The sequence below is a fragment of the Methylobacterium sp. E-066 genome (assembly GCF_022829635.1).
Classification (GTDB): domain Bacteria; phylum Pseudomonadota; class Alphaproteobacteria; order Rhizobiales; family Beijerinckiaceae; genus Methylobacterium.
On sequence record NZ_JAKSYO010000207.1, the window covers coordinates 1 to 86,689 of the forward strand.

General features: G+C 68.8%; 71 protein-coding genes, 1 tRNA gene, 2 pseudogenes and 1 riboswitch. Of the genes and pseudogenes, 26 read left to right on the top strand and 48 right to left on the bottom strand.

The window, feature by feature from the left end:
* Positions 1–115 (top strand): annotated as a pseudogene (locus MKL20_RS30775) (IS5/IS1182 family transposase); the annotation flags it as partial.
* Between the two features lie 17 nt (positions 116–132).
* Here the strand turns inward: MKL20_RS30775 and MKL20_RS30780 are convergent.
* Positions 133–921 (bottom strand): annotated as a pseudogene (locus MKL20_RS30780) (TonB-dependent siderophore receptor); the annotation flags it as partial.
* Positions 922–1,031: 110 nt separating this feature from the next.
* Positions 1,032–1,241: riboswitch (cobalamin riboswitch) on the bottom strand.
* Between the two features lie 390 nt (positions 1,242–1,631).
* Between MKL20_RS30780 and MKL20_RS30785 the strand changes: the two are divergent.
* Complete coding sequence (locus MKL20_RS30785) at positions 1,632–3,071, top strand: IS1182 family transposase (RefSeq protein WP_244039874.1); 1,440 nt, start codon at positions 1,632–1,634, stop codon at positions 3,069–3,071.
* A 196-nt stretch (positions 3,072–3,267) separates the two neighbouring features.
* Here MKL20_RS30785 and MKL20_RS30790 read toward each other — a convergent pair whose 3' ends face one another.
* The 3 genes from MKL20_RS30790 to MKL20_RS30800 form a co-directional block, all read right to left on the bottom strand.
* Positions 3,268–3,414 (bottom strand): hypothetical protein, encoded by a 147-nt coding sequence (locus tag MKL20_RS30790; RefSeq protein WP_187193609.1) that lies wholly within the window; start codon positions 3,412–3,414, stop codon positions 3,268–3,270.
* Between the two features lie 117 nt (positions 3,415–3,531).
* Positions 3,532–4,749 carry a DUF2325 domain-containing protein gene (locus tag MKL20_RS30795; protein WP_147907660.1) on the bottom strand — a complete coding sequence of 406 codons (1,218 nt, stop codon included), beginning with the start codon at positions 4,747–4,749 and terminating at the stop codon, positions 3,532–3,534.
* Between the two features lie 64 nt (positions 4,750–4,813).
* On the bottom strand, positions 4,814–5,182 hold the full coding sequence (locus MKL20_RS30800; RefSeq protein WP_147907659.1) for a winged helix-turn-helix domain-containing protein: 369 nt from the start codon (positions 5,180–5,182) through the stop codon (positions 4,814–4,816).
* A 169-nt stretch (positions 5,183–5,351) separates the two neighbouring features.
* Between MKL20_RS30800 and MKL20_RS30805 the strand changes: the two genes are divergently transcribed.
* The 4 genes from MKL20_RS30805 to MKL20_RS30820 are packed head-to-tail and all read left to right on the top strand — an operon-like array spanning position 5,352 to position 7,996.
* A complete protein-coding gene (locus MKL20_RS30805) occupies positions 5,352–6,407 on the top strand; it encodes an NAD(P)-dependent alcohol dehydrogenase (protein ID WP_147907682.1) in 1,056 nt (351 codons plus the stop codon).
* 50 nt (positions 6,408–6,457) lie between these two features.
* Entirely contained in the window at positions 6,458–7,237 is a 780-nt protein-coding gene (gene modA, locus MKL20_RS30810) for a molybdate ABC transporter substrate-binding protein (protein ID WP_147907681.1), read from the top strand.
* Positions 7,238–7,274: 37 nt separating this feature from the next.
* Positions 7,275–7,484, top strand: coding sequence for a molybdopterin-binding protein (locus MKL20_RS30815; protein WP_147907658.1), 210 nt, complete (start codon positions 7,275–7,277; stop codon positions 7,482–7,484).
* Between the two features lie 47 nt (positions 7,485–7,531).
* A complete protein-coding gene (locus tag MKL20_RS30820; RefSeq protein WP_147907657.1) occupies positions 7,532–7,996 on the top strand; it encodes a hypothetical protein in 465 nt (154 codons plus the stop codon).
* A 24-nt stretch (positions 7,997–8,020) separates the two neighbouring features.
* Here MKL20_RS30820 and MKL20_RS30825 read toward each other — a convergent pair whose 3' ends face one another.
* Both MKL20_RS30825 and tsaA read right to left on the bottom strand, forming a co-directional pair.
* Positions 8,021–8,851, bottom strand: coding sequence for a substrate-binding domain-containing protein (locus tag MKL20_RS30825; protein ID WP_187193608.1), 831 nt, complete (start codon positions 8,849–8,851; stop codon positions 8,021–8,023).
* A 100-nt stretch (positions 8,852–8,951) separates the two neighbouring features.
* Positions 8,952–9,446, bottom strand: coding sequence for a tRNA (N6-threonylcarbamoyladenosine(37)-N6)-methyltransferase TrmO (gene tsaA / locus MKL20_RS30830; protein WP_147907655.1), 495 nt, complete (start codon positions 9,444–9,446; stop codon positions 8,952–8,954).
* A 431-nt stretch (positions 9,447–9,877) separates the two neighbouring features.
* Between tsaA and MKL20_RS30835 the strand changes: the two genes are divergently transcribed.
* From MKL20_RS30835 to MKL20_RS30855, 5 genes are all read left to right on the top strand, one after another.
* Complete coding sequence (locus MKL20_RS30835) at positions 9,878–10,078, top strand: hypothetical protein (protein ID WP_147907654.1); 201 nt, start codon at positions 9,878–9,880, stop codon at positions 10,076–10,078.
* A gap of 769 nt (positions 10,079–10,847) precedes the next feature.
* Positions 10,848–13,088 carry a TonB-dependent siderophore receptor gene (locus tag MKL20_RS30840; protein ID WP_244039875.1) on the top strand — a complete coding sequence of 747 codons (2,241 nt, stop codon included), beginning with the start codon at positions 10,848–10,850 and terminating at the stop codon, positions 13,086–13,088.
* 22 nt (positions 13,089–13,110) lie between these two features.
* On the top strand, positions 13,111–13,410 hold the full coding sequence (locus MKL20_RS30845; RefSeq protein ID WP_244039876.1) for an iron transporter: 300 nt from the start codon (positions 13,111–13,113) through the stop codon (positions 13,408–13,410).
* Positions 13,407–14,975 carry a PepSY-associated TM helix domain-containing protein gene (locus MKL20_RS30850; RefSeq protein WP_244039877.1) on the top strand — a complete coding sequence of 523 codons (1,569 nt, stop codon included), beginning with the start codon at positions 13,407–13,409 and terminating at the stop codon, positions 14,973–14,975. The genes MKL20_RS30845 and MKL20_RS30850 overlap by 4 nt, the downstream gene beginning before the upstream one ends.
* Before the next feature lie 404 nt (positions 14,976–15,379).
* Positions 15,380–16,093 carry a recombinase family protein gene (locus MKL20_RS30855; RefSeq protein ID WP_147907647.1) on the top strand — a complete coding sequence of 238 codons (714 nt, stop codon included), beginning with the start codon at positions 15,380–15,382 and terminating at the stop codon, positions 16,091–16,093.
* 711 nt (positions 16,094–16,804) lie between these two features.
* On the opposite strand, the gene MKL20_RS30860 is transcribed toward MKL20_RS30855, so the two are convergent.
* The 7 genes from MKL20_RS30860 to MKL20_RS30890 all read right to left on the bottom strand — a co-directional run bounded on the left by MKL20_RS30860 (position 16,805) and on the right by MKL20_RS30890 (position 23,181).
* Positions 16,805–17,401, bottom strand: a complete 597-nt coding sequence (locus MKL20_RS30860; protein ID WP_147907646.1) for an HGGxSTG domain-containing protein — start codon at positions 17,399–17,401, stop codon at positions 16,805–16,807.
* A 445-nt stretch (positions 17,402–17,846) separates the two neighbouring features.
* Positions 17,847–20,441 carry a bifunctional DNA primase/polymerase gene (locus MKL20_RS30865; protein ID WP_244039878.1) on the bottom strand — a complete coding sequence of 865 codons (2,595 nt, stop codon included), beginning with the start codon at positions 20,439–20,441 and terminating at the stop codon, positions 17,847–17,849.
* Positions 20,442–20,470: 29 nt separating this feature from the next.
* Positions 20,471–20,926: a hypothetical protein gene (locus MKL20_RS30870; protein WP_147907645.1), complete on the bottom strand. Its 456-nt coding sequence runs from the start codon at positions 20,924–20,926 to the stop codon at positions 20,471–20,473.
* The gene (locus tag MKL20_RS30875; RefSeq protein WP_147907644.1) at positions 20,923–21,138 is read right to left on the bottom strand and encodes a hypothetical protein; all 216 of its coding nucleotides are present in this window, start codon (positions 21,136–21,138) and stop codon (positions 20,923–20,925) included. Before MKL20_RS30875 ends, MKL20_RS30870 begins: the two co-directional genes overlap by 4 nt.
* Positions 21,139–21,197: 59 nt before the next feature.
* Complete coding sequence (locus MKL20_RS30880; RefSeq protein ID WP_244039879.1) at positions 21,198–21,488, bottom strand: hypothetical protein; 291 nt, start codon at positions 21,486–21,488, stop codon at positions 21,198–21,200.
* Between the two features lie 110 nt (positions 21,489–21,598).
* Positions 21,599–22,030 (bottom strand): hypothetical protein, encoded by a 432-nt coding sequence (locus tag MKL20_RS30885; RefSeq protein WP_147907643.1) that lies wholly within the window; start codon positions 22,028–22,030, stop codon positions 21,599–21,601.
* Positions 22,027–23,181 carry a tyrosine-type recombinase/integrase gene (locus MKL20_RS30890; protein ID WP_244039880.1) on the bottom strand — a complete coding sequence of 385 codons (1,155 nt, stop codon included), beginning with the start codon at positions 23,179–23,181 and terminating at the stop codon, positions 22,027–22,029. Before MKL20_RS30890 ends, MKL20_RS30885 begins: the two co-directional genes overlap by 4 nt.
* 994 nt (positions 23,182–24,175) lie before the next feature.
* Between MKL20_RS30890 and MKL20_RS30895 the strand changes: the two genes are divergently transcribed.
* The 7 genes from MKL20_RS30895 to MKL20_RS30925 all read left to right on the top strand — a co-directional run bounded on the left by MKL20_RS30895 (position 24,176) and on the right by MKL20_RS30925 (position 31,797).
* On the top strand, positions 24,176–25,360 hold the full coding sequence (locus MKL20_RS30895; RefSeq protein WP_244039881.1) for an LLM class flavin-dependent oxidoreductase: 1,185 nt from the start codon (positions 24,176–24,178) through the stop codon (positions 25,358–25,360).
* A 440-nt stretch (positions 25,361–25,800) separates the two neighbouring features.
* On the top strand, positions 25,801–26,643 hold the full coding sequence (locus tag MKL20_RS30900) for an ABC transporter ATP-binding protein (protein WP_244039882.1): 843 nt from the start codon (positions 25,801–25,803) through the stop codon (positions 26,641–26,643).
* Positions 26,644–26,674: 31 nt separating this feature from the next.
* Positions 26,675–27,895, top strand: coding sequence for an LLM class flavin-dependent oxidoreductase (locus tag MKL20_RS30905; RefSeq protein WP_244039883.1), 1,221 nt, complete (start codon positions 26,675–26,677; stop codon positions 27,893–27,895).
* Positions 27,896–27,900: 5 nt separating this feature from the next.
* On the top strand, positions 27,901–28,977 hold the full coding sequence (locus MKL20_RS30910) for an ABC transporter substrate-binding protein (protein WP_244039884.1): 1,077 nt from the start codon (positions 27,901–27,903) through the stop codon (positions 28,975–28,977).
* A 33-nt stretch (positions 28,978–29,010) separates the two neighbouring features.
* Positions 29,011–30,093 carry an ABC transporter substrate-binding protein gene (locus tag MKL20_RS30915; protein WP_244039885.1) on the top strand — a complete coding sequence of 361 codons (1,083 nt, stop codon included), beginning with the start codon at positions 29,011–29,013 and terminating at the stop codon, positions 30,091–30,093.
* Positions 30,094–30,107: 14 nt separating this feature from the next.
* Complete coding sequence (locus MKL20_RS30920) at positions 30,108–30,920, top strand: ABC transporter permease (protein WP_244039886.1); 813 nt, start codon at positions 30,108–30,110, stop codon at positions 30,918–30,920.
* 112 nt (positions 30,921–31,032) lie between these two features.
* Positions 31,033–31,797 carry an ABC transporter permease gene (locus tag MKL20_RS30925; protein WP_244039887.1) on the top strand — a complete coding sequence of 255 codons (765 nt, stop codon included), beginning with the start codon at positions 31,033–31,035 and terminating at the stop codon, positions 31,795–31,797.
* A gap of 63 nt (positions 31,798–31,860) precedes the next feature.
* On the opposite strand, the gene MKL20_RS30930 is transcribed toward MKL20_RS30925, so the two are convergent.
* Together MKL20_RS30930 and MKL20_RS30935 are read right to left on the bottom strand one after the other, a co-directional pair.
* Entirely contained in the window at positions 31,861–33,279 is a 1,419-nt protein-coding gene (locus MKL20_RS30930) for an LLM class flavin-dependent oxidoreductase (RefSeq protein ID WP_244039888.1), read from the bottom strand.
* 35 nt (positions 33,280–33,314) lie between these two features.
* Positions 33,315–34,496 carry an acyl-CoA dehydrogenase family protein gene (locus tag MKL20_RS30935; RefSeq protein WP_244039889.1) on the bottom strand — a complete coding sequence of 394 codons (1,182 nt, stop codon included), beginning with the start codon at positions 34,494–34,496 and terminating at the stop codon, positions 33,315–33,317.
* A gap of 611 nt (positions 34,497–35,107) precedes the next feature.
* Between MKL20_RS30935 and MKL20_RS30940 the strand changes: the two genes are divergently transcribed.
* The 3 genes from MKL20_RS30940 (at position 35,108) to MKL20_RS30950 (ending at position 38,776) form a co-directional block, all read left to right on the top strand.
* The gene (locus MKL20_RS30940; protein WP_244039924.1) at positions 35,108–35,893 is read left to right on the top strand and encodes a MetQ/NlpA family ABC transporter substrate-binding protein; all 786 of its coding nucleotides are present in this window, start codon (positions 35,108–35,110) and stop codon (positions 35,891–35,893) included.
* A 185-nt stretch (positions 35,894–36,078) separates the two neighbouring features.
* Positions 36,079–37,416 (top strand): LLM class flavin-dependent oxidoreductase, encoded by a 1,338-nt coding sequence (locus MKL20_RS30945; RefSeq protein WP_244039890.1) that lies wholly within the window; start codon positions 36,079–36,081, stop codon positions 37,414–37,416.
* A gap of 19 nt (positions 37,417–37,435) precedes the next feature.
* Positions 37,436–38,776, top strand: coding sequence for an LLM class flavin-dependent oxidoreductase (locus MKL20_RS30950; protein ID WP_244039891.1), 1,341 nt, complete (start codon positions 37,436–37,438; stop codon positions 38,774–38,776).
* 185 nt (positions 38,777–38,961) lie between these two features.
* Here MKL20_RS30950 and MKL20_RS30955 read toward each other — a convergent pair whose 3' ends face one another.
* The 7 genes from MKL20_RS30955 to MKL20_RS30985 form a co-directional block, all read right to left on the bottom strand.
* Positions 38,962–39,921, bottom strand: a complete 960-nt coding sequence (locus tag MKL20_RS30955; RefSeq protein ID WP_244039892.1) for a HEAT repeat domain-containing protein — start codon at positions 39,919–39,921, stop codon at positions 38,962–38,964.
* Positions 39,922–39,926: 5 nt separating this feature from the next.
* On the bottom strand, positions 39,927–40,160 hold the full coding sequence (locus MKL20_RS30960) for a ferredoxin family protein (RefSeq protein ID WP_244039893.1): 234 nt from the start codon (positions 40,158–40,160) through the stop codon (positions 39,927–39,929).
* A 26-nt stretch (positions 40,161–40,186) separates the two neighbouring features.
* Complete coding sequence (locus tag MKL20_RS30965) at positions 40,187–41,944, bottom strand: fumarate reductase/succinate dehydrogenase flavoprotein subunit (RefSeq protein ID WP_244039894.1); 1,758 nt, start codon at positions 41,942–41,944, stop codon at positions 40,187–40,189.
* A gap of 60 nt (positions 41,945–42,004) precedes the next feature.
* Complete coding sequence (locus MKL20_RS30970) at positions 42,005–42,382, bottom strand: gamma-butyrobetaine hydroxylase-like domain-containing protein (RefSeq protein WP_244039895.1); 378 nt, start codon at positions 42,380–42,382, stop codon at positions 42,005–42,007.
* A gap of 183 nt (positions 42,383–42,565) precedes the next feature.
* Positions 42,566–43,405 (bottom strand): ABC transporter ATP-binding protein, encoded by an 840-nt coding sequence (locus MKL20_RS30975; protein ID WP_244039896.1) that lies wholly within the window; start codon positions 43,403–43,405, stop codon positions 42,566–42,568.
* Positions 43,402–44,259: an ABC transporter permease gene (locus MKL20_RS30980; protein WP_244039897.1), complete on the bottom strand. Its 858-nt coding sequence runs from the start codon at positions 44,257–44,259 to the stop codon at positions 43,402–43,404. Before MKL20_RS30980 ends, MKL20_RS30975 begins: the two co-directional genes overlap by 4 nt.
* Positions 44,256–45,617 carry an ABC transporter substrate-binding protein gene (locus MKL20_RS30985; RefSeq protein ID WP_244039925.1) on the bottom strand — a complete coding sequence of 454 codons (1,362 nt, stop codon included), beginning with the start codon at positions 45,615–45,617 and terminating at the stop codon, positions 44,256–44,258. The genes MKL20_RS30980 and MKL20_RS30985 overlap by 4 nt, the downstream gene beginning before the upstream one ends.
* Positions 45,618–45,945: 328 nt before the next feature.
* On the opposite strand from MKL20_RS30985, the gene MKL20_RS30990 reads away from it, so the two are divergent.
* The gene (locus tag MKL20_RS30990) at positions 45,946–46,713 is read left to right on the top strand and encodes a Crp/Fnr family transcriptional regulator (RefSeq protein WP_244039898.1); all 768 of its coding nucleotides are present in this window, start codon (positions 45,946–45,948) and stop codon (positions 46,711–46,713) included.
* A gap of 39 nt (positions 46,714–46,752) precedes the next feature.
* On the opposite strand, the gene MKL20_RS30995 is transcribed toward MKL20_RS30990, so the two are convergent.
* From MKL20_RS30995 to MKL20_RS31010, 4 genes are read right to left on the bottom strand one after another with little or no spacing between them, the layout of a single operon-like run.
* Complete coding sequence (locus MKL20_RS30995) at positions 46,753–48,381, bottom strand: dipeptide ABC transporter ATP-binding protein (protein ID WP_244039899.1); 1,629 nt, start codon at positions 48,379–48,381, stop codon at positions 46,753–46,755.
* The gene (locus tag MKL20_RS31000) at positions 48,378–49,277 is read right to left on the bottom strand and encodes an ABC transporter permease (RefSeq protein ID WP_244039900.1); all 900 of its coding nucleotides are present in this window, start codon (positions 49,275–49,277) and stop codon (positions 48,378–48,380) included. The genes MKL20_RS30995 and MKL20_RS31000 overlap by 4 nt, the downstream gene beginning before the upstream one ends.
* Positions 49,274–50,212: an ABC transporter permease gene (locus tag MKL20_RS31005; RefSeq protein ID WP_244039901.1), complete on the bottom strand. Its 939-nt coding sequence runs from the start codon at positions 50,210–50,212 to the stop codon at positions 49,274–49,276. Before MKL20_RS31005 ends, MKL20_RS31000 begins: the two co-directional genes overlap by 4 nt.
* Before the next feature lie 11 nt (positions 50,213–50,223).
* On the bottom strand, positions 50,224–51,891 hold the full coding sequence (locus tag MKL20_RS31010) for a TIGR04028 family ABC transporter substrate-binding protein (RefSeq protein ID WP_244039902.1): 1,668 nt from the start codon (positions 51,889–51,891) through the stop codon (positions 50,224–50,226).
* A 234-nt stretch (positions 51,892–52,125) separates the two neighbouring features.
* Here MKL20_RS31010 and MKL20_RS31015 point away from each other — a divergent pair, with 234 nt between their 5' ends.
* Positions 52,126–52,860: a VOC family protein gene (locus MKL20_RS31015; RefSeq protein ID WP_244039903.1), complete on the top strand. Its 735-nt coding sequence runs from the start codon at positions 52,126–52,128 to the stop codon at positions 52,858–52,860.
* Positions 52,861–52,881: 21 nt separating this feature from the next.
* On the opposite strand, the gene MKL20_RS31020 is transcribed toward MKL20_RS31015, so the two are convergent.
* The 21 genes from MKL20_RS31020 to MKL20_RS31120 all read right to left on the bottom strand — a co-directional run bounded on the left by MKL20_RS31020 (position 52,882) and on the right by MKL20_RS31120 (position 79,974).
* Positions 52,882–53,949: a PLP-dependent cysteine synthase family protein gene (locus tag MKL20_RS31020; RefSeq protein ID WP_244039904.1), complete on the bottom strand. Its 1,068-nt coding sequence runs from the start codon at positions 53,947–53,949 to the stop codon at positions 52,882–52,884.
* The gene (locus tag MKL20_RS31025; protein WP_244039905.1) at positions 53,946–55,709 is read right to left on the bottom strand and encodes a dipeptide ABC transporter ATP-binding protein; all 1,764 of its coding nucleotides are present in this window, start codon (positions 55,707–55,709) and stop codon (positions 53,946–53,948) included. The genes MKL20_RS31020 and MKL20_RS31025 overlap by 4 nt, the downstream gene beginning before the upstream one ends.
* A complete protein-coding gene (locus tag MKL20_RS31030; protein ID WP_244039906.1) occupies positions 55,706–56,572 on the bottom strand; it encodes an ABC transporter permease in 867 nt (288 codons plus the stop codon). The genes MKL20_RS31025 and MKL20_RS31030 overlap by 4 nt, the downstream gene beginning before the upstream one ends.
* Entirely contained in the window at positions 56,569–57,534 is a 966-nt protein-coding gene (locus MKL20_RS31035; RefSeq protein WP_244039907.1) for an ABC transporter permease, read from the bottom strand. Before MKL20_RS31035 ends, MKL20_RS31030 begins: the two co-directional genes overlap by 4 nt.
* The gene (locus MKL20_RS31040; RefSeq protein ID WP_244039908.1) at positions 57,515–59,170 is read right to left on the bottom strand and encodes an ABC transporter substrate-binding protein; all 1,656 of its coding nucleotides are present in this window, start codon (positions 59,168–59,170) and stop codon (positions 57,515–57,517) included. The genes MKL20_RS31035 and MKL20_RS31040 overlap by 20 nt, the downstream gene beginning before the upstream one ends.
* A 50-nt stretch (positions 59,171–59,220) precedes the next feature.
* Entirely contained in the window at positions 59,221–60,246 is a 1,026-nt protein-coding gene (locus MKL20_RS31045) for an LLM class flavin-dependent oxidoreductase (protein WP_244039909.1), read from the bottom strand.
* A gap of 3 nt (positions 60,247–60,249) precedes the next feature.
* Positions 60,250–61,170, bottom strand: a complete 921-nt coding sequence (locus MKL20_RS31050; RefSeq protein WP_244039926.1) for an ABC transporter substrate-binding protein — start codon at positions 61,168–61,170, stop codon at positions 60,250–60,252.
* A 55-nt stretch (positions 61,171–61,225) separates the two neighbouring features.
* Positions 61,226–62,158, bottom strand: a complete 933-nt coding sequence (locus MKL20_RS31055) for an ABC transporter substrate-binding protein (protein ID WP_409568217.1) — start codon at positions 62,156–62,158, stop codon at positions 61,226–61,228.
* A gap of 24 nt (positions 62,159–62,182) precedes the next feature.
* On the bottom strand, positions 62,183–63,964 hold the full coding sequence (locus MKL20_RS31060) for an amino acid ABC transporter permease/ATP-binding protein (protein WP_244039910.1): 1,782 nt from the start codon (positions 63,962–63,964) through the stop codon (positions 62,183–62,185).
* Between the two features lie 55 nt (positions 63,965–64,019).
* Positions 64,020–64,556 (bottom strand): GNAT family N-acetyltransferase, encoded by a 537-nt coding sequence (locus MKL20_RS31065; RefSeq protein WP_244039911.1) that lies wholly within the window; start codon positions 64,554–64,556, stop codon positions 64,020–64,022.
* Between the two features lie 36 nt (positions 64,557–64,592).
* A complete protein-coding gene (locus MKL20_RS31070; protein ID WP_244039912.1) occupies positions 64,593–65,771 on the bottom strand; it encodes a M20 aminoacylase family protein in 1,179 nt (392 codons plus the stop codon).
* A gap of 11 nt (positions 65,772–65,782) precedes the next feature.
* On the bottom strand, positions 65,783–67,126 hold the full coding sequence (locus MKL20_RS31075) for an LLM class flavin-dependent oxidoreductase (RefSeq protein ID WP_244039913.1): 1,344 nt from the start codon (positions 67,124–67,126) through the stop codon (positions 65,783–65,785).
* Between the two features lie 23 nt (positions 67,127–67,149).
* Positions 67,150–68,142 carry an MsnO8 family LLM class oxidoreductase gene (locus MKL20_RS31080; RefSeq protein ID WP_244039914.1) on the bottom strand — a complete coding sequence of 331 codons (993 nt, stop codon included), beginning with the start codon at positions 68,140–68,142 and terminating at the stop codon, positions 67,150–67,152.
* Positions 68,143–68,518: 376 nt separating this feature from the next.
* Positions 68,519–69,841, bottom strand: coding sequence for an NtaA/DmoA family FMN-dependent monooxygenase (locus MKL20_RS31085; RefSeq protein WP_244039915.1), 1,323 nt, complete (start codon positions 69,839–69,841; stop codon positions 68,519–68,521).
* Positions 69,842–69,956: 115 nt separating this feature from the next.
* Positions 69,957–70,583, bottom strand: coding sequence for a GNAT family N-acetyltransferase (locus tag MKL20_RS31090; RefSeq protein WP_244039916.1), 627 nt, complete (start codon positions 70,581–70,583; stop codon positions 69,957–69,959).
* Positions 70,584–71,001: 418 nt separating this feature from the next.
* A complete protein-coding gene (locus MKL20_RS31095; protein WP_244039917.1) occupies positions 71,002–72,393 on the bottom strand; it encodes a TAXI family TRAP transporter solute-binding subunit in 1,392 nt (463 codons plus the stop codon).
* Between the two features lie 54 nt (positions 72,394–72,447).
* Positions 72,448–73,827, bottom strand: a complete 1,380-nt coding sequence (locus MKL20_RS31100; protein ID WP_244039918.1) for a CHASE3 domain-containing protein — start codon at positions 73,825–73,827, stop codon at positions 72,448–72,450.
* 577 nt (positions 73,828–74,404) lie between these two features.
* Positions 74,405–75,703 carry a family 16 glycosylhydrolase gene (locus tag MKL20_RS31105; protein WP_244039919.1) on the bottom strand — a complete coding sequence of 433 codons (1,299 nt, stop codon included), beginning with the start codon at positions 75,701–75,703 and terminating at the stop codon, positions 74,405–74,407.
* A 94-nt stretch (positions 75,704–75,797) separates the two neighbouring features.
* Positions 75,798–77,111: an HlyD family type I secretion periplasmic adaptor subunit gene (locus MKL20_RS31110; RefSeq protein ID WP_244039920.1), complete on the bottom strand. Its 1,314-nt coding sequence runs from the start codon at positions 77,109–77,111 to the stop codon at positions 75,798–75,800.
* A complete protein-coding gene (locus MKL20_RS31115; protein WP_244039921.1) occupies positions 77,108–78,832 on the bottom strand; it encodes a type I secretion system permease/ATPase in 1,725 nt (574 codons plus the stop codon). The genes MKL20_RS31110 and MKL20_RS31115 overlap by 4 nt, the downstream gene beginning before the upstream one ends.
* A gap of 413 nt (positions 78,833–79,245) precedes the next feature.
* Entirely contained in the window at positions 79,246–79,974 is a 729-nt protein-coding gene (locus MKL20_RS31120) for a lysophospholipid acyltransferase family protein (protein ID WP_279595091.1), read from the bottom strand.
* Positions 79,975–80,305: 331 nt separating this feature from the next.
* On the opposite strand from MKL20_RS31120, the gene MKL20_RS31125 reads away from it, so the two are divergent.
* From MKL20_RS31125 to MKL20_RS31135, 3 genes are all read left to right on the top strand, one after another.
* The gene (locus MKL20_RS31125; protein WP_409568218.1) at positions 80,306–82,807 is read left to right on the top strand and encodes a PAS domain S-box protein; all 2,502 of its coding nucleotides are present in this window, start codon (positions 80,306–80,308) and stop codon (positions 82,805–82,807) included.
* 118 nt (positions 82,808–82,925) lie between these two features.
* Positions 82,926–84,431: an ATPase domain-containing protein gene (locus MKL20_RS31130; protein WP_244039922.1), complete on the top strand. Its 1,506-nt coding sequence runs from the start codon at positions 82,926–82,928 to the stop codon at positions 84,429–84,431.
* Positions 84,428–86,482, top strand: a complete 2,055-nt coding sequence (locus MKL20_RS31135) for an ATP-binding protein (RefSeq protein ID WP_244039923.1) — start codon at positions 84,428–84,430, stop codon at positions 86,480–86,482. Before MKL20_RS31130 ends, MKL20_RS31135 begins: the two co-directional genes overlap by 4 nt.
* Positions 86,483–86,555: 73 nt before the next feature.
* Here MKL20_RS31135 and MKL20_RS31140 read toward each other — a convergent pair.
* Positions 86,556–86,632, bottom strand: a tRNA-Met gene (locus tag MKL20_RS31140).
* Positions 86,633–86,689 lie beyond the last annotated feature (57 nt).

Consider the following 86,689-nt stretch of genomic DNA (forward strand, 5'->3'; position numbering starts at 1 on the left):
CAGCCGCAACCGGCGCCTCTGGAAGGATGCGGAAGCGACCCTCGCCTCCGCCAGAGCCTTCCTCTACGCCGCCGCCGTCATGATCCTCGTCAGACGCCTCGCCCGATCACCCTGACTTCTCGGACGGACTCTGAGGACGGGCGCGATGAAAAGCCGGTCGTCGCCGACGAAATTGCGGTAGCTGTTCTGGCTCCCGCCCGCGAAGTTGAAGCGGTAGAGCAGCGTCTTCTCATCGTTGAGGGCACCACCGGAATCGACGGTGCCGCGGAACTGCTCGAACGAGCCCCAGAGCCCGCCCATCTCGACGAAGCGGGTGGCGGTGGGCTGCTTGGTGATGATGTTGACCAGGCCACCGGGGTCGCTGCGACCGAACAGGGCGCCGCCCGCCCCCTTCAGTACCTCGATCCGCTCGATGTTCTGGGTGTCGATGAGCGGTGGCGGGCCGCCGCGGTTGGTCGCCAGGCCGTTGCGGTAGACCTCGGCCGTTGTCACGCCGCGGATGGCGTACGCGAATGTGCCGAGGCCGCCGAAGTTATTCGTCTGGGTGAGCCCGGGTACGTAGTCGAAGGCGCGGTCGACGCGCGTGGCGTTGACGTCGGTGATGAGCTCGCGCGGCACCACCGTGACCACCTGCGGGACATCGAGCTGGCGGGTGTTGGTCTTGGTGCTCGATACCGCACGGTCGGAACGGAAGCCGGGGGTTGGCCCGATCAGGCTGATCGCGTCGACGGAGCGACCGAGGACGTCCGGGTGGACGGGTTTACCTGCGTCAGCCTCGATCGAGAGTGTGTCCAGGGCGACCGCCGCGTCCTGGGCTTGCACCTCGGATGTCAGTAGGCCAGCCGCAAGGAACGTACTCCTACGAAGGAGGCGCGAGAGGCGGCGTTGTCGCCAACGAGGAAACTGGAGAACGAAGACCATCGGGCGAGCCCCACCGCTTGCCGGGGCCGCATGTCGATGGAGCGCGCGTGCGCGATGAAGGTCTGATGGACCCGCGTCGAACGGCGACCCACCGGACACCCCGCCCGCGAGACCAAAACAACCGCCAAGGCAGGTCTCCTGGCTAACGGGTCATCACCTCTGCCTGACCTTCCCAGCACGAGATGCCAGTGGTCATGTTCGGCAGCGGCTCACCGCTCACAGTTGCGGGGGCAGCTCCGGTCTCGCCCTTGCAGGCTTCACCGAATTCCCTCTTAGCTCACGATCACGGGACCGTGAGAACCTTGACGGTTCCACCGGCACTTTTTGAGACGACAAGTCAACGGAGTAGAAACCCACGCTTGGGGGCACGACGTAGGTGAGCTGTTTGAGCCTGTGGATGTGTCTATTACGCCACAACGGCAGCGGCACGATCCAGCTGTTCCGAAAGGGCGTTGCAACCTGCTCAATCCGACGATGAACGTCCGCTTAGAAAGGAGTGGGCCAGCGGACGTGTACGGCGAGTTTGGGTAGGTGGAGGGCCGCTTATCCGGTGGAACGTCTCCGAAGCGGACCGGCAGCTTTCGGCCAAGAGCTACCAAAGCCAGCCCGCCGTACTGCCTGGAAGCAGACCTTTCGGCCTTCTGGAATGGGTCCTGGCTGTGTCAAAACCCCGATAGTGGTAGCTTTCCTCTGCACGAGCGGAGGACGGCATGGGACGGTTTGTTGTCGGTGCCGAGCGCGATCAGACGACGCTGTTTCCGCCTTGCCTGGAAGACTGGATCGCTGAGGACAACCCTGTCCGTGTTGTCGATGCCTTCGTGGAGGCCCTGGAACTCGGCGCGCTCGGCTTTGCGGGCGTCGATGCGGCACGGACGGGTCGACCGGGCTACCATCCGGCCGCCCTGCTGAAGCTCTACGTCTACGGCTATCTCAACCGGGTCCCATCGAGCCGACGGCTGGAGCGCGAGGCGGGCCGCAACGTCGAGGTCATGTGGCTGACCGGCCAGCTGTCGCCCGATCATAAGACCATTGCCGAGTTCCGTCGGCAGAACGGCTCCGCCATCGGACGCGTCTGTGCCCGCTTTGTCGCCTTGTGCCGCACGATGGGCCTTCTGACGGGGACGTGCGTCGCGATCGACGGCTCGAAGTTCAAGGCGGTCAACAATCGCGACCGCAACTTCACGCAAGGCAAGCTCGACCGGCGTCGCCAGCAGATCGAGGAGAGCGTGTCACGCTACCTCTCGCAGCTCGACACGGCCGATCGTCAGGACCCCACGCCGGAACTGGCAGCCAAGGTGGAGCGGCTGAAGGAGAAGATCGCTCGACTCGGGCAGGAGATGGAGCGGCTGGCGGGGTTGGAGGAGCAGATGAAGGCGGCGCCCGACCGGCAGGTCTCGCTGACCGATCCCGATGCGCGATCGATGGCCACCAGCGGGCGTGGCTCGGGCGTGGTGGGCTATAACGTCCAGGTGGCGGTCGAGACCGAGCATCATCTGATCGTCGCACACGCGGTCACCAATGCCGGCTCGGACCGGGCGCAGCTCAGCGGCATGGCCGCACGGGCCAAAGAGGCTCTGGAGGCGGACACGCTCGATGCGGTGGCCGACCGGGGTTACTATTCGAGTGAACAGATCCTGGCCTGCGAACGCGCCGGCATCACCGTGACGCTGCCCCGGCCGATGACCTCGGGCGCGAAGGCGGCCGGGCGCTTCGGTAAGGAAGACTTCTTCTACCGTCGCCAAGACAACACCTACCTGTGTCCAGCGGGTCAGACGCTGTCCTATCGGCACACCTCGGTCGAGAATGGTTTGACGCTGCATCGTTACTGGACGAACGTCTGCCCGACCTGCCCGATGAAGGCGGACTGCACGACGGGCAAGGAGCGCCGGGTGACACGGTGGGAGCACGAGGACGTGCTGGAGGCCGTGCAGCGCCGGTTGGACGGCGATCCGCTGGCCATGCGGGTCCGGCGCGAGACGGTCGAGCACCCCTTTGGCACGCTGAAGGCGCGGATGGGGGCGACGCACTTCCTGACCAAGACCCTGCCGCGCGTCTCGACGGAGATGGCACTCCAGGTCCTGGCCTACAATCTGACGCGTGTTCTCAACATCCTGGGAAGCCGGAAGCTCTTGGCAGCCATCCCCGCCTGAGCAAGAGCCTTGGATCGCTCACTGAGGGACTGAAAAGCCGTCCAACAGCGCCTTCAACGCAAACGGATTGTCGCTCGACCACAAAAGCTCGCTCCAAGCGATGGAACGCCCATTCTCGCAAGAGTGGGGGGCACCCGAGCACAAAGCCCATTCCCGGCGTTTTGACACGGCCTGGGTCGTGAGCAGACTCTGGGCTTCACGCTGGGAAGATATGCAGCATCGTGCCGATCACGCCGAGCACACCCATACCGATCAGTGCCGCCGTGATGTATAGCCGCATCCAGCTCTCACTTTTGGTGGACGCACGACCGTCGTCGTCTGGATCTTCAAACCAATCTGTCACGTAGTTCTATCATATCTGGCAAGTTGATGAGCGGCCTATGTAAGCTGCGCGACGATGAGATGACCTTGGTATCTTCCTTCAACTTGCCTGTGGCCTTCGAGCGATCTGCTCGATCGGCTACGACGAGTTCGTCAGCGACATGACGACGTGCATAAAGCTCGCGAGACCCGCGCTCCGCACCGGGTGGAAGGGCTTGGCCTGAGCTTCGCAGTATCGTTTCAGGTGAAGGCTCGCCTCGTGGCTGACACAGCTCACGGGGAACACCGCTAGATCCGCTTGCCCAACCAGCCCCGCCAGGAGGCACAGGTTGTCCTCGATGCCGCCGTCGTGGTTGAGCAGCCTGCCGCCCTTAGCCTCCACAAAGCGGCGGAGATTGGCCACCTGACGCTGCCGACCGCCAACATAGAGGATGATCCGCCCGTCGAGCCGTCCTGATGCTCGGCCATCGGCAGTATCTATTCTCGGCTCATCCAGCGCCGCTTCGAGGGCAGCCAGTTCCCTTTCTGCGGCTGAGCGGCGGGCTATTTCCGCGGCGAGATCAGCGCTGAGGCGTTCGGCTGCGCCAGCCAGCACTGCAAGCCGCTCCTCCAACGCAGTCGCATGCGCAGTCTCCCGGGCCAGCCGCACCTCAAGGCCGCGCGTGGACGGCGGCTCGACAGCCGTAGTCGCCGGGATGAGGCGCTCAGTTTCGATCGCCTGGGTGCGCTTCCCGAGATCGTCGCGCTCGCGCATGAGCGCCATGATGCGCTCGTCCCGTGCTGCGAGCGCTTCATCACGTCGTCCCAACTCATCTTCGAGATGGCGCAGGCGGCGGATGTCGGCCCGGTTCGACTGACCGACGAGGTGGGAGAGCATATGCACCTCCCCAAAGATATCCTGCACCAGGGGCCAATCGGTCGCTGGATGGGTAATCGCCGCCCAGTAAGCGCCTGGGATCTCGCCGCGCTCCAGGGAGACTTTCCATAAGGCCCGTACCGCATCGGCTGTGCGGGCCTCGTCGAAGCGTTCGATCTCGCGCTCGTGCCGCCGGTCCAGCGTCTTCTGCAGCAGTCGACCACCGCCATCCTTGCGGCCGGCGATCTGGACGATCTCGCCGTGCAGCCGGTGCTCGCTGATCGTCCGCGCGTCAGCACGGCCGAGTTTGGCCAGGATCGCGCGAGCCTCGGCGTTGGTCAGGCAGGTGCCGACGATCGAGCAGTGCAGGTTCTCGGCAAGCTCCCAGATCCGATCGCGCGGCTTGTCAGCCGGGTCGACGGCGGGCGGCACGAATGGTGGGTGGCCGGCTGCCGCGAGAGCGCGCAGGGCAGGACCGTCGAGGTAGGCGTGGGGCGGCATCGGCGTCTCGGCAGGCGCTATATCCGTTCAGATACAGCACTCTGTCCAAAAACAACCGGCTTGCCTAGAGGGAGGCCGTGGGTGGCTCGTCGTTCGCGTTCCGTTCAGAGGCGACAATCCGGTCGAGGAATGGGGCTGCAACTCGATCAGCGGCACGCTCGATCGCGCGGTAGTGCGCGACCAGATCCGCTCCGAGGGTCGACAGGCGCGCGCCGCCTCCCGCCTTGCCACCGATCTGAGCCTCGACCACCGGCCGTCCGAAACCGCTGTTCATCGCCTCGACCAGCATCCAAGCCCGGCGGTAGGACATACCGAGCGCCCGCCCGGCGGCGGATATCGAGCCGTGCTCGGCGATCATCTCCAGGAGCTGCACCTTACCCGGACCGATGCGGTTGCCGGGTGCAACGTCGATACGGATGCTCAGGCTTGCCATCGGACCTTCTCAGACGCTCCAGCTTCGTCACAACGCGGCTTGAACGCGATCGTGCTGGGCAAGATCGAGCCCCTTTCCGACGCTGTATCTGGTTGTATATAGCCGGGTGACGGGACGGGTGCTTGCCCAGCCCCTGTCCATGCGCTCCTCGTTCTTCCAGGTCCAGACTATGTTCCAGTGCACCGGCTACGCTGCCCAGAGCGCCGAAACGCCGCTCGCGCCCTTCAGCTTCGAGCGTCGTGATCCTGGCGCATCCGACATCGAGATCGAGATCGTCTATTGCGGCGTCTGTCACTCAGACCTGCACACGGTCCGCGATGAGTGGGGCGGTACGCTCTACCCAAGCGTGCCCGGTCACGAGATCGTCGGTCGGGTCACCCGGGTCGGTGCCGAGGTCAAGACTTTCAAACCAGGCGATCTGGCGGGCGTCGGATGCATGGTCGCCTCCTGCCGCGAGTGCTCCAGCTGTCGCGAAGGCCTAGAGCAGTACTGCGAGCCGGGCTTTACCGGCACCTACAACGGTCCCGAGTCGCAGACCGGCGGCCATACCTTCGGGGGCTATTCGAGCCACATCGTCGTCGACAGTCACTTCGTCCTGCGCATCCCGGAAAACCTCGATCTCGCCGGCGTCGCCCCGCTGCTGTGTGCCGGCATCACGACCTACTCGCCGCTGCGCCACTGGAAAGTCGGGCCGGGTCAGAAGGTCGGTATCGTGGGTCTTGGCGGACTCGGGCACATGGGCCTGAAGCTCGCTCACGCCATGGGTGCGCAGGTGACGCTGTTCACGACCTCGCCGGGGAAGGAAGCCGACGCCAAGCGGCTCGGGGCCGACGCGGTGGTGATCTCCAAGGATGCCGACGCCATGGCCGCCCAGGGCGAGAGCTTCGACTTCATCCTCGATACGGTCGCGGCCGAGCACGACATCAACGCCTACCTCGCCCTGCTCAAGCGTGACGCCACGCTGGTTCAGGTCGGGGCGCCCGAGAAACCCCTGCCGATGCAGGTGTTCAGCGTGATCTGGCGGCGGCGCAACTTCGCCGGATCCCTGATCGGCGGCATCGCTGAGACGCAGGAAATGCTCGATTTCTGCTCCGAACATGGCATCACCTCGGACATCGAGATGATCCCGATCGACCAGATCGAGACCGCCTACGCCCGCATGCTCAAGAGCGACGTGAAATACCGCTTCGTCATCGATATGGCATCGCTTCCGAAAGCGGCTTGAGCCATCCCCAGCCCGACATCCACCGCAGCCCCCTCAAGGACCGTATCCGCATGCGCAGCCTGATCCGCTCCGGCCTCGTTGCCGCCCTGCTCCTCGCTGCCGGCGTGGCGCAGGCGGCCGACACCGCGACCGTGTTTGCTGCCGCGAGCCTCAAGAATGCCCTGGACGATGCTGGCAAGGCGTTCAGCGCGCAGACCGGCGTCGAACTCAAGGCGAGCTATGCAGCGTCATCGGCGCTCGCCCGCCAGATCGAGGCGGGTGCGCCTGCTGACCTGTTCGCCTCGGCCGACCTCGAATGGATGGACTACCTCGCCAAGAAGAACCTCATCCGTCCGAACACCCGAGTGAGCCTACTCGGCAACCGCCTGGTCCTGATCGCGCCACGCGATGCGAAGGAGAGCGCAGTCGCCTTCACCCCGGAGGCGTTCTCAGCAGCGCTGGGTCCGGATGGTCGGCTCGCCACGGGCGAGGTCAATTCGGTGCCGATCGGCAAGTACGCCAAGGTCGCCTTCGAGAAGCTCGGCCTCTGGAGCGCGGTCCAGCCTCGCCTCGCACCGAGCGACAACGTGCGCGCTGCCCTGTTGCTGGTCTCGCGCGGCGAGGTCCCGCTCGGTGTCGTCTACGAAAGCGATGCCCGCTCCGATCCTGGCGTGAAGGTCGTAGGCGTATTCCCAGCGGACAGCCACCCGCCGGTCGTGTACCCGTTCGCCGTCACCACGGACGCGAAGGGCGAGGGTGCGCAGCGCTTTCTGGACTACCTCCAGAGCGCGGCGGCTAAGCCCTTCTTCGAGGCCCAGGGCTTCAGCGTCATCGAGGGCGGCAAGCAGTGACCGGTCCCGTATCGGGCTCAGTAGGAAGGCGAATCTCGTGAAGATCAGCGCACGCAACGTCATCAAGGGCACGGTGGTCTCGGTCGACAAGGGCGCCACCACGGCGCACGTCAAAATCGAGATCAGCCCCGGCCAAGTGGTCACCTCCTCCATCACCAACGAGGCGGTCGACAGCTTGAAGCTCGTGGTCGGTGGCCAGGCCTACGCGGTGGTGAAGGCCTCCGACGTCATGATCGCGGTCGACTGACGATGATCATCTCCCGCGCTATCCTCACTGCCGGACTGGTAGCCATCTTGGTCACTTCGGCTACGGCCGAGGACGCACCGGCCTGTGCGAGCTTCGCATGGTCGATAGCGCGGGAGCAGACCGCATTCGCTGCGCCGAGCCTGTCCACCCTGGCGTCCGGATCGGCTTTGTCGAGCGAGGCTGGCGCGGCGCAGCTGACCCTGAAGCCTGCTGCGGAGATCGCGCTACCCGTCCCGTCCGAGAGACCGGCGAAGCCCGATACGTTCTCAGGCTTCGTGACGGCCACGGTACCGGCTGCGGGTACCTATCAGGTGACGCTCTCGGACGAGGCCTGGATCGATGTCAGCCAGGATGGCCGGTCGACCCTGAAGCCTGCGGCCCACAGCGGCAAGACGGGCTGCCCGGGCGTGCGTAAGAGCGTGCGTTTCGCTCTCGATGCCGGCCCGGTGACGATCGAGATCAGCCGCGCAGCAGGCCCACAGATCAAGTTCGACCTCCTCAAAGCCGAGTAGCCATGCGATGGCGCAACGAATCCTTCACGGTTCGCTGATCGGTCCGAGTTCGTGGCGGGCGAGGATCGCCTGACCTTTCTCGGAGACGAGGAAAAGCGCGAGCCGCATTGCGTCCGGATTGTCGGTCAGCGGCGCCATGCCGTAGGTCGCCGGCACGGATAGGTTCGGCGGCAGTTGGATTAGGCTGAGGCCTGGAGCCTCCTTCATCGTGCCGCTTTGGCCGCTGCAGTAGTACAACAGGGCGTCGGCGTTGTTGCCCAGAAACACCGTCGCGCTGGGGCTACGCCCGGCCACCGGTACCATCGTGTTCGGCGAACCGAGTAGCTTCAACGCCTTTCTGTCCAGCGTCGCCTTGGCACCGGGGTGGACGGCCTCGGCCAGGTCGAACACGGCTTGAGCGTAGTCGCCGCCTGGATCAGCGCCGGGCGTCGAGGTCGCTAGGCGCAGATTGGGCATGAGCAGGCGGTCGAGGAGATTGTCGGGGGTCAGGCCGAGGTCGGCACGGGCGAGTACGCACAGCTTGTTGCGGGCAAACGGCACGACGGCTTTCGCCTTGCCAGCCTCCGCGAGTCGGCGCGGCCCAGCGAGATCGGCCGAGAGGTAGAGATCCGCCGTCTCGCCACCTTCGAGACGTTGGCGCAGCAGCCCTGCAGGTCCGAAGGTCGGGGCGGCCACCGCTTCGGCAGGCATGCCGGCGGCGGCGATCACGTCCTTGAGCGCAGCCACCAGACTACCGGCGGCGTAGACCCGCACTGGTTCCGCTCGTGCAGCGGACACGTGCACCAGAGCCAGGGCACCGAGGAGTGCAGCGCGGCTGAGGAGGCGGGTGGGAAGCGAATAGCGCGCGAGGGACAACAGCAGCTCCAGATGATGCGGCGTCGTTATGTCCGAACGGATATAGCCGAGATATGACCAACGTCATCCCCGCAGTGAAGGCGCGCGCGCGACCACCGGCTCAGCCCTCAGTTTCGAAATCACCCGGCTGCGGTGGGGCTATCGGCGTGAACAGGGTCCGGTCAGGCTTGAGGTCGAGGAGCGGCGTCCCATCGAGGCAGTCGAGGCCGCGTACCGTCAGGATGTTGCCCTCGATCGCGACGAGCGTGGCAATCGATGTGCCTATCGGGTTCGGTCGCACCGGCGAGCGCAACGCGAAGGTGCCCCGCGTCGTGCAATCGTTGGCCGGGCTCTGGTGCACGAGGTCACGTCGGGACGCATTGAGCCAGTACAACACCTCGATCCGAGCGAAGGCCTCCAGTCCGTCAAGAGCTGCAACCCAAGGCTCGAACACTTCGATGCGGCAGGATGGACCGTCCAGACGACCTTGCCGTGGGCAAGCGAGACGATCGGTCCAGGGCGTGTGGATACGGCCGATGTAGACCAATCCAGCATCATCGGCCGCGGGCGCGGCGACTGCAACTTCGCCGGCTCTGATTTCATTGAGGCGCACCATGGAAAGCCTTCTCCCATGGACGCCCGACCCAGGCCACTGGGCTAACGCCAGCACCGCAACGCCAAACTACACTGGCGGGATGTCCGATTGCGAGATCCTCGGCCATGGGCCGGCGCTCGCGGTGTCCAGCTCCCTCGCAACGCACCGACCCTCACACGACCGCCCCGCCAAGGCTTCACGTGTGGGTGGCAGGGAACTAGCCTGCGCCCGCCTGTCGTCACGTACTCACCCCGCTGCACGCCGTGCAGTGTCGCGAACGCTTCGGGCGCGCAGGCAGGAGAGGTGGCCTTCATAGCCATTCCACGCGGGTGTCATCCACAGGCAGCCATCAGCAAGGCCGGAACTCGCCGATGCCGCCGTCGTTGACCCCTCAGATTGGATCTGTTCTAATTCGCAACAGAGCGGGTCGACCGTCAGATAGGAGCACCGATATGGCCAGCGCGCACTGCGACAGCTGCAAGTTCTTCGACGAGCACCAGGGCAATGGCGCCGCCGCACAGGGCGATGCCGGTCTGTGCCGTTTCAACCCGCCTGTGAGCCAGCCGGCGCCGGAGTCGAAGGGGCTGTGGCCGGTGGTCTCGTCCGAGGACTGGTGTGGACACTTCACCGCAGAGATGACTGCGGCCGAGTAAACCGTTCTCGTCGCATCCCCCAGGGGAAAGCAGGGCCAGCCTCCGGGCTGGCCTTTTTTATTGCCGTATTGTCATGGCTGCGGATCGGCAGAGCCGATCGGAGGCTCAGTACGAGGCGGGATTTCACACCGGCTAGCGTCCATTCAGACCGCCAAGGTCCAGCGCAGCCGTTCCAATAAGCAAGCTCCATTGAAACTCAACGCTAAGTAGCGTGAGCGACCATGTCGGCAATTCGACCGGATTTCCGACGGGTCGTCCCAACCTTCAGGAGCCCGACCAGACCAGCTCACATTTTGTCGTGAAAATATGTCGGACTTTCAAACGCCGGTAAAACGCTCGGTCAGGCGTGTATGTCTTCTTCGAGCCACGGTTTGCCAGAAACCGGACGGGCAGCTTTCGGACGGCATCAGCCGCGTTGGCAGGCGCCGGTGAACGGCCGGGTTGGGTGGTTTTGCGACGGTCCGCTTATGGGGATTCGTTGAAAGAAGCGGACACCATCGTTGCGTTCGTTTTCACCTCCGCCCTGCGTCCGGCTTTTTGGCTGTGCTGTTTTGGCCACGGCCCACAGCAGCCGCCGTTGTTGGCCTTGCACGCGTTCGTGATCGCGCCTATCCCGGCGACATAAATATCAAATAAAACAGAAGTTTAGCTTCTTTCTAATCTGCGATCTGCATCCCCGCCGGGCCTCCTCCCGGCGAACGCGGGCGGCTGCCCGCAGCGCGCGGGAGACACGGAGTTCATGCGTCGAGATCAGGCACAACGAGGCGCTGTGCGCGCCCTCACCCTCGCGGGCGTCTCGCTCAGCATCCTGATCCAAGCTCTGCCGTTCGCACCGATCGCGATCGGTGCCGCACGGGCACAGGACGCAACCCCGCCGCGACCGCGGGCGCGCAACCCCGCCGACCAAACCGCACAAGCCGGCGTCGTACTGGAGGAATTGAGCGTCACCGGCCAGGGCGGTAGCGGGCGCCGCCAGGAGGATCCGCTCGGCCCCATCGACGGTTTCGTGCCCACTCGGTCGCTGACCGCGACCAAAACCAATACCCCACTCATCGAGACCCCGCAGTCGATCACCGTGGTCGGACGCCAGCAGCTCGACGCACAGCGCGCCCTCACCGTGCCCGAGGCACTGAAGTATGTGCCGGGTGTCTACGGCGGCACCTACGGACCAGGCAGCCGCATCGACTTCTACCTGATCCGTGGCTTCACCGCGCAGGACACCGGGTTATACCTCAACGGTCTACAGCTCCTGCAGTACGGCAACGGTACGTTTCAGGTCGATCCGTTCGGGCTGGAGCGGATCGAGGTCTTGCGCGGGCCTGCGGCCGTCCTGTTCGGACAAGGCGGCCCGGGCGGCCTCGTCAACCTGATCAGCAAGCGGCCACCGCTGGAGGAGCTGCGCTACGTCGAGGCCGGCGGCGGCTCCTACGGGCAGAAGTATCTCGCCTTCGACATCGGCGGTCCCGCCGACGCGGAGGGTCACTGGTTCTATCGGCTCACCGCCCTCGGCCGCAACGGTGGCACCCAGCTCGACGGCACCGACGACAACCGCGGCTACATCGCTCCGGCATTCACCTACAAGCCGGACGGGGCGACCACGTTCACGATCCTGACGAGCTTCCAACATGATGAGACTGGCCGCATCGGCGGCTTCCTGCCCTACGTCGGCACGGTGCGTCCGCAGGCACTCGGCCTGCGCATCCCGCTCAACGTCAACATCAACGACCCGCAAGCCAATCGCTTCCGACGCACGCAAGCCTATGGCGGTTACCAGTTCGAACACGTCTTCGACGACGTGTTCACCTTCCGACAGAACCTGCGCTACTCGTTCACCGAGAGCTACGACAACACCCTGATCTCCGGCAGCTACGTCGCCGGCACGAACCAGACGGTGCTAAACCGCTACCGCTCACAATCCGCTGGCCGTGAGAACCTGTTCAACGTCGACAATCAGCTCGAAGCCCACTTCGACACTGGACCGTTCCGCCATACGATGCTGTTCGGGCTCGACTACAAGCAGGCCCAGCTCGACGGCACCAGCGCGCGCAGCTCGACCACCGCGAACCTGCCGGCGCTGCGGATCAATTTCCGCGCTCCGGTCTACGGGGTGCCCACCCCGATCCCGACACCCTTCAGCGTCACGGGCACCTCCTTCCAGCAGCTCGGCATCTACGCCCAAGACCAGATCCACATCACCCCGGAACTCAGCATCATCGCCAGCGGACGGGGCGACTTCACCGAGAACGACGTCCTCAACAAGCTGACGAGCCGGACCACCGAGCAGCACGCCAACGCGGCGACCCAGCGCTACGGCATCGTCTACGACTTCGACTTCGGACTCGCCCCCTACCTGAGCTACGCGACGTTCTTCAATCCGGTGATCGGGACGGACTTCTTCAGCCAGCCGTTCAAGCCGGAGACCGGCGACCAGTACGAGGCCGGCGTGAAGTACCAGCCACCAGGCTCGCAGCTTCTCGCCACAGCCGCGGTGTTCGACCTGATCCGCACCAACGTGTCGACGACGGACCCGACTAACATCAACAACACGATCCAGATCGGCGCGGTGCGCTCGCGCGGCGTCGAGCTGGGTTTGCAGGCCAACGTCACGCCCGACTTCAACGTCACCGCGTCGTTCACGAGCTACGACCTGAAGACGGTCGCAGACGGTTCGGCCGCCAGGATCGGCAAGACCCCGGTCAACACCCCGCAGACCCTCGCCTCGGCGTTCGCGGACTACACGATCCCGACCGGACCGTTGGCCGGCTTCGGCTTCGGCGGAGGCGTGCGCTACATCGGCATGTCCTACGCCTCGGTCGACAACTACTTCACCGTGCCAGAGGTCGTGTTGTTCGACGCACAGGTGCACTACGTGCGCGATGGCTGGCGCTTCGCGATCAACGCCACGAACGTGGCCGATCGGCACTACGTGGCGTCCTGCATCTCGACCGGCAGCGGATGCTACTATGGCGACGCGCGGAGGGTGATCGCCAGCGCGAGCTACAAGTGGTGAGGCGCCCGGCGGTCTCCGCGTTATGGCGGCCAACCTCGCCGTGACAACTCACATCCGGCTCGCGGTCACTGCCCGGATCGCCCTGGCGGTCTTCGGCGGCTATGGTTTGGCAGGTCTCTTCACCGCGGCGCTAGCGCTCGCCCTGCCGATGGGTCGGGCTGACGCCGCGTCGACGGCGACGCTACTGAGCTTCGCCGTCTACGCAGCGGCGGTGCTTTGGACGTTCGGGGCCCGCCGCTTCGCGATCGCCGCGCTCGGCCTGCTGCTGCCGGCCGTCGTGCTCGGCGGTCTCGTCTGGACGCTGCACGGAGGAGCTGGATGAAGGCGACGTTCCGGCAATCGATGGCGTGGCTGCACGCCTGGTCCGGGCTCGTGGTCGGCTGGGTGCTGTTCGCGGTCTTCCTCACCGGCACCCTAAGCTACTACCGCACCGAGATCTCGCAGTGGATGCGGCCGGAACTCCACGCCGGTCACGCGGTCGATGTTCCGATCGCCGCGGAGCGCGCCGTCGATGCCCTGCACGAGCGCGCCCCGGACGCACGGGCGTGGTTCATGACGCTGCCAACCGCGGAGACTCCCGCGACCCGGATCGTCTGGCGTACCGGCCCCGGAGCCCCGTTCTCGGTCGTGCTGCTCGACCCGGCGACCGGTACTGCGCTCACCGCGCGGGACACCCGTGGTGGCGACTTCCTCTACAGGTTCCACTACGAACTCCACCTGCCTCTCCTGTGGGGACGCTGGATCGTCGGCGGCTGCGCCATGGTGATGCTGATTGCCCTGCTCAGTGGGATCGTCACGCACCGGCGGATCTTCGTCGACCTGTTCACCTTCCGGCCCAAGAAGGCGCCGCAGCGCGCGTGGCTCGACGCCCACAACGTCACAGGCGTACTGGCGCTGCCGTTCCATCTGATGATTACCTACACCGGTCTCGTCACGCTGATGCTGCTGTACATGCCCTGGGGGGTGGACGCGGCCTACCGCGGCGACCGCGAGCGGTACTTCCAGGACCGCGGCCAGACGATCGCGGCTCGTCCTCCCGCACATGCCCCGGGGACGCTGGCGCCGCTCGGACCGATGATCCGCGAGGCGATGCGCCTCACCGGCTCGGAGGCCACCTTCATCGCGATCCACAACCCCCGCGACGCGCGGAGCACGGTGGTGGTAACGATGGATGAGCCCGAGGGCTTGGCTCATCTCCACCCAGCGGTCGGCTTCGATGGAGTGACCGGATCCTCCCTCGGCACGACCATGCCGGCCAGCGCCGCGACCACGGTGCATGGGACATTGGTCGGTCTGCACGAGGCGCACTTCGCACCCTGGCCACTGCGCGTGCTGTTCTTCCTGTCAGGCTTGATGGGCTGCGCCATGGTGGCGACCGGCCTGGTGTTGTGGACCGTAGCGCGTCTACCCAAGCCCAACTCTGCTGCGCGAATGCCGCTGGGCCACCGGCTTGTCCACGCGCTCAACATCGGCACCGTGGCTGGCCTGCCGATCGCCGTGGCGTGCTACTTTCTGGCCAATCGGCTATTGCCCGCCGAGATGCCGGTCCGGCCTGAGGCCGAAGTGCAGGCTTTTTTCGCGGGGTGGTTGTTGACTGTCCTTCTAGCGCTGTTCCTTGCGCCGGCCCGGGCATGGACCGTCGCGCTGACGACAGCCGCCGCCGGGTTTCTTGCGGTCCCGATCGTCGGCGGTGTGACCACAGACCGTCATTACCTCGCGAGCTTGCGCGAAGGCGACACGGTGTTCTTAGCCTTTGATACTGTCAGCTTTTGCGTCGCGGTCGGGTTCGGGTTCGCTGCTTACGCTCTGACCAGCCGTCGAGCTGCCCCGCAGCGACTGAGAAAAAACGCTCTCCGAGTAGGCATCGGATCACGGTCGTCGATCTGAAAGTAATGCCAGTGCCCGGCGGGTAAGAACGGCGACGCCGCGGCCTCGCCGTCTTCCATGGCTGCTTACGGGTATGCATCGAAGCGTCCTGAACGACTGGGAAGGGTCGGTAGGAGCCTATCCGCATTTCCGGCGCTGCTTCCCCGAAGCGGGCCGGCGGCTTTCGGTCATGACAAGACATTGAATGTGTGTCGGACATTTTGTCCGAAACACCCTGACCAGTGCGATTTTGTCCGCGGGTCCGGCGAGGGCTGACGCATTGCCGTGCGGGTATACCCGGGGGGCGGCTACCCCGAGATGCAGATGCCCCTTAACTCGAGCATGCTCATTCGATCAGAGTTGACCTCGATCGTTGGTGTATCATTATAAGCAACGTCCGATGCATAGTGCGATACAGTTCAAGCATGATCTCCGGCCGCTTCATCTCTTACCTGCGTGTCAGTACCGATCGGCAGGGTCGATCTGGGCTCGGCCTGGAAGCGCAACGCTCGGCCGTCACAGACTTTCTGAACGGAGGGGCTTGGACCCTGATCGCCGAGGTGGTCGAGATCGAAAGCGGTGCAAACAGTGAGCGGCCGGAGCTGGCCCGCGCGCTGGCCTTGTGCCGTGCGCACCGCGCAACGCTCGTGGTCGCCAAGCTCGATCGGCTGGCCCGCGACGCTCATTTCCTTCTGGGCCTAAGCAAGGCGGGCGTCGATTTCGTCGCCTGTGACATGCCGTCGGCGAACCGGATGACCGTCGGCATCATGGCTGTGGTCGCCGAGGAAGAGCGTCGGATGATCTCCGCCCGTACGAAGGCTGCTCTCGCTGCCGCTAAAGCGAGAGGGCAAAAACTCGGCGGCTTCCGGGGCCGGGCAGGCACGGCTGCGGACACCGCTAAGGCTCGTGCTGTCCGCGGACGCAATGCCAACGCTCAAGCTGAGGCTCTCGCGCCAATCCTAATACGCCTCGATCCAACAGGTGCAGCGTCACTGCGCGCTGTTGCCGTCTTATTGGAGTGCGAAGGGGTTCCGACGCCCAGCGGAAGCGGTAAATGGACGCCAACGGCCGTAAGGAGGCTGCGAAGCCGCCTTGAGCTCAATAGAGGATTAGGCGCCTCAGCCAGCCAAGTCGTATAGCCGGCTGATCACAGCGGCCCCCCTCCCCTCACCTATTCGACATTTTGCGGGAGTGCTGCCCAACTCCTTGCTTTTTGACGCAGTACATCTGCTTGATGCCGCCCAGTTTCTCGCAAACACCTACTATACAGATCTTCTTGTGTTTAGTCTGTCTGATCTGTCTGATGACTAATCATCAATATCAGACAGCGTGTCTTATTTGACTTGACGTGCGATTTGTTTTATTTGTTGGGCGTTCGGAAAATTGGTCTTGTTAGTTTAAAGGGAGCGAGCAATGATGCCATTTCTTAAGAGGCATAGTAATGGAACATTCTACATACATTGGGTCGAGGGCAGGCGTAGCCGTAGAAAAACAACTAAGCTGCGGGATGACCGCCGTGCCGTGATCTATTTCGCTAACTGGGTGCTGGACGAATGGGCGGCTCTGCCATTCGTTCCACCGAAAAGTCGAAACGCGCGTATGAGCGCTATCTGGGCAAGCCTACAGCCGAGGTTTGACGAGGAGCGCCGAGCTGAGTGCCGTACGATCGCACAGCGTCAGGCCGAACGTCGTGCTGGCCAGACGATCGCGCTTTAACACCGCACTTGCGCGAAGCGCCTAAAGGTTGCCGGTAGGATTTGTGCGGCTCCGGCGCTTTTCGGACGAGGGCGCGCAAGACATTTTGTCTGATAATCAGTTTCCTGGGCCAAGCTATCTAGCTAGCAATTGATTCAGTCGAATAGACCGCTGCTTGGAAATTCATTTTCGGCGTCGAGACGTTCGAGGAGCGCCTGGGCTTTCGCCCGAAGTGCAGCTAGCTCGGCCTGCTGCGGGGTCGACGGGCGCGGCGCCTCGTTCATCAAGCCCTTGAGCCATCGGCGCGCCTCACGGTTGCGGTGCGTACGCGCTCGCTCGCTCGCGCTGCCAGGCTTGTGGGTCCGATGCCAGTCCTCATGGCTAGCACGTTCCGCCGGCGTCATAGTCGCCCACCGTGCGCGCTTCTCGCGCCGCTTCCAGGCCTTGTAGGCGTCGCTGCGCGGCTTGCCGGTCGGTAAGCCAGCAGGATACCCGGGCGTATGCCAGCCGGCCGCGCCGTCGCCGCGCGGCGTGGCTCCTCCGTGCAGCTTGCAACGCGTGCGACCTTTGGCAGGCATCTGCCGGCAGGGCTCGCCGGTGGACTTAGCGATCGCACCGCAGATCGGGTGCAGGTGCCGTTCGGCGTTAAACCGCCGCAGCGCGGCGTTCGCGATCGCGCGGAACTCGGCTGAGTATGACCAAGCGGTTGCCTTCCTCGGCTTGCCGCTTGTGGTTGGCGAACGTCGCTTCATGGCACGACCTCATGAGGTATGGCGGTAACCCCGCCGACTCGCCGGCAAGTGGATATTTTGTCCGCTGGTCCCCGGAGCGCCCCATAGTTCGCGGCGGCCCACCGCTTCCGCATGGCCCTGCTCCTTCGAATCGAGGTGACCGCTATGGCGTCGACCTAGCGCCGGGTCTCAAAGGCGAAGTTGCACAGACCAACAGATAGGTTGGCGCTTGTGCGCCGGCAGCCCAAATGGGCCATGCACACGGTGTGTTCGAAATCAGGGACAAACAGGCTCTAAGCATTGACCGCGGCGATCATGGCCGACCATACCCTCGCCAAATGGGGGTTTGGGGTGTTTGGGGGGGTGATTTTAACTCTGTACGAGAAACTGTCGCTGCCTCTTTCCGCGTGATGATCATAGTAGACCCCCAAAACCCCCATAACCCCCATGGTTAGGATGCCGCCCGTCATTGTGGAGCGCTCGTGGCAGGATTGATCGTGCAGAGCGAGAAGCGGTTGCCGTGGCTACCGTCGATCTTCATCTCGATGCGCAAGCTGTCGACCACGCGCCCACTGATGCGTGCCAGCCATTTGCCGAGGCGCCGGCTACAGATCGCGCCGCCGTCGCCGGCCTGTCGCAGCAGCAGGTCGCGGAATTCTGGCCTCAGAAATTCCTGCTGATTGAGATGGAGGCTGCTGGAGGGCGCCTTCTCGCACGCGGACTTAATGATGGCGTTCGTAGTGAAGCCGCTCGACAGTTCCAAGTGCTCCTGCCAGTGACCGAATAGTTCGCGGATGGCGGACAGTTCGGGGTCCTCCTCGCGCGCCGTATCCATGCTCGCGCACGGGTCCTGCTGGCCGAGCCAGATCAGCGGCGCGCGCACCGCCTCGGTCCAGGCCTCGTAGCTGCCGACCGGGCCGCACACCTTTGGTGCGCCCGCGGCACGGTAGGCCCTGATGATCGTGAGCACCGCCGCGACGTACCGGCCGCGATCGATCATCACCCTGTCTATCGGGTCGAAGTCAAAATCGCGCAGCTCGGGGCGCTCGGCCTTGGTGTCCAGGGTGCAGAGCACAGTGCGCCGGGTCATGTCGCCGACCAGGATCAGGCCGTTGCCGGTGGCGAACACCGTCGCGCGGCACTCCAGCTCGGGCGCCTCGCTCTTGCCGAGGATCCGGACCCGCACGAGCGGCCGTTCGGTGAGCTGGCACAACATGTCGCCACCAAGCTCACCGTTGACGTTATCGATCGACACGATCGGCACCGCCTCGCGCAGGAGCGCGCCGAGCCGCTTCTCGGTCTCCTCCTCGGTTTTGCCGGCTGCGATCACCGGGCAGCGCCGTCCGGTGGCGATGGTGCTGGCGAGGTCTACAAGGTAGCTCTTGCCCGTGCCCGGCGTGGAGGCGCGGATCGCGTGGAGGGGGGCGGTGGGCAGCACGCTGCGCACCAGCGCCGTGAGGATGCAGGAAAGCGCCACGGCGCGGTCGATCAGCCCGACGAACGGGAAGCCGATCAACAAGTCTTCCAGGAGCTTCAGCGCCTGCTCGGCCTCCTCCCGGCTCGGACGCTCTGGCACCGCTGGCATCCGAAAGCTCGGATCGAGAAAGAGGAACAGCCGGGTCTCAGGATCGTAGCCCGGTTTGTCGAGGATCGTGCCGTCCGCGCGCAGGGTCGGCGTGTTGATGACGCCCGCGATCGGGTACAGCTGCCAATCGCCGTCGCGCGCGAGCAGCGCGTTCATTACCTCAGCGGGTGGGTTGATCGTCACCCAGTCCTTGGACCGCCTGTCGAAGCGCTGGTAGCGCGCGACCTGCGCGACCTTGTCGGCGAGGCTGGCCACGCACATCAGCTTGAGGCGCGCCACCGTCGTCCGGCGTCCCTTCGCTGCGGGAATGGTCTCAATCACCGGCCGGACGAGGCTGCCGGAGCGGGTGAAGATAGGCACGTCCGCCGAGAGGATCGCCTGCTCGGTTTCGGTGACGACGCGCGGCACTTCGCCGTTGACGACATCGATCGTGGGGAGGTCGTCGAGCCCATCTTCTCCGTCTGCGGTAGAAGGTCCGCTGCGGCGCCCCTCACGGCTCTGCATGGGCGCCCCGGAGCGTGCTTTGCTCTCAGAAAACACGCGCGGCTTGGCGGCGCCGGAGGTCAGCCCGCTCTCGATCGTCGCGAGGGCAGCGCGCTGGCCGTCGCCCTGGACGAGGCCGCTAGCAACCGCGGCGTCGTAGAGGCGACGCGTGGCCGTGCCGGCGTCGAAGCGACCGGCGCCGACGAGGGTGCCGAGCTTGAACGCAGCAGTGTTCAACGCCTCGTTGCGCTGGCCCCGCGGCGCCTGGGCGACGGCGGCGCACTCTTCCTCGACAGCACGAAGGATGTAGCTGTCGGGCACGTCGCCGTTGATTGCGCGGGAGCGACCTCCGTTCGATCGCGCGTCGGGCTCATGCTCAGGCGCGACTTCGGCGCGGGTCGCTTCTTTCGGTGCAGATGTCGGCTCCACCTTCCTGAGCAGGTCGAGCAGCCAGTCTGGGCTACACGCGAACTGGAATTCGTGCTCGAGCTGCGCGAGGCGGTACCCCCGGCCGTCCGCCCTCCGGCTCGGTGCAGCGATGATGTAGCCGCCACTTCCGCGCACGTCGATGCCAGGTGGCAGGGCGCCGCGGCTGTTGGTGATGGTGAAGCCCTCCGGGTACGCGAAAAGTAGGTGGAGGCCCCCGCTGGGGGTGGTGTGCGTATGGGTCGTGGGCACATCGCCGTGCGCCGCGGTTACCCACTCCCAGGCCGCGACCCCGTCCGGGTCACCCGGCTCCTTCGGCAGGTCTAGGTCGATGGCGAACACGCCGGACTCAGGACCCGTGCGCAGGCCGATCATGGCGTGCGGGTGCTTAACCCACCACGTCCGGATCTGCGCCTCGTCGCGCGTCGCCTTGTAGAGGCCGCCGGTCTTGGGGATCGGGTTGCCGTTCGCGTCCTTGTCCTGCGGGACCAGCGGCCGCTTAGTCGCTGGGTTGCAGGGGAGCACCGGGATCCCGTGGCGGGCATAGACGAGGGCGTGCTCGACCATGCTGACGCTATGATCGGAGGGGCGGGCATTCACTGCGCCGTCTCCCTCACGCTGACGAGGAGGAGCGCGGCGTTCGGGTTCTCAGCCCTCACCATTCCGACCCATTCGAGTTCGCGCTCGGGGCGGGTCTCGATGACGAGGCCGTTCGATCCGAACGCGATAGGGGCCTTAACCGCCTCCTCATAGGCAATCTTCAGGGGGGCGGCGGCAACGATCACGATGACTCGAGATCGGGCGATCAGGCGGCGGACCGATTTCCGATGGAAGCCGGCCGGCCCCATCGCTGTGTGCATGTCGTCCCCGATGATCGCGATGAAGGGCTTGGTTTTGGGAACTTCAAACCGGCCGGCCCGCTGGGGTATCGTCGCCCAGGCGACGCCGTGGTCGCGCACGGCCAGTAGGATCGGGCGCATGTGGTCCGGCGCGAGCGCGAGCGCGGTGTTGAGCCGGAAGCGCGGCAAATCGGCGTGGAAGGCGCCGCTCATCGGTCGCCCCTAACCTGCTGCAGTCGCAGGGGCAGCGTGACGTGGCTGGCCGTCACAATGGCGTCCTCATCAAGGCTGCGGACCACTCCGGCGGCCTCGACGATCTCGTCGCAAATCCCCTCCCCGACGTGGTTCGCGCTGCCGCGGAGGAAGTTGGCAAAGCCCAGAACGGACACGTTCTGTCTGGCGCGCCTGTGCTTGAGGAGGCGCATACGGTCAGCGGCCTCGCCGCAAGCGGAGGTGGGCACCTGCCCAGGCGTTTCATTCTTCATCATCGGAGGGCCATGCGCGCTGCATTGGATCGCTTCGCCCGTGCAGCGGCGCCGCGGTTACCTGGCCTCCAAGACTCAGCATTTTCGACGAGGCTTAAGACACCCGCAGTCTCGACGACGACCCGGCCGGCGAGGCGCTTGAGCTTCAGCCGACCTTCCGATGCCAGGCGATAAATCGTCGTGCGAGAAAGCCCTGTGACATCGCCGGCTACATCCATGCGTAGGTGCGGCCGCTTCTGCCACGGGATGGTGTCAAGGCGTTCCGAAGGCTTTTTTGTCAGGCTGGTCATAGTGATCTGCCATGTCTGATCTGTCGGACGACATGACCATAAGCGGCAGACGCGAACGCCGGGAGCTGACAAAAATTAAGTTATTGTGCGGTAAGCAAAAATCGGGAAAATCAAGATTTGGGACTGTCCTCTGCGCGGCGCTTTATGCCCCTCCGGGCACGCGTGTATTCCTGTTTGACCGCGAGCACATCGCGGTGCCCCTCTTGAGCTGCGATGCTTTGCGCAAATCCGCGTTGTCCCGTGCATTGGTGGAGAACGACGATGCGTTTCAGGGCAACGCCATCCTTCACAGGTGGCCGACCACGCTTGACCTCTCGCCACTCGTAGACCGGCTTCGGCGGCCCGAAGAGTTCGACGATTTCACCAGTGATCGGGCTAATGATCCGACCAGGTTCCCTGAGGCGCTTGATGTAGCGCTTCAGCCGGATCGGCTTCGGCTCGATCAGCGGTAACGGCAAAGCCTTCGAACGCCCGACGGGCCGACCGAGGATCTTCCCGTTGGTGGTTATCTTGGTCTTCGCGCGTTTCCGCTGTTGATTCATGCCGCGGCGCCATCGACGGAGCGCAGCGCAGCGGCAGTGCTCGGTGCCAGGGGCGTGACGGCTCGGCGTGCGATCTCCTCGGTCGCCTCGACGATGTAGGCGGAGTAGTGGTCCTCGATCATCTGCACGCTGGTGTCGTGCAGCGCCGCGACGAGCCTCACCGGCACGCCGGCGCTCAGCGCCCGTACGATCGAGCTATGGCGCAGGCACAGCATGACTGTCCCAGGAGGCGCCCCTGCGCGGGTCCGGGCCCTGTCCCATAGGCGCAGAGCTGCCGAGGCCGTGGCCCACGGCCCTCGATCGACACGCTCCCAGGTGACGGGCCCGACTTGTCGATGCCGCCAGTGCAACAAGAGCGGCTCGTGCCCCCGACGGCCGGCAATGGCGACTTGGAGCCGCTCGATTACGTCGGCCCCGACCGGCACGGCGATCGGCGTCGGGCGCTTGCCGGCGCGTCCCTTGTTCGAGGGTGGCACCATGATCCGACCACGCGCGGTCTGCACGTCGCCGACAGTGATTCGCGCGACCTGCGAGTGGCGAGCGCCCGTGGCCGCCATGACCAGTACGAGCCGCCCGAAATCACAGGTCTCGTCGACGATGAAGGCCGCGTCGATAAGGCGGCGGATCTCGGCATCAGGCAGGACCTGCTTGCGCGCGCTCGATCCTGCTGAATTCGCCTTCGTGCCAGCACGTATCTCGGCGGCGAGCGTGGCCGGCAGCACGCGACGGTGGTGTTCCGCAGCTGCATTGAGCGCGGCGCGCAAGTCGTTCAGCAGCCGGTTGACGGTGGTGGGTTGCAACTCGCCCGATAGGCGCTGTCGCCAAGCCCGGACGGTCCCCGCATTGAGCTTCGCTAGGTCCGTATCGGCGAAGACCTGATCATAGAGGACGTGCTTGCCGAGGCGCTTCTCGGCGTCCCTCCCCGCCGCTGGAGCACGCGCTGAGCGGGCGGCGACATAAGCTTCGACTGCGGTGCGGACGCTTGGGACCTGGGTATCATCCCCCTCCCCTTCGCCGTCGAGACGACGTACCTGAGCGCGCGCCCATTCGATGGCTGCCGTCACCGCAGCCGGGTACGAGAGGGCGTCTGGATCCGATCCAGGGTCGTCAGCCTGGGCGAGGCGTTGCTCGACGCGGTTCCCATCAATCACCAGCTTGACGATCCAAGCGCCAGGTCCTCGCGCAGGCTTGCGGTAGCCCAGGCTGACCCCACCCCGCCCTCCTGAAACACCCTGCCAGCGTGGATTCTTAGCAGGCGGAAGCCGGACCCGCTTAGCGACACTGTCGAAGCTGCTAGGTTTTGCCATCGATCGGTCTCACACAGCGTCTCACACAGACGAGCAGACCAACTATGATAGCGGGAGACAGAAAATGCCAGTATGCAGAGCTGATTACCGCGTTCGCTTCTATCATCCCTGTCTCGTGGCGGCCCTTTCACGGCGAAAACACGGGTTCGATTCCCGTAGGGCGCGCCAATAAAATCAACCACATAGCATCAATGTTTGCGAGCGTAGCGTCGACAGACCGCCGCGCTCAGCATGCGGCAGGCTGGGGATGGCCCGGTTGCGCTGACCTTCAACAGTGATGGTGAGACCGTTGGACCTGCCCGGGTGATGCGGGGGCGACAGGCTGGCAGAAGACAGAGCAAGGTCACACACGGACCCGCGACTCCATCCCGTCCATGACCAAGACGCCACGTTCAGGCTGTCCAGCTCACCAAATTCGGCGATAAACCACCTTGCCGGTGACAGATTACGCGCAGTGGCGAACTGGACTTCGAGCGCGCGCTTGTCCCGAATGATTTTTTGAGGCGGGATTTCTGTTTGTTTATCCTCCGATGAGAGATTTTTTGAATTCTGTGGTCGGTTTCATGGAGATAATTCTCCGAAGCCTATCATACATAAAATGTAAATTCCTTGTTCGATCAATTGCTTTGCGTCACCATGAGCCCAGTTGGGACGACGAAAGCTCTGTCATAAACTGACGGCTGCTATGGGCTGTGCAGGCTCATCGAGAGTCAGCATCGGATGGCGCGCTGAAGCCTCGTCAGCCTGTCAGGTCTTCGTGCGGGCAAGCCTGTTTTCCCGTCGTGCTTATTGAGACGCGGGACGGCTGACCCGTGAACAGTCTTGAGAGGATGCTGTAGTGGTGCTCTCCCATGCCCCCGGCTCGCTGGTCGGCCTCGATCGTTTCGCCGCACCGACCGATTTCCCGGAGAGCCCGCTGTCGAAAGTGTTGCGCGAGCAGCCGATCCTGCTCGGCCTCTTTCTTCCGATCCAGGCCGGCGGCTGGACGAACTCGACGCTGGAACGCTCGACGGACTGGCGCTTCGACTACAATCGCGACCTCGTCCTGCGTGCCGAGGAACTCGGCTTCGATCTCGTCTTCGCCTTGAGCCAATGGCTGCCGAAGGGCGGTTATGGCGGCGTCTTCAACGGGCAGGCGCTGGACAGCTTCACCACCATCGCCGCGCTCGTCGCGCTGACGAAGCGCATCCTGCTGATCTCGACGATGCATGTCCTCTACGGACCCTGGCACCCGCTGCATCTCGCCAAGTTCGGGGCGACGCTCGACCATATCTCCAAGGGCCGCTGGGGCATCAACGTCGTGACCGGCCACCGCGCGGTGGAGCACGCGATGTTCGGCTGGGACCGGATCGAGCACGATCGCCGCTACGAACTGGCCGCCGAGTTCGTCGAGGTGCTGCAGCGCCTCTGGCAGGACGAGGAGAATTTTTCGTTCGAAGGCCAGTCGAGCTGGCGGATGCGGGGCGGCTACGTGTCCCCGAAGCCGCATTACGGCCGGCCCATCCTGGTCAACGCCACGGGCTCGGACGCCGGAATCGCCTTTGCCGGGCGCTATTCCGACATCGTCTTCATCACGAGCCCGGCGGGCTCGGACATCCAGTCCACGCTGGAGGCGTTGCCTGCCCATACGGACAAGGTGAAGCGCAGCGCCCGCGAAGTCGGGCGGGCGGTGCGGACCCTGATCAACCCGCTGGTCATCGCCCGGCCCACCGAGAAGGAAGCCTGGGACCTCGCGGACCGGATCGTCGCCCATGCCGACACGCGTAGCCCGAAGGGCTTCAGGAGCTTCGAGAGCGACGCCCATGCCTGGACGGGGCGGGAGGGCCGCACCGATCCTTACGGGCAGATCGGCGGCAACATCTATCTCGTCGGCACGCCCGAGCAGATCGTCGAGCAATTCGTGGGGCTGAGGAAAGCCGGCATCGACGGGCTTCAACTCAGCTTCTTCGACTTCAAGGAGGATCTCGAGATCTTCGGCTCCGAGGTGCTCCCGCTGATGAAGCAGGCGGGCCTGCGCAACTGATGAGCCCCTCGGCGTCCAAGAAAGGCCGCTGCAGCCAGTGGTCCTGAAGTTCGGGATATCCTTCTAAGCCACGCGCCGAGAGGACGGTTTATCGTAATAATCGCGGAAATTAAAAATTCATTTCGTTGACATGGGATCGCTAAACGGACAATCTTGCGTGATGAAACATATAGTTATTAGACTATGTGATTGGAATTGTTGCGGCAATCATCTCACATCTGGCGAGTTGTAGCACATCGGTATGCCATAAAGATCTTTGGTCGTTGCCAATGTCGCAATTTCAAATCTTGGGATCCAGAGTCTTGCCCGTGAGAGCGCGCATTTCTTCTTGCCAACCAAGTTCCTCCGGCAGCGAGAGCTGCGGCCCGATCCCAGATGCGCCTGTCGGTGCCAGACCCGGTGGCCGGGTGAGCCCCCTCTAAACAATCGAGGATCGTCGCATGGCCAATGGAGAACTCGGCCTGCAGGGCATCGCCAAGACCTTTAGGGTCGACGGGCGCCTGCTTCCAGCGCTCGACGGCATCGACCTCACGGTCACGCCCGGCGAGTTCATCACCATCGTGGGCGCGAGCGGCTGCGGGAAATCCACGCTGCTGCGCATCCTAGCGGGGCTCGAGACCGACCATGCCGGCGCGGCGGTCCATGACGGCAAGACGATCCGGGGGCCGAGCCTCGCGCGGGGGCTCGTCTTCCAGGAGCCGCGGCTGTTCCCCTGGCTCACGGTCGAGGCGAACGTGGCGCTCGGGCTCGAGAATGCGGGGCTGAGCCGCGACGCGAAGCGCGCGGCCGTCAGCGAGCACATCGCCCTGGTCGGCCTCACCGGCTTCGAGAACGCCTATCCCCGCCAGTTGTCGGGGGGCATGGCGCAACGCGCCGCCATCGCCCGCGGTCTCGTGAACCGTCCGGGCGTCCTCCTGCTCGACGAGCCCTTCGGGGCGCTGGACGCCTTCACCCGGGCCCATCTCCAGGAGGAGCTCCAGGGCATCGTCGCCCGCGAGGGCATCACGGCGGTGCTTGTGACGCACGATGTGGACGAAGCCGTCTACCTCGGCGACCGCGTCGTCGTGATGGCGCCCAGGCCCGGGCGGATCACCCGCATCGTCGCTGTGGACGAGCCGCGGCCGCGCAGCCGGACGGAAGCGGCCCTCCTGCACAAGCGGGAGGCGGTGCTCGCCGCGCTCGATTCCGGCAGCTGGGGGCGGCCGGAGCCCCGCCGGCTCGATGCGCCGGATGAGCCCCTGCGTCAGCCGGCCGCCGCGATCGCCCTCCAGGGCGCGGCCTGAACCGCAATCCCGAACGGCAGGCGACCGCACCATGCCCCAAGACCGCCAGATGAAGCTCGGCGCCTTCCTGATGACGGACGGCCACCACGTCGCGGCGTGGCGCCACCCGAAGGTGCGCCCCGACGCCTCCGTGAGCCTCGACCACTTCCTCAACCTGGCGAAGCGCGCGGAGGCGGCGAAGTTCGACGCCCTCTTCCTGGCGGATTCGAACGGTGTGCGCGAGCGCGGGCTCCAGGCCCTGAGCCACAATTCGCGGGCCGCGAGCTTCGAACCGCTGACGCTTCTCTCGGCCCTCGCCACCGTGACAGAGCGGATCGGCCTCAACCTCGACAAGCATTACGCCCGTGCGGACCGCTACGCCCGGGCCCGCGAGTTCGTCGCGGTGACGACCGGGCTCTGGAACACCTGGGAGGACGACGCCTTCCTGCGCGACCAGGACAGCGGCCTGTTCTTCGACCCGCAGAAGCATCACGTGCTCGACCATCGGGGCCGCTACTTCAAGGTGCGCGGTCCGCTCAACGTGCCGCGCTCGCCGCAGGGCCACCCCGTGATCGTCCAGGCCGGCTCCTCGGCGGCTGGCGTCGACCTCGCGGCCGAGACCGCGGAGGCCGTGTTCACGGCCCAGCAGACCCTGGCCGACGCGCAAGCCTTCTACGCCGACCTCAAGGGCCGGGCGGAGACTTACGGGCGCGACCCCGACCACATCAAGATCATGCCGGGGATCTTCCCGGTCGTGGGGCGGACGGAGGCGGAGGCGCAGGAGACGTTCGAAGCGCTGCAAGCGCGGATCCACCCGGTCGTGGGGCTGGCGCTGCTGTCCTCGACGCTCGGCGGCTTCGACCTGACCGGCTATCCCCTCGACGGGCCTCTTCCGGAACTGCCGGAGACCAACGGTCCGAAGAGCCGGCAGAAGCTCCTGATCGACCTCGCCCGGCGCGAGAACCTGACGATCCGCGAGCTCTACCTGCAGATCGCCGGCGCGCGCGGCCATTGGCAGCTCGTCGGCACCGCCGAGCAGATCGTCGATCGGCTGGAGGAACGCTTCCGGAAGGGCGGCGCCGACGGCTTCAACGTGATGGCGCCCTTCCTGCCGGGCGGCCTCGAGGATTTCATCGCCCTCGTGATCCCCGAGCTGCGCCGTCGCGGCCTGTTCCGGACCGACTATGAGGGCCGAACCCTGCGCGAGAATCTCGGGCTGCCGTTCCCGGCCCATCGGGCGCGGACGGCGGCCCCGCTCCAGGCGGCGGAGTGACGGCGATGCCGCGAATGCTTCGTCGGATCGTGGCGCTGGCGCTCGGCGTTGCAGCGCTGCTGGGCTCGGTACAGGTCTCCGTCGCCGCCGAGCGGGTGACGATCCGCATCGGCTATGCCGGCCCCGCCGCGGAAGGCGGCCGCTTCGTGAGCGGCCCGGTCGGGGTGATCGCGAGCGAGCGCTACATCGAGCGGGCGTTCGCGGACGATCCGGCGGTCACGGTCGAATGGTCCTTCTTCAAGGGGGCCGGGCCGGCTGTGAACGAGGCCCTGGCCTCCGGCCAGCTCGACTTCGCCTTCATGGGCGACCTGCCATCCCTCACGGCGCGCGCGGCCGGCCTGCAGACGCGGATCCTCATGGCCACGAGCCCACGCGACAACCTCTACCTCGTCGCGCGCCCGGATTCCGGCATCGCCGCGATCGGCGACGTTCGGGGCCGGCGCGTCGCGCAGTTCCGGGGCACCTCGACCCACCTGACGACGGACCGCGCCCTCTCGCAGCACGGGATCGACGCGCGGGACATCCGCTTCTTCAATATGGACGACGCCACCGCCCTCGCGGCAATCGCCTCGGGCGACGTGGACGCCGCCTTCGGCAAGTCGATCCTGCTGCGGCTGGTGGAGCAGGGGCTCGCCAAAGTCGCCTTCAGCACGAAGGGCGATCCCGCGACGACCGCGAGCAACCATCTGCTCGTCGCGGCCGCGTTTGAAGCCGCGCATCCCGATTGGGTGGCGAAGGTGGTCCGCGGCACGTTGAAGGCCCTGGCCTGGTCGTCACGCGAGGAGAACCGAGAGGCGGTCTTCGCCATCTGGGCGAAGTCGGGGACCCCCATCGACGTGTTCCGGGCGGATTACGAGGGGCAGGCGCTGGCCTATCGCCTGTCGCCGCTCATCGACGACCTCCTGGTCGCGAGCTACCGCTACAAGGCCGCGCAGGTGAAGGCGCTGGGCCTGGTGCGCCGGCCGGTCGACGTCACCGGCTGGTTCGAGCCGAAATACCTCGACGCCGCCCTCAAGGATCTCGGCCTGGAGAAGGCCTGGATCCGCTACGCCGCCGACGGAAAACCCCTCGGCAATTCCTGATCCCGACGCACCTCCCTCCGCAAGGATTCCGACGTGATCGCAGCACGATCCTTATGGCGCGTCATCCGCACCGCGCTCCTCGCCTCCCTCGCGCTCGCTTTCCCCTCGCTGGCGCACGCCGAACCCTTGACGATCCGGATCGGCTTCGCCTCGATCGGCGTCGACAACCGCCCTTTCGCGGGCGGGGACACGCTCGCGGTCGCCCATGCCGAGGGTTACGTGCAGCGCGCCCTCCAGGCCGATCCGGACGTCAAGGTCGAGTGGTCCTTCTTCAAGGGCGCCGGCCCGGCCGTGAACGAGGCGATCGCCAACGGTCAGCTCGACTTCGCCCTCCAGGGTGACCTGCCCTCGATCATCGGTCGGGCGAGTGGACTGAAAACCAAGATCCTCGCGGCGACCGGCGCCCATGCGCCGACCTACCTCGCCGTCGCGGACGGGTCGAGCATCAAGGGCGTGACGGATCTGCGCGGCCGCAAGGTCTCGATCTTCCGCGGCACCAACAACCACCTCGCCGTGGTCAAGATCCTCGCCGCGAACGGGCTGACCGAGCGCGATCTCCAGGTCCTCAACATGGATACGGCCACGACCAACGCGGCGCTGGCGAGCCGCGACATCGAGGCCGCCTTCGGCAACTTTCCCCTGATCTCGCTCGCCGAGCAGAAGAAGGCCGCGATCGTCTACTCTACCAAGGGTAACGATCGCGGCCTGGAGCGGCAATGTGCGTTGCTGGTCACGGAGGCGTTCGAACGTGCCCATCCCGATCTCGTCGCCAAGGTCGTGAAGGCTCTCGTGGAGGCCGCACGCTGGTCGTCGGATGAGGCGAATCGAGACGCGTTGATCGCGGTGTGGGCGAAGTCCGGCACGCCGGCTTCCGTATTCCGCTACGACTTGGCCGAGCAGGAACTGCGCTACCGCAATTCGCCGATCGTCGATCCATTCTTCGTCGAGCAATACCGGGTGCAGGCCAGGCAGGCCAAGGCGTTCGGCCTGATCCGGCGGGACGTCGACGTCACCGGATGGTTCGAGCCGCGCTACGTCGATCAGGCGGTGCGGGAACTCGGTCTCGAACACTACTGGGAGCGCTTCGGACCGGACGGCAAGCCGCTGGGCTCGTGAGAAGAGGCGCCCCGATGAGCCTCCTCGCCTTCGCGCCGCCCAGGTCGGGCGATTTCACCGCGGCGCTCCGCGTTCGAGTGCGGCACGCGGCGATCGGCCTTCTCGTGCCGCTCACCCTCGTGCTCGTCTGGGCGCTCGCCTCGGCCCGGGGCTGGTTGCCCGAACAGGTCCTGCCCGCGCCGAGCTACGTCTGGCAGAATCTGCGCGACATGGCCGCGAGCGGCGAACTCGCGCAGCATGCGGGGATCAGCGCAATCAGGGTCGCGGCGGGCTTCGCGGTGGGAGCGGGCCTCGGCCTGCTGCTCGGGATCGCCATTGGGCTGTCGCGCCCGGTCGAGGATTACGTCAGGCCGCTGTTCACCGCCGTGGCGCAGGTGCCCACGATCGGCTGGATCCCGCTCCTGATGCTGTTCCTCGGCATCGGCGAGACCCTGAAGATCGTCGTCATCGCCAAGGCGGCGTTCTTCCCGATGGTGGTCAATACCGCCGCCGGCATCCGGAACATCCCGGTGAGCTACAAGGAGGTGGCCGCAGTGCTTCGCCTCACGCGGTGGCAATCCCTGCGCCGGCTGATCCTCCCGGGCGCGTTGCCGTCGATCTTCACGGGCGTGCGCTACAGCCTGACCAAGGCCTGGACGGCCCTCGTCGCGGTGGAGTTGCTCGCCTCGTCCGAGGGGCTTGGCTACCTGCTGGTCTGGAGCCGACAAATGTTCTGGCTCGACACGATGCTGGCCGCGATGCTGGTCATCGGCCTCGTCGGCTACGTGATGGACGCGATGCTGGCCGCCGCGGAAGCGCGGCTCCAGGCATGGCGGATCGACGCTTAGAGCCGTTCCCGATCGCGTTGCAATCGGGAACGGCTCTCAGTCATTGATTTCACGCGCTTGCTTGCGCCGAACCGGTATCCCCTTCGGCGGCGAGTGCTCGAGCGAGATCGCCATGTCCCGTACGACTGCGACCCGGATCCGACGCGGCCTCACGCTCCCCGTGCTGCTCCTCCTCGTCTGGGAGGCTGCGAGCCATGGCGGGCTGGTCGATCCGCGCTTCCTGCCGCCCCTCGAACGCCTCGCCGACACGGCGTGGCGCGAGGCGACGGAGGGCCGCCTGCTCGGCGATCTGGCCGCAAGCCTCGCGCGCGACCTCGTGGGCTTCGCCATCGGCACAGTGCTCGGGCTCGGATTCGGTACGCTGCTGGGCGTCTCCCGCGGCGCCGAGCGGCTGCTCGGCCCGATCTTCCACGCCGCCAAGCAGGTGGCGGTCCTTGCCTGGATCCCGATCATCTCGGTCTGGTTCGGCTTCGCCGAGACCGCGAAGATCGTCTTCGTCGCCCTCGCAGCCTTCATCCCGGTCGCCTTGAACACCCATGAGGGCGTGCGCAGCGCCTCGGTCCAGCTCGTCGAGGTCGGACGCGCACTGCGCTTCTCGCGCTGGCAGATCGTGCGGCGCATCTTCCTGCCCTCGGCCGCCCCCGCGATCCTGACCGGCGTTCATCTGGCCCTGATCTACGCGTGGCTCGCCACGGTGGCGGCCGAATATTTCATGACGGTAGGCCCCGGCATCGGCGGTCTCATCATCGCGGGTCGGGAGCGCTTCCAGATGGATCTCGTGATGCTCGGCGTCGTGATCCTGGGCTGCGTCGGCTTCGCGCTCAACCAGGGCGCCGCTGCGATCGAGACGCGCGTGCTGCGCTGGCGGGGGGCCTAGAGACGCGGCCCAGCGAGACGGTTGAGGCTTCGCTGCATCGCTTGTTGCAAGAGGTGCGCAGGCTCAGGTCGAGGCCAAGCCGATTGGGGCCGCATCCCTCCGCGTGCCGCCCAATTCCGCGAGCGCGGCCCGGAATCGGGCTGCCGGATGGGTGTCCGGCAGCAGGCGATCCCGGCCGAAAACCTTCTCGCGCAGCGTACCTGCCCCGTAATCCGTCTTGTAGAGGCCCCGGCGCTGGAGTTCCGGCACGACGAGATCGGCGAAGTCGCTGTAGCCTTCGGTGGTCACGGCGTAGCTCAGGTTGAAGCCGTCGATGTCGGTCGCGTCCATCCAGCCTTGCAGCGCGTCCGCGACCTGGGCCGGCGTGCCGATCACCACCGGCCCGCGTCCGCCGATGGTGTTGTGGGTGACGACCTCGCGGATGGTCCAGACCTTCTCGGCCCCCGCGAACGAATCGATCAGCGACGTGACCGCGTTGTCCTTCTTCTTGGTCGGGAAAGGATCGTCGAGCGCGTAGCGCGAGAGGTCGATGCCGCTCCAGCCCGACAGCAGGGCGAGCGAGCCTTCGAGGTCGATGTAGCGCTGGTAGTCGCGATACTTGGCGTGCGCCGCGGCCTCCGTCTCGTCCACGATGACGGTGACGAGCGAGAAGAACTTGATGTCGTTCGGATCCCGGCCGAGCCCGGCCGCCCGGGCACGGGTGTCGGCGACGTTCCTGGCGACGTTCGCCTGCGACGGATCGCTCAGGAAGACGGCCTCGGCATGGCGTGCGGCGAAGTCTTTGCCGCGATGCGAGGTGCCCGCCTGGAACAGGAAGGGGGTGCGCTGCGGCGAGGGGTCGACGATGTTGACGCCCTCGAACTGGAAGTGCTCGCCGCGATGGACGACCTTGCGGATCCGGGCCGGGTCGGCGAACACCCCGCTCGCCCGGTCGGCGACGAGGGCGTCGTCGGCCCAGCTGCCTTCCCAGAGAGCGTAGACGGCGTCCAGGAACTCGTCGGCGATGTCGTAGCGCAGATCGTGCGCCTTGACGCCGGTACGGCCAACCGCCCGTGCGCCCGCATCCGAGAAGTTCGTCACGATGTTCCAGGCGACGCGCCCCTTCGTGAGGTGGTCGAGCGTGGAGAAGCGCCGCGCGAAGATGTAGGGCGCCTCGTAGGAGACCGAGCCGGTGATGCCGAAGCCGAGATGCTCGGTGACCAGCGCCATGGCCGAGACGAGGAGCGTGGGATCGTGCTTGGGCAGTTGCACCGCGCGCCGGAGCGAGGCGTCGGCGTTGCCCTGGTAGATGTCGTGGATGCTGATGCTGTCGGCGATGAAGAGCGCGTCGAACTTCCCCCGCTCCAGGATGCGGGCGACATCCGTCCAATAGTCCAAGGTCGAGAATTCCAGCGAGCGGTCGCGGGGATGGCGCCAGAGCCCAGGCGAGAGGTGGACGGGGCTATGGATGGCGAAGCCGTTGACGCGGATTTCCTTGGTCACGGACCTATCCTCGCGATCGGGGGTGTGTTGCCGGGTCAGCGGAAGGCGCCGGGCGTCGGGTAGTCGCCGGTCAGGAACCAGGTCCCGACGGTGCGGGTCTTGTATTCGGCCGGGTTGTGGAGCGTGTGGATGCGGACGTTGCGCCAGAACCGGTCGAAGCCGTTGGCATTCGTCGCGGAGCGCGCGCCCATTACCTCGAAGATCTGGCTCGTGACTTCCAGGGCGATGGTACCGGCATAGACGTTGGCGGCGGCGATCCGGATCGCCGCCCGTCCACGCTCCGCTTCGGTCAGGTCGCGCCCGCGCGCCGCGGCTTCGTCGAGCGCCGCGGCCGCGTCGTCGGCCAGCTGCGTCGCGGCCTGGGTCTTGATGTAGAGGTCGCCGTAGACGCGCTTGATCCAGGGATCGTCGACATGGCGCTCCACTCCGGAGTCGATCCACGGGCGCGATGTCTCAACGGTATAGTCGCGCGCGGCGAGCAGCGCCCCCTGCGCGCTGCCGACGAAGACGTTCAGGAGGACGCTCTGCTGCTGGAATGGCGTCAGCGTCTGGTAGGGCTCGGCCGTTTCCACCCGAAAGCGGAAGACCTCGTCGTGGTGAACCTGCACGTTCGTGTAGGTGACGCGCCCGCTCCCGGTCTGGCGCTGGCCGATCCCGTCCCAGTCGTCCTCGACGCGGATGCCCGCGCGGTCGGCCGGGATGGCTGCGAAGTGGCGCAGGTTCGTGTCGCGATCCTCCCAGGCCACGTGCAGGTAATCGGCGATGTGGGAGCCCGAGGTGAACGGCCGGTAGCCGTCGAGCACGTAGCCGTCCGCGACCGGCTGGCCGAAGAGGCTCTTGGAAAAGCTGTTCGCCGTATTGCCCCAGAACCAGTTGCCCGCCGCGGAGCGCCGATAGATGTCGGCGGCCTGCTCCGCGGTCCCGCGCAGATGGGCGGCCTGGAGGGCGCTGAAGTGATAGCCGAAGAGGTGGCCGAGCGAGCCGTCCACCTTGGCGAACTCCCGGACGATCTTGAGCACCGTCGACCATCGCTCGCCCTGGCCGCCATGCGCCTTCGGGATGAGGAGGGTGAGGAGCCCGCTCTCCTTGAGCAGGCGCAGCTGCGCGGTCGGGCGGCCACCGGCCTTGTCGCGCGCGACCGCGTCCTCTGCGAAGCGCTGCCGCAATGCCGCGGCCGAGGCGAAAGAGGGGTTGGATGGGTCGAGTTCGAAAGGCATGGCCGGGAGGGGGTGAGATGGCGCTCAGGCGTTGATCCACACGTCGGCGATCATGGCCGTAGGGGCCAGGGTCACCAGCACCGGCGGCTCGGGCTGGATGATCGTGGTCAGGATGCCCCCGCGCCGAGGGCGAGGCCCCGGCCGAAGCCGCGGCGAGACATCAGGATCATGCGATCGAAGGACGGAGATACGCCCGATCACACATCGGGCCGCACTATCTTAGGAGCCTGAACCCACGCGGCACAATTCTCTTCTTTGCTGGAAAAAACGAATCCTTGGCTCCATTTGCGTGTAAATCCAGCAAGAACATTCTTGTTGACTTGGGATGTCGACCTTTGAATGCTTGGCTTCATGGTTGCGCTCGAACCAAGATCCTCCATCCGCCGCAACCATCTTCACTGTTTGAAAGGACTTTCGGTCATGCGGCCCGGTTTCTCGTGCGGTGTCGAAGGCACGCGTACGCGCCCGATGACCCTGAAATGTCTTCCGGCGGCGCGCGGTCCGAACGTCGCCGACCTCATCGCTCGGCGCGAGGGGATCCGGTGACCGAGCGGTGTCTCCCCGCGGGCCCGCGCCCGGCACGTCGTCATGTCCTCGCAGGTCTCTCGGCTCTGCTCGCCGTCCCAACCGCTGCATCCGCGCAGACATCGGCATCGGCGAAGAAGACGCTGCGCGTCGGCTTCGCTCCGGGACCCTACCTCGACGCGTTCAAGCTCGGCGTCGAGCCGCAGCTGAGGCAGCAGGGCTACGATATTCGCACCCTGCAGTTCAGCACGGGGTTGGAAGTGAATTCCGCCGTCGCCACGAACGAGATCGACGCGAACGTGATGCAGCACAGCGTCTATCTGAACGCCTACAACGATCGCAACGGCACGGACCTCGCGGGAATCGTGCAGGTCCCGACCCCGCCGATGGGCCTCTACGCGCGCAAGCACAAATCGGCCTCCGAGGTGCGGCCGGGGGCGACGGTGGCCGTGCCCAACGATCCGGTGAACCTGGAGCGGGCGCTGAAGATCCTGCGCGACCTCGGGTGGATCGAGCTGAAGCCCGCGGCGAACCCGGTCGACGTGACCGAGCTCGATGTCGTGAAGAACCCGAGCGGGATCAGGCTCACGCTGCTTGAGAGCGCGCAGGCCCCGCGCGCCCTCGACGATGTCGACTTCGCCGCGATCCAGGGGAACTTCGCGATCGACAGCGGGCTCAAGCTGACCGAGGCGATCGCGCTCGAGAAGATGACCGCGCCCTATCTCAACGTCGTGGCGGTGAGACAGGGCAACGTCGAGTCCCCGTGGGCGCGCGACATCGTTGCGGCCTACCGGGCCCCCTTCTTCCGCGACGCGATCAAGGGCAACCGCACCTATGACGGCTTCGCGCTGCCCGACTATTTCGCCTCCTGACGCCGCGGCCGCGACAGTCCGCCTGATGCCGACACAATCGCGATCAGGTCGATCGTTCTGCGATCGACCGCGACGGCAGAAGAGCGGATCGACACGACCTCTTAAATGGAACGAACATTCTATGGACGGGAAAAGCTTTTCTTTGTCTTATGCGATGGATTGAATCTCGGTTCGGCTTCAGCCCCATGTCGCGCAGACACTTGCATCTGAACGTGAACATCCTGCATGCCGGCTTCTTCGCGTCGGCGTGGCGGTTGCCGGAGAGCCGGCCGAGCGCCTTCACCGAGATCGCGCATTACGTGAAAACGGCGCAGATCGCCGAGCGCGGCAAGCTCGATGCGGTCTTCCTGGCCGATACGCCGTCGCTCGCCGAACGCCCGGACCTGCGGTCGTTCCTCTCCCTCGAACCGACGATCGTGCTCGCGTCCATCGCGGCGGCCACCGAGCACATCGGACTGATCGCGACGGCCTCGACGACCTACAACGAACCCTACAACGTGGCCCGCCGCTTCGCGACGCTGGACCATGCCAGCGGCGGCCGGGCGGGCTGGAACGTCGTCACCACGGCTGACGCCCAGGCCTCCGCCAATTTCGGCCTGGAGGCGGTGCCCGATCACGCCACGCGCTACGCCCGGGCCCAGGAATTCACCGAAATCGTGCGGCTCCTCTGGGACAGCTGGGACGACGACGCGCTCGTCGGCGACAAGGCGGCCGCCCGCCTGATCGACCCCGCGCGTCTCCATGCCATCGACTATCACGGGCGGCACCTGTCGGTCGCCGGTCCGCTCAACCTGCCGCGCTCGCCGCAGGGGCGGCCGGTCCTCGTCCAGGCGGGCGGATCGGATGACGGGCGCGACCTCGCGGCGCGCTTCGCGGAGGTCGTGTTCAGCGTCGGCCAAACGCCGGAGGAGTCGCGCGCCTACGCGGACGATCTGCGCCGCCGCGCGGCCCGCTACGGACGAGCGCCGGACACGCTGGTCGTCCTGCCGGGTCTGGCCACGGTGATCGGCTCGACGGAGGCCGAGGCGAAGCGGCGCCGGGAGGAGCTGACCGACCTCATCCCCATCGCCTACGGCCTGTCCCGCCTCGGCGCGACGCTCGGGGTCGACCTGACGCACTACGACCTGGATGCGCCGCTGCCGGAAATCGCGATCCCGGCGAACGGCAGCACGACCTTCGCCCAGGCGATCCTCGCGCATGCGCGGCGTGACGGCCTGACCCTGCGCCAGCTCATAGGCTCGCTCGGCGGCGGCACGGGCCACCGCATCGTCGTGGGCACGCCCGAGCAGATCGCCGACGACATCGAGCACTGGTTCCGCGCCGGCGCGGCGGACGGCTTCAACCTGATGCCGGACGTGCTCCCGACCGGTCTCGAGACCTTCGTCGATACCGTGGTGCCGATCCTGCAGCAGCGCGGTCTGTTCCGCCGCGCCTACGACGGCGTCACCCTGCGCGACCATCTCGGCCTTGATCGGCCCGCAAACCACTTCGCGACGGACGCGCCGCAGCGCCTGTCCGCCTGATCCAGCCGGAGGATCCCGCATGCCGCAGCGGCAGCTCTCCCTCAACGTCTTCGTCTTTCCGGGCGGCCACCACGAGGCCGCGTGGCGTCATCCGGATTCGGACCCGACCCGCGTCCTCGATCTCGGCTTCTACCAGGATCTCGCGCGCAAGGCGGAGGCCGCCAAGTTCGACGCCGTCTTCTTCGCAGACGGTCCGGCGCTCGCCGACAACATCCGCTACGCCGCACGCTTCCGCCTCGAGCCGCTGACCTGGCTGTCCGCGCTGGGTGCGGTGACGGAGCGCATCGGCCTGATCGGAACGGCCTCCACCACCTACTACGAGCCCTACAACCTCGCCCGGCTGTTCGCCTCCCTCGACCATCTCAGTCACGGCCGCGCGGGCTGGAACATCGTCACCACCTCGGCGGCCCAGGCGGCGCAGAATTTCGGGCTGGGCGAGCACCCGCCGCACGGCGACCGCTACGAGCGGGCGCGGGAGTTCGTGGAGGTCGTCGGCAAGCTCTGGGATAGCTGGGCGGACGACGCCGTGCTGGCGGATGCCGCCTCCGGGATCTACGCGGACACGACGCGCATCCATCCGATCGACCATGCCGGCCGGCATTTCCGGGTGCGCGGCCCCCTGAACATCCCGCGCACGCCGCAGGGCCGCCCCGTCTACATCCAGGCCGGCGCGTCGGATGACGGCCGCTTCTTCGCCGCGCAATACGCCGAGGCGATCTTCACGGCGCATCAGACCTTCGCCAGCGCGCAGGCCTTCTACGCCGACATCAAGGACCGCGTCGCCGCCCTCGGGCGCCGCCCGGAGCACGTGAAGATCCTGCCGGGGATCAGCCCGTTCATCGGCAGCACGCAGCGAGAGGCGGAGGCGCTGGAAGCGGAATTCAACGCGCTGATCCAGCCGGAATACTCGTTGACCCAATTGCGCAACATGACCGGTCTCGACCTCGCCGGCCACGACCTCGACGCGCCCTTCCCGCGCCACCTCATCGACACGGACACGCGCTTCGGCGTCGCGAGCCGCTTCAAGCTGATCGTGGACATCCTCGACCGGGAGAAGCCGACCCTGCGGCAGCTCATCCAGCGGCTCGCCGGCGCGCGGGGCCACTACGTCTTCGTCGGGACCCCAGAAAAGGTCGCCGACGAGATCGAGCATTGGTTCGTGAACGGCGCCGCCGACGGTTTCAACGTCATGCCACCCTCGCTGACGGGCGGACTCGACGCGTTCATCGATCATGTGCTGCCGATCCTGCGCCGGCGCGGCCTGTTCCGTACGGACTATGCCGGGCGGACGCTGCGCGACCATTACGGCCTGCCGCGCCCGGAGGTGCCGTCTCTCGCAGAGGTGCGCGCGAGCGCCTGAGCCGAGCCCGTGGCCATGCCCGACGTTCCGCGCCTCGCCCGCGTCCGAGTCGGCGCGCTGGCGCATGCCGTTCCCACCGTGATCGGCATCCTCTTTTTGCCGTCTGCGCCTATCCGCCGGCAACGGCGTCGACAGGCTGGCGGTCGATAGGCGCCGCGACGGAAGCGGCCGCAGCGGTGCTCCGCTCAAGTCACACGGCAGCGCCCGATCGCCCAGCGCACGAGCTTGCGCACATCCGGATCGGGATCGTCGAAATCCGCTTCGAGGGCGGGCAACGCGCGCGGATCGGCGATCTCGCCGAGGGCGGCCGCGGCTTCCTTCCGGAGGTTGCTGATGTCTGATCCCAGGGCGCGGCCCAGCGCCTCGACGGCGGACACCGCCCGGATGCGCCCGAGGGCGTTCGCGGCCTTGGTGCGCACCTGCCAGACGGGATCGTCCAGGCGGGCGATCAGCGGCTCGACCGCCTCGGGCAGGCGGATCTTGGCGGCCGAGATCGCGGCCTCCTCGCGCACCTGCCAATGCGCGTCATCAAGGCCGGCGATCAGCGTGGCGACACCGGGGCCGCCCGGACGCAGGAAGACGAGCGCCGCCATCGTGGCCCGGCGCACGCCGGCATCCGCGTCGCTCGCGGTCGCGATCAGGGCGGGCAGCGCGACCTCGGCTTTAAGATAGCCGACGACCCCGAGCCCCTCGCGGCGTACCTCCGGCGAGGGGCTGCGGAGCGCTTCGAGCGCCGCGGCGAGCGCGTCCGGCAGCACCAGGTCGCGCAAGGCCCGCAGTGCAGCCGCCTGCACGAAGGGATCGGCATGGCCGGCCCGCTCGATCAGGAGCGGACCGCAGGCGGGCTCCTTCTTCTCGGCCAACGTGTCGGCGGCGGTGCGACGCACCGCAGGATCCGTATCCTCCAGCGAGCGGACGAGGCCCTCGACCACGTCGGGACCGTCATGCTCGTCGAGGGCCTTCGCGGCGGCGGCGCGGACCGTGGCATCGTCGTCGGCGAGCCCCTTCAGCAGCAGCACCTTGGCCTCGGGTCCCACCGCCTCGGCGAGTTCCATCATCGCCACGCGGCGGATGCCGGGATCGGGATCGGCGCACCGCTCGGCCAAGTCGTCGAGATCGTCGTCGAAGCTGTCGAACACGGGCATGGCGCTCATCGCAGCAGGTAGGGAATGTTGACCTTGACGGCGTTCGTCGGGCAATCGACTTCGCACGGCATGCAGTACCAGCACTCGTCGTATTTCATGTACGCCTTCTGCCGGCTCTCATCGATCGCGAGGATGTCGAGCGGGCAGACATCGACGCAGACGCGACAGCCCTTCTCGGCGATGCACTTTTCGTCGTCGATGACGACCGCGGCACTCTTGGCCTGGGTGATGATCGGCATGGGATGACCCTGGATAGACTGGCGACTTACTCGGCGGCGGCCGGCGTCTTGACGCGGAGCTGGTGGTAGGCGCCCATCTCCGCCTCGGCGACCGGCACGATGAAGGGATCGACGGCGCGCTTGGCGTGGGCCATCCGGCCGCTCGCGTCCTTGTAGAGGACGGTGTGGCAATTCCAGTTGCGGTTGTCGGTCTCGGGATGGTCGGTGCGCAGGTGGTAGAAGCCCCAGCGGCTCTCGGTCCGGTAGAGCGAGGCCGCGGCCGCCATGTCGGCGCAGTCCAGGATCGTCTGCATTTCGAGGGCGCGCAGCAATTCGTGCGGGTCGCGGGCGCAGAGATGGTCGAGATCCTCCCGGATCTCCGCGAAGCGGCGCTGGCCGAGTTCCATCTTCGCCGTGACCTTCGGCGGCTCCAGGTAATCGTTGACGAAGCGGCGCGTCTTGAACTCCATCTCGTGCGGCGTCAGCCCGTCCGCGTGTCGGGTCGGCGCCAGCACGCGCTCCTGCTCGGCCAGAAGGTCGCCGCCGTCGTACTCGGCGAGGCGCGTGGCCGCGCAATAGGCGGCAGCGTCTGCGCCCGCGATGCCGCCGTTCACGAAGGCGCCGAGCATGTAATTGTGCGGCACGCTCGCCATATCGCCGACCGCGTAGAGGCCGGGGATGGTGGTGCGGGCCTGCTCGTCCACCCAGACGCCCGAGGCCGAGTGGCCCGAGCAGAAGCCGATCTCGGAGATGTGCATCTCCACCGGCCGCCTGCGATAGTTGGTGCCGCGCCGCTCGTGGAAGCGTCCGCGCGAGGGCCGCTCGTTGGTGTGCAGGATGGTCTCGATCTCCGCGATCGTCTCCTCGCGCAGATGGTCCATCTTCAGGAAGACCGGGCCGTTGCCGCCCTGAAGTTCGCGCCAGAACTCCAGCATCATCTGGCCCGACCAGTAATCGCACTCGATGAAGCGCTCGCCGCGGTTGTTGGCGGTGTATCCGCCGAACGGCCCGGTGACGTAGGCGCAGGACGGCCCGTTATAGTCCTTGATCAGCGGGTTGATCTGGTAGCATTCGAGGTTCGCGAGCTGCGCGCCCGCGTGGTAGGCCATGGCGTAACCGTCGCCGGAATTGGCCGCGTTCTCGTAGGTGCCGAACAGGTAGCCGGAGGCCGGGAGCCCGAGCCGACCGGCCGCGCCGCAGGCCAGCACCACGGCCTTGGCCTTCACGACGAGGAACTCGGAGGTGCGGGTGTTGACGCCGACCGCGCCCGCGATGCGCCCGTCCGGACCTTTCAGCAGCCGGGTCGCCATGTAGCGGTTGGTCACGCCGACCTGGAGGCGGCGCAGCTGCCGGTAAAGCACCTTCTTGACGTTGTGCCCTTCCGGCATCGGCAGCACGTAGGTCCCCAGGTGATGGACCTTGCGCATGTTGTATTCGCCGGAGCCGTCCTTCTCGAATTTCACCCCGAGCTTGTCGAGGTACTGGATCATCGGGAAGGAGCCCTGCGCGTAGGCCATCACCGCCTTCTGGTTCACGATGCCGTCGTTGGCGACCGTGATCTCCTTCACGTATTGCTCGGGTGTCGCGTAGCCGGGCACGACGGCGTTGTTCAGCCCGTCCATGCCCATGCTGATCGCGCCCGATCGCTTGACGTTGGCCTTCTCCATCAGGACGACGCGGAGCTTCGGGTCGGCCTCCTTGGCCTTGATCGCGGCCATCGGGCCGCCGGTGCCACCGCCGATCACCAGGATGTCGGCCTCGATGATCTCGGTCTTGGGCGTCGGGTTGGGCTGGACGGCGCTCATGCGGACCCTCGTGCGGAATGGGCGCGGACGGACCGCGCGAAGATCAAGGGGCAGACAGCGTCAGGCCGCCCGGGACGGCTGCGCCACAGCAGCATCGCCGGCGGTCTCGCGGGCGAGTTCGCGCAGGTAGAGGTAGGGATAGATCCCGCGGGCATGCCCATCGGAGAAGCCGAGATGCAGGGCGTAGCCGCCCATCGCCTCGACCTTCGTCAGCGCGACCGCTTCGAACCCGGCCGGGAAGCGGCCCTGGATGCGGTCGCGGGTGCACCAAGCGCAGCGGCAGCCGAGGCGCAGGGGCTCGGCACCGAGCGTCGCCGCGGAGCCGTCCGCCCAGGCGAGGCGCAGCGCCCGGCCGCCCGCGGTCAGGACGATCTCTGTCGGTACGGCATCGGGATCGATGGGCGGCTCGGAGGGGAGCGGCATGGTTGCATCCGTCATCGGTCTGGTCTCGGACGGGCGACGTTGGGACCGAAGGGCCGACGCGCGATAGCAATTCCTTTCCAGTTGTTCCCGAAGCGGGCTGCGCCGCAGGTTGTCGAGACCGCAACCCGCACGCATGACGGGTCTCCGCCGCCCTTGTCCCTATGGGCCGGACCGCAGCGTGAAGTGCGATCGAACATGTCAGGCCGCCCCCGCGAGCGGCAGCCCGAGCGGGGTCAGGCGCGGCAGCGGGGGTTGGCCGTCCCGGGGGCGCAGCAGGTCGAGGCAGCGCCGCTTCAGGGCGACGAAGTCGGGATCGGTGACGAGGTCGCGGCCGCGCGGGCGCGGGAAGGCCAGCGGGATGTCCTCCAGGATGCGGCCGGGACGGGCCGACATCACCAGCACCCGGTCGCCCAGGAACAGCGCCTCGTCGATGTCGTGGGTCACGAAGACCACCGTGGTCGGCAGGCGCGTCCAGATGTCGAGCAGCAATTCCTGCATCATCAGGCGCGTCTGCGCGTCCAGCGCCCCGAAGGGCTCGTCCATCAGCAGAATGCGGGGCCGGTTGATCAGCACTCGGGCGATCTCGACCCGCTGCTGCATGCCGCCTGATAGCTCCGCGGGATAGCGCTCGGCGAAGTCCGCCAGCCCGACCAGCGCCAGGAACTCGCGGGCCCGGGCAAGCCGCTCGGCTCGACCGACGCCGCGCATCTTCGGCCCGAACGCGACGTTGTCCACGACCCGCTGCCACGGCAGCAGCGTGTGCTGCTGGAAGACGATGCCGCGCTCCGGGTGCGGGCCGGCCACGGGTTGACCGTCCAACGCAAGACTACCGCGGGCGAGATCGAGATGGCCGGCGAGCGCGCCGAGCAGGGTCGACTTCCCGCATCCCGACGGCCCGAGCAGGCACACGAACTGACGCGGCGGGATCGTGAGGTCGATGTCGCGCACGACCTCGAAAGCTTCGGCACCGGCCCCGAGCCGGATCGCGGCGCCGGTGATGTCGATGCGGCCCGCGGCCGATGCCGAAGCGACGCTCACGGGCGGCCTCCCCGGGTCCACGGCATGGCCAGTCGGCCGAGCCCGCGCACTGCGACGCTCGAGCCCATGCCGAGGAGGCCGATCAGCAGCATGCCGACGACGATGTCGTCGTAATTCTGCAACGTGTAGGATTCCCAGGTGAAGTAGCCGATCCCGTACTGGCCCGAGATCATCTCGGCGGTGACCAGGCAGAACCAGGCTGTGCCCATGCCGATGGCCGCGCCCGTGACGATGCTCGGCAGCGCCGCCGGGATCACCACCTCGCGCAGGATCGCGACCGGCCCGGCACCGAGGCTCCGGGCGGATGCCACGAGGCGCGGGCTGGCCGCTTCCGCCCCGTGCACGGTGTTCAGGAGGATCGGGAACAGCGCGCCCGTGAAGGTGATGAACACCATCGAGGCCTCCGACGACGGGAACATCAGGATCGCGAGCGGGATCCAGGCGACCGCCGGGATCGGACGCAGCACTTCGAGGGGCGGCAGCAGGAGGTCGCCCGCCAGGCGCGAGCGGCCGATGGCGAGGCCGAGGCCGATCCCGGCGACGAGCGCCGCCAGGAAGCCGCCGAGCACCCGCGCGAGGCTGGCCCCGAGATGGGCGCCGAGCTTCGGCGCATGCGCCAGCGCCCAGGCCGCCCGCGCCACCGCGGCGGGGGTCGGGACGTTGCGGAAGGTGACGAGGCCGAGATCGAGCTTCAGGCTCGCCGCGAGATGCCAAGCGAGGAGGCCGAGACCGAGCGCACCGGCCCGGATCGCAAGGCGGCGAACCGGCAACGGGGTGAGCCGGCGCGACGTCGCCCGCGCCCCCGGCCGCGCCGTCAGGGCGACGCCGGGGGCGCCGAGGGTTCCGGCACTCATCGGGCGCTGAGCCGCGCCGCGCCTGCACGGGCAGCGGCGAAATCGAGCACCTCGCCGCCCTTGGCCTTGGCGAAAGCCTCGGCATCGCCCTTGAGCAGGAAGGCGCTGAGGCGGCGCTCGGGATCGCGCACGTACCAGGCCTGCGCGGCGAACAGCTTGATGCCGCTGTTTCGGTCCTGCGCGTAGACGACGCGCGCGCTGCCGCCCCCCTGCTCCAGCGTGGCGAGCGCCGCGAGCGCCGCCTCGGGCGAGGCGTAGTGGCGGACCTTGTCCTCGCGCGTCACCCAGATCTGGGCGACGCGCGAGACGTCGGTGATCGGCTGGCCAGTCCCGGCGTCCACGGCCTTGAGCGGCGCCTGGGCGTAGTCCTTCAGCCAGGCCTCGTAGTCGATCCCGGCCTGTGCGGCGGCCGCGCGCACGAAGCGGTCGTCGACGAACCGGTCGACGTCGAGATCGCCATCAGCCTTCTTCAGGAGCGTCAGGGTCTCGATCGAGGTCTTCAGGGCCTGCCGGTATTCCGGCTTCCAGGTGATGTCGCGGGTCTGCAGGCCCAGCGGCCCGTGGAACAGGTAGACGACCTCCGCCTCGATACCCGTCACGCGCGCGATCAGTTCGGCGTAGTGCTCGGGCTCGGCCGCGATCAGCCGATCCGCCTCGATCGCCGCGCGCAGGTAGGCCGTGACAATCTCGGGGTAGCGCTCCGCATAGGCCGCGTCGACCAACGCGCCGTGGAAGGTCGGGGCGTTCGACTGCGAGCCGTCGTAGATCTTCCGGGCGATGCCGCGCCAGGGGAACAGTTCGGCGAAGGGCACGAAATCGGCATGCGCGTCGATCTTGTTGGCCTTCAGCGCCGAGCCCGCGACCTCCGGCGCCTGCGTGATGATGGTCACGTCCCGCTCGGGATCCCAGCCCTGCGCCTTCACGGCCCGCAGCAGCAGGCCGTGGGCGGTGGAAGCGAAGGGCACCGAGATGGTCTTGCCCTTGAGCTCAGTGAAGGCCTGCACCGGGGAGGCGACGGGCACGACCACCCCGTTGCCGCTGCCCGTGAGGCTGCCCGAGAGCACGCTGAGGAACAGGCTGCGCCGCCCCGCCTTGGCGAAGGCGGCGCCGTTCAGGGAGCCCGGAAAGTCGGCCATCGCGCCGAGATCGAGCTTGCCGGCGACCATCTCGTTGGTCAGCGGCGCGCCGCTGGTGAAGTTGCGCCACTGGATATCGTAGGTGGCATCCTTGTACGTGCCGTCATGCGGCAGGAATTTTTCGAGGAGCTTCAGCTCCCGGATCAGCAGACCGCCTGTGGCGCAGTTGATTGTGGTGTCCTGCGTGCCCACGGCGACACGGATGGTCTCCGCCTGCGCCATCGTCGCGAGGGTGGAGACCGCGAGCAGGATTGCGGTGAGGCGGCGAAGGGGGATCACGCGGGCGGCTCCTGAGCGCGGGGCTGCGTCCCGACGGCGCGCGGGAGCAGGCGCAATGTTCGCCGCCGAGGGGACCGGCAAGACAGCAATTAATTGCTGTCTCGTCGAAGATCCTGCCTTTGTCCGTACCGCCGAGGTGACGGAAAGAAGAGTCTCTTCGATGCCGATCATCAGAGATAAAATTCTCCGGCGCGAGAAATGTTTGGACTGGTTCAAAATCTTGCGGCGCGCATAGTCGGGGTGTTGGACTCTGCCGAACCGGATCTTCCTGATGCCGCCCGCGCTCGCCGCCCTGACTGCCCCGTCACGGGCGCCCGCGCCCCTGATCGTCAGCGCCCTGTTCCTGAGCGAGACCATCGAGGGGCTGGATGACGGGGCGACCTTCCTCGATGGCCTGCCGCAGGCCGACATCGCGCGCCTGCGGGCGGCCGGGCGCAGCCTCACCCTCGCGCAGGGCCAGAGCGTGTTCCGCCAGGGCGAACCGCATGGCGGCATCTTTTTGATCGAGGCCGGACGGATCCGGGTGTTCTATACCGGGCCGTCCGGCCGGCAGATCACCCTCGCCTACTGGACGGCGGGTCATTTCATCGGCGGCCCGAGCCTGACCGGCGGCGGATTCCATCACTGGTCGGGGGAGGCGATCGAGCCCTCCCGGGTCACCGCGCTCTCGGCCGCGACCTTGCGCAGCCTGATCCGCCAGATGCCGGATTTCGCCCTATGCCTGATCGAGGCGCTGGAGGCGAAGGGCCGCTGCTACACCGCGATGGCGCAGATGCTGGGCACCCGCTCGGTGATCGAGCGCCTGGCACAGCTCCTCCTCAATCTCGGCGATCTCTACGGGCGGAAGGAAGCGGGCGCCCGCATCATCGAACGGCGCATCACGCATGACGAGATCGCCGCCCTCATCGGCTCGACCCGGCAATGGGTGACGATGATGCTCAAGCGCTTTCAGGCCGACGGCATCGTCGCCGTGGACAAGGCGTCCATCCGCATCCTCCACCCGGAGCGTTTGACCGCCATCGTCCAAGCGGCTGCTTGAGGCGGGCCCTAGGCCGAATCGCAAGGGTCGGCTCGCGGTTCACGCCTCCGCGGCGACGGGTCGGGGCGCCGGCAGGCGCTGGCCGGGAATCGCCGCGATGAGGTCGCGGGTATAGGGGTCGCGGGGCCGCTCGAAGACCGCCTCGACCGTGCCTTGCTCGACCGCGCGGCCGTCGCGCAGGACCGTGACGGTGTCGGCGATCCGCCGGACCACCGCGAGGTCGTGCGACACGAACAGGTAGGTCAACCCGCGCTCGGCCTGCATGCCGTCGAGGAGGCGCAGGATTTGCGCCTGCACGGTCACGTCGAGCGCCGAGACCGCCTCGTCGAGGATCAGGATCTTCGGTTCAAGCACCAGGGCGCGGGCGATCGCGACGCGCTGGCGCTGCCCGCCCGAAAGCGCGGCCGGACGCCGTCGGAGGAGGCCGGATGGCAGGCCGACCCGCTCGACGATCTCCGCCACGCGCCGGGCCCGCTCGGCCCGGGCGACTGGCTCGAAGTTGAGGAGCGGCTCCTCGACGATCGCCTCGATCGTCTGGCGCGGGTCGAGGGAGGAGAACGGATTCTGGTAGACCAGCTGGATGCGGCGCCGGAACGCCCGCAGCGTGTCGCCGCGCAGCGTCGCGAGGTCGAGCCCGTCGACCAGGATCCGGCCGGCGGACGGCCGCTCCAGGCCGACGATCGCCCGGATGGTGGTGGACTTGCCCGAGCCGGATTCCCCGACGATGGCGTGGGTGGTGCCCGGCGCGACCGTGAAGGACAGCCCGTCCACGGCCCGGAACGGGCGCCGGCCGGCGCCGGGATAATCCCGGGCGAGGGTCTCGACGACCACGGCCGGCGGTCCTTCCCGCGGCGCTGGAATCGGGCGAAGCCGGGGTGCGGCGAGCGACGGAATATCGGCGAGGAGCTGGCGGGTATAGGCGCTGCGCGGCGCGGACAGCACGGCCGCGGCCGGGCCGCGCTCCTGGACGCTGCCGTCGCGCAGCACGACGATCCGGTCGGCGCGGTCGGCGGCGACGCCGAGGTCGTGGGTGACGAGAAGGAGCGCGGTGCCGCTCTCGCGGCGCAGCGTGTCGATCAGGTCGAGGATGCGCTTCTGGACCGTGACGTCGAGGGCGCTGGTCGGCTCGTCGGCGATGATGAGGCTCGGGCGCAGGGCCGTGGCGATGGCGATCAGCACGCGCTGCTTCATGCCGCCGGAGAGCTGGTGCGGGTACTGGCCGAGCCGCAGGGCCGGCTGCGACAGCCCGACCTGGGCGAGCAGGTCGAGGCTGGCCTCCCGGATCTCGGCGCGTCCCAGCCGGCGATGCAGCCGCAGGATCTCGCCGACCTGGGCGCCGATCGTCTTAACCGGGTTCAGGGACGAGCCCGGATCCTGCGGGATCAGGCTGATCCGTTCCCCGCGCAGAGCGTCGAGGCGGCGCTGCGACCAGCCGGCGATGTCGGTGCCGGCGAGCCGGATCGCGCCGCCGTCGATCCGGCCCCCCTCGGGCAGCAGGCCGATCACCGCCTGGACGAGGGTCGTTTTGCCGGAGCCCGACTCGCCGACCAGAGCCACGACCTCGCCGGCGGCGACGTCCAGCGAGATCCCGTGCACCACCCGGCGGCGATCCGGCCCGTCGGCGTAGGAGACGTCGAGATGATCGATCGCGAGGAGCGGCGCGCTCATCGGGGGCTCCCGGCGAACGCGCGGCTGATGCGGTTCGCCGAGAGCACCACCAGCACCACCACGATCCCCGGCGCTGTGGTGATCCACGACGCGCGGGAAATGTAGTTGCGGCCCTCCGCGATCAGCAGGCCCCATTCCGGAGTCGGCGGCGGCGCGCCGTAGCCAAGGAAGCCCAGGGTCGAGATCGACAGGATCGCGGTGCCGAACTGGAGCGCCGCGAGGCCGATGACCGAGGTCAGCGAGTTCGGCAGCACGTGCCGCCAGAGCACGCGCCAGAAGGTACCCCCGGAGCCGTAGGCGGCCTCGACGTAGTCGGCGCCGCGCACGCGCACGACTTCGGAGCGGGTCAGCCGGGCGAAGCTCGCCACGGAGGCGAGCCCGACCGCGATCGCGGCATTCACCGTGCCGAAGCCGAGGAGCACGATGATGGTCAGCGACAGCAGCAGCGTCGGGATCGCCAGCAAGGTGTCCACGAGCCGCATCACCAGGAGGTCCACGAGCCCGCCCCTCGCGCCGGCCACGAGGCCGAGACTCGTCCCGGCGAGGAGCCCGACGGTCACGGCGACGAAGGCGCCGGACAGGGAATGGACCGCGCCGTGCACGATCCGGGCATACAGGTCGCGGCCTAAGGCGTCGGTGCCGAGAAGGTGGGCGGCGCTCGGCGGCAGCAGCTTCTCGCGGGCGATGCCGGCGACCGGGTTCTGGCCGGCGAACAGGCCGGGCGCCAGCGCCCAGAGCACGACGGTCGCGATGACGAGCCAGGCCAGCACAAGTCCCGGCGGCGTGCGGCGCAGGGCGGCGAATCCGCCTCGCGCGATCCGCCGCGCCGCCGCGGCGGGTGCCGTTCGGCCGGCCTCGGAGCCGGAGGCGAAGACGCGCGTCGGGACCGTACTCATCGGGCGTCCGCCTCGGCGATGCGCGGGTCGAGCAGCGGATAGAGGAGATCGACCGCGAGGTTGATGAGGACGAAGGCCGTGGCCGAGATCACCACCACGGCCTGGAGCACCGCCATGTCCTGGTTGGCCACCGCCTGCTGGGTCAGGGTGCCGAGCCCGTTGAGGCCGAACACCGTCTCGGTGACGACCGCGCCGGCCAGGAGTTCACCGAAGAGCACGCCAGCGATCGTCAGCGTCGGCAGGAGCGCGTTCGGGACGACGTGGCGCCACAGGACGGAATGGCGGCTCGCGCCCTTCGCTCGCGCCACAGCGACGAAGGGCTGGGTCAGCACGGCGTCGATGTTGCGCATCAGGATCTGCGCGAGCGGCGCCGAGATCGGCACCGCCAGCGCCGCGACCGGCAGGATCAGCCGCTCCCACGGTCCCGGGTCGATCACGGGGACGAGCTTGAGCTGGAACGAGAACACCTGGATCAGCAGAATGCCGAGCCAGAACACCGGCACCGAGACGAACAGCGACGGCAAAGCGGCGAGGCTGTTTCGCAGCCAGACGAAGCCGGTGAGGTTCGACAGGAAGGAGACGGCGAGCGCCAGGATCACCGCCGCCAGAAACCCGAGCGCGGCGAGCGTCAGCGTCGCGGGCAGGTTCGCCGCGAGGCTATCCCGCACCGGCACCCCGGCCTGCACCGAGGTGCCGAAATCGCCGGTCAGGAAGTTGCCGAGCGCGTGCAGGTACTGGCTCCAGAGCGGCATGCCGGCGCCGTAGGCAGCGTGGATCTCGGCGATCTGCTCCGGGCTCAGCCCCAGATCCGGGTTCATGAACTTGATCAGGATCGCGTCGGCGGGCAACGCCTGCAGCAGCAGGAACGAGGCCGTGAACGCGGCGAGCAGGACGACCAGGGCCTGCCCGATGCGCGCGAGGAGCCGCCGCACCATCGGCAAGGCCCTCACGGCCGGGTGAGCCAAGTGCCGTAGAAGCTCGGCCGTCCGACCGCCTCGAAGGCCAGCCCCTTGACCAGGGGCGAGGCCGCGAAGGCCTGGGGCTCCTCGAAGATCGGGATCACGTAGGCTTGGTCGAGCAGGTATTCCTGGACCTCGCCGACCAGCTGGAGGCGCTTCGCCCGGTCCGGCTCGCCCGCGATCGCATCGAAAAGGCCGTTCAGCCTTTCGTCGACGAAGGCCTGGACCTTCGTCGACGATCCGCCCTTCTGAAGGAGCGCGTCGCGGTTCTTCGGATAGAACTGGCTCTTGATCACGTCCGGGTCGGCGCGGCCGACCATCACGGGCGCGACGCCGGTCTTGAGCGGGTCGAGCATGTCGAGGGTGCGGCTGCCGGAATCGCCGGCGAGCACGGACAGCTTCACGCCGACCTTCGCCCATTGCTGCGCGACGAGCTGCAGCATGTCCTTGTTCTGCGGCTGCGGCAGAGATTCGTAGGCGGTGAGCGCGAGTTCGCGGCCGTCCTTGCGGCGGATGCCGTCGGGGCCGACCCGCCAGCCCGCCTCGTCGAGGAGCCTCCGCGCGGCCACCGCGTCCGGCGCGAGCTTCGCGGAGAGATCGCGGTAGCCGGTCGCCGTCGCGGCGATCACCGAGGTCGCGCGGGGATAGTGCTCCGAGTAGAGCGTATCCACGATCTCGCGGGTGTCGGTGGCGAGGGTCAGTGCCCGGCGCACCCGAAGGTCCGCGACCAGCGGATTGTCGGGCCGGAACGCGATCGAATTGTTCACGCCCCGCGTCGAGGGCGCCGAGATCGGAAAACCCTTCGCCTCCACCTCGCGCTCGTCATAGGCCTGGATCTGGCGGATGATATGCGCCTGACCGGCCAGGAGTGCGCCGATCCGGACGCTGTCCTCCGGCGTCACGATCAGCTTGATCCCATCGAGATAGGCCCGCCCGCCATGGCTGGATTGCGGCGGCCCCCAGGCATAGTCCTTGCGCGCGGCGAACTGGATCTCGCGCCCGAGCGTCTCGCGGACGATGACGAACGGCCCCGAGCCGACGATCCGGGTCGCGTCGCCGAGCTGATCGAAGGGCAGGGCCAGCGTCTTCGGCGCGACGAGCCCCGAGCCGATGACCGAGGTCGCCTGCAGGAAGCCCGGCGAGGGCTTGGTGAAGTGGAAGCGCACCGTGAGCGGCCCGAGCACCGCGCTGCGGGCGTAGTTGTTGATCGCCTCCGAGACCGGCAGCTTGAGGTCCTTGTTGCCAAGACCGAACGTGTCGAAGTTTTTGGCGACCGCTGCGGCATCGACGGGGGTGCCGTCGGAGAAGGTCACGCCCTCGCGGATCTCGAACGTGTAGGCGGTGGCATCCGCGTCGACCGTCCAGGACTTGGCGATCCACGGTTCGATCTCGAGGGTCTTCGGGTTCTGATAGGTGAGCTTGTCGGTGATCTGGTTGAGGATGCCGCCGTTCGGGTAGAAGCCGCCCGCCGGGGGATACAGGTTCGTGTGCGCCTGCTGCTCCAGGTAGACCAGCGTGCCGCCCGTCACGGGCTCCTCCGCGGCCGAGGCCGGCACCGCGACGAACGCCGCCAGCACGGCCGCCACGGCGCCGAGGGCGGCACGACGCGTCGCCGCATCGCCGCCCCAGCGCCGGCTCGCTTCGTCCCTGGTCATCTTCGATCTCCCGTCTCTCACCATAGAGGACCGGCCTTTGTCGCGATGCAATAAGCGCCGATCACAAAGCGACATCCTTCTATCCAGCCAGGATTCCCGGGGATGCTTTGTCCATTGCTTGCGGCGCTTTCGTAAATAACCATCGCTTTGTTTGCGGTGGGCTTTCGTGGCACGCTGCGCGGGGATGAACCGCTTCGCTTCCGAACGGCGAAGCAGCGAGGATGGACCTGCCGCATGCCGCTCAGCCTGGACCACGTCGTCATCGCCGTCGCCGATCTCGACGCCGCGATCCGGGATTACGGGGCGCTGGGCTTCACGGTGGTTCCGGGCGGCGAGCATGCGGGTGGCGTCACCCACAACGCCCTCGTGGTCTTCGCCGACGGCACCTACCTGGAGCTGATCGCTTTCCGCCGGCCCGATCTGGATTCCCGCTGGTGGCGGCTGCTCGACCGGGCGGGCGAAGGGTTTGTCGATTACGCGCTGCTCCCCGACGATGTCGGCGCCGCGATCGCGCGCGCCAACGCGCGCGGCCTCGATCTCGAAGGGCCGTTCGACGGCGGCCGCGCCCGCCCGGACGGCGCCGTGCTGCGGTGGCAGACGGCGCGCTCGCCGCGCCCGGACGTGCCCTTCCTGTGCGGCGACCTCACGCCGCGGGCCCTGCGCGTGCCGGAGGGGGCGGCCCGGCACCACGCCAACAGCGTCTCGGGCATTGCCGAGGTCGCGGTCGCCGTGAGGGATCGGGCGGTCAGCGCGCAACGGTACCAGGCCCTGCTGGCCGCAGATCCCGGGCAGACGGCGTTCACCCTGGGCGGCAGCATCCTGCGGCTCGAGTCGGGCGCCGAGGTCGCGCAGGCCGTCGATGCAAGGGACGAGGGGCCTTACGCCGTGCGGTTCCGGTCGTCCGGCCCGGCGGCGGAACTCGATCCGGCCCGCACGCACGGCGCACGCCTTCAGGTCGGGGCCGCTTGACCCAGCCGACAGCCGATTCCCTCAGCCGAGGGGACCATGATAGGTCGGCTTCGGACCGGTTCTGACAGCCGGGCTCGACCACGCGCCCGATCGGCGCTGGAGGCCGGGCGCGGGATCGGGTTGGGGTGTCCGGTCTCCCTCGACGCCAGGCTGGGAGAGGTAGCGCTCGCCGCTATCCGCGATGATGGCGACGATGGTCCGGCCGGCATTCTCCGGCCGCGCGGCCAATTGGGCTGCCGCGAACAGAACCGCCCCCGAGGACGGCCCTGCCGTGAGCCCTTCGTCCCGCGCCAGCGCCCGGGCCGTGAGCCGAGCCTGGGCCGTCTCGCACGCGATCACCGCGTCGACGACGCCGGAATCGTAGTTGCCGGGGAGATGCTGCGCCTCCACCTCGGTCACCTTGTGCACGCCCTCGACGGTGTCCACGTCCGGATGGTCGGGGGTCGGGACCGAGCCGGCCGCCGGCTCGACCACCACCACCTTCAGGCCGGGCTTCTGCGCTTTCAGGTAGCGGCCGGTGCCCGAGACCGTGCCCCCGGTTCCCACCGCCGACACGAGGATGTCGACCGCCCCCGCCGTATCGCGCCAGATCTCCGGGCCGGTCGTCTCGAAATGGATCCGGGGGTTGGCCGGATTGCTGCGCTGGTTGGTGTAGAGGGCGTCCGGATTCTCCTGTTGCACCCGATCGATGATGAGGTCCACGGCGCCGGGCTGCAGGAACTCGGCATCGTCGATCAGGATCGTCCGGGCGCCGTATTGGTGGATCAGGGCGATCTTCTCGGGGCTCGTGGAGGCGCGCAGGTAGAACTTCGCCCGGTAGCCCCGGGCCGCGGCCAGGGCCGCGAGCCCGATCCCGGTATTGCCGCTGGTGAGATCGACCAGCGTCTGGCCGGGCCGGAGATGCCCCTCGGCCTCCGCGGCGCGGATGATCCCCCAGGCGGTGCGGTCCTTGATGCTGCCGGCCGGGTTCAGATACTCGATCTTCGCCAGGATGCGGCAGGGACTGGTCTGCCGGCCGCCGAAGCGCTTGAGTTCCAGCAGCGGCGTGTTGCCGATCAGCGCGGCGAGATGATCGGACCATGCGGTCATGCGTGGATCTCCAAGCCGGGCGCGCGCGCGGCATCGCTCGGACCGATCGGTTCGGCGGCCGCGTCCGGCGCCGCGCGGGCCGGCAGCGCGGGCAGCGCCGCCAGAAGGCGCCGGGTGTAGGAATCCGCGGGCGCCGCGAAGATGTCCTCGACCGGGCCGGTCTCGACGATCCGGCCATCCTTCATCACCGCGACGCGGTCGCTCATGTGCTGGATCACGCCGAGATCGTGCGAGATCAGCAGGAGGGTCAGGCCGAAGCGGTGCTGAAGGTCGGCCAGAAGGTCCAGGATCTGGGCCTGGGTCGTGACGTCGAGGGCCGAGACCGGCTCGTCGCAGACGAGGAGGTCGGGTTGGCCGGCCAGGGCCTGGGCGATCGCCACGCGCTGGCGCTGGCCACCCGAGAGCGTTCTCGGTCGCCGCGCCAGCATCTCGCGGGGCAGCCCGACGAGGGCCATCAGTTCGGCCGCCCGCGCGGCGCGCTGGCCGGCGGCGAGGCCGGGCTGCAGGCGCAGGGGCTGTTCGAGGATCCGCCGCACGGTGTCGCGCGGATCGAACGAGCCGAGAGGATCCTGGACGATGGTCTGGATCCGTGGGCGCAACGGTCGGCGGCTCCGCTCCGGTAGCGTGCTCCAGGGTCGCCCCTCGAACAGGACTTCGCCGCGATCCGCCCGCTGAAGGGCGAGGACGACCCGGCCCAGGGTGGTCTTCCCCGAGCCCGATTCACCGACGATGCCGAAGGTCTCGCCCTGCCGCACCCGAAGCGAGACCCCGGCCAGGGCATCGACCGCCCCGCCCGGGCGGGAAAACCGGACGGCGACGTCGCGGACTTCGAGGATGGGCTCGGCCGGACGAGGATCCCGCGCCCGCTCCGGGCGGGGGCCGGCTCTGGACAGCCAGCTCTGGCGCGTCTCGGGCCCCGGGACCGCGGCCAGCAGGCGGCGGGTATAGGCGTGGCGGGGATCGGCCAGCACCGCCCGGGCCGGACCCGCCTCGACGATCGCGCCGTGCTGCATCACGGCGATCGTGTCAGCGACCTGGGCCGCGACCGCGAGGTCGTGCGTGATCAGCAGCAGCCCGTGGCCGGCCCGGGCCAGATCCGCGAAGACCGCCAGGATCTGGCGCTGGATCGTCACGTCAAGGGCGGTGGTCGGCTCGTCGGCGATGAGGAGACGCGGACGGCCTGCCAGCGCCGAGGCGATGAGCGCCCGCTGCCGCAGGCCTCCGGAGAGTTCGTGCGGGTATTGCGCCGCCCGGATTGCGGGGTCGGGGATGCCGACGCGGGCGAGCAGGGCCTGCACCTCCCCCGCCACCGCGTCCCGGGGCAGCAGGCGATGCGCGAGGATCGGCTCGGCGACCTCCTGGCCGATCCTGCGCAGCGGATCGAGGGAGACCAGGGCATCCTGGAGCACGAACCCGACCTGCCGGCCGCGGACGGCGCGCCACCGGCGCTCCGAGAGGCCGAGCAGGTCGAGGGCCCGGCCCTCGTGGCCGGTCAGCCGCAGCGCCTCGGCCCGGATCCGGGCGCGGGCCCCCGCCAGCCCGACAAGGGCCCGGGCGGTGACCGACTTGCCCGATCCCGATTCGCCGACCAGCGCCAGGACCTCGCCCGGCCTGATCGTGAAGGAGATGCCGCGCACCACCTCGTCCGGACCGCTCCGGCCCGGAAAGGCGACGTGCAGCCCCTCGACCGCGAGGACGGGGGTGGACCGAGCCTCCTCCCGGAGAACCGGATCGCGGGGATCGGCGCCCGCGCCGGTCACGAGCCGTCGCTCCCGGCCAGCAGGTCTTGCAGCCCGCGCCCGAGGATCGTGATGGCGATCACCGAGACCGCGACGACGGTCGCCGGCAGGACGCTGATCCAGGGCGCCGTGTCGAGGTAGTTCCGGCCGTCGGCCAGCAGCGCACCCCACTCGGCCACCGGCGGCACCACGCCGAGCCCGATGAAGCTCAGGGCCGAGGCGGTCAGGACCGCATGACCGAGGCCGATGGTCGCCACCACCACGAGCGGCCGGGTCGCATTCGGGATGACGTGACGGAGGATGATGGTCCGGCGCGGCTCGCCCAGCGCCACGGCGTGCTCGACATAGCCGGACCGGACGACCTGCAGGACCTGCGACCGCACCAGCCGCGCATAGCCGGCGATGCTCGAAAGACCCACCGCCAGCAGGGTGTTGGCCGGTCCGCGCCCCAGGGCCACGATGACGAGGAGCGCGAGCAGGATCTCGGGGAAGGCGAGGAAGACATCGATCAGCCGCACGAGGATCGCCCGCACGACCGGCGGGGCGAGCGCCGCCGCCAGTCCCAGCAGCACGCCGCCCGCGCAGGCGACCAGCGTCGCGCCGAGGCCGATGGTCAGGGACAGCGACGTGCCGTGGACCACCCGGGCGAAGACGTCCCGGCCCAGCTGGTCGGTCCCGAACCCGTGGGCCGGGCCGGGGGGCGCCAGGATCGCATCGGTGTCGATCGCGTCGGGGGCGAGCCCGGTGAACAGGCCGGGCGCGGCGGTGGCGACGGCCAGGAGCAGCACGGGGACGAGGGGCACGAGGAGGCCGGGCCTATGCCAGGGCGCGGGCGAGCCGCGATCGGGGCGGAGCCGGTCGATGATCGCGAGCATGTCGGTCATGGCGCGGCCCGCCTCAGGCGCGGATCGATGCGCCGGTACAGGGCGTCGAGGGAGAGATTGATCAGCACCGAGGCCAGCGCCGAGAGCATCACCAGGCCGAGGAGGAGCGGCATGTCCCGGGTCCGGATCGCCTGGATCGTGATCTGGCCGATGCCGGAGCGACCGAACACCGTCTCGGTCAGGATCGAGCCGCCGAGCACGCCGGCGAACAGCGTGCCGGCCAGCGTCGAGGCGGCGAGCGCGGCATGCCGCAGGGCGTGGCGCAGGCGCAGCGCCGCCTCGCCGACGCCGCGCATCCGGATCGTGAGCGCGAAGGGCTGCGCCAGCGCCTCCTCCAGCCCGTCCCGCAGCACCTGCGCGAGAAGCGCGGCCAGCGGCAGGCTGAGCGCCACCGCCGGCAGGACCAGCGCCGGGATCCCGTCGCCGCCGATGATCGGAAACCAGCCGAGGGTGAAGCTGAACAGCACGATCAGCAGCAGGCCGAACCAGTAGACCGGCGTGCTCAGCACCACGAGTTCGAGGCCGGAGAGCACGCCGCGCAGCCATCCGCGGCGGCCGGCTGAGACCAGGGCGCTCGCGAGGCCGAGGCCGAGAGCCAGGACCATGGCAGCGCCCGCGAGCTGGAGCGTCGGGCCTGCGGCTTCGGCGATGACCGTGATCACCGGCAGCCGATACTGGTAGCTCTGGCCGAAATCCCCGGCGAGCGCGTGCGCGACGTAGCGGGCGTACTGGACGGCCAGGGGCTGGTCGAGGCCGTAGCGCGCGACGAGGGCGGCCCGCTCCGCGGCGTCGACGACGTTCTCGCCGCCGGTCAGGATGGCGACGGGATCGCCCGGAATCGCCTTGATCGCGACGAAGGCGATCGTCGCGGCCGCCCAGAGCACGCTGAGGATCACGCCGAGGCGCTGCAGCGCGACGACGAGCCCGGCCGGGGCGGTTCGGCTACGGGGCGAGCCAGGCATCGTAGAAGCTCGGCTTGGCGTTCGCTGTCCAGCTGATGCCGTTCAGGCGCTTCGACGCGCCGAGCTGGAACGCCGGCACGTAGAGCGGCACCGCGTAGGCGGACCCGATGATCTCGGCCTGGACCTGCCGGTAGAGGCCCCCGCGCACCGCGTCGGGCGCGCCGACCGCCTGCGTCAGCGCCGCGTCGAGGGCGGTGACGCGGGAGAAATTCGCCCCGTTGGGCGGGATATAGGCCGCGTGGAAGACCGTGCGCAGGATATCCGGCTCGGGGCGGACATAGTAGATCGAGGCCATGTCGTAGTCGTTGGCGGCGGTCCGGGCCGTGAACCCGCCCGCATCGAGCGGATCCAGCTGAAGATCGAAGCCTGCTTTCTTCACCGCGTACTGGACGGCTTGGACCAGCGTGAGGTTGTCGGCCCCCGAGAAGGCGACGTCGTAGACGAAGCGGACGGCGAGCCGTGCCCCGGCCTTGGTGCGGATGCCTTCCGGGTCCGTCCGCGTCCAGCCGGCCTCGTCGAGCAGCCGCGCCGCCCGCTGCGGATCGAAGCCCCAGCTGTGCGCCACCGCCGGATCGTAATGGAGGGTCGCGGGGCCGAGGATGTTGTCGGCGGGCTTCAGGCTGCCGAAGAAGGCGACCTTGACCAGCGGCGGGATGTCGATCGCGCTCTGGAAGGCCTGTCGGACCCGGATATCGGCGAAGGGGCCGCGACTGGTGTTGAGGAACAGCGACCAGTTCACCCCCGGGTTCTCGCGCGTGACGACGCGCAGGCGCGGATCCGCCTGGACCGCGCGGAAATTCGCCGGCGGCACCTCGTCGATCGCCTGGATCTGGCCGCTCGTGAGCGCCCCGAGCCGCACCGCGGCTTCCGGCAGGTATCGGAACGCGATGGCGTCGAGATAGGCCGGCCCGGTATGGGCGGCAAAGCCTGGCCCCCACGCATAATCCTTGCGCCGGACCAGCTGGCTGCCGCTGCCCTTGACGTAGCGTTCGAGGATGAACGGGCCCGAGCCGACGACGGTGTTCGTGGTACTGCGCGCGTCGCGCAGGTAGGTCGGCGACTGGATGCCGAGATAGGGCAGGCTCAGGCCCTGCAGCAGCGGCACGAAGGGCTGCTTGTACCGGAACACGACGGTGTCGGGGTCCGGGGCGGCCACGGTATCGAGCGGGCCGAGCAGGGACTTGGCGTAGCTCGACGTCGTCTTCGGGTCGAGGATGCGGTTGATGTTGAACGCCACCGCCTCGGCGTCGAGCCGGGTGCCGTCGCTGAAGGTCACGCCGCGGCGCAGATGGAACGTGTAGACGGTGTTGTCAGCATTCACCTCCCAGCGCTCGGCGAGCCAGGGGGTGAAGCTCTTGTCCTCGGCCTGACCGACGAGCGAATCGACCACGTGCCGGGTGATCAGGGCGGTGATCGAACTGCCGGTGATCGAGGGATCGATGATCGCCGTGTCGGAGGCGAGGCCGACCGTCAGCGTCCCGCCCTGGACCGGCCCGTCCGCCCGGCAGTCCCGCGCCGCGGCGCCGAGGAGACAGACGGCGGCCGCCGCGAGCATGCCGAGCCGGCCCAGGATGGCGGGGCGCCGGAGGGGCCGGCCCGGGGCCGGATGGGGAGCATCGTCACGCAGGTTGGTCATGGCTGTCCGTCGGGGCCCCTCTGCCCGGAGTTGCGATCGATGCGGGCCGATCATGCGGCCGCCTCCACGCCCCAGCCGAGCTGCGGCGCGATCAGGGTCCTGAAGTCCGCCAGGATCTGGCGGTATGCGTCGGGGGCGAAGCTGTAGGGCAGCTCCAGCCGCAGGGTATCGGCGAAGGGCAGGATCGGATCGGCGCGCAGCCGCTCGACGATCTCGGCCGCGGTGCCGACGAGATCGGGCGCGAACTGGGTTCGCCGCTCGCCCTGCGGCGCGCGAGTGCGGGCGTGGCGGCTCGCGGCATAGTCGCGGTAGCGCGCCCGGGTCGCCGTGTCGGCGCCGTCGAGGGGTACGATCACCCGGCCGAGCGCGATCCGCGGCGTGCCGACGCCGCGCCAATGGGCGCGGAAGATCTCGACGTGATGGGCCTGGGTCGCGAAGAAGCCGTCCCGCTCCTCCGCTGTGTTGATGTTGCCGATGAGGAGATGGAAGCCGTTCTCGGCGGCCCAGCGGACCGAGCGCAGCGAGCCGCCGCCGTACCACAGCCTCTGACGCAGCCCCGGCGCGTGCGGGCGCAGCCGGGGCCGGTGGGTGCCGGCCGCCGAGGTGATCCGCGTGTCGGGCTCCCCGAGCCAGTCCCCGTCGAGATTGGCGGCGAGCCGCGCCACGCGGCGATGCGTGTGATCGACGCGCGCCGGATCGCCATCCAGGAAGCGGTCGCCGAGCAGCGCCCCATAGGCCGGCGGCCCGGCGCTCAAGCCGACATGGAGCCGGCCGCCGGACAGGATGTCCACCAGCGACAGGTCTTCCGCGAGCCGGAACGGGTTCTCGTAGCCCATCTGGATCACGGCCGTGCCGAGGTCGATCCGGCGCGTGCGCTGCGTCGCGGCCGCCAGGAAGGTCGCCGCCGACGAGATGCCGGGTTCGAGGTGGCGCTGGCGCACCCAGGCGCCGTCGAAGCCGAGGGCCTCGCCGGTGGCGAACAGGTCGAGGGTCTGCTCCAGCCCGGCGCGCGGATCGGCATCGTCGTAACTGCCCGGTGTCAGGAAGGCGATCTGACGGATCGAAGCCTGCGCCATCGCTCAAAACTTCGGCAGGCCGGGCGGGTTGGTCTCGGAGCGCGGCAGCGCCTCCTCCTCCAAGCCCCAGCGGGCCAGGGCCCGGCCATACGTGCCGTTGGCGATCAGGTCGTTGGTGGCGAGCGTCAGCGCGTCGACCAGGCCGCTGCCCTTGCGGGTCGCGATCGCGACATCCGATGTCAGCGGCCAGCCGGCGCTGAGCGTGCCCGCCTGCCGGATGTCCTTGTCGCGCGCGGCCACGAACACGAGTTGCGCGTGCGGCTGCACGATCACGTCGGCCCGGCCCGAGCGCAGGGCCACGAGGCGGGCGGCCTCGTCGTCGAACAGCTGCAACTCGAGGGGCTTGAGCCCCGCCGCGCGGTTCTGCTTGTCCCACTCGACCAGGATACGCTCTTGGTTGGTGCCGCCGCCGACGCTGATGGTGAGGCCAGCCACGTCCTTTGGCTCGGCGATCCGCGTGATCGGGCTGTCGGCCTTCACGAACAGGCCGTGCAGGCCCTGTCGGTAGGTGGTGAAGTCGAACTTCTCCTTGCGCTGCTCGGTGACGCCGACATTCGAGATCACCGCGTCGTACCGGCCGGCGGTCAGGCCGAGGGGCCAATCCTCCCAGGCCACGGGAACGAGCTTGAGCCGCAGGCCGAGGCTGTCGGCGATCAGCTGGGCGAAGTCGGGATCCGCCCCGACCACGGTCCTGGCATCGGTGGCGTAGCTCCCGAGCGGCGGCCCGCCCGGGGTGATCCCCACCGTCAAGGCGCCGGGCTCGGCGAACCGGTAATCCTTCGGGAGGCGCGCGATCGCGGCCGGGTCCTTTTCGGCCCGGATCCGGCCCGGCTGCTCCGGCCCGAGATCGAAAGGCCCCGTTGTCCCCTCCGCCGCAGCGAGAGGGCCCGCCCACAGCGCGCCGAGGACGAGCGACAGGCGCATCCACCGTGGAATCATCGAAAGCCTCCGGTTCCCGGTCTTGGCGGCGGCCCGCCGGTCAGGTCCGCGGCAGGCCCGGCGGGTTGGTGCGCGATTCCTCGATGGCCTCGGCCGAGAGGTTCCAGCGCGCCAGCGCCTGGGCGTAGTGTCCGTTCTTGATCTGGGTGTTGATCGCGTGCGTGATCGCCTCGGCGAGGCCCGCGCCCTTGCGCGTCGTCACCGCGATCTCGGCGAGCACCGGCCAGCCGCCGCTGAAATTGCCGGCGAGCCGGGTCTTGCCCTCCTGCGCCGCCTTGAAGCCCAGGAGCGCGTTCGGCCCGAGATAGGCGTCGGCCCGGCCGGACTCGATGGAGAGGTAGAGCACCACGTCGTCGTCGTGATACTGGAACTCGACCGGCTTGAGCCCGGCCTTCACGTTCTGGTCGTTCCAGCGGAGCAGGATCTGCTCTTGGTTGGTGCCGGCGGAGACGATCACCCGGAGGCCGGCCACGTCGCGCGGCTCGCGGATGACGATCGGGTTGTCCTTCCGGACATAGAAGCCGAGCAGGTCCTTGCGGTAGGTCGAGAAGTCGAACTTCTCCTTGCGCTGCTCGGTGACGGTGACGTTCGAGATGACCGCGTCGTACTTGCCCGAGATGACGCCGAGGGGCCAGTCGGACCAGGAAACCGGCACGATCTCGAGCTTGCGGCCGAGCGCGTCGGCGACGAGCTGCGCGATGTCGGGCTCGGACCCGATGATCGTCTTGGTGTCGGTGGCGTACCCGCCGAACGGGAAGCGGCCGCCATTGTTGGCCACGGTGAACACGCCGTCCTGGGCGAAGCGCGCGTCCTTGGCGATGAGCCGGATCGCCTCCTCGTCGCGGGCGGCGCGCACCCGCCCGGGCTGCTCGGGGGAGAAGTCGAACGCCTCCACGGCGCGGGCACGGCCGGACACGAGCGCCCCCGAGGTGGCGGCGGCGAGGAGGGCGAGGGATCTGCGGCGGGTGAGCACGGTCGAGAGCCTTTTCGAGAGGGGTCAGAGAACCTTGGCGAGGAATTCCCGGGTCCGCGGATGGTCCGGCTCCGTGAGCGTCCGGTGTGGCGGTCCCTGCTCGATCACGCGGCCGTCCTCCATGAACACCACGTGGTCGGCGACCTCGCGGGCGAAGCCGATCTCGTGGGTCACGATCACCAGGGTGGTGCCGGAGCGGGCGAGTTCCTTGATCACGTCGAGCACCTCGCCGACGAGTTCGGGGTCGAGGGCCGAGGTCGGCTCGTCGAACAGCAGCACCTTCGGCTTGAGCGCGAGGGCGCGCGCGATGGCGACCCGCTGCTGCTGGCCGCCCGAGAGCTGGCGAGGATAGGCGTCGGCCTTCGCGGCGAGGCCGACCCGGGCCAGAAGCTCGCGCGCCTCGGCGAGCGCCTGCGCGCGGGGCACGCCGCGCACCGTCATGGGCGCCTCGATGATGTTCTCGATGGCCGTGAGGTGGGGGAACAGGTTGAAGGTCTGAAACACCATGCCGACATCGACGCGTCGTTTCAGGATGTCCTTCTCCTTGAGCTCGTGGAGCGCGTCGCCGTCCTGCCGGTAGCCGATCAGCTCGCCGTCGATCGCGATGAAGCCCTGATCGACCCGCTCCAAGTGGTTGATCGCCCGCAGCAGGGTCGATTTGCCCGAGCCGGACTGGCCGATGATCGCGGTCACGCTGCCGGGCCGCAGGGCGAGGCTGACGTCGTCGAGCACCTTGAGCGCGCCGAAGCTTTTGGAGACGCCGCTGATCCGGATCTCGCCGCCGGCCGCGAACAGGCTGGACCGTGGGACCGGGGCGGCCACGGCGTCCGCGGTGGCGGAGGCCCGGCCGGCCTCGTCGCTGGCGCGCCGGATCCGTTTGAGCGCCAGGGCGATCAGCGAGGGTGGCGGCTCGCGCAGCGCGCCGCGGGCATAGTAGCGCTCGATATGGCGCTGGACGAAGGACAGCACGGTCAGGATGACGAGGTACCAGACCGTCGCCACCATCAGCAGCGGGATGACTTCGAGGTTGCGCCGGTAGATGACCTGGACCGTGTAGAACAGATCCGGCAGCGCCAGGATGTAGACGACCGAGGTGTATTTCGTGATTTCGGTGACTTGGTTGAACGCGGCCGGCAGGATCGAGCGCATCGCCTGGGGCAGCACGATGCGGGTGATCTGCCGGCGCCACGGCAGCCCCAGCGCCGCGGCGGCTTCGAGCTGGCCTTGGTCGACCGAGAGGAGGCCGCCGCGCACGATCTCCGCCGAGAAGGCCGCGGTGTGGAGGGTGAGGCCGAGCACCGCCGCCAGGAACGGCGTGATCAGCTGGGTCGTCTGCCAGGACCCGAAGCTGATCCCGGTAAACGGCACCCCGACCGAGAGCGTCGGATAGAGGTATCCGAGATTGTTGAGGATCAGGAGCAGGACGATCAGCGGGACCGAGCGGAACAGCCAGACGTAGCCCCAGGACAGGCCGGCGAGCAGCGGCGAGCCGGAGATGCGCGCGAAGGCCAGGAGGCCGGCGAGCAGGAAGCCGAAGACCATGCTGAGCAGGGTCAGGAGCAGGGTGCGCCCGAGGCCGGTCAGGACCGGTTCGGCGAAGAACCACTCGGCGAAGACCGCCCAGCCCCAGCGCGGGTTGGTGAGGACCGAGTGCAGGATCACGGCGATCACCAAGCCGGCGAAGACCGTCCCGATGCTGCGCGCCGGATAGCGCGCCGGGACGATCCGGGCGCGGCTGAAATCGCGGGCCGAGCCCGGGTGGCTGACGGGCCCGGGCAGGCTCGCCACGTCGCTGGCGAAGGTCATGGCAGGCTTTCTCGGGACAGGGGCTCTTGGGATGACCGTCTCGGCGGGGCGGAACTCAAGCGGGGCTGCACGCGGCGACCGCGACGGCCAGCTGCTGGGCGACCGCCGCCGGGGGGCGAAGTGCCTTCTCGAAGGGCAGGATCTTGTAGATCTCGGGATCGAGCGACACGTCGAACAGCGGCGTGTAGCCGAGGTCCAGGTAGAGCCCCTTGGCCTCGGGCTGGCGGAAGCCGGTGGTCAGGTAGATGCGGTCGTAGCCCTGTCGCCCGGCCTGCGCTTCGAGCGCCTCGACGACCCGGCGTGCCAGGCCTTGCCGCCGGAACTGCGTGTCCGTCCAGACCCGCTTCAGTTCGGCCGTGTGGTCGTCGTAGCGCTTGAACGCCCCGCCCGCGATGGCGCGCCCGTCCCGCAGGAGCAGCACGAAATTCCCGTCCGGCGGCGCGAACAGCTCGGCCGGGTAGCGGCTCATCTCGGCGCCGGGCGGATCACCGAAATAGCTGCCGTAGCGGGTGACGTACTCCCAGGTGAGCTGTTCGACGAGGGGGCGCGCCAGCGGGTCCAACGGCGTGGTGTAGACGAACTGATCGGACATGGCGGCTTTATCCAATCGCAGGGGCGGCGGGGAGGGTCAGACCAGGAAGGCGCGGGCGAGCCGAACCCAGAGGCTCGCGGCCGGCGCGAGGATCGCATCGTCGAAATCGTACTGGGGGCTGTGCAGCGGCGCGCTGTCGCCGTTGCCCACGAACAGGTAGCTGCCCGGCCGCGCCTCCAGGAGGTAGGCGAAATCCTCGCTCGCCATGCGCGGCTTGAAGTCGGATTCCAGGCGGCCGGGACCGAAGGCGTCGAGCGCCACGTCCTGCGCGAAGCGCGTCTCCGCCGCGTGGTTGACCAGGGCCGGCAGGCCCCTGCGGTAGCGCAGCTCCGCCCGCGCGCCGTAGCTCTCGGCGATGCCCCGCGTGATCGCCGTGACGCGCTCTTCGAGCCGGTCGCGCACCGCCGGATCGAAGCTGCGGATCGTCAGGCTGAGATCGACGCTGTCGGGGATGACATTCGAGGCTTCCCCGCCGTGGATCGCGCCGACGCTGACGACGGCGGCCTCGCGCGGGTCGACGTTGCGCGCGACGATGCTCTGCAACGCCAGCACGATGGCCGAGGCGGCCACAACCGGGTCCACCGTCTCGTGGGGCGAGGCGCCGTGGCCGCCCCGGCCCACGACACGGATCTCGGCCTTGTCGACCGCCGCCATGGCGGGGCCCGTGACGAAGCCGAATTGCCCGCGCGGCACCCCCGGCCAGTTGTGGAACCCGAAGATCGCGTCGACCGGAAACTGCTCGAACAGCCCCTTGCCGATGAGCGTGCGCGCGCCGGCGCCGATCTCCTCGGCCGGCTGGAAGATCAGGGTCAGCGTGCCGGAGAAATCCAGATCCGCCAGGCGCTTGGCTGCTGCGAGCAGCGTCGCGGTGTGCCCGTCATGGCCGCAGGCATGCATCGTCCCGGGCGTCCCCGAGCGGTAGGGCAGGTTCGTCGCCTCCGCGATCGGCAGCGCGTCCATGTCGGCGCGCAGGCCGAGCCGGCGCTCGCCCGAGCCCTTGCGGAGCACTCCGACCACGCCGGTGCCGGCAAGCCCGGCGGTGACCGTGTAGCCGTAGCCGCGCAGCCGCTCGGCCACGAGGGCGCTGGTACGCGTCTCCTTGAAGGCCAGTTCGGGATGCCGATGCAGGTCGCGCCGGAGGCTGACGAACTCGTCCACCGAGGCGAGGATGCCCGGATCGATCCCCCTCTCGGCGATCGCTGCGTGGATGGTCATCGCGGGACGCCTCAGCCGGCCTGCCGCACCGGCGCGGCATCGCCCGGCGCGCTGTAGCGGCTCGCGCGGCGCGGCAGGCCGAGATGGTCGCGCAGGGTCGTACCCGGCAGCGTGCGGTCGTAGACGCCGCGCGCCTCCAGCACTGGGATCACGAGTTCGATGAAGTCGTCGAGGCCCTGGCCGATCACGGGGAAGCCGAGCACGAAGCCGTCCGCCGCCTGATTCTCGACCCGCGCAATCAGCAGGTCGGCGACCTCCTCGGCCGAGCCGATCAGGTCGGTGCGCGGCGTCGCGGTCTCGAGCGCCGCCTCGCGCAGGGTCTGCCCCTTCGTGGCGGCGTTGCGCTTGATGCGGTCGGTGGTCGAGCGGAAACTGTTCTGGCCGATCGCGCCGAGATCCGGGAACGGCGCGTCGAGGGGATAGGCGCTGAAATCGTGATGGTCGAAGAAGCGGCCGAGATAGGCGAGCGCGTCCTCGATCGAGATCAGGTCGCGGATCGCCTGATACTTGTCCTCGGCCTCCGCGCGCGTGCGGCCGACGATCGGGCCGGCCCCCGGGAACAGCTTCACGTCGTCCGCGCGCCGTCCATGGGCCACCGCGCTGGTCTTGATCGCGCGGTAGAGGGCCTGCGCCTCCTCCAGGGGCACGTGGTTGGCGAAGACCGCGTCGGCGTGCCGGCCCGCGAGCCCGATCCCCGATTCGGACGCGCCGGCCTGGAACAGCACCGGCTGGCCCTGGGGCGAGCGCTGGATGTTGAGCGGCCCCTCCACCTGGAAGAACCGCCCCTTGTGGTTCAGCGTATGCAGCTTGTCGGGATCGAAGAAGCGCCCGCTGGCACGGTCCCGCACGAAGGCGTCGTCGTCCCAGGAATCCCAGAGGCCCTTCGCGACCTCGAGATATTCCTGCGCGATCTCGTAGCGCAGCGCGTGCTCGGGATGGGGCCGGCTGTAATTGCGCCCGGAGCCTTCGAGCGGCGAGGTCACGGCGTTCCAGCCGGCCCGGCCGCCGCTGATCAGGTCGAGCGAGGCGAATTGCCGGGCGATCGTGAAGGGGTCGCTGTAGGAGGTCGAGACCGTCCCCACGAGACCGAGTTTCTGCGTGTTGGCCGCGAGAGCCGAGAGCAGGGTCAGCGGCTCGAACCGGTTCAAGAAGTGCGGGATCGACTTGTCGTTGATGTAGAGCCCGTCCGCCACGAACGCGAAGGCGATCCCGTTCGCCTCGGCCTTGCGCGCGTTGCGGATGAAGAGGTCGAGGTTGACGCTGGCATCGACCGGATTGCTCGGATGGCGCCACGCATTCATGTGGCTGCCGCCGCCCTGGAGCATCAGGCCGAAGGTGAGACGGGTCTGCGACATGGGCGGGGCTTTCCGGACCGGGATCAGGCCGCGAGGGCCGAGGCGCCGCCCGCGAGCAGCGTCACGGAGGCGAGGCGTCGGGTGGTCGCGGAGGGCGGCGTGTCGACGATGAATTCGCGGATTCCGAAGCGGGCCTGCAGCCGGTCGAGTTCGCCGCGCACGTCCTCGGCCGTGCCCGACAGCACGTGCGGCCTGCGGAGCTCGGTGCGGAAGGCGGCGGCGCCGGCCTGCCGGGCATATTCGGCCGCCTGTTCCTCGGTGCCGAGATTGACGCTCTGGCCGTCGTCGAGGGTGACCCGGACGACCTTGAGCGGATCGGTCACCGCCCGGGCCTCCTCCGCGGTCGGGGCCACGAAGGCCGTCACCGCGAGCAGCACTTCGCCCGTGCCGCCCGCCTTCGCGTAGGCGTCGAGGCTCGCCTCGGTCACCCCCGGGTCGCCGTTGAGCTGCCCGGCGAAGACGAAGTGCCAGCCGCGCGCCGCGGCGAGCCGCGCCGAGTCGGGACTCGCGCCGAGGAGGAAGCGCTCGGGCGCGGACGGCGGCACCGGCAGGGCCGGCGGCGACCCCGCCTCGGATCGGGCCGCGAGGTAACCGTCGAGCTCCGCGAGCAGGTCCTCGAAGCGCGGCGGGCGCGCCGGATCCTGCAGGCGCCGCAGGGCGCGGGTCGCGTCGGGCAGCCCCCCGAACGCCTTGCCGATCCCGAGGTCGATCCGGCCCGGCGCCAGCGTCGCGAGCAGGTTGAAGGTCTCCGCGACCTTGTAGGGGCTGTAATGCGGCAGCAGCACGCCGCCGGAGCCGATCCGGATGCGCTGCGTCCGCGCCGCCAGATACGCGATCAGCACCTCGGGCGCCGAGCTGGCCAGCCCCGGATTCGCGTGATGCTCCGCCACCCAGAAGCGCTTGTAGCCGAGACGCTCGGCGTTCTGTGCGAGCGCGATCGTGCGCTGGAGCGCCACACCCGCCGGCTCGTCCGCCAGGATGGGGCTCTTGTCGAGCAGGCTGAGCGCGTAGGTCATCGGAAGGCCTGAGCCTGATGCGCAGGGCGGCAGGCCGGAACGCCCGAACGCCGGATCCGTGACCGGGGGGCTGGTTTGAGGATCGTGATCAGCACAAGGGACCGTCCGGGCTCCGGAATTCACAACCGCCGCGTCGTTGCTTGACCGTTGCTGCCCCAGCGGATGTCACGGCAGAAGATCTCGCAAAGAAACGGCTAAGCATTTCGTCCGACCCGGCAATTCTCCGACCGGTTCATGCCCGCGTCAACGACAGTCGATCCCAAAGATAAGCGGTGTTTTAGGGGTTTGATTTGCTTGCTGCCGGATCGGTCGAAAGATTATTTCTCGACCGGCGGCCTGCCTTGTTCGCCCCCTCGCCCCTCCGCGCGTCCCGCGTTCAGGCGCGTCGGGCGCGCGGGCGAGCAGCCGGTGCGGGAAGCGGCGGCAGCTCGAGATTGGAGCGGAAATCGTCGCCGCCGTAATCGGTGTCGATGAGGGCGCGCCGCCGCAGTTCCGGCAGGAGGCCGTTGAGCAGCAGATCCTCCTGGTCCGGGTTTCCCAGGCCATGCAGGGTCAGCACGTCGACGGCGCCGGCCCGGAAGCGCTCTTCGATGGCGTCGGCCAGCTGCTCGGGGGTGCCGGCGACGGACCAGTGGCCGGTCTCCTGGGCCTCGATGATCAGCGCGCGCAGGGTCAGGCCCTGGCGGGCGTAGCGCCGGAAGATCTCCACCCGACCGCGCCGGCGGTCGATGCTCTCGACCTCCGGCAGCAGCGCCGCGGGGAGCGGCGCGTCGAGCGGGAGGCCCGAGAGGTCGACCTGGCCGCCCAGCATATCCGCGAGCTTGAGGCGGCCCTGTTCGTAATCGATCCGCGCGTGCTTCTCCCGGAGCCGACGGACCACGTCCGCTTCGGACTCGCCGATGACGGCGTGGAAGGAATTCATCACGCGCGGCAGGGCCTCGCCGCGCCCGTAGGCGGTGGCGCGGCGGCGAAGCTCCGTCGCGAAGGCGATGGCGCCCTCCAGGGTCGGCTGGGCGGTGTAGACGATCTCGGCGTAGCGGGCCCCGACGTTCACCCCTGCCTCCGACTGCCCGGCCTGGAACAGCACCGGCCGCCCCTGCGGCAGCGGCGGGATGTTCAGCGGCCCCGCGACGGTGAAGTGCGCCCCGCGATGGGCGATCCGGTGGAACTTCGCCGGATCGACGGCGATCGCACCCGAGTCCTTGCGGTGGGCCGCATCCCGCGCGTTCGCGTCGAAGAGGGCGTTGACGACCGCGATGAACTCCGCGGCGCGGGCGTAGCGCGCCTCCGGGCCGGGGAGCGTCTCGCCGAAATTCTCCTCGCCGACCGAGGAGGTCACGGCGTTCCAGGCCGCGCGGCCGCCGCTGACATGGTCCAGGGTGCCGATCTGCCGGGCGAGATTGTAGGGATGGTGGAAGCTCGTCGACACGGTCGCCACCAGCCCGATCCGGGATGTCGCCTGACTGAGGGCGGCGAGCGCGATGAGGGGTTCCTGCGCGCCGGCGGTTCCGGCCAGGCCCGCCGGATCGATCTGCAGGAGGTCGGCGGTGAAGAGGCCGGTGATCCGCTCGGCCTCCGCCTTGCGGGCGAGTTCGACCGCGCGCCTCACGCCGATCGTGGGATCGCCGTCGTTCGATGCGGCCACGACGTTGGCGGCACCGACCAGGGTCTTGAGGCGTCGGGGACGGCCCACCGTCATGGCCGACGCCGAGAGATGGTCGCGGGACGCGACGCGCGCGGCCTCCGGGGAGGCACGTCTCTTCGGCGCCGGTGCCAAACCCCGTCCGGGGTCGGTGAGGTCCGGGTCATACGGCTCAGGCCGCCGTCGCGCGACGCGTCGCGAGGCGATCGAGCACCTTGCGTTCCTGCCCCTCCTTCACGGCCAAGACGCGGGCGGTCGCCGCCTCGAAGGAGGCGGCGGGCGGATAGATCGGCGAAGTCCCGGCCTGACCGGCCCGCGCCCCGATAGGCTTCTCGAACGGTAGGGAGCGGTACAGGGTGGGGTCCGCCGCCGTGTCGAACAGCGGCCGATAACCGAGCATGCGATAGAGCGCGGTCGCCTCCGGTTGGCGAAACCCCGTGGTCAGGTAGGCGCGCGTGTAGCCGAGGCGGCCCGCATGCTCCTCCAGCGCCGCCACGACGCGCTGCGCCAGCCCCTGGCGGCGCAGGTCGGCCCGGGTCCAGATGCGCTTGAGCTCCACGGTCTCGTCGTCGTGGCTCATGAAGGCGCCGCCGGCGATGGTCTCTCCATCCCGGACGATCAGCAGGAAGTCGCCGAGCGGCGGTTGATAGACCTCCGCCGGGTAGCGCAGGATCTCGGACCGTGCGCCCCCGGGACGGCCGGCCGTGCCGTAGCGGCTGTCATACTCGGCGACCAGCGCCTCCAGGAGCGGTTGCGCGGCCGCCTCCAGGGGAGACGATCGGATGATGACGCCGGCCAAAGACTGCCTCCGTCGAAGATGAACAGGGTTTCGCGACACGGAACCCGAGGCGCCGAGGCGAAGGCGCGGTCGCGACGTCGATCCCGACTGCGACGCGCTCACGCCCTGCACGCTCAGCGCTGCGTTCGTATGGCCCCGGGGTTTCAAGAGGATCGATCAGGCCGCCCGCCGAAGATCTTCAAGACATTCCATCGTATATCGGCCGCGCATCAACGGCTGATCACACTCTCATACTCGTACGGCGACGCCTCGAACGTCAATGAAAGCTTAATGCATCTTTGTGCCATTTCGTAGGACGATCACTTCTCCAAGGCTCGCAGGAGGAGAGATCGATATCCCGTGCCGACTTGGTTGCGGAGCCAGTCCACGACGCGACCCAGGACTTGCAGCAGGGGGATCGAGCGCGACCGCTTTCGGGTCAAACGCCCCCTGCCCCGGAAGCCGCGCGCGTGCCGGGCTGACCCGCGGCGGCGGCCGGGCGCAGATCCGCAATCGTCGCCCGGGCGGTGTCGAGGGCGATGGCGACGGCCGACATCGTGGCGGCGTCCGGGGCTCGCTCGCGGGCGTAGCGGACCGCGTCGCCGGCCAGCCGGTCGACCTCGCGGGTCAGCCCGGCGAGCGCCGCCGGGTCCCGGGCGGCCCGGGCCTGCTCGGTGATCGCCAGGAGCCGCTCCATGATCTCGTCGACGTGCTCGCGGCGCAGGCCGGCCAGGCGCTGCCGGATCCAGGCCAGGACCGAGACCAGGCCGCCGGCCAGCGCGCCGAGCAGGTAGAGCGTGTCGCCGTAGCGCTCGACGAAGCCGTGCTGCTCGCGCTCGTAATAGTCGAGCGCCCCCGGATGGATCGGAATCCGCGCGCTGGTCGCCGCCACCGTGGTCTCGTAGGACGGGGCCTGGACGTAATCCGCCGCCTCCGTGGCGTTGCCCGCCTCCGTGCGCTTCTCGAACAGCTGCTGGGTCATGTCGGCCGCCACCGCGCGGCTCAAGGAGGCGCGGGCCATCAGGCGATAGGAGGCGCCGACCGTCTTCACGTCGTCCGCCGGCAGCTTCGGCCGGCCGCCGAACAGCCCGCCGGGGATGGCCACCGCCTGGAGCTTGGGGAAGCGCTCGATCACCGCGTCGTCGTCCTCGACGGCGACGAACTCGACCTTGCCGCCCCGCGCCACCGAGCGGACCGCCGCGACCAGATCGAGGGCTTTCGGGGCGGAGGGCGCGATGATGCTGATGAAGGCATCGATCCGCTTCTCGCGGATCGCCCCCGCCACCGCGTCCTCGGCCACCGGCACGAGCACGACGGCGCGGTCGCCGGGGCCGCCCCCCGCCCCCGGCTCCAGGGTCAGGCCGTAATAGCCGAGGATGCTCTTGAGCAGCCAGATGTCGGCGTCCCGGTGCGCGCCGATGCCGAGCCGCTTGCCGGCCAGGTGCGGGAAATCCTTGATGCCGGCCTGCTCGGGCGAGGCGATGAGCATCGCCTGGTCGCGCAGTATCGCCAGGGTGAGCCCGTTGGTCGGCAGCAGCACGTCCGGCCGGACCACCGCCAGATCGGCGCGCCCGTCCTGCAGGGCGGCGGCGCTCTCGCGCACGTCGTCGAAGGCGAGGATCTTGAGGCGCAGTCCGGTGCGGCCGGATTCCAGCGCGTCCGCGTAGGCCTTGATCAGGCCGGGCTCGGTCCCGTCCCGGGGCGCCACCGCGACGGTGAGCACGGTCGCCTGCAGGAGATACCAGGCGGCCAGGGCCGCCGTGCCGAGGAGCACGACGGCGCCGGCCAGCAGGGTCTCGCGGCGCAGCAGCCAGGACAGGTCGGTCGGCATCGGCCTCTCGGTGGGTCACGCCGCGCCGCGGGGCGGCGCAGCTCGAAAGCGCGGCTACAGCGCCAGTTCCGGGATCGGATCGGCGTCGCGGAGGCGGGTCGGTGCGGGCGCGGCGGGGCCCGGGGTCTCGACGGAAAAATAGGCCATCGGCTCCCGGCGGCCGCGCAGGGGCTCGCGGCTGACCTCCCGCCAGAGGGCGGTCGCCGGGCCGGCCGCGCGCCGGACGGCCTCCGAGGCCAGGATCGGGACGCCGTGGGCCTTGGTCGCCTGCTCCAGGCGGGCGGCCACGTTCACCGTGTCGCCCAGCACGGTGAACTCGTAGCGCGCCTCCTCGCCGATGATGCCGCTGAACACCTCGCCGCAATGGAGGCCGATTCCGATCCGCACCGTGGCGTCGTGCTCGCCCTTGAGGTTCCAGCGGGCGATGACCTCCACCAGGTCCGTGGCGAAGGCCACCGCCCGGGCGGCGTCGTCGGCTTGCGCTTCCGGCAGGCCGAACACCACCAGGGCGCCGTCGCCGATGAACTTGTCGACGACGCCGTTGTGCAGCCGGGCCACGCGCATCACCCGGCGCCGGAACGCCGACAGGAAGGCGGAAAGCTGCTGCGGGTCCAGGCGCTCGGCCAGGGCGGTGGAGCCGCGCATGTCGACGAAGGCGATGACCGCCTGCTGCCGCCGGCCGGCCCGCAGGCTGCCGTCGTCGTCGGCCAGGCGCGAGACCAGCTCCTGCGGCAGGAAGCGCGACAGCCGGCGGCGGCGCCCCGCCTCGCGCATGGCCGAGACGGCGAACAGGATCAGCACCAGGACGAGCCCGGCGAGCGCCGCCCAGATCAAGAGCGCGATCCGGGAGACCGCCGCCTGGCGCTGCTCCATCAGGGCCGATTCCTCAGCCTCCATGCGGCGCACGACGGTGCGGATCTCGTCCATCAGGCGCCGCCCGTGCCCTTCCCGGACGAGGGTCCGGCTCGCCTCGATGTCGCCGCTCCGGTGCAGGTCGATGCTGGTGCCGAGCTCGCCGAGTTTTTCCCGGATCAGCAGGATCAGGCCGTCGAGTTCGGCGCGCTGGCTGTCGTCGTCGCGGAGGAGGTCGTGCAGGCGGGCGATCTCGCCGTTGACCTTGGACCGGCCGGCCCGGAACGGCGGCAGGAAATTCTCGTCCTCGGTCAGCAGGTAGCCCCGCTGCCCGGTCTCGGCGTCCTGGACCGCCGACAGCACCCGGCCGAGGCGCCCCTCGACCGCCAGGGCATGGCGCACCGCCTCGCTGCCGCGCTGCTGATAGACCGAGGCGCCCACCGCGATGCCCAGCATCGCCAGGATCACGGCGAGGCCGGCGATCATCCGGTCGACGGTCTTCGAGCGTCCCGGCAGATGCTCGATCACGTCCAGGGCGGCGCGGGCTGTCATGCCGGAGCCGCTAAGGATCGGGACGCGCATGCGCCAGCGATCCCGCGGGCCGGGGCCGCTGGCCGTATGGGCTGGCGCATGGTCGCGCTCCGCGCCGCGGGCACAGCGATCTCCTGTCACGATGGGGTCGGCGGACGATCCGGGCCGGGCCGACGGGTGGAACCGCTAGCACAAAAGACGGCCCCGGCCATTGTTCCCCCGCATCGGGCAAACATCACGGAGGACAGGGATTTTCGGCCCCTGCTGCCGCAATCGTGATCCACTCGGGCTGCCTTCGAGGGCGACGCCGCGCCTTCCCTCCCCCGCAGAGGCTACGATGTTCACACATCGGCTGGTGGAAGGTGCGACGCGCTCTCCTCCCCCTTGTGGGGAGGAGTTGGAGGTGGGGGTGGCTCAGAAGGCACCGTGACGTTCGATCCTGCACCACCCCCACCCCTGGCCCCTCCCCGCAAGGGGGAGGGGAAAAGCGTGGTGCAGCAAGCGCTTGCTAACGGACCCGATGTGTGGATCCGCCAGCCCGCTTGAGAGCGCGAACCTGCGCCTCCGAGGAAGATGGGTTGAATCGCAGGAACGGGCCGGGGCGGTACCTCGGCCGCCCCCCCCGCCGCTACAGTCCGAACATGCTCTGGGTCGGGGCGTGCAGCGTGAAGGCGTGGCCTTCGTCGACCCAGCCGGTGCCGGCGTGGCCCTGCTCGATGGAGGTGATCTCCGCGGCACTGGACGCGTAATAATGGCGGCCGCTCTCGGTGTTGACGAAGCGCTCGATGTTCATCGCGGCCGATCCGGCGGCGGAGGGATCGCTGTACGCCTCGAAGGCGACGCCGTCGTAGTGGTAGCCCGAGCCGGAGCCGAGCAGGCCGTCCCGCTCGGCCGTGCTGGTCGTGTAGAACGTGTCCCCAGTCGCCGCGTTGGTGAAGTGGAACACGTCCGCGGTGCCGGCGGAGCCGGTGGGGGCGGCCCAGCCGACCCCCTGATACGCGTAGGCCGGTTGGGAGGTCTTGATCGCGTCCCGCTCCTCCGTGCTGGCCGTGTAGAGATGCTGGCCGGTGGACGCGTCGTAGAAGTGGAAGACCGGCTCCAGGCTCGCGCTCGTGCCGGTGTTCGGGTTCGCCTGGTAGGCGCGCAGGTAGTCGATGTTCATCTGGGCCGGGAACGGCGTCGACGCGTCGGCATCGCCCGGCCATGTCCCCCCGATCGCCAGGTTGGCGATCATGTACATGGGCTTGTCCAGGCTGGCGGGGGTGGGCGTCTGATAGACCTCCTGGCCGTCGAAGTAGAAGACCAGGCTGTCCGGCCCCCAATCGACCCCGTAGGTGTGAAAGCCGTCGCTCATGTCGGCGACCTGCGACGCGCCCTGGCTCAGGGTGTGGTTGCCCGGGGTCTGGCCCGGCGCGAGGCTGTGCACGCTGGTGTAGAGCGTGTCGGGCTCGTGCCCGAGCATCTCCATCACGTCGATCTCGGGGGGCCAGGTGCCGTCCTGCGACAGCAGCCAGAAGGCCGGCCACACCCCCTGCCCGGCCGGCAGCTCGGCCCGCATCTCGAAGTAGCCGTAGGTCTGGCTGAAGCTGTGCGAGGTGTTGATCATCCCCGACGTGTAGGGCTGGCCGCCGAGCTCCGGGAGCAGCGACGGGTCCGACGGCGCCGCCGTGATGGACAGGACGCCGTTATGGACGCTGAACGGGTTCGGCAGCGCCGCGGCACTGCCATCCGTGGACTGATCGGCCCGGACGTACCATTCCTGCTCCTGGTTGAACGGCCGCGTTCCGGTCGCCGTGACGTAGCTGCCCCATTGCGGGCCGCCCGCCGTGTCGAGGCCCGATGTCCCGTTCCAGAGGTCGAGGGTGTCGAACTCGGCGCTGTAGGTCAGGGTCGCGGTCTGCGCGAGGTTCTTGGGGTCGATCGGCATCGGGGCTGGCCTCTCGGTTCCGCCGGATCACGTTTTGGTACAATCAAGGGTTGCAATATTCCTGCCGGCCCGGCGGCGAAGAGGCCGGACCGGCCTACTTCTCGCGAAACGCACGCCGCGCCTGATCGACCAGGGGCTTGGTGAGATACGACAGGACCGTCCGGTCGGCGGTCCGGATGAAGGCTTCCACCGGCATGCCGGGCATCAGCTTGGCGCCGTCGAGGCGGCCGAGCTCGTCCTTGGTCACGCCCAGGCGCACGAGGTAGTAGACATTGCCGGTCCGCTTGTCCTCGCTGACATCCGCGGCGATCCGGGTGACCCGGCCGTTGAGCTCCGGCGTGGTCCGCTGGTCGAAGCTCGGGAAGCGCAGGCCGGCGGCCTGGCCGGTCTGCAGCCGGTCGATGTCCTGGGGGGCGACCCGGACCTCGGCCACCAGGGAATCGGCGGTCGGCACGATCAGCAGGATCGGCTCGCCCGGCGCGATCACGCCGCCGCTCGTATGGACCGCGAGCTCGTGCACGTAGCCGGTCTGCGGGGCGCGGATCTCGATGCGCTGGAGCTGGTCGAGGGCGGAGATCCGCTGCTCGGTCAGGGTCGCGGCCTTGGCGCGGTTCTCGGCCAGCTCCTTGGCGACGTCGCTGCGCAGGTTCTGCTCGAGCTGGATGATCTGCAGCTCGGTCTCCGAGATCTTGCCCTTGGTCTGGGCGATGTTGGCCACCAGGACCCCACGCTCGCCCTTGAGGCGGGACATGTCGCGCTGGAGGCTGGTGAGCCGGGTCAGCTGGATCAGGTTCTTCTTCCAGAGATCCTCGACGCCCTCGTATTCCCGCCCGATGATCGCGGTCTCCTGCTCCTTGGCGGCGGCCTGCTCGACCAGGCCCTTGATCTCCTCGCGCAGCTGGCCGATCCGCTCGCGCAGCTGCGCCTTCTGGCCCTGAAGCGCGTCGCGGCGGAACCGGAACAGCTTGCGCTCGCCGTCGACGATCCGGGCGACCTCGGGTCCGGCCCCGGCGAGCTCGGCCGGGAAGGTGGGCTCGTCGCGGCCGTCGCGCTCGGCCTCGAGCCGGGCGTTGCGGGCGGCGATCTCCCACAGGCTCTTGGTGACGCTGTCGTAGGTCGCCCGGCTGGTGGTAGCGTCGAGCCGGACCAGCAGGTCGCCGGCCTGGACGCGGGCGCCCTCTTGGATCGGCAACTCGGCGACCACGCCGCCGGTCGGGTGCTGGACCTTCTTGATGTTGCTCTCGACCACCAGGGAGCCGGTGGCGATGATCGCCCCGGACAGTTCGGTGGCGGCGGTCCAGGCGCCGGTGCCGGTGGCCAGCACGATCACCGCGGCGACGCCGGCGACGTGCCGCCGGAGCGAGCGCCGGGTTTCCCGGGTCGGGTCGAAGGCTTGGTCCTGCGTCATGCGACCCTCGCGGGTGTCTGCCGGGTCAGGGCGCCCAGCTGCGCCAGGACCTCATCGCGGGGCCCGTGCAGCCGCACGCGGCCCTCGCCCAGGACCAGGATGCGGTCGACCGCCGCCAGCGCGCTCGGCCGGTGGGCGATCACCACCACGATGCCACCGCGGGCGCGCACGCCCTGCACGGCCGCCGCCAGGGCGCGGTCACCGTCGACGTCGAGGTTGGAGTTCGGCTCGTCGAGCACCACCAGGAACGGGTCGCCGTAAAGCGCCCGGGCGAGCGCGATCCGCTGGCGCTGGCCGCCGGACAGGCCGAGCCCGCCGGCGCCGACCCGGGCGTCGTAGCCGCCGGGCAGGCGCAGCACGACCTCGTGGACGCCCGCCGCCTTCGCGGCCGATTGCAGGGCTTCCGGGTCGGGCGCGGGATCGAACCGGGTGATGTTCTCCGCGATGGTGCCGTCGAACATCGCGATGTCCTGCGGCAGGTAGCCGATGGCGCGCCCGAGGGCGTCGGGATCCCACTGGTCGATCGCCGCGCCGTCGAGGCGGATCACCCCGCGGACCGGCCGGGCCAGGCCGACCAGCGCCCGGGCGAATGTGGACTTGCCCGAGCCGCTGGCGCCGATCACCCCCAGGGCGCTGCCCGGCGCCAGGGCGACGTTGACGTCGTGCAGGACCAGGGTGTCGGTCCCGGGGACGGCGATCGACAGGGCGGTCACGCGCACGCTCTCCCGGGGCGCCGGCAGGGGCGTCAGGGCCTCGGGCTCCCGCGGGGGCAGGAACGCCACCAGGCGGCCCCAGGCCTGCCGGGCGGCCGAGAACGACTTCCAGTTGGCGATGGCGAGATCCACCGGGGCGAGCGCCCGGGCCGACAGGATCGTGGCGGCCAGCATCACCCCGCCGGTGGCCTCCTCGCGCACCACCAGGTAGGCGCCGAGCCCCAGGATCCCGGATTGCAGCACCGTGCGCAGCAGCCGCGCCGTCGCGCCGAAGCCGATGGCGAGGTCGTTGCTGGAGGTGGCGACATCGAGGGTTTCACGGGTCCGGACCTGCCAGAGATCGGCCACCCGCGACCGCATCCCCAGGGCGCAGAGCAGCGGCGCGGTCCGGTGCGCCATGTCGGTAAAGGACCGGCGCGCGCCGGCGACCCGCACGGTCTCCCGGGTGGTCTCGGCGGAGGCCCAGTCGGTCAGGACCGTCAGGATGCAGAGGACCAGGGCGCCGCCCGCGATCGCCGCCCCGAGCCAGGGATGGAACAGGAAGCAGACCGCGATGTAGAGCGGCACCCAGGGCAGGTCGAAGAAGGCGGTAAGCGCCAGGCTCGACACGAAGCCCCGGACGGTGTCGAGGTCGCGCAGGGCCTGGGGGCCGTCGTCGCCGCGGGGCGTCTCGGAGCCGCGCGCCAGCAGGGTCCGGAAGATCCGCGGGCCGAGGCGCTCGTCGACGAGGCGGCCGAACCGCGACAGGATCCGGGCGCGGAACACCTCGAACACGCTCTGGATCACGAACAGCATCAGGGCGATGCCGGCGAGCCCGACCAGGGTGGCGATGCTCCGGCTCGGCAGCACCCGGTCGTAGACTTGAAGCATGAAGATCGGGGCGGTCAGCATCAGCAGGTTGATCAGGCCGCTGACGATCATCACGGTGATCAGGGCGCTCCGCCCGGCCCGCACGGCGGCCCGGAATTCCCGGCTTTTGGCAACACGCAACACGCCTTCGTCGGTCACAGGACGGTCTCCCCGGAGACTCGGGTTCGGAAACCCGAACAGAACCCCGCCGCGGGAGCGGCGGGGGCCGGGCCGTCAGATGCCGAGAGTCGCGAGCGCGCCGGGGCCGACGCGCCGGCGCGCGGCGGGGCTGAGGATTGCGGCAGCAGAGGGCGTCATGAACGTCTCCGGTTTCATGACGTAACCGCTTGTGCAACTATGGGTTGCAATCTTCGGCATCGGTAGGGAGTACCGAGGTTTTGGCTGTGGAGCCGATTGCCCTGTGTGGCCCGGGCCGCCCGATACGGGGAGCCGCTCCAACGGCCCGGCGGGAGCCCGGTCGAAGGCCGGACGGCGCCAGACGGTCAAAACGCTTCAGAAGGGCGCGGATCCTCCGCGCCGACGCCGCAATGAGACGTCTGCCGCAGAGTCTGTCAGCGCCGTCCCTGCGCCTCGGCCGGGCGCCAGCGGTCGAGCTCCCGGTCGATCGCGCCCTCGGTGCAGCGGAGGAACTCCGCCGCCGGCAGGCCGGGGGCGAGGGCGGCGAGGTAGCTCACCACGATGGTGCCGGCCCGGGTGGCCGCGCCGCGGGGCCAGAACAGGCCCGAATTCACCGCCACCGGCACCACCGGCAGGCGCAGCCGGCCGTAGAGCAGTTCCACGCCGCGCTTGAACTGCAGTGGATCGCCGGCCCGGCCCCGGGTCCCCTCCGGGAAGATCAGCACCGAGCGACCCTCCGCCACCGCCGCCTGGCTGCCCTCGATGATCGCCCGCAGGGCCTGGGTGCCGTTGGCGCGGTCGATCACGATCATCGGCGAGCGCCGCAGGAACCAGCCGACCACCGGGATCGCCAGCAATTCGCGCTTGGCCACGATGGCCACGTCGGGCACCAGCACCAGGAAGGCCAGGGTCTCCCAGGTGGATTGATGGTTGGCCACGAGCAGGCAGGGCTCGGCCGGGAGATGCTCGCGCCCCTCCTCGACGTAGCGCAGCCCGACGATCCGGTGGAGTCCCGCCAGGACCCCGCGCGCCCAGAGCCGCGCGGCCGTGCGGACTGGCCGCGCCGGCGCGCCGGCGAGCGCCAGGACGACCAGCGGTGCGACGAACAGGGCCGTCCAGGCGGTCCAGTAGACGACGAACAAGAGGGAGCGGGCGTGCACCAAGATCGGGCCTCACCTAGGCCCGGGGCGGGGCGGTTCAGGGGCATAGCGCCTCGCGGAACGGGGCGCACGGCAAATTCAGGCCGGCTCGAAAGCCGGAGGCGACGACGCGGACGCCGTCTCGGGCAGTATTTCTCCCCTAACGCGCGCGCAAGTCCGCCGATCCGTATCCGGATGCCGGACGGGGACTTGGCGTCACCAGCCGCAGGGACCACAAGGGCCGCTCTCGGCAACCGACCGTGCCGAACCCGGAGAACGGCCGCCGCCCAGCGGCGTTGTCGCACGGTTGAGGCGGGCGTGGACGCGAGCGAAGGAGACCGCGTTGGCGAGGGTGATGGGGCACGCGGACGAAGGGAGCGCTGTCCGGGACGGGCCGGCTGCCGTCGCGGGCGGCGGCGCGACCGGTGCCGCCATGCGCGCGCTCGACTGGTCGTCCTCGACCCTCGGTCCGCCGCAGGACTGGCCCCAGTGGCTGCGCGCCGCCGTCAGCCTGATGCAGGGATCCGGCTTCCCGATGTTCGTGGCCGCGGGCTCGGAGCTCGGCTTCCTCTACAACGACGCCTACCGGGACGTCCTCGGCAGCAAGCACCCGGCCGCGATGGGCGCGCGCTTTCCCGACATCTGGGCGGAGATCTGGCCCGACATCGCGCCGTTCGTCGCGGCCGCGCTGGCCGGCGAGGCGACCTGGGTCGAGAACCTGCCCCTGGTCATGAACCGCCACGGCTACGACGAGGAGACCTGGTTCACCTTCTCCTACGCGCCGCTTCGAGACGAGGCCGGCGCGGTGGTCGGCCTGTTCTGCACCTGCACGGAGACGACCGCCCGGATGCGGGCCGAGACGGCCCTGCGGGAGAGCGAGGCGCGGTTCCGCAACATGGCCGACCATGCCCCGGTCATGATGTGGATGGCCGGCCCCGACGGGGCCTGCACCTATCTCAACCGCCGCTGGTACGACTATACCGGCCAGAGCGAAGCGGACGGCCTCGGCCTCGGCTGGCTCGACGCGGTCCATCCGGACGACCGGGAGGCGTCCGGCCGGGCGTTCCTGGACGCCAACGCCCGGCACGGTGCGTTCCGGGTCGAGTACCGCCTGCGCGGCGCCGACGGCCGCTATCGCTGGTTCATCGACGCCGCTCAGCCCCGCCTCGGGGCGGATGGCGGCTTTCACGGCTATATCGGCTCGGTCACCGACATCCACGACCGCAAGGCCGCCGAGGAGCGCCTGGTCGAGACCACCCGCCGGCTCGACGCCATCCTCAACAACACCTCGCAGGCGATCTTCCTGATGGATGACCGCCAGCACTGCAGCTACATGAACCGCGCCGCCGAGACGCTCACCGGCTACGCCCTGGAGGAGACCGAGGGCCGCACCCTGCACGACGTGGTGCATCACACCCGGCCGGACGGATCGCCCTACCCGCTGTGCGAATGCCCGATCGACCAGGCCTTCCCGGAGAACGAGCGCGAGCAGGGCGAGGAGGTCTTCGTCCACAAGGACGGCTCGTTCTATCCGGTCGGCTTCACCGCGAGCCCGATCCGGAACGAGCGCGGCGAGCCGATCGGCACCGTCATCGAGGCCCGCAACATCGAGGAGGAGCTGCGCGCCAAGGCCGCCCTGGAGGCGTTCAACGCCACCCTGGAGCGGCGCGTCGAGGAGGAGGCCGCCCAGCGCGCGAAGGTCGAGGAGGCCCTGCGGCAATCGCAGAAGATGGAGGCGGTCGGGCAGCTGACCGGCGGCATCGCCCACGACTTCAACAACCTGCTCACCGGCATCTCGGGCAGCCTGGAGCTGCTGCAGACGCGCATGAGCCAGGGCCGGATGACCGACCTCGACCGCTACATGACCGCAGCCCAGGGCGCGGCCAAGCGGGCGGCGGCGCTGACCCACCGCCTGCTCGCCTTCTCGCGCCGCCAGACCCTCGACCCGAAGCCCACGGACGTGAACGCCCTGGTCCACGGCATGGAGGAGCTGGTCCGCCGGACCGTCGGCCCGTCGATCCATATCGAGGTGGTCGGCTCGGCCGGGCTGTGGCCCGCCCTGGTCGACCCGGGCCAGCTCGAGAACGGGCTCCTGAACCTGTGCATCAACGCCCGCGACGCCATGCCCGACGGCGGCCGCATCACCATCGAGACCGCCAACCGCTGGCTCGACGACCGCACCGCCCGCGAGCGCGACCTGCCGCACGGCCAGTACCTGTCGCTGTGCGTGACCGATACCGGCACCGGCATGACCCCGGAGGTGATCGCCAAGGCGTTCGACCCGTTCTTCACCACCAAGCCCATCGGGCAAGGCACCGGGCTCGGCCTGTCCATGGTCTACGGCTTCGCCCGGCAATCCGGCGGCCAGGTGCGGATCTATTCCGAGGTCGGACAAGGCACGACCGTGTGCCTCTACCTGCCGCGCTTCCATGGCGACATCTCCGCGGCGTCCGCGATGCCGGACCTCGCCCCGGCGCCCCGGGCCGAGCAGGGCGAGACCGTCCTCGTCATCGACGACGAGCCCTCCGTGCGCATGCTGGTGACCGAGGTGCTGGAGGATCTCGGCTACCTCGCCATCGAGGCCGGCGACGGCCCGTCCGGGCTGAAAGTCCTGCAATCGGACGCGCGTGTCGACCTGCTGATCACCGATGTCGGCCTGCCGGGCGGCATGAACGGCCGGCAGGTGGCCGATGCCGCCCGTGAAACCCGTCCGGGTCTCAAGGTGTTGTTCATCACGGGTTATGCGGAGAATGCCGCGGTCGGCAACGGGTACCTGGATGACGGCATGCAGGTGCTCACCAAGCCGTTCGTGATCGAAGCCCTGGCCTCGCGCATCCGCGATATGATCGAAGCCTGAGGCCCGTGCGCCGTCCCGCGGGCCGGCCGGGCTTCGGCGCTGACACGGCACGGCGCAGTTGTTACCGTGCGCGCCGCACGGACTGTACGTTGCGTTTGGGGGAGCGTTGAGCGAGCCGATGACCGACACCGACACGGCGCTCCCGGATGCCCCGGCGCCGCGGATCTCGACCGGCATTCCCGGACTGGACGACATCCTCTGCGGCGGCCTGACCCCGAGCCGCCTCTACCTGCTGGAGGGCACGCCCGGGACCGGCAAGACCACCCTGGCCCTCCAGTTCCTGCGCGAAGGCGCAGCGCGCGGCGAGCCGACGCTCTACGTCACCCTGTCCGAGACGAGCCAGGAACTCCGCGCGTCCGCCGCGACCCACGGCTGGTCGCTGGACGGCATCGAGGTCTACGAACTCGTCAGTGAGATGGGGCTCGATCCCGACAGCGAGCAGTCGATCCTCCACCCGTCCGAGATCGAACTCGGCGAGACCGTCCGGGAGGTCATCGCCCGGGTCGAGGCGCTCAAGCCCGAGCGGGTCGTGTTCGATTCGCTCTCGGAGCTGCGCCTGCTCGCCCAGAACCCGCTGCGCTACCGCCGCCAGATCCTGGCGCTCAAGCAGTTCTTCGCCCGGCGCGCCTGTACCGTGCTGATGCTCGACGACCGCACCTCGGAATCCGGCGACCTGCAGCTCCACAGCATCGCCCACGGGGTGATCTCGCTGGAACAGACGTTGCGCGAATTCGGCTCCGAGCGGCGCCGGCTGCGCATCGTCAAGATGCGCGGCATCAAGTACCGGGGTGGCGACCACGATTTTTCCTTGGAGACCGGGGGGATCCGGGTGTTCCCGCGCCTGATCGCCGCCGAGCATCACACGCCGTTCGAGGCTAAGACGCGCTCCACCGGGACGGGCGCGCTCGACCTTCTGCTCGGCGGCGGGTTGGTGCCCGGCACCAACACCCTGCTGCTGGGCCCGTCCGGGGTCGGCAAGACGACCACCGCCATCCGCTGCATGCTGGCGGCCCTGGAGCGCGGCGAGACCACGACCTACTACCTGTTCGACGAGGGCCTCGCGACCCTGCTCAGCCGCGCCACCGCCCTGGGCATGGACCTGACCCCGCATCTCAAGACCGGGCGCCTGACGATCACGCAGATCGATCCGGCCGAGCTCTCGCCGGGTGAGTTCTCCAGCATGGTCCGGCAGGCCGTGGAGGAGCGCCGGTCCGGCTTCGTCGTGATCGACAGCCTGAATGCCTACCTGCACGCGATGCCGGGCGAGGAGTTCCTCATCCTGCAGATGCACGAGATGCTGAGCTACCTGAACCAGCAGGGCGTCACGACGCTGCTGGTCCTGGGGCAGCACGGGGTGATCGGCGAGGTCCGCACCGATATCGATCTCAGCTATCTCAGCGACGCGATCCTGCTGTTCCGGTTCTTCGAAGCCAGGGGCGAGGTCCGCACGGCCCTCTCCGTGGTGAAGAGCCGGGTGAACGCGCACGAGCGCACCATCCGCGAGATGCGGTTGTCGGCGCACGGGATCCAGGTCGGTGAAGCCCTGACCGATTTCGAGGGCGTGCTCACGGGTCTGCCGTCCTATCGCGGCGCGGTGGCGATGCTGGGCGGCGGCGGCCGGTGACCGCGTCGACGCAGGACGAGGCGCGTGTCCTGATCCTGGCGCCGCGCGGCCGCGACGCCGCGGTGGCCGAGCAGGTGCTCGCCCGGGCCGGCACGCAGGCCGCCATCTGTGCCGATCTGGCCGGCTGGCTGGACGCCCTCCGGGCCGGGGCCGCCGCGGCGCTGGTCACCGAGGAGGCCCTCGGGGATACCGGGCCGCCGGCCTTGTTCGCATGGCTCGAGGCGCAGCCCGCCTGGTCGGACTTCCCGTTCATCGTGCTGGCGACCCGCCAGCAGGGGCACCGCTCCCCGCGGGCGTCCCAGTTGCTCGCCCGGCTCGGCAACGTGGTCCTGCTGGAGCGCCCGATCAACGCCGAGACCCTGGTCAGCGCCACCGCCGCCGCCCTGCGGGCGCGGCGCCGCCAGTACCAGGCGCGCGAGCGTCTCCTGGAGCGCGAGCGCGACCGGGAACAGCTCCGGCTCGCCAACGAGGGGCTGGAGCGGCGCGTGACCGAGCGGACCCGGGAGGTCGAGACCGCCCACGAGACCCTCGCCTTCGCCCTCGACGCCGCCGGGATGGGATCCTGGGACCTCGATTATGGCACCGGCGCGTCCCGGCGCTCGCCCCGCTTCGACGCCGTGTTCGGCTACGACGCGCCGCAATCGTTCTGGAGCCGGGAGACCTTCCTGGCCCATGTCGTCGACGAGGATCGCGACGGCGTCGAGCGCGCCTTCGCGACCATCGGCCAGACCGGCCGGCTCGACCTCGAATGCCGCATCCGCCGGGTCGACGGGGCGGTGCGCTGGATCGCCCTGCGGGGGCAGGTCAAGTACGACGCGGCGGGCGCGGCGACCCGGATCGCCGGCATCCTGATGGACCGCACCGACCAGCACGTCACCGAGGAGGCCCTGCGCCAGGCCCAGAAGATGGAGGCGATCGGCCAGCTCACCGGCGGCGTCGCCCACGACTTCAACAACCTGCTCACCGTCATCGTCGGCGGCCTCGACATGGTGCTCCGGCGGCCGGAGCAGGTCGACCGGGTCAAGCGGCTCGCGGAAGCCGCCATGGGCGCGGCCCGCCGGGGCGAGCAGCTGACCCAGCAGCTCCTCGCCTTCTCGCGCCGCCAGATGCTGCGGCCGCAGACCCTCAACCCCAACCGCCTGCTCCTAGACTTCAAGCCGCTCGCGGAACGCGCCGCCGGCGGCGCGGTCGAGCTGGCCTTCGATCTCGACCCCGCCCTCGACCCGATCCGGATCGACCCGGCCCAGTTCGAGGCGGCGGTGCTGAACCTGATCGTCAACGCCCGCGACGCCATGGAGGGTCGCGCCGGCCACACGAGGATCGCCGTGACGAGCCGCAACGTCCATCTCGGCACCGGCGCGGTCGCCGAGAAGGGCGTGGCACCGGGCCCCTACGTGCTGGTCTCGGTGACCGATACCGGCGCCGGCATCCCGCCGGACAAGCTTCAGCGGGTGTTCGAGCCGTTCTTCACCACCAAGGAGGTCGGCAAGGGAACCGGGCTCGGGCTCAGCCAGGTCTACGGCTTCACGCGCAGCGCCAACGGCTTCGTCGACATCGCCTCCGCGGTCGGGGCCGGCACCACCGTGAACCTCTACTTCCCGCGCTCCACCGACCCGGCTGACGAGGAGACCGGCGCCGGCGCACTGCGGACGATTCCCCTGCGCCGCGCCGGCGAGGGCGAGACCGTGCTGCTGGTCGAGGATGACGAGCAGGTGCTCGGCATGGCGGTGGAGAGCCTGGAGGAGCTGCGCTACCGGGTCATCATCGCCCGCAACGCCGCCGAGGCCTTAGGCCATCTCCGGGACGTGGAGCGGATCGACATCCTGTTCTCGGACGTGGTCATGCCGGGCGGCATGAACGGCTCGCAGCTCGCCGTCGAAGCCCAGCGGGTGCGCCCCGGGATCAAGGTGCTGCTCACCTCGGGCTATGTCGCCAATCTCGACGAGGGCCAAGTGATCGGCCACGGCGAATTGCCGGTCCTGAACAAGCCCTACCGCCGCGACGAGCTCGCCCGGTCCCTGCGCCTGGTCCTCGGCGGCGAGGGCCGCTGAGCCCAAACACGAAAAACCCGGTCCGCGTGAGCGGACCGGGTTTTTGATGGTGATCGAGTGGTCGAGAAAGATTTGGTTGCGGGGACAGGATTTGAACCTGTGACCTTCAGGTTATGAGCCTGACGAGCTACCGGGCTGCTCCACCCCGCGCCAAGGTTGTGCGGCTGGTCCGGGCTGGCTGTTCGCCTGTGTGGGCGGGCTCCGGGG

Excerpts from the sequence above, each read along its gene's own strand:
- MKL20_RS30785 (WP_244039874.1), top strand. The coding sequence starts at position 1,632 with ATGGGACGGTTTGTTGTCGGTGCCGAGCGCGATCAGACGACGCTGTTT.
- MKL20_RS30795 (WP_147907660.1), bottom strand. The coding sequence starts at position 4,749 with ATGCCGCCCCACGCCTACCTCGACGGTCCTGCCCTGCGCGCTCTCGCG.
- MKL20_RS30800 (WP_147907659.1), bottom strand. The coding sequence starts at position 5,182 with ATGGCAAGCCTGAGCATCCGTATCGACGTTGCACCCGGCAACCGCATC.
- MKL20_RS30805 (WP_147907682.1), top strand. The coding sequence starts at position 5,352 with ATGTTCCAGTGCACCGGCTACGCTGCCCAGAGCGCCGAAACGCCGCTC.
- modA (WP_147907681.1), top strand. The coding sequence starts at position 6,458 with ATGCGCAGCCTGATCCGCTCCGGCCTCGTTGCCGCCCTGCTCCTCGCT.
- tsaA (WP_147907655.1), bottom strand. The coding sequence starts at position 9,446 with ATGGTGCGCCTCAATGAAATCAGAGCCGGCGAAGTTGCAGTCGCCGCG.
- MKL20_RS30835 (WP_147907654.1), top strand. The coding sequence starts at position 9,878 with ATGGCCAGCGCGCACTGCGACAGCTGCAAGTTCTTCGACGAGCACCAG.
- MKL20_RS30845 (WP_244039876.1), top strand. The coding sequence starts at position 13,111 with ATGGCGGCCAACCTCGCCGTGACAACTCACATCCGGCTCGCGGTCACT.
- MKL20_RS30850 (WP_244039877.1), top strand. The coding sequence starts at position 13,407 with ATGAAGGCGACGTTCCGGCAATCGATGGCGTGGCTGCACGCCTGGTCC.
- MKL20_RS30855 (WP_147907647.1), top strand. The coding sequence starts at position 15,380 with ATGATCTCCGGCCGCTTCATCTCTTACCTGCGTGTCAGTACCGATCGG.
- MKL20_RS30860 (WP_147907646.1), bottom strand. The coding sequence starts at position 17,401 with ATGAAGCGACGTTCGCCAACCACAAGCGGCAAGCCGAGGAAGGCAACC.
- MKL20_RS30865 (WP_244039878.1), bottom strand. The coding sequence starts at position 20,441 with ATGGTCGAGCACGCCCTCGTCTATGCCCGCCACGGGATCCCGGTGCTC.
- MKL20_RS30870 (WP_147907645.1), bottom strand. The coding sequence starts at position 20,926 with ATGAGCGGCGCCTTCCACGCCGATTTGCCGCGCTTCCGGCTCAACACC.
- MKL20_RS30875 (WP_147907644.1), bottom strand. The coding sequence starts at position 21,138 with ATGCGCCTCCTCAAGCACAGGCGCGCCAGACAGAACGTGTCCGTTCTG.
- MKL20_RS30880 (WP_244039879.1), bottom strand. The coding sequence starts at position 21,488 with ATGACCAGCCTGACAAAAAAGCCTTCGGAACGCCTTGACACCATCCCG.
- MKL20_RS30885 (WP_147907643.1), bottom strand. The coding sequence starts at position 22,030 with ATGAATCAACAGCGGAAACGCGCGAAGACCAAGATAACCACCAACGGG.
- MKL20_RS30900 (WP_244039882.1), top strand. The coding sequence starts at position 25,801 with ATGGCCAATGGAGAACTCGGCCTGCAGGGCATCGCCAAGACCTTTAGG.
- MKL20_RS30905 (WP_244039883.1), top strand. The coding sequence starts at position 26,675 with ATGCCCCAAGACCGCCAGATGAAGCTCGGCGCCTTCCTGATGACGGAC.
- MKL20_RS30910 (WP_244039884.1), top strand. The coding sequence starts at position 27,901 with ATGCCGCGAATGCTTCGTCGGATCGTGGCGCTGGCGCTCGGCGTTGCA.
- MKL20_RS30920 (WP_244039886.1), top strand. The coding sequence starts at position 30,108 with ATGAGCCTCCTCGCCTTCGCGCCGCCCAGGTCGGGCGATTTCACCGCG.
- MKL20_RS30925 (WP_244039887.1), top strand. The coding sequence starts at position 31,033 with ATGTCCCGTACGACTGCGACCCGGATCCGACGCGGCCTCACGCTCCCC.
- MKL20_RS30935 (WP_244039889.1), bottom strand. The coding sequence starts at position 34,496 with ATGCCTTTCGAACTCGACCCATCCAACCCCTCTTTCGCCTCGGCCGCG.
- MKL20_RS30945 (WP_244039890.1), top strand. The coding sequence starts at position 36,079 with ATGTCGCGCAGACACTTGCATCTGAACGTGAACATCCTGCATGCCGGC.
- MKL20_RS30950 (WP_244039891.1), top strand. The coding sequence starts at position 37,436 with ATGCCGCAGCGGCAGCTCTCCCTCAACGTCTTCGTCTTTCCGGGCGGC.
- MKL20_RS30955 (WP_244039892.1), bottom strand. The coding sequence starts at position 39,921 with ATGCCCGTGTTCGACAGCTTCGACGACGATCTCGACGACTTGGCCGAG.
- MKL20_RS30960 (WP_244039893.1), bottom strand. The coding sequence starts at position 40,160 with ATGCCGATCATCACCCAGGCCAAGAGTGCCGCGGTCGTCATCGACGAC.
- MKL20_RS30965 (WP_244039894.1), bottom strand. The coding sequence starts at position 41,944 with ATGAGCGCCGTCCAGCCCAACCCGACGCCCAAGACCGAGATCATCGAG.
- MKL20_RS30970 (WP_244039895.1), bottom strand. The coding sequence starts at position 42,382 with ATGACGGATGCAACCATGCCGCTCCCCTCCGAGCCGCCCATCGATCCC.
- MKL20_RS30980 (WP_244039897.1), bottom strand. The coding sequence starts at position 44,259 with ATGAGTGCCGGAACCCTCGGCGCCCCCGGCGTCGCCCTGACGGCGCGG.
- MKL20_RS30985 (WP_244039925.1), bottom strand. The coding sequence starts at position 45,617 with ATGGCGCAGGCGGAGACCATCCGTGTCGCCGTGGGCACGCAGGACACC.
- MKL20_RS30990 (WP_244039898.1), top strand. The coding sequence starts at position 45,946 with ATGCCGCCCGCGCTCGCCGCCCTGACTGCCCCGTCACGGGCGCCCGCG.
- MKL20_RS30995 (WP_244039899.1), bottom strand. The coding sequence starts at position 48,381 with ATGAGCGCGCCGCTCCTCGCGATCGATCATCTCGACGTCTCCTACGCC.
- MKL20_RS31000 (WP_244039900.1), bottom strand. The coding sequence starts at position 49,277 with ATGAGTACGGTCCCGACGCGCGTCTTCGCCTCCGGCTCCGAGGCCGGC.
- MKL20_RS31005 (WP_244039901.1), bottom strand. The coding sequence starts at position 50,212 with ATGGTGCGGCGGCTCCTCGCGCGCATCGGGCAGGCCCTGGTCGTCCTG.
- MKL20_RS31010 (WP_244039902.1), bottom strand. The coding sequence starts at position 51,891 with ATGACCAGGGACGAAGCGAGCCGGCGCTGGGGCGGCGATGCGGCGACG.
- MKL20_RS31015 (WP_244039903.1), top strand. The coding sequence starts at position 52,126 with ATGCCGCTCAGCCTGGACCACGTCGTCATCGCCGTCGCCGATCTCGAC.
- MKL20_RS31020 (WP_244039904.1), bottom strand. The coding sequence starts at position 53,949 with ATGACCGCATGGTCCGATCATCTCGCCGCGCTGATCGGCAACACGCCG.
- MKL20_RS31030 (WP_244039906.1), bottom strand. The coding sequence starts at position 56,572 with ATGACCGACATGCTCGCGATCATCGACCGGCTCCGCCCCGATCGCGGC.
- MKL20_RS31035 (WP_244039907.1), bottom strand. The coding sequence starts at position 57,534 with ATGCCTGGCTCGCCCCGTAGCCGAACCGCCCCGGCCGGGCTCGTCGTC.
- MKL20_RS31040 (WP_244039908.1), bottom strand. The coding sequence starts at position 59,170 with ATGACCAACCTGCGTGACGATGCTCCCCATCCGGCCCCGGGCCGGCCC.
- MKL20_RS31045 (WP_244039909.1), bottom strand. The coding sequence starts at position 60,246 with ATGGCGCAGGCTTCGATCCGTCAGATCGCCTTCCTGACACCGGGCAGT.
- MKL20_RS31050 (WP_244039926.1), bottom strand. The coding sequence starts at position 61,170 with ATGCGCCTGTCGCTCGTCCTCGGCGCGCTGTGGGCGGGCCCTCTCGCT.
- MKL20_RS31060 (WP_244039910.1), bottom strand. The coding sequence starts at position 63,964 with ATGACCTTCGCCAGCGACGTGGCGAGCCTGCCCGGGCCCGTCAGCCAC.
- MKL20_RS31065 (WP_244039911.1), bottom strand. The coding sequence starts at position 64,556 with ATGTCCGATCAGTTCGTCTACACCACGCCGTTGGACCCGCTGGCGCGC.
- MKL20_RS31070 (WP_244039912.1), bottom strand. The coding sequence starts at position 65,771 with ATGACCATCCACGCAGCGATCGCCGAGAGGGGGATCGATCCGGGCATC.
- MKL20_RS31075 (WP_244039913.1), bottom strand. The coding sequence starts at position 67,126 with ATGTCGCAGACCCGTCTCACCTTCGGCCTGATGCTCCAGGGCGGCGGC.
- MKL20_RS31080 (WP_244039914.1), bottom strand. The coding sequence starts at position 68,142 with ATGACCTACGCGCTCAGCCTGCTCGACAAGAGCCCCATCCTGGCGGAC.
- MKL20_RS31085 (WP_244039915.1), bottom strand. The coding sequence starts at position 69,841 with ATGACGGTGGGCCGTCCCCGACGCCTCAAGACCCTGGTCGGTGCCGCC.
- MKL20_RS31095 (WP_244039917.1), bottom strand. The coding sequence starts at position 72,393 with ATGCCGACCGACCTGTCCTGGCTGCTGCGCCGCGAGACCCTGCTGGCC.
- MKL20_RS31100 (WP_244039918.1), bottom strand. The coding sequence starts at position 73,827 with ATGCGCGTCCCGATCCTTAGCGGCTCCGGCATGACAGCCCGCGCCGCC.
- MKL20_RS31105 (WP_244039919.1), bottom strand. The coding sequence starts at position 75,703 with ATGCCGATCGACCCCAAGAACCTCGCGCAGACCGCGACCCTGACCTAC.
- MKL20_RS31110 (WP_244039920.1), bottom strand. The coding sequence starts at position 77,111 with ATGACGCAGGACCAAGCCTTCGACCCGACCCGGGAAACCCGGCGCTCG.
- MKL20_RS31125 (WP_409568218.1), top strand. The coding sequence starts at position 80,306 with ATGGGGCACGCGGACGAAGGGAGCGCTGTCCGGGACGGGCCGGCTGCC.
- MKL20_RS31130 (WP_244039922.1), top strand. The coding sequence starts at position 82,926 with ATGACCGACACCGACACGGCGCTCCCGGATGCCCCGGCGCCGCGGATC.